Raw genomic sequence first — 98,771 nt, 5'->3', positions numbered from 1 at the left:
GACAACTCGCGAGTTTGGGTGGCCCCGCCGCAACGGATTTGTTCAGCCGCTGGTGGATAGGGTGCTGCTTGACGGGCTCAAGCGTTTTCCGAACACAGCGGTGCGGTTCAGTACCGAGGTCGTCGATTTGCTCGACGATGGCGAGGGTGTGGTGGCCACAACTGAGCGTGGCGAGAAGCTGCGCGCACGCTACGTAGTCGCAGCAGAAGGCGGTGCCTCGCGCACTCGCAAGCAACTGGGTATTTCGTTCGACGGCGAAACTCGACCCTCCGATGGCATCGTCATTGACGTTGCCAACGACCCCATTGGAACGCCGCACGCCGTGTTCGGCGGCGACCCGAAACGCAGCTATGCCAGCATCGCACTGCCGCATGGGATCCGTCGTTGGGAATTCACGCTGTTCGAAAGCGAAGATCCTTCGCTGGTGGAAAACGATGACTACATCCACGCGCTGCTGGCACCGCATGTGCCTGACCCAACCAAGTTGGAGATCATTCGTCGTCGCGTCTATCGGCACCACGCGCGCGTGGCCGGACAGTTCAAGGTTGGCTCCATCTTCCTCGCGGGCGATGCCGCGCACGTGATGCCGGTGGTGGGTGGACAGGGATGGAACTCCGGCATCCGCGACGCTTTCAATCTGGCCTGGAAGCTTGGTGCGGTGATCAATGGCGCATGCGGCGATGCTCTGCTCGAAACCTACGAGATGGAGCGAATGGGGCACGTCAAGCAGATGGTCGCCGTCTCACTTGGCATGGCCAAGGAAATGACGGATCACGACCCCGCGAAAGCCGCGGAACGAGACCGGATCGCTGCCAACCGCACCCCCGAGGAACGTGAAGCACAGAAGCGGCAGGCCTTCAAGCCTCAACCCAAGTTCGACAAAGGTGTGGTGGTACACACACCGCTGCCGAGCTTCAAGACGGTGCCGGCGCGCGATGTGCCCAGCATGGCTGGTGCCATCTTCCCGCAGCCACGAGTGACCAACGCTGAAGGCGTCGAAATGCTGCTCGACGACGCCACCGGTCAGGGTTGGCGCGTAGTGATGTGGAACAACAATCCGATGGCTTTTATTTCGGCCGAACGTTGCGCTGCGCTAGCGCATCTGCGCGTACGACTTGTTCAGGTGGTGCCTAAAACACAACTGCCGTGGGCGCGTCGCCACGCCCCTGCGGGAGTTACGGTGATCGGTGACTTGGGTGGAGAGCCCAGCTTGCAAGCCTGGTTTGACGCTAGGCCGGTCGGTGCGGTTGTTGTTCGTCCTGACCACGTGGTTGCCGCCGAATGCTTGGCACAGGTGCTGGACGATGTGCTGGCACGTGTATTGGATGCTGCGCATTTCTGTATGCCGCATGAATAACTAAATCAGCCAGAGCGACAAGAAGCTCATCTTCGAGGAAAACGCACGAAGAGTATTCGGGCTCACGTGCTGATGATCCAGTGAAGTCCGGGCGCCCGAAAAAAGCGGCGCCCACCACAAAACCCGTTCAGTCATCCGGCTCCATCCGGATGAGCGGGACGCGCTGTTCGTCTAAAAAGTAACAGCCTGATGCAGCACTTTCCGGAACGGGCCGTTTAAATCAGGCACGTAGCGCGACTGCTTTCGGGCAATCCGCTTTTCGTATTGCAGTCCACTCTTATAACTACGCATTGGAGACGCATATGAATTCGAAGTCACCCAACGCCGTGCTGCGCCGGAGCGCAGCTATGGCGTCCCTCGCCACCTTGCTCTTTGGCGCCCAGGCTGCGCACGCACAGAGTTCGGTCACGCTGTACGGCATTATCTCCACGGGCGTGGGATGGGTCAGCAACGTGGGCGGAAGCTCGTCCGTCCAGATGATTGCAGGCACGATGCAGAATAACCGCTGGGGCCTGCGCGGCGTCGAAGATCTGGGCGGCGGTCTCAACGCGATCTTCACGCTCGAAAACGGCTTCGACATCACCAACGGCCAATTCCAGCAAGGTGGACGCATGTTCGGACGCCAGGCCTACGTCGGCCTGAGCGATAAGTCGTGGGGTACGGTGACGCTCGGTCGCCAGTACGACATCCCGTTCGACTATCTCGACCGTTTCGAAGCGCCGGTTGCCGCGCTGGGCCTCGCCACCCATATCGGCGACAACGACAATCTGTTCGGATCGTATCGCTACAACAACGCGATCAAGTACCAGTCGCCGACGGTAAACGGCTTGCGTGGGTCGGTCATGTACGCGATGAGCAACGCGCCCGGCCAGTGGTCCGTGAATCGCTCGGTGAGCGCGGGCGTGGCCTACGACAACGGGCCGCTCAAGCTGGCGCTGGTCGGCCTGAATACGAATTACCCGGGCGCGACGCTTAATCCGAACGGCGCGGTTACCGACGATTACGTCGGGCCGCCGTTCCTGCTGTTCCATACCAGCCCGATCAACAGGAACGCGGGCGTGAGCCGTCAGCGCGTATTCGGCGGCGGCGCGCAATACACGTTCGGCAAGCTGCGCCTGGGCGGCGTCGTCACGGACGTGCGGTACGACTATCGCGACCACACGTCGCTGCATCTCGACAACTTTGACATCAACGTCACCTACGACATCACGCCGTTCCTCGTGCTCGGCGCGGGCTATGTTTACACGAAGGGGCAATACGGCGGCGGTATCGACGCGGCTCCGCACTGGAACATGGGGCAGATCAGCATCAACTATCTGTTGTCGAAGCGTACCAACGTCTACGTCTTTACCACCTATCAGCGTGCGACCGACGCGAAAGCCGTTACGTACCTGCTGGCGCCGTCGAGCAACGGAAACCAGACGGTGGTCGTGACTGGCATTCGTCACGTGTTCTAAAGCGCGCCCTCAGTCGCATCGCGCCTGACTTCACCCGCTTGAAAAACGACGCCTCCGCAACGTGCCGGAACCGGCGAAACGGAGGCGTCGAAGCGGTGAAATTCGCACAACGCGAATACAGTCGAAATCTAGTCGGGATAGTCATGAGCAGCGTGCGCGTGCTCGATCTGACCAACGTGCTGCCCGGCCCGTTCGCGGGCTATCAGCTCGCGTTGCTCGACGCCGACACCGCGCTGAACCGGCGCGGCATGGGCACCTCCTTTCTCTCGCAGAACGCTGGCAAGCGCTCGCTGAACCAAAAGCGATGACGGCAAGGCGATTTTCCGGCGCCTCGTGCGAGCGCGGACGTCGTGCTTGAAAATTTCCGGTCCGGCGTGATGAGCGTGACCGGCGACGCGTATGCCGGCAAGGATGATGCACTGCCCGCGCCTGGCATCCGCCCTACCCGTTTCGGCGCGCTGGCGCGCGCTGACCGCTTTCGAAACGTCTGCTCTCGGAAATCATGAAATTGTTGATATCGTTTATTGATCGCCTGCCTATCGCCCGAAAGCTTCTCCTGTTGGGAATCCTGATTCTGCCCACCATAGGCGTCCCAACGTACCTCCAGGTCAAGTCATCGTTGAACGCCGTGAGCGCTGACAGCATCGAACAGGCCGGCCTCGAGTCCGCACGCGCGCTCCTGTCATTGATTCAGCTGACGCTGCAGCACCGGGCGCAAGCCGCCACGCTGCTGGGCGGCAACAACGCCGTCGCCGCGAGTCGCGAAGCGACGCGGGCAGCGATGGACCAGGCCATCGCCCGCATCGACCAGGATCTGAAGGCACGAACGCGCCGTCCCGACATGATGCGTGCCTGGGAAAGTGCGGTCGCGAACTGGCGTGAGATTGCAGCGGCAGTCGACGCGCGCAAGCTCAGCGACAAGGAATCCACTATGCGCCACACGGAGATCATTGAACAATACCTCTCCCTTCTTGATCTCCTGCTCGACGACAGCGGCCTCGCGCTCGATCCCGAGGTGGGGACGCACTATCTCGTGCGGGCGGCACTCGTGAGCTTGCCGAAGGCCACCGCAACGCTGAGCCTCACGCGGTCCCGGGGCGCCGGAATACTGGCCAGAGGAGACGCGAGCCCGACGGAACGGGCCATGCTCGCCTCGCTGGCCAACGCTGCATCGGATCAGGCCGACGATCTGAGAAAGGCCTTTGACAAGGCCTTTCACGCGGAGCCCGGACTCAGTGCCGCGCTCGCGGACGAGCTCGATCGCGCCAATACGTCGATTCGCGCGGCCCTTGATCTGGCGACCCGAGAGATCGTCAGTGCCGACGCGATCCACTACGCGGCAATCGACTACATCAAAACCTTCACGGGCGCGTTGGACCCGCTCTTTGCGCTCGAAGCCCGCGCGCTCGACAGCCTTAAGGCACAACTCGACCTGCGCTCGAACCGCGTGCATCGCGCGATGCTGGTCCAGGTCGGACTGCTTGGCATGATGCTGCTCATCGCGATCGTTTTGTCCAGTATTGTGGTACGCCGCATCACGGGGCCGCTCCGTAATGCGCTGGCCTTGGCGAATCGTGTGGCCGACGGGGATCTCACGAGTCATATCGAAGTGGCCACCACGGACGAAACCGGCCAGCTAATGCAGGCGCTGAAAGCGATGAACAGCAGCCTGGCCAGCATGGTTGCCCGGATTCGCACGGGAGCGGAAACCATTTCCACGGGGTCGGCGCAGATCGCTGCCGGCAACGCGGATCTTAGTTCGCGAACGGAAGAACAAGCCGCGTCACTTGAAGAAAGCGCGGCGAACATGATACAGCTGACGTCGACGGTTCGTCACAACACCGAAAGCGCGAGACAGGGCAACACGCTCGCGGCCCACGCATCCGAAATCGCTGCGCGCGGCGGCGAGGTAGTGGGGCGCGTGGTTCACACGATGCGCGATATTTCGAACAGCTCGACGAAAGTCGCCAACATTACCGCCACGATCGAATCCATCGCATTTCAGACCAATATTCTCGCACTCAACGCGGCCGTGGAGGCCGCCCGGGCCGGCGAACAGGGGCGCGGCTTCGCGGTGGTCGCGAACGAAGTGCGCAACCTGGCGCAGCGCGCGGCCACGGCCGCGAAGGAGATCAAGGACCTCATCAACGAGTCGGTGGATCACGTGAGCGCCGGCGCCGAACACGTGGACGAAGCCGGCCGGACGATCAACGAAGTGGTGTCCGCCGTGCGCCGCGTGGCGGATCTGATGGGCGAGATCGCAGCCGCCTCGGACGAACAGCACAAGGGCATCGAGCAGGTAAATTCGGCGGTGGTCCAGATGGACCAGGTCACGCAGCAAAACGCGGCGCTCGTCGAGCAGGCGACGGCGGCCACCCAGTCGATGAGCGAACAGGCCGCGCTGCTCAAGCGCGCGGTGGATGTGTTCAAGGTGTCGGACGGAAGGATGCCTGCGTACCTGTCCTCGCCCTCACACCACCTGGCAAACGCCTCGAGCATGCGGAAGGCGTAGGCGGCGCTGGTGAGACCAACCGGCACCTCGGATTCCAGCCACGAGCTAACCGGTTGTGCCGCAAGGTGGGAAAGCTTGATGGGCATGAGCGAGTCAAGCGGTCCTCGTTCCGTTCTGCTTTTTCCGCGCTTGGTCAATTCGCCCCCGGGTGCGGGGCGCCGCAGGGACGCCCGACGACGCCCAGTCGCGAGGATCAGCCCGGCGGAACACATAACGCCACGCCAAAACAACCGCCGCACCCAATCCAGCGGATCAGCGCGACTGCCGCTTGTATCCTTCGCCGCCGATGCGTGCTCGGTCTACCGCCGCAATTCGGTTGCGTCCCTGGTCTTTTGCCTGATAGAGCTGCGCATCAGCCAGATTGATAAACGCGGTGATATCGATGTCTCCGGTCGGCACGACGGTGGCTACCCCGAAGCTTGCCGTCACTCGCTGACCGTGCGGGGAGCGCAGGTGAGCGATGGCTTCCTCCGCGATCAGCGCGCGGCAACGCTCCGCGACACGCACGGCGTCATCGGCATTCGTGTCGGCGAGCACGAGTATGAATTCTTCCCCGCCAAACCTGCCCAGAAACGCATTCGGCCCAACTGCCTCTTCGAGCACGCGCGCGAGGCGTTTCAGACACTCGTCGCCTTGTAGATGACCGTAATAATCGTTGTACGATTTGAAGAAATCGATGTCGACCATCACGAGCGAAAGCGGGTTGCCCGATGCCGCCGCGCTCGCCCATTCGCGGGCAATGATCGTGTCGAACATGCGACGGTTGCCGACCCCGGTCAAACTGTCTGACAACGAGAGCCGCTCCAATTCGCGCTGGAGTTCCGCGAGCCGGGCCTCGGTGCGCTTACGTTCACTGATGTCGAACATGAAGCCGATTAGCGCGTCAACGTCACCGTTCGCTTTGCGCACGACGTGGACAACGTCGCGAATCCACACATACCCGCCGTCCGCAGTCAGCGCGCGATAGTCCGCCTCATGATCGGCGCCCGCTTGCGACTGTGCGACGCAAAATTCAACAACCGCTTCACGGTCCTCCGGATGCATCCGAGAGGCCCAGTCCTCGACCGTTCTCCACGTCGACGGCGCGTAGCCAAGCAGTTTCTCAATCTGCGGGCCGATATAGGTGAACTGCATTGTCGCCCAGTCGATCTTCCAGGGGATCGCTCGGGTTGACTCGAGCAACGTGCGATAAACCGCGGGGTTGTCCTCGCCGGGCTGCTGTCCGGACGATACCAGGCTGTCCTCGTGGCGCAGGAATGCGGCTTGAAGCGAGCTCGGAGCTAAATCCTTTTCTTCGTGACTCATCGTGGTCTTCCAATACCCTGTAAATCCATTATCGGCAGGTGCGGCAGGGTCCTGAGCACAGCGCGAAGATTGATCGCTTGCAGACCCGCAAGTCATCGGTTGCCAACAACCGCACGTTTCCAATTGTCGCCGAGGTTGAGGCAAACTGGGCTGCTGCCGATTCGGTGCGACGTCGCCCCGAATTTGAGTTGCGCGCGGATATGGCGCCCATCATGTAGTCGGGAAATTGGACATGAAGAAGCGAGACCCGCCGCCGCAGACGGGCCTCCGCTACAGCTACCCCCTCACTTTCGGCGGCAGTCCTTTGCCCGGCGAGTAGAGGATAAGACTCGGGCTAATCAATTTGTCCGACGCGACCACGGCATGTGCCAAGGTGTCGAAATAGATGGCGTGCTCCGGATCGGCAACCGGGGACTTTTTGATTTCCCTTGCCAGCTCGTCCCACTCGAAGCCGAGGTATTTCCTGTGTTCGTAGAACCAGACGACGTGTCCTTCACGTGCCAGCGACTTCGGGATGTCGCGTCCGTCATCTCCTGCATCTGCACAGCCCTTTCCGTTGTCATTCTCTGAAGTACTCATCAAGGCCTCCTGTGATGTGCGCGGGTTCAGCCGAGCTATCGGCCAAGCTCATCATCGCAGCAGTATCGAGCCTTGAGTTTCAGTAACTTCCGAATAACTTCGCCGATGTGTCGACACTCGAAACGTATCGGCTACCGACAAAAACGCTCGCGACGTACGACGGGTTGAAAACACGAGTGCGTCACTCCCTAGCCGCTTCCCGCTTCCCGCTCCCGCCGCCGGTTTCCCGCTTCTCCGCGAAGCCGGACGTCGCGTTCGATTCGAACCCGCGCGGCGTAACCGGCGGGCAATGCCGGTGTCACGCCAATCCTTCGGCTTTCAGGCGCCGATACAGGGTGCGCTCGCTCAACCCCAGACGGGCCGCCAACGCCTTGCGTGTGCCCTGAAAATCGCGAACCACCGTGGCGAGATCGACCTCGCCGCCAGTCGTGCGCATCTCCGTCTGGCGGGTTGTTGCCACGTCAAGTGCGAGGTGCTCGGGCCTGATCACGCCGTCGTCGGCAAACAGACGCGCGCGCTCAAGCACGTTTCGCAATTCCCGGATGTTGCCTGGCCAGTCGTATCGAACGAGTTGCGCCATGGCCTCCGGCGAAGTATGCAGTCGTTGATCCGGCGCGTTGCTGCCTCGCTGCAGCAGCGACTCCACGAGCAGGGGAATATCGTCTCGCCGCTCCCGTAACGCGGGCAGGTGAATGGGGAAAGCGCTGATCCGGTAATAGAGATCCTGTCGAAACGCGCCTTCGGCCACCATCGTTTGCAGCGGCTTGTGGGTGGCGGCGACCAAACGGAAATCCGCCTGTTGCGTGTCGACGGAACCGACCCGGCGGTAGGTGCCCGACTCGATCAGCCGCAACAGCTTGACCTGCATCCCCAGCGGCACGTCGCCGATCTCGTCGAGGAAAATCGTGCCGCCTTTTGCCGTCTCGACGAGTCCAGCCTTGCGAGTATGCGCGCCGGTGAATGCCCCCTTCTCGTAGCCGAACAGTTCGCTCTCGAATAGGGTTTCGGTCAGCCCCGAGCAGTCGACCACCACAAACGGGCCACGCGAGCGCTGGCTCGCCTCGTGCAACGCGCGCGCGAACAACTCCTTGCCACTGCCAGACTCCCCCAGCAGCAACACCGGCAGTTCGGCAGTAGCCACCCGCTGCAGTTCGCCAAGGGCGCGATTGAACGCGGGCGACTTGCCGACCAGCCCCTGACGACTGGCTTGCACCGACGCGTGTCTTACGGTCTGCAACCGTTCGACGAATCCCACGACTTGATGATGGCTGTCCACGATCGGCCGGAGTTCAACGTCGACATGCTCCGGACCCCGCGGCGTGTGGTGGATGTGGAGAACGCGATCCGGCCCCTTGCTGATCAGCGCGCTTTGCATAGGGCAATGCTCGCCGGCCTGATCGCAGGGCACCGCGTAATGGTGCGACATCGCATAGCACTTGTGGCCGACGTAAGGCTTTCCTGCCGTCGCGAACTGGCGCTTGTAGGCCGTATTGGCCGCCAGGATCTCGTAATCGGTGTTCATCACGATCATGGGCGCGGATTCGTGATCGAGATAGGAAATCAGGGCCTGGACCTGAAAGGCCTGAAGAACTTCGGGAACGGGGTGCATGGCGGATGCTCGCGATAGTCGACCGGCAACGACTGCCAGTACTGCCATTTGGCAGTATGCCACTGCCAAATGGCACTGTCACGAGCGACAGAAATCGCTCGGTCTCATCCGAGAACTAAATTTTTATTATTTAAATCATTGGGTTAATGGAATTTCGTGAGTTGGCACGAATTTTGATAGTTATCAGACATTCGATTGATTCATGAGGCGGAGATCATGGAGAACTTGTATATCGAGGGTCACTTCGACCCGGCGACCAGCACCATCAGCTATATCGTGCTGGATCGCGCCACAAACCAATGCGCATTGCTCGACACTGTGCTTGATTACGACCCGAAGTCCGGCCGGACCTCGACACACAGCGCCGACCACCTTATCGAGCGGGTTCAGGCGCTGGGCGCGACGGTGCAGTGGATTCTGGAGACCCACGCTCACGCCGACCATTTGTCGGCTGCGCCCTATCTCAAGCAGAAGCTGGGCGGTCGTATCGGCATTGGCGAGCATATCCGCCAGGTGCAGGATGTGTTCGGCAAACTGTTCAATGCGGGCAGCGAATTCGCGCACGACGGAAGTCAGTTCGATCACCTGTTCGCGCACGGCGAGCACTTCCAGATCGGCGATCTGAAAGCCCGCGTCATGCATACGCCGGGGCATACCCCCGCGTGCATCACATACGTGGTCGAGGAAGGCGACCAGATCGCCGCCTTCGTGGGCGACACGCTCTTCATGCCCGACTACGGCACGGCGCGTTGCGATTTTCCCGGCGGCAATGCACGCACGCTGTTCCACTCCATCAACGAGGTCCTCAGCCTGCCGGCACATACGCGGCTCTACCTCTGCCACGACTATCAACCCAACGCCCGCAAGCTGGAATTCGTCACCACTGTCGCCGACGAACGCAAGCACAACGTTCACGTGCGTGACGGAATCAGCGAGGAAGAGTTCGTGGCCATGCGCACGACACGCGACGCGACGCTGGACATGCCGACGCTGCTGCTTCCGTCAGTCCAGGTCAACATGCGCGCGGGGCAGTTGCCGCCTGCGGAAGGCAATGGCGTGCGCTACCTGAAGATTCCCCTTAACGCTGTCTGAAAACGCGAGGCGCCATCATGAATATCAATGTGGGCGGTGTGGACCGTGGCCTGCGAATCGTCGCCGGCGCGGTGCTGATGATGCTCGCGGCCACCGGGACCATCGGCTGGTGGGGGTGGCTGGGGCTGATTGCCGCGATCACCGGGCTGGTCCGGTTCTGTCCGCTCTACTCGCTGTTCGGCATCAGCAGTTGCAAGACACGGGGTCGCTGACCCCATCGCTCGGACGGCACCGGCGCGGCTTTGCCCCCGAAATGCCGACGCCGAAGCACCTATAGTCACCGAGGAGACACGCCATGAATACCAAGCAACTGACGGCGCAATTGTCCGTCTGCGCGCAGGTCTCGCCTGCCGACGTTCCGGACATTGCTGCCGCCGGCTTCAAGTCCATCATCTGCAACCGGCCGGACGGCGAAGCCGCCGACCAACCCAGCTTTCGCGAAGTGGAGCAGCAGGCTCAGGCGGCAGGGCTGGAAATCCGCTACTTGCCGGTGACACCCGGCAGGGTTTCCGACGAACAGGCCGCGCAGTTCGATCAACTGCTCGACGTGTTGCCCAAGCCGATCCTTGCGTATTGCCGCAGTGGCATGCGAAGCACGACGCTGTGGGGACTCTCGCGCGCCGATCGCCTGTCCACCGGCGAAATCCTCAAGCGCGCCGAAGCGTGCGGCTACGACCTGAGCGCGGTGGTGCGCCGGATCTCACAGACCGCTGCCACGCCGTTCACTGTCGCTGATTCGACCCACCGGGTCGTCATCGTGGGCGGCGGTGCGGCCGGCATATCCGTGGCGTCGAGTCTGCTGGCCCGCCAGCCGGGCCTCGACATCGCCATCATCGATCCCGCCGACGTGCATTACTACCAGCCTGGATGGACGCTGGTGGGCCGCGGGGTATTCAAGCCCGCACAAACCGCCAGGGTCATGGGCTCGCTGATTCCGCGCGGCGTGCGCTGGATCAAGTCGGCTGTCGCAGGCTTCGAACCGGAGCGCAACGCGGTCTTGCTCGACGGCTGCCGGGTCGTGAAGTACGAGCAGTTGATTGTGTGCCCGGGGTTGAAACTGAACTGGGAGGGTATCGAAGGGCTCACGGATACGCTGGGGCGCAACGGCGTGACGTCGAATTACCGCTACGATCTCGCGCCCTACACGTGGGAGTTGGTCGAGCGCTTCAAAGGCGGCAATGCGCTGTTCACCCAACCGCCGATGCCGATCAAATGCGCCGGCGCGCCTCAGAAAGCGATGTACCTCTCGTGCGACGCGTGGCGACGCGCCGGTGTGCTCGACCAGTCTCACGTGAAGTTCTTCTCGGCCGGTAATGCGCTGTTCGGCGTGCCGGAATACGTACCGGCCCTCATGGAGTATGTGAAGTCCTATGCCATCGATCTCAATTTCGGCCACAACCTGACGGCCGTCGACGGCGTACGCAAGATTGCGACCTTCAGCGTGGCATCCGCCCAGGGCGACGCCGGAAAAATCGAAGTTCCGTTCGACATGATCCACGTGGTGCCGCCACAAACGGCGCCCGACTTCGTCAGCCGCAGTCCGCTGGCCGATCCCGCCGGGTGGATCGACGTCGATCAGGAGACGCTGCAGCACAAGCACTTCAGCAATATCTTCGGACTGGGAGACGCCAGTAATTCGCCCAACGCGAAAACTGCTGCGGCCGCGCGAAAACAGGCGCCGGTGGTGGCGCACAACGTGCTCTTCAACCTTGGCCTCAAACGCGGGCAGGCACGCTACGACGGTTACGGATCGTGCCCGCTGACGGTGGAGCGCGGCAAGATCGTGCTGGCCGAGTTCAAGTACGGTGGAAAGCTCGCGCCCAGCTTTCCTTCCTGGCTGATCGACGGCACGCGCCCCTCGCGTCTGGCGTGGCTGCTCAAGGAGCGCATTCTGCCGCCGCTCTATTGGGAAGGCATGCTCAAAGGCCATGAGTGGATGGCACAGCCGGAAATGGTCGGCTGATGCGCGCTCGTTCCATGACAACCCATCGAGATCCTTTGCCATGACTGTCAGTCTGTTGCTGGGCGCCATCGTCGGCTGCATCATGGGCCTGACCGGCGCCGGCGGCGGTATCCTCGCGATTCCGCTGCTGGTGTTCGGCCGGCATCTGAGCGTGCCGGAGGCCGGTCCGATCGGCCTGCTGGCCGTGGGCATCGCGTCTGCCATGGGCGCATGGATGGGCGTGCGCGCCGGTATCGTCCGTTATCGCGCGGCAATGCTCATCGCCACCATTGGCATTGTGCTCACGCCGTTGGGTTCATGGTTGGCGCATCACATGAATACCCGCTATCTGACGCTATTGTTCGCGGCAATCATGATTTGGGTGGCGCTCAAGGGGTTATGGGAAGCCCGCCGCGGCAAGTCGCTGGCGCCGGTGCAGCCCGATTGCCCTTGTTTGCGCGACAAAAGCGGCCGCTTCGTCTGGACGCCGCGCTGCGCCAGCCGGCTCGCGGTGATGGGCGGCGTGGCGGGGGTGCTCTCCGGTCTGCTCGGTGTGGGCGGCGGATTCGTCATGGTGCCGGCGTTACAACGCTTTACCGATCTGGCGATGCACTCGGTCATCGCGACCTCGCTGGCTGTGATCGCGCTGATCTCGCTGGTGAGTGTCGGAACCAGCATCTACGGCGGCCATTTCGATCTCACGATCGGATTGCCGTTCTCGGCAGGTGCGGTGGCCGGCATGCTGGTCGGCGGCAGACTGCTGACTCGATGGCATCCCTCCCATCTCAAGCAGGCGTTTTCCGTGGTGTGCATGATTGTCTCGATCGGTCTGATCGCCAAGTCGATCTGAGCGTTGCCCCGGTGTTCCGCGAAGATCCGTCGGAGCGCCTCTTTCGGAATCCGGAAAACAGTGGTGCGTTCTGCACTGGCGGCCTCAGCGCGACGTGGCGAAGCCGATACGTTGAACGTGGCGGTTATCGGGAGCGTAGCGAGCCAGTCAACTGAACGTCGGGCATCGGGTACCGCTGTATCGCCTCATCGCACTCAGGCCGCCTGCTCCGGCGTCTCACGCCGGTGCCAGTGCGGCGGCGCGTCCAGCGGCTCCAGGGCGCTTGTCTCGTCCAGATGAAACACTGCATCGAACTGGTGGGCGAGTGATGTCCAGAAATAGTGACTTTCACGTTCGCTCTGAGGCAGATAGATCACGCCGATCGCCCGTTCAAGCATGGCTTCGCAAAGCGGCTCCGCCGCAACCTCGTTGAGTGGCAGGAAAAACCGGTCTAGCCCGGTGCTGTGAAACAGGTATTCATAGCTGTCGTGCAATGCCGGACGCACCCACTTGTGCTCGACGTCGCCGTCCCATTGAGACGCGGCCGACACGTGTCCCGTGTAGGTGCTGAAGCCGACCAGCAGCGCTTTCGCACCGGCCGCTTCACGCACCAGTTGACCAAGATTCCACTCGCCGCGCCAATGGGAGTCCGTCGCGCGTGCATCGCCCAGGTGCGAATTGTGTGCCCAGACGACAATTCGCCCCCGTCCACCACGCTGTAGACGATAGCGGGCGAGGGCGGATAGCGTGCGGTACATGTGCGCATCACGCAGATTCCAGGTGTTCAGGCGCCGCCCGAACATCGACCGATAGTAATTCTCCGCGTCGACGACAACTTCAGCATTCTGTTGCGCAAAGAACTGCGCATCGAGCGCTGCGAGGCCGTCCTGCAAGAGATGGAGGCGCGCGTCGGCCCGCAGTTGCAGTAACTGGGCGACCACGCCTTCGCGGGCATCCGGCCGGGCGCCGACCGCAGTGGCGTACCCATACGCCTGAGGCTCGCGCACGTGATCGAGCGCCGCGTACCGATCGCGCGCCATGGCAGCCTGCTCGGGATCGACCCGCTCAAGATAGCGGATCACCGCATCCGCCGACTGGTACATGCTGTAGAGGTCGAGTCCATAAACGCCGACCCGTGCTTCGGGCGACAGCGAGGCGTTGTGCTCACGTAGCCACAGGATGAAGTCGCGCATCTCACGATTGCGCCACATCCAGGTAGGGAAGCGCTTGAAATCCGCAAGTGCGGCCTCCGCATCGGCATCGCCTTCGCCTTGCACGAAACAGTTCACGCGCCAGGTATCCGGCCAATCGCCTTCGATGGCGACAGCGTCGAATCCCCCCTCCACGATCAAGCGGCGGGTGATCTGTGCTCGCATCCGGTAGAAGTCTTGCGTGCCGTGCGTGGCTTCGCCAAGCAGCACGAATTCGCGATCGTGCGCCATCTCCAGCAACGCATCGTAATCGCCATCGTTGTCATTGAGCCGTTGCGCGAGCTCGCGCACGGCGAGAAAGGGTGTTGTGGCGGGATGCATCATTGAACATCCTGATGTGCGCGGGCGAGGAGCGCGCGTACTTCGGCGTCGCTCGTCTGCCCAAAGTCCCGATAGAACCGGCCAACGCCACCGAACTCGCGCTCGCTGTGCGGGCAAACGAATTCATCGGCGAGCCCATCCAGTCGTTCCGCTGTGCCCTCCGGTGCGACCGGCACGGCAACAACGATCCGCGCCGGCTTGCCAGTACGCAACGCCTCGATGGCGACGCGCATCGAGGCGCCGGTGGCGATGCCATCGTCGACAACGATGACGGTGCGCCCCTCTATTTTCAATGGTGGTCGATGCCCGCGGTATAACGCTTCCCGTCGCGCCAGTTCGCGGCGCTCATCGCTCAGTACGGCGACGATCTCCGGCTGGGTGATGCCGGCGGTCCGGATCGTTCGTTCGTCGAGGTAAAGTACTCCGCCAGACGCGATCGCGCCCATTGCCAACTCGGGATAGTGCGGCACGCCCAGCTTGCGCACGACCAGCACGTCGAGTTCGACCCCCAGCGCGTGCGCGACCTCATAGCCAACCGGCACGCCACCGCGCGGCAGTGCCAGTACGATCACGTCGCTGCGTCCCGCATATGGGGCCAGTTGTCGTGCAAGCACGCTTCCGGCCTCGGCGCGATCGCTAAATCGCGGCGCGTTACCCACCCGGTACGAATTCATGAGATCACCGCTTCGGCTGTGGACCTTGCTCCGAGGGGAGCGTTCGCCACGTTGGCGCTCCCTTTGAGGTACGCGGTTCGGCACGAAGCTCGATGCGATCGCCGAGAGCGCGATTCCCCATAGGCGAATTGTGGGCGTCCGGTCGAGGCAATCGTTGAGGTTGATCAACAAAGTGGTACAACGAGGCGCCCCTGCCGACGCTGAATGCAACCTGGGGCAATCTCGACCCCCGTCGACGATCGTGTGAAACTGGATCGCTAGCGTGCCGCCCAGCAAGCCGTGACACCGGCGACCCGTGGGGCATCGGGAATGGAAGCGGCCCACCGCATCGGATGGGCCTCGACCTGAGCTATCTCACCAATCGGGGTTTCTCGCCCCGTTTTGCCGAGTGAAGAATGACGCAGGGGCGCATTACGCTATTCGCCGCGACCATCGCCTCCGCGAATCCATCAAAGTACATCGCGTGCTCGGGGTCGGGCACGTGGGCCCGCTGCGCCCGTCGATCCGACCATGAAGCGATCCGCTTCGGGAGATCGGTAGATCGACGTCGTGTGCGTTCTAGGGACCGAGGTGAACTCCAGTGCAGGAACGACGCGGATGGTTTCGGTCAACGTCTCTGTTGTATCCATGCACGCCGCCGACCTTCGATAGGGTTTTCGGGTAAACGCGTATGCAAGATCTTGCATCCCGGCCGTAAACAGCAAGTGCAAGGGGCAATGCCTTGATCGCGTTTCGAAATATCAGGCCTGTATGGACTGATCTGAAGGCCGAACCCCCTGCATTCCGGTAAAACAAGCGCGCGCGACATCACGTCGAAAAGCATCAGCCTGTGCCGTACGGCCTCCCTTGGCGGTACGTTTCATGGCGCTGCCGCGTCGCCACTCACGAAGGAAGAGAAGTGCAGCGATTTGTCTTCACGATCCGATTCAAGTTGATGCTTGCCTTCGGCGCCTGGGCAACCCTGATGTTGGTCGTCGGACTGGTGGCGCTCACCTCGCTCTGGGGCCTCGACGCGAACGCGGCGTCGTCATACCGCCTGTCGCTGACCAGCCTGATCGCCGTGGCGTCGATGGGCGGTGCCGTCGCGATCTATTGCGGTGTGCATCTGAACCGCGTGGTATGCGGTGGGTTGAACCGCATGGGCAAAAAATTCGAGGACATCGCGGTCTCCCTTGACCTGTCAAAGCGCTCATCCAGCCCGCGCATGGACGAGTTCGGCCGCGCCGCCGTGGCGTTCGACAAGTTGATGCGTCGTGTCGAAGCGACTGTGTCCGCCGTGAATGTATCGACCGAATCGGTCGCCACCGCGACGCGCGAAATCGCGGCCGGAAATCTCGACCTTTCCGCGCGCACGGAAGAGCAGGCCGCGTCGTTGGAGCAGACCGCCGCCAGCATGACGCAACTGACCGAGACGGTGAAGCAGAACGCCGACAATGCACGCCAGGCGAACGTACTGGCTACGAACGCCACGGACATCGCCGGTACCGGCAGCAACGCGGTGCAAACCATGGTGGCCACCATCGAGCGAATCAACGGCAGCTCGAACAAGATTTCCGAAATCACGAGCGTGATCGAGGGGATTGCGTTCCAAACGAATATCCTCGCGCTGAATGCCGCCGTGGAAGCGGCGCGGGCCGGCGAGCAGGGACGTGGCTTCGCGGTGGTGGCCAGTGAGGTGCGTAGCCTGGCCCAGCGATCGGCGTCGGCGGCAAAGGAAATCAAGGACTTGATTTCCTCGTCGGTCGCCACGATTCAGGATGGCTCGCAACAGGCCGTCGAAGTCAGCGCCGCGATGGACGAGATCAAGAGCGCAATCAAGCGGGTGACGGAAATCGTCGGCGAAATCGCCGGGGCGTCGGAAGAGCAAAGCCGTGGCATCGAACAGGTCAGCCAGGCCGTCACGCAGATGGACCAGGTGACGCAGCAGAACGCCGCGCTGGTCGAGCAGGCGGCCGCGGCGACCCACTCGCTCGAAGACCAGGCGGCCAAGCTCAAAACCGCGGTCTCGTCATTCAGGATTACCGAGTCAGCGCACCTCGCGGTTGCCATCGCCGCATAGCCGCGTGTAGCCGCGTCGTCGCGAACGTCACCATTTCGCCGGTGCGGGCACGGCGCACGGCCCCTCGACGCCCACGCTGGTGAATTCCGCAGGGCCCACCACTTCCAGGTATTCCATATCCGGCGAATAGTCGAAAAGGAAGTGGCGGATGCCGGGTCGTTGATGCACGCAATCGCCCGCTTCCACGAGCGTTTCCTTGTCTTCATACATGAACTTGGCCCAGCCTTTGAGCATGTAGACGATATGGAAATCGGCACCGTGGATATGCCACCCCGTACCCGCCTCGGGTGCCTGATTGGCGCGAACCAGATGCGCGATGACTTTGCCGCCGGTGGCGTCGGCAATGCCAAGGTCGCGATACATGAAGAAGTCGCGCAGACCGCCGCTCACAAATGCGGTGTCGCCCGGCTTGACGTGGGAAAAATGGCTTTCGTTGCTGTTCATGATGTCGATGACAAATCAATGAAAACTGCGGGTTAGGAATACGAAGTCGCCGTGCCTTGTACTCACGTCACAGCACGTGGGCCCATCGCGCCTCTCGGTCTGCGAGGGCCCGTACCACCGGCCAAGCCTATTGCGCGGTCCAGCCACCATCCGCGGCCCATGTGGCGCCGCGCACCTCAGACGCCAGAGGCGAACAAAGCATCAAGGCAAGGTTGCCAAGCGCCTCGGGCGACACGAATTGGCCGGACGGCTGCTTTTCCCCCAGCAGGCGAGCTCGCGCGTCGTCGGGAGAAAGGCCGTCGCGCAGCGCCAGGTCGTCGATCTGTTTCTGCACCAGCGGCGTCAACACGAATCCCGGGCATATGGCGTTGCATGTCACGCCGGTCCTCGCGGTTTCCAGCGCCGTGACTTTCGTCAGCCCCACCAATCCGTGCTTTGCGGCCACATAGGCCGACTTGCCCGCGGAGCCAACGAGGCCATGCACCGACGCAATGTTGATGATGCGCCCCCAGTTGCGAGCGCGCATGCCAGGTAACGCGTGGCGGGTCGTGTGGAACGCCGAACTCAGGTTGATGGCGATGATGTCGTCCCATTTGTCGAGGTCGAACGTCTCGATGGGGGCCACGTGCTGAATGCCGGCATTGTTGACGAGAATGTCCACGGTACCGAAGCGATCCCGCGCCGCAGCGAACATGGCGTCGATGGCTTCGGCGCTACGCATGTCGGCCGGATGGTGCATGACCTCGGCACCCTCCGATGCGATCGTCGAGACGGCGGCATCCACGTCGCCGAAGCCGTTGAGAATGAGGTTGGCACCGGCGTGTGCCAGTGCCCGTGCGATACCCAGGCCAATGCCGCTGGTCGAGCCAGTGACAAGCGCGGTTTTTCCGTTCAGCGTCGTCATGGAATCCATCGTTCACACCAATCCAGTCGTGTAATAGAGCGCGATCACGAAGAACACCGCCATCGTCTTGATACACGTCACCGCGAAGATGTCGCGGTACGATTCGCGGTGCGTCAGTCCGGTGACGGCGAGCAGGGTGATGACGGCGCCGTTGTGCGGCAGCGTGTCCATGCCGCCGCTGGCCATCGCCACCACGCGATGCAGCACTTCGAGCGGGATGTGCATCGTTTGCGCCGCCTTGATGAACGTGTCGGACATGGCCGCGAGCGCAATGCTCATGCCACCGGAGGCCGAGCCCGTAATCCCCGCGAGCGTCGAGACGGACACCGCTGCGTTCACGAGCGGGTTGGGGATTCCCTTGAGCGCATTGGCGACCACGAGGAAGCCGGGCAGGGCGGCAATGACGCCCCCGAATCCATACTCGGAAGCCGTATTGAGCGTGGCGAGCAAGGCGCCGGACACGGCGGCTTTGGTGCCGTTCGCGAAGCGGTGGCGCACCTTGCCGAAGGCCGTCAGCAGCACGAGCAGAATGCCGGTGAGCAGCGCGCCTTCGACAGCCCAGATCGCCACCACGCCATTGATCGATATCGTCAGCGGGGCATGAATGCCGGGAAGAATGTCCGGGGTCACGTCAAAGCGATCGCCATACCAATGCGGAATCGCCTTCGTGAGCGCGTAATTGACCACGCCCACCAGGACCAGCGGCGTAATGGCCAGAATGGGATTGGGCAGGTTCTCGGTGTTCACGCGCTCGGGCTCGTTGTGCAGCGAATCGCCGTAGCCTTCGCCGTTGGCCGCGGCAATGCGGCGACGCCACTCGAGGTAGCTCAGGCCAACCACAACGATGAAGACCGCCCCGGCAACCCCCAGCACAGGCGCTGCCCAGGCCGTGGTCTTGAAGAACGTGGTCGGGATGATGTTCTGGATCTGGGGCGTACCCGGCAGCGAATCCATCGTGAAGCTGAATGCCCCCAGCGCAATGGCACCGGGCATCAGGCGCTTGGGGATATTGCTCTGTCGGTAGAGTTCCGCTGCAAACGGATAGACGGCAAATACCACCACGAACAAGGAGACGCCGCCATAGGTGAGCAGCGCACACACCGCGACGATCACGGCGTTTGCCCGTGTGCGGCCAATGTACTTGATCGCAGCGGCAACAATGGACTCGGAGAAGCCGGACAGTTCGATGACCTTGCCGAATACGGCCCCGAGCAGGAATACCGGCAGGTAGAGCTTGACGAAACCGACCAGCTTTTCCATGAAGATGCCGGAAAAGACGGGTGCAACGGCGTCGGGCTGGATCAGCAGCACAGCACCCAGCGCCGCGATCGGGGCAAAAAGAATCACGCTATAGCCGCGATACGCAACAAACATCAGAAACGCCAATGCGGCGAGCACGATGAGAAACGACATTTTGTCTCCAGTATGTTTGCCTGCACGTTGTTGTGCAGGCTGAAGTTCTTACGACCGGCAGCCGCTTACGCAATAACCGTGCCTTCGTTGCTTAAGTCCTTGATCGGGAAGGACTCCGGCATGTCGTGGCCTGCGTTGCACAAGGCATCGACCGACGAAGCGCGATGTATTGGCGTTGGGTTGTCTCGATTTGGAGACGGATGGCGAGCGTCGTTTGCCCAATGACGGCTGAAAATTGCCTGGCGTGATTGCCGGGAAGGCGTTTTCACGGATGGAGTTGGTGTCTCTGTTCGTGGAATAATCGTCTCGAAATATGGACAAATGACGATTTCGAGATGACTGATACCAACAATCCGGACGCCATCGCGGTCGGTAAGGCGCGTGGCTTGCTTTCCGATTACGGGTTCGTTCGCAAGCAAGCCATGCAGTCGCTGTTCGAGACGCTGGACAATTCCAGCGAAGGCACTGTCGTCGTCGACAGCGACGCACGGATTGTCTGGATCAATCGAAGTTACGCGGCCCGCTTCGGGTTCACCAATCCAGACGAGGTGATCGGCCTGGATTGCGAAACCGTGATTCCCAATAGCCTGATGCGCGAAGTCGTGGCGACGGGCCGGCCAATCTTGCTCGATATTCTCGAAACCGGGCAGGAGCCGCTGGTGGTCACGCGCCTTCCAATCCGTGACTCGCAAGGGGGAACGATTGGCGCGGTGGGGTTCGCGCTATTTGACGAACTGAAGGCGCTGACGCCGATGTTCAGCAAATACTCGCGACTGCAGTCGGAACTCGTTGCGACTCGTCAATCGCTGGCGCAGGCGCGGCGGGCGAAATACAGCTTTTCGAGTTTTGTTGGCACCAGCGCTGCGAGCCTGGAGACCAAGCGCCTCGGGCGTCGCGCCGCGCAGCTCGATTCGCCGGTGTTGCTGTTGGGGGAGACGGGTACCGGCAAGGAGTTGCTGGCCCATGCGATTCATGGCGCATCCGCGCGCGCGGACAAGCCGCTGGTCACAGTGAATGTCGCCGCGATTCCCGATGCGCTGCTCGAAGTGGAGTTCTTCGGCGCAGCGGCCGGTGCCTATACCGGAGCGGACCGTAAAGGCCGAACGGGCAAGTTTGAACTGGCACACGGCGGAACACTCTTCCTTGACGAAATTGGCGACATGCCGCTATCCCTGCAAGGCAAACTGTTGCGGGTCTTGCAAGAGCGCGAATTCGAGCCGATAGGGTCGAACCGTGTCGTCCAGACGGACGTGCGCATCATCGCCGCCACGTCGGCGGATTTGCCGAACCTGGTCGCGCAAGGGAAGTTCCGGGCCGACCTGTACTATCGCCTCAACGTGTTGATGATTCGGGTTCCGCCGCTGCGCGAGCGTCCGTCGGACATCGAGGCCATGTCATATGCGATTCTGGACAAATTGAGTTCGCGCCGCGATGCGGGTCATCTGGAATTGAACGAAGACGCCATCGGGCGACTCAGGGCCTATCGCTGGCCGGGGAATGTGCGTGAATTGCACAACACGCTCGAGCGCGTGGCATTGCTCTCGGAGAGCGGGCGCATCGACGCGCGTTCATTGGTTCGCTTCATTGGCGACGGCGTCGGCGCGCAAAGCGAACCCGATGGGGCAGCGGATGCGGAGACGGCCGTCGGTCAGGCGAACGGCGATCTGGGCGCGGCTGACGTGCCGCGATACGACGAGGCGATGAAGGCGTTCGAGCGTCAGCTGTTGATCGACGCGTTGCGTGCCGCAGGCGGGCGGGTCGCGGAGGCTGCCGCGCGATTGGGTATCGGGCGCGCCACACTGTACAAAAAGATGGCACTCCTGGAGATCGGCGCGTAGCCGCGCCAGCCGAACGACGATCGTTCAATGTCGGAACGTGTGAAAGCCCCGCCGGCAGTGACGCCGGCGGGGCTGTTTCCAACGTATCGCAGGGGACGTTGCAATACGATCAGAAAATGACGGCCATGCCCAGCATGCCGACGAACTGGCCGGACGTGCTCGACCCGGTCAGGTTCTGCGAGTCGCCGACGGCCGGCGAGGCGGCGATGATGTTCCCCGCCCCGTTCTTGCCCAGCGTCTGCCCGCTCGCGTGCTGATAGGCCTGAAGCGCATACAGCACCGTGCGCTTCGACAACCGGTAGTACTCACGCAGCGAAAACTGATGATAACGCGCGCTGTCGGTCACGCCGTTCGCACTCGTCGCGGCGGTGTACGAATAGCCCGCGCCGACGTCGAAGGCCGGCGTGAGCTTGTACACGCCCAGCACGCCCACCGTATTGAAGATCGCCGAGTCGGTGAAGATCGAACGGCTGCCCGGCAGATATGTGACGTGCGAGATGTTCGCGCCGAGAACGAAGTTGCCGAACGAATAGTTGCCCGCCGCCGCCCACTGCTCCAATGCCCGCGCACTGACATATCCCTGGTTCAACACGGACGTGCCGAAAGAGCCCGTCGACGCACTGTCGAACCCGGTCGTCGTGGCCGCATTGTTCAGGCGCAAATAGCCCGCACCGACGGACACCGGCCCATTGTCGTAACGCAAGGCCGCACTGATCGTGCTGCCCTTGCCCGTGCTGCCCGCCTGGCCGCCGAACGCATACATCACGCTGGCTTGCAGGCCCGCATACGTTGGCGTCGTGTAGACAATCGAGTTGTTGATGCGGATCGTCGTGTCGAGGCCGTCGATATCGCCCGGATGCGCGCCGGTGGCGCCCGTCAGCAGGTTGCTGCCCGTGAGCGGGCCGACGAACTGGTAATACGGCGTGTACTGACGACCGATCGTCGCCGTGCCGAACTTGTTGTCCTGCAGGCCGACGAATGCCTGACGATTGAACAACTGACCGGCGCTCGCGGCTGCGCCCGTGTTCAGGTCGAAGCCGGCCTGCACGTCGAAGATTGCCGCGGTGCCGCCGCCCAGATCCTCGCGTCCGCGCAGGCCCCACTTCGATGCGTAAAGATTGCCCTGCCGCAGATAGACGTTCGACGCGCCGTTTTGGTTGTTTACGTAGGTGACCGCGCTGTCGACCATCCCGTAAAGCGTGACGTTCGATTGCGCGGCGGCCGCGCCGGCAATCGTCATCCCGGCCGCAAGTGCGACCGCGCGCCTGCACTGACGTGCATTCCTCATGTGTGTCTCCTTCTTGGTGATTGACGTGGGTGGTGCTTGTTTTTCTGGAACCCAGTGATAGCGCGACGCCGCACTCAGCTACGCAGTGCCGACTGCGCGGCCAACCGCACGGACGCATTGGGGGCGCCGTAGCCGTCATAGCCGCCGCGCCGCTCGACCAGTTCGAAGAAGAAGCGGTGATCGACTTGCGCCGTATAGGCGTGCAGGAACTCGCCGCCGCTCGCATCACGGTCGAACAGAATGTTGTGCTTGCGCAGGGTGTCGACGAACGCCTCGTTCAGGCCGAAGCGCGCGGCAATGTCGTTGTAATAGCTTTGCGGAATTCGCAGGATCGGCACGCCGTCGCCTTCCAATCGACGAACCGCCAGGGCGATATCGTCGGTGCGGAACGCCACGTGGTTCAGCCCGGAGCCCTTGTAAGCGGAAATCGTCTCCGAGTGGATCGTGCGCGGATCGACCGACGCGTTGAGCACAATGCGCACCGATCCGTCATGGCTGCGGATCGCCTGGCTCTGGATCTGCCCGTAAGGATCGTGCAACACGACGCTATGCTCCGCCTGGAATCCGAACACCGACCGGAAGAACAGCGCCCAACGTTCGAGCGAGCCGCCCGGCACCGACAGCGCAACGTGATCGACCGCCGTGATCGGGCCGGTCTGGGTCGGCCCGTCGATGTCTGTGAGATGGAAGTCGGACTCGAACAGTGTCGGCGCATCGGGCAACTCGTCGACGAGATAGAAGAGGCTCTGGTCAGGGGCGAGCACGGCGGGCACATTGCGCTCGTTCGGTCCCACGCGTCCTTCGAAGCGCGCGTAGCCGACTTGCGTCGCACGCGTCACGGTGTCGTGCGCCGACGGCACGCGAAAGGCCGATGCGCACAGCGATACGCCGTGGTGCATAAAGAACGCACTGGCGAACGAATCGGACTCGGCGTTGAGGATGATGGACGCGCGGCCGTGCTGAAACAGCGTGACATCCTTGGAGCGATGGCGGCCCATGCGCAGGAAGCCGAGCTTTTCGAGCCACGTCGTGAGCGTGGCGCGCGCGTTCGCATCCACCGCAAATTCCAGGAACTGAAGGTCGATGGCCGCCGGGGCCGGGGGCAGGCTCGTCAGCGTGTCGAGTCCGCGCGTCGCCTTGTCGTCGACCAGCACATCGCGCACCTGGGATTCGAGATAGCGCAGCGAGCGAATGCCATCCTTGGCGGTCGACTCGGCCGGGGCAGCCCGGAATCCGTCGTTGAAAATCTCCAGCGACAGCGGACCCCGATAGCCTGCCGCCAGCGCGGTGGCAACGAAGCGCGTCACATCGAGGTCGCCCTGGCCGGGGAAGCAGCGGTAATGGCGGCTCCATTCGAGCACGTCCATCTTGCGCAGCGGCGCGTCGGCGACCTGCAGGAAGGCCAGCTTCTCGCCGGGGATCGATGCCAGGTCGGCGAGGTCGTCACTGATGGACAAGGTGTGGAAGCTGTCGAGCCCGAGCCCGAGGTGCGGGCTGTTCACCGCCTTCACGTACTGCCAGGCGTGGCGATACGAGTTGACATGGGCGCCCCAGGCAAGCGCCTCGTAGGCGATGACGATGCCGGCCTGACGGGCGAGTTCCGCAAGCGCGCCAAGCTGATCGATCGCCAGGCGATCGTCCCGAATCACGTTCGGCGACACATTGCTGCACACCAGCATCGTGTCGACCCCGAGCGCGTGCATCACGTCGAACTTGCGCCGCGCCCGCTCGAGGTTCTGATCCAACTGGGTCGGCGACACGCCTTCGAAGTCGCGAAACGGCTGATACAGAAAAATCGCAAGCCCGAGATCGCTGGCCATCGAGCGCACCGTCCTGGGTGCGCCGTCGAAGTACAGCAGGTCGTTCTCGAACAGTTCGAAGCCGTCGAAGCCGGCGGCGGCAATGGCCGTCAGCTTGCTCGGAAGCATGCCCGACAGCGATACGGTGGCAATGGATGTCTTCATGCGCGGTGCGATCCGATCGCCCCATGGCGGGGCTGAAAGCTACGTGATTCGATGATCGATGACTGGTTATACCCACCAGTTAGATCATGCATAACTAAAGGTAATTCAATTGATGTAACGGTTGTGAGGCAAATTATAGTAACTAACTAGATGGTTAAAATTATAGTTAACCCCAGATGACGCCCGACGTTTTTGTTCTCAGAATCGGTGGCCTGATGAGCGTGAATCGGTGCTGTGCCGCCGAATGGCGACCCGCCTCGACCCTCCCCTCTGAGTGCCGGAGGGTGTCGCGCCAGCAGGTAACGTGAAGAGGAGTGAAGGGATGTCGAATGGAATGAGGCCGTCGGTATGGGTGCTGAACGGGCCAAATCTGAACATGTTGGGAACGCGTGAGCCGACCATCTACGGCTCGGAGACGCTTGCCGATATCGAGGCGAAATGCCGTCGCGTCGGCGACGCACTGGGCGTGGACATTCGTTTCCATCAATCCAACGCCGAGCACCAGATCATCGACTGGATTCATCAGGCCCGTGTCGAAGCGCACGGTATCGTGATCAACCCCGCCGCCTACACGCATACGTCGGTCGCCATTGGCGACGCGTTGCGCGCATCCGATCTGCCTGTCGTGGAGGTGCATCTCTCGAACGTGCACCAGCGCGAGGCGTTTCGCCATCGTTCCTATGTGTCCGCGGTGGCGCGCTGCGTGATTTGCGGCGCGGGCTCCGACGGTTACGAGTATGGCTTGCGCTACCTGGCCAAGCTGCTGGGCGACGCGACGGAGTGAGTATGAAGAACGATCTGCGAGTCGAGCCGAAGTCGTGGCTCATCGGCCTCATCGGCGACGGCATCGGTGCCTCGATGTCCCCGGCCATGCACGAGGAGGAGGCGCGCCGCATGGGCGTGTCGTATGTCTATCGCCGTATCGATATGGCGGAACTCGGGCGCGGCGCCGCGGACCTGCCGGCCACGGTGAAGGCGCTGGAGGCGGCGGGCTACGATGGCTTCAACGTCACGTATCCGTACAAGCAGGCCATCATCGCGCAGCTCGACGAGTTGTCCGAAGACGCGAAAGCGCTCGGTGCCGTGAACACGGTGGTGTTGCGAGGCGGGCGCCGGATCGGCCACAACACCGACTGGTCGGGCTTCTACCGTGCATTCCGCGAAGGCATGCCGGGCGACGTGGCGATGGCGCGCGTGGCGCTGATCGGCGCCGGTGGCGCGGGTTGCGCCGTCGGTCATGCCGCCATGAAGCTTGGCGCGCAGGAGCTGCGAGTGTTCGATGTCGACGCCGCGAAGGCCAACCACCTTGCGCAGGATCTCGCGGGGCGCTTCCCGAAGGCGCGCGTGCTGGCCGTCACCAGCATTGCACAGGCGCTGGACGCGGCCGACGGCGTGATCCACGCGACCCCCACCGGCATGACCAAGCTACCGGGCATGCCGATTCCGGCGACGTTGCTGCGCGCCGCGATGTGGGTGGCCGACATTGTGTATTTCCCGCTGGAAACCGAACTGATCCGTACCGCCCGGTCGGTGGGCTGCCGCACGCTCAACGGCGGCGGCATGGCCGTCTTCCAGGCGGTGGATGCCTACGAGATCTTTACGCGGATGGCGCCGGATCCCGATCGAATGCTCAATCACTTCCGAAGTCTGCTGTCGAGCTGATACCCTTTCCCTAGGAGGAGACATGTCTTACCCATCACAAAGCGCCGGATCTCAAGGCGTAGAAGCACGAGCGAAGGGCGGCCCGAACGTGGCGGCCGGTACGAAACGAACCAACGCGCGCTACAAGATTCTCGCGCTGCTGGCGATCGGCACCATGATCAATTACCTCGATCGCACGGTGCTGGGCGTTGCCGCACCGCAGCTGACCAAGGAGTTGGGGCTGTCGGCCGCCGTCATGGGCATCGTGTTCTCGATGTTCTCGTGGAGTTATGTGCTCGCGCAGGTACCGGGCGGCATGTTCCTCGACCGCTTCGGCAGCAAGATTACGTACTACCTGGCGATGACGCTCTGGTCGATCTGCACGCTCGCGCATGGCCTCGTCACCGGACTGTCGGGGCTGATCGCCTGCCGGCTCGGACTGGGGCTGGTCGAAGCGCCTTGCTTCCCGGTCAACAGCCGCGTCGTTGCCACATGGTTCCCGCAGACCGAGCGCGCGATGGCGACCGGCACCTATACCGTTGGCGAATACATCGGCCTGGCGTTCTTCTCGCCGGTGCTCTTCGCCATCACGGGCGCCTTCGGCTGGCGCGTGTTGTTCATCACCGTGGGTGTAGCGGGGGTGTTGTTCGGGCTGGTGTGGTGGCGTTTCTACCGTGACCCGCAGGATCACCCGGGGGCCAACGCCGCCGAGCTGGCCTACATTCGCGGCGATGAAGCGGCCACGCCGGCGGTTGCCGTCGAACGGCAGCCGTTCAGTTGGAATACGGTCGGTCAGCTGATTCGTCGCCGCCAGTTGCTCGGCATCTGTATCGGCCAGTTCGCGGGCAACTCGACGCTCGTGTTCTTCCTCACCTGGTTCCCGACGTACCTGGCGACCGAGCGTCACATGGGCTGGCTCAAGATCGGCTTCTTCGCCATCCTGCCGTTCATCGCGGCATCGGTGGGGGTGATGTTCGGCGGCTCGCTGTCCGACTGGTTGCTGCGTCGTGGCCTCTCGGCCAACGTGGCCCGCAAGCTGCCGATCATCGCAGGGTTGCTGGGCGCATCGAGCATCGTGGCGGCGAACTATGTCGACAACAATGCCGTCGTCATCGCGATTCTGTCGGTAGCGTTCTTCGCGCAAGGCATGGCGGCGCTGGGCTGGACGCTGGTCTCGGACATCGCGCCGAAGCACCTGTTGGGCCTGACGGGCGGTATCTTCAACTTCGCGGCGAACCTCGCCGGTATCGTGACGCCGCTCGTGATCGGCTTCATCGTCGCCGCAACCGGATCGTTCGTCTGGGCGCTCACGCTCATCGGCGCCATCGCGATCATCGGCGCGCTGTCCTATATCTTCGTGGTGGGGGACATCAAGCGGATCGATCTGGCAAGCTGATCGACGTGGCACGCCAATGAAACGCCCCGGCACGCCGTCAAGGCGTCCGGGGCGTTTCGCATGTCTTCGACCACGGATCGAATCGAGCGAGTGCGCAATTGGCGTCGTGTGATTCGCGCGATGGCCGGGCGATTAACTGTACGCGCGATGCTACCGCTCAGGCGGCGACGTAACGCTGCACGACGTCGACGAGCGTGTCGCGATGCTGCGTGCGCAAGCGCGCGTGAGACGGGTCTCGCCCGAAGGCCGCCGCCCATGTGTAGCGGTTCGAAATGCGATGGAAGCAGAACGAGCTGATGATGAGGTGCAGGTCGACCGCGTCGATGCCCGCGCGGAACTCGCCGGACGCGGTGCCGCGCGCGAGCAACGATTCCAGCGTGTTGATGATGGTGGCGTTGCGGTTCTTGAACGTCTTGAGTTGCTCGACGTACTTCGCCTGATGAATGTTTTCGATGGCCACGAGGCGCACGAAGTCGCGATGCTTATCGTGGTAATCAAACGCGAACTCGACCAGTGTGCGCATGCCCTCGGCGGGATCCATGGCATCGACGTTCAGTGCCTGCTCGAGTACGCGGATGTCGCTGTACACCTTCTCGAGCACGGCTTCATACAGCTTCTCCTTGCTCTCGAAGTAGTAATAGATCATGCGCTTGGTCGTGTGCGTGCGCTCAGCGATCGCATCGACGCGCGCGCCCGACAGACCCATCGTGGAAAACTCGTGCGTCGCGATATCCAGAATGTTCTGCTTGGTCTGTTCGGCATCGTACTTGCGCCGGCCGTCGGCGGCGGGCGCCGCCGCGACAGACCCCGGACTCTCAGATTTCACCGCGCGCTTCATAGCTATTGGCTGGCAACGAAAATGAGAATGTTAGCACGCAACAATCTCGGCCAACGCCCCGTGTCGCCAGCGTCGTCGATGCCTGCAATCCCTTGAGCGTCCGGCACAGCGGCGCCTCGATCGCTGCCTGTTCTGCCGGCTCATCGCATGGCGCGCGGGTCAGCGCGCCATGCGTCGCACATCGCCCGATGACTCAGAAGAAGCCGAGCGGATTGACGTCGTAGCTCACCAGCAGATTCTTCGTTTGCTGATAGTGATCGAGCATCATCTTGTGCGTCTCGCGGCCGATACCGGACTTCTTGTACCCGCCGAACGCGGCGTGCGCCGGATAGAGGTGGTAGCAGTTGGTCCACACGCGTCCGGCCTGAATGCCGCGGCCCATGCGATACGCGCGATTGATGTCGCGTGTCCAGACCCCGGCGCCCAAGCCGAACTCGGTGTCGTTCGCGATCGCCAACGCTTCCGCTTCGTCCCGGAACGTGGTCACCCCAACGACCGGGCCGAAGATCTCTTCCTGGAATACGCGCATGCGGTTATCGCCCTTGAGCAACGTCGGCTGAATGTAAAAGCCCGACGCCAGCGGTCCGCCCAGCGCTTCGATGCCCCCGCCCGTCAACACCTGTGCGCCTTCCTTGCGGGCGAGATCGAGATACGTGAGGATCTTGTCGTACTGCTGCTGCGACGCCTGCGCGCCGACGGCCGTGTCGGTATCGAGCGGATCGCCGCGCTTGATGCGCGCCACCCGCGCCATCACCACTTCCATGAAGGGCTCGTAGATCGATTCCTGCACGAGTGCCCGCGACGGACACGTGCACACCTCGCCCTGATTCAGGAAGCCCAGCACGAGACCTTCGGCCGCCTTCTCGATGAACGCCGGCTCGCCGTGCATGATGTCGTCGAAGAAGATATTCGGCGACTTGCCGCCCAGCTCGACCGTGCTCGGAATCAGGTTGGCCGCCGCCATCGACAGAATGTGGCCACCGACCGGCGTCGACCCGGTGAACGCGATTTTCGCGATGCGACGGCTCGTCGCCAGCGCTTCCCCGGCTTCCTTGCCGAAGCCCTGCACGACGTTGAGCACGCCGGGCGGCAGCAGATCGCCGACCAGCTCGGCGAACAGCGTGATCGAGAGCGGCGTCTGCTCGGCAGGCTTGAGCACCACGCAGTTTCCGGCCGCGAGCGCCGGCGCGAGCTTCCACGCGGCCATCAACAGTGGGAAATTCCAGGGAATGATCTGGCCGACGACACCCAATGGCTCATGAAAGTGATACGCGGCCGTGTGCTCGTCGATCTCGGCGGCGGTGCCCTCCTGCGCGCGAATGCAACCGGCGAAGTAGCGGAAGTGATCGATCGCCAGCGGCAGATCCGCCGCGAGCGTCTCGCGCACCGGCTTGCCGTTGTCCCACGTCTCCGCCACGGCGAACCGTTCGAGGTGCGCTTCGAGCCGGTCGGCAATCTGCAACAGAATGCGCGAGCGCGCCTGCACCGACGTCTTCCCCCATTTGGGCGCCGCCGCGTGTGCCGCATCGAGCGCCAGCTCGATATCCGCCCCGTTGGAGCGTGGGAACTCTCCGATAACACCGCCGGTGACGGGCGATGTGTTGGTGAAATAACGGCCTTCCACGGGCGGAACGAACTTGCCGCCGATGTAGTTCTCGTAGCGCGTCTGCAAAGTCAGCAGGGCACCGGGGGTGCCGGGCGGGGCGTATCGCATGGTGTGTCTCCGGATAATTGTCGTGTCGGTGGCGCGGCGGCCACACAGGGCAATAAGCAAGTCGCGGGCCACCCGGGGCCGGTCGCCGATTCACGGGCCAGACGCCGGTTCGACAACGGGCGATGTGTGCCGAATCCGAGACAGGGTTGTCTCGTGCCATGACACGGTTGTCTCATCCTCATGACAGGCAATCGCCCAATGGCCATCGATTGACATACCGCATTGCAATCGCCTCCGGCATGGGACATGCTTCGGGAACGACTACGAGATCATCCGGCACGGGGGAGACGACCAATGCCAGCCAAGACAGAATCCGCGCACGCGCGTCGTGTGCAGGATGTCGTACAAGGTCACCTGTCGTCCGTCGCGACGGCGACGGACCCGAACATCGCGAGTTCATGGCGCCGATGTCTCGACACCTATGCGCTCGATCCGGGGGCGCGCATGACGCCGCGGGTGTTGGCGTCGTCGCAACTGCGTGAGCGGCGCAGCGCGATGGAGCGGCTGTGTCATGTCTCCATGCCGGTGCTCGAGCGTTTGCAGCGTCAGTTGATGAATCCGCGCCAGGCCGTGCTGCTCACGGCCCCTGACGGCGTGATCCTCGACTCCCGGCTGCACGACGACACGCGCGACGACTTCCACCGCGCAGGCTTGTGGCCGGGCGCCGACTGGAGCGAGTCGTGCGAAGGGACCAACGGCATCGGCACCTGCGTGGTCGAGCGTGCGCCCGTCATCATCTGCCAGCAAGATCACTTCCGCGCGCTGCACACGCCGCTCACCTGTACGGCAAGTCCTGTCTTCGCGCCGCAAGGGGACTTGCTTGCCGTGATCGATGTCTCGTCGACGAGCGCCGATGAGACCCGGCAAAGCCAGTTTCATACGCTGGCGCTCGTGAACCTGTCGGCCAAAGTCGTGGAGCGCGACTATTTTTTCCAGCACTATCGCGACGAGTGGCTGCTGCAGTTGCAGGAACCTGGCGACCATTTGGGTGACTTCGCGCAAGCATTGCTTGCGTTCGACGACGCCGGCCATATTCTCGCTGCCAATCAGAGCGCACTGAATCGCCTCGGCGCGACGCGCGACGCGCTGGTGGGCACGCGCGTGGATCGATGGTTCGCGCAAGCGCTCGACACCCTGCTCGCGCAAGCGCATCCGGCGCCGAGTGCGTGCTGGCCGATTCGGACGCATACGGGCGAGGCGCTGGTGGCGATGGTGCGTTCGCCGTTGCGTGCGGCGCGCCGGGCAACGCGTGCGGTGAGCGTGCCGCATGAGGTGGCGGTCGAGCCGTTTTCCGATCCGGTGCTGGCGCGTGAATTTTCGCGTGCGTGCCGCGTTTTCGCGCATGACGTGCCGGTGCTGATTCGCGGTGAGACCGGCAGCGGCAAGGAAGTCTTCGCGCGCGCCGTGCATGCGGCAAGCGCACGGGCCAGCGGCCCGTTCGTGGCGTTGAATTGCGCGGCGATTCCGGAGTCGCTGATCGAGAGCGAACTGTTCGGCTACGTGGGCGGCAGCTTTACCGGGGCGCGCAAGGAAGGGATGGCCGGAAAGCTATGGCAAGCCAACGGCGGCACGCTGTTTCTCGACGAAATCGGCGATATGCCGTTCGCCATGCAAACCCGTTTGCTGCGCGTGCTCGAAGACCGCAGGGTGTCGCCGCTCGGCGGTGGCGAACCGGTGCCGCTCGATATTCGCGTGCTCAGTGCAACGCACCGAGATCTGTCCGAACGGATTGCCGAGCGGCAGTTCCGCGAAGATCTTTTCTATCGGTTGAGTGGCCTCGAGGTTCGCGTGCCGTCGCTGCGCGAGCGCGACGACAAAGTCGACGTGATGCACACGCTGCTGGCGCAGGCCTGCCCTCAAGGTCCCATCGGCCTGACGGACGCCGCGCGGGATCGGCTGTGCGCGTATCCGTGGCCCGGCAATGTGCGTCAGATGCGCAGCGTGATTCGAACGCTGGTCGCGCTGAGCGAGCGCGGCGTCATCACGCTGGACGACCTGCCGGACGCATTGCGCGACGCATCGGGGCTTCCCCCGGTCGACCCGCCGGCGGAGGCGCCCCTGGAAGCGGCGGAACGCCAGGCGTTGCGCACAACACTTGATGCCTGTCAGGGGCAGGTCAGTGCCGCAGCGCGCAAGCTCGGCGTGAGTCGGAATACGCTTTATCGAAAGTTGAAGCGATTCGGCCTGCTGCGCGGATAACACCGGTCGCGCAGCCGCCGAGCGGGGCATTCACTTCATCGGGATCGGCGTTGCGCGATCCACGGGAACGGCGGTCACGCTGTTCTGCGGGGAGCCGTCGATGAGCTTGTCGGAGTAGGTGAGATAGACGAGTGTGTTGCGCGCCTTGTCGACCATGCGCACGATGCGCAGCTTCTTGAAGAGCGGAGACAGGCCTTCCGAGAAGACTTCTTCCTTCTTGGGCAGTGTCCCTTCGAACGACACCGGCCCGACCGAACGACAGGCAATCGAGGCTTCCGCCTTGTCTTCCGCAAGCCCGACCAGGCCTTTGAGTCCACCGGTTTTTGCGCGCGACACGTAACAGGTCACGCCATGTACCTTCGGATCGTCGTAGGCATCGACGACAATCTTGTGATCCGGCCCCACGAGCTTGAACGCGGTATCGACGTCGCCGATCTTCTCGGCATGCGCCCAACTCGTGGCGACCATTAGTGCCAGGGCGGCGGCTTTCTTCATGAGAATGTCTTCCGTCAGGAGTCTACGGCGGCTGCGACCGCATCCGCCACGCGTCGCCCGAGTCGGGCGCCGTGCGGCCGATTCTACCCGCGTCGCGCGATCTTCAACATCCTGCCAGGGCGCCTGCCGTGCTGGGGTCGAGCAGTTGCCGGTCGCGATCAAATGCGCTATAGTCACGCCTCTTCGCGCGGGGGGTATAGCTCAGCTGGGAGAGCGCTTGCATGGCATGCAAGAGGTCAGCGGTTCGATCCCGCTTACCTCCACCAAACGAATGACGGTTTACGTCCCCTTCGTCTAGAGGCCTAGGACATCACCCTTTCACGGTGAGTACAGGGGTTCGAATCCCCTAGGGGACGCCATCTCACGGCAGCGGTGTGACATCGACACATCGACGCCCGCCGGCGTCAGATTCGGCAAATCGCATCATGAAGCCGGCTGTCTTTCACGACATCCGGCTTCTTGCGTTTACGGACGGTCTTTCGCGAAGGGCGGCAAGATGGCGACGTGCGCCGCCGTGTGCGGCAGGCCGCGGCCGTTGCCCGGTGTCAGGGGATCAGCGGGCGTTGCCGGTACAATACCGGCTTTGCGCACGCCATGTCGACGCGCGCCGTGGTGAATTCCTCATGAGCAAACCTGCCCTCACTCTCAAGTTCAAGTGCACCCAGTGCGCCAAGCCGGTCACGTTGTATCTGCAGAAGACGACCGCGTGTTCGCACATCACGCCGTATCAGGGCTGGTGCAAGTGCGGTCAGTTGATGCGTCATGCCACGGGCGACAAGAGCGCAGTGGCGTCGTTCGTCGACTCGATGGACCCGCTATGGTCGCATCACCATCACCATTGAGCGCTGCGCCCCGCATTGTGCGTGCCGCCAGTGCGGCCCGAGCCGGCGGGGTGTGCCACCCATGACATCCGTGCTCACGCCGTGGCGTCCCGCGCCGAAGGACCCCATGCGCTTCATTGCGGCCTATCCGGCGGGCGTGCTGGCACAAGTGCGCGAACTGATCGACGCGGGCCAGCTGGCCGCGCATCTTGACCGGCGCTATCCCGAGCGCCACACCGTGCAGACGGACCGCGCGCTGTACGACTTCACGGCGCAAATCAAACAGGACTACTTGCGCAGCGCACCGCCCATCCACAAAGTCGCTTACGACGCCAGGATCGACGTCGTGCATCATGCGCTGGGGCTGCACACGGCGATTTCGCGGGTGCAGGGTGGAAAGCTCAAGGCCAAGAAGGAGATTCGGGTCGCCTCATTGTTCCGCGAAGCCCCGCCCGAGTTTCTGCGCATGATCGTCGTGCACGAACTCGCGCACCTCAAGGAAAGCGACCACAACAAGGCCTTCTATCGCCTGTGCGAGTTTATGGAGCCTCGGTACCGTCAACTCGAGTTCGATACACGGCTGTTTCTCGTTCGGCGCGAGATCGAGGCGGCCTCACCCGCTGACGATTGAGCATTGCGCGCGGGTCAAACGACAACGCCCGCCGGCATGACACCGGCGGGCGTTGTTTTTGGCGATTGCCGTTGCTATAACGCGCGAGCGATCAGTACGGATACACCATATCGTTCGCGACGGCGGCCCGCTGGCCCTGCTGAACGCGCAGCGGCGGCGCTTGCGTGACCGTCGCGACGCGACCGTCGTCCAGGCGCACGGTAATGCGGTACAGCACGTTCGGCTGACCCATGCCGTTCTCGATGCGATTCCCGGCGATGGCGCCGATCACGGCACCCCCGATGGTGGTCGCAGTGCGCCCACGCCCGCCGCCCATCGTATTGCCGAGCAGGCCGCCCGCCGCGCCGCCGAGCACCGTCCCGAGGATGTTCGGGCTGTTATTGGCGCCGTTCACTTGCTCGATCGATTCGACGCGGCCATACAGTGCTCCCGGAATCTGCTGCTGTTGCGGCTGCTGATACCCCTGTTGGTAGCCCGGCTGCTGCTGATAGCCCTGTTGATACCCCGGTTGCTGATAGCCCTGCTGGTATCCCTGTTGCTGATACCCATACTGCGGGCCCGGTGCAACGCAACCGGCCAGCATGAGGGCGGCCAGTGCCGCGCTGATTCCCGTAAGTGTCTTGATGTTCATTTTGGTTCGTCCTCGTGAGCGTGAGGTAAATGCGCCATCACCGACGTTCGCGGTGACACTGCGCACCCTGTGGTGAGTCTATTGCGACCACGACGCGGAATGTAGGGTTCCGCAGACCTTTGTGCTGTAAGAAAAGGTAAGCGTTTGTAATGGCGTGGCGCGTACCGCGACGACGGTTTCAGGCGCATTGTCGCCCTTTCGGGGCGCCCATCGATTATCGTCTCGCCAGACGAGGCATGCGGGCATGTTCTGCACATGCGTCACGAAAAGTGGGAACTTACTAACGATTTACGATTTGAGCGCTGTTTGAGGTCGTTATCCAACAGGGGGGGCGGCCGCTCCTGACCGCCGAGGCGACGATGCCACGGGCCTGCCCGTGAGCGGGCGGGGGCGTCAGGCGGGCGGGTGCCGACATTTTGAGGCGCGACCCGAAAAAAGCGCCTCGAATGAGGCGCTGTATCCCTGATTGCGCTGCCGTGATCGTCAGGTCAGCTCGGCCGCGACGGTGTGCGGCCCGCCAGCGCGGCGCCACCTCCCATGATGTAATTCTCCAACTGGTCGATGGTGAACTGCTGTTCAGTGATGATCGCCTTGACCAGGTCGCCGATGGAAAGCAGGCCCATCAGTTCGCCGTCTTTCATGACAGGCAGGTGACGAATGCGATGTTCTGTCATCAGCGACATGCATTCGTCGTTGGTCTGCTCGGGGCCGACGTAACGCACGGCTGAGGTCATGACGTCGCGCACCGGGGTATTGACTGAGGTGCGCCCCATGAGGGCGACTTTTCGCGCGTAATCGCGCTCGGTGAAGATGCCGACGATCGTGTGATCGTCTTCGCTGACCAGCACCGCCCCGATGCGTGCTTCGGCCATCAGGGTCAAGGCATCGAGTACCGAATCGGACGGGCGCACCTTGTACACCGTGTCGACCGATTTGGACTTCAGGATCTGAGCGACTGTTTTCATGGTCATCCTCCTGCGGGCTGCGGGTACTTACAGCATAGTTGAGGGCGGACCGCGCGTCATGTTCGCGTTGTCCCCGAGTGAATCCGCGCGCGGCAGACCCGCGCGGGCGCCACGACCGGCCACTTTTTGTGCATTGCGGAACTCAGCGGTGGCCGGGGCCCTCCAGATTGTTGCCCGAATGCCATTTTTTTCCCACGAGCAACGTAGAAAGGCGTATCCTAGCGGGATCGGCGAAAATTCGTCGATCATCGCCTGACGATCGCGAAAAGCTTTATCGGCGTCGCTGACAACCATGTCTTGCGAGCCGGATCACTCGCTGTGCCGATGGCGCAGACCCCACGGTCTTCGCCCTCCCGACACACACTGCTCGTCATTGTGGCACTGCCGCAATGTGCCTTGCTCCTTCGAACCATCGCCGCGTTTCGGTGCACCGCCATGCTGTCATGGCCAGTCCACCGGGTAGGCTCCTTTTGGCGTTCGATGTGCACCCGGTCACCGCCAGGGTGCGGCGACGGTATTGGCGAACGAACCTTCAGTAACATCGGTGCTGCGCTCTCGCGAGCGGTACCCTCAAGAGGACACGATATTGGCCAAGGAAGAACTGATCGAATTCAGCGGACACGTTTCGGATGTATTGCCGGACAATCGCTTTCGCGTCACGCTCGAAAACGGCGTGGTAGTGATGGCATATGCGAGCGGCCGTATGCAGAAGAACCGCATCCGCATTCTCGCGGGTGACCGCGTGACGCTGGAAATGTCGCCCTATGACCTGAGCAAGGGCCGCATCAACTATCGTCACAAGAATTAAGTCAGCGAAAACGTCTGGCTTTTGCGCGTCGCAAGGCATCGCCTCGACGCGCACGGAAGCGATGCGCGGCGACCCGACGGTCGGTCGCTGCCCATCACTTCGCATTTTCTGCCGAATTTCCCCTCGCGTTTCCCTTCACATTCCCCCTCGGATTTCCCCTCCCGAGTTGTTGCCCGGATAGTCCCCGTATTGCTCGCAGAACGTGCTGCCTGAGCGGCCGCCCGAGCGTCTGCCATTCGCACCCGCCCGACGTCAGCGAGGCATAGGCGAGGCATAGGCGAGGCCGGCGGTGCGCGGGTGTCGTGCTGTCAGAGTTGCTCGAAGCGGTCGAATCGGCGGCCCGTGTATTCCACTTCGCTTTCGAAAGCCGTCACGCGCGCGCCAGGCGGGCCGTGCCGCATCCATTCGAGCATTTTGTCGACTTGATCGGGCGTGCCTTGCACCAGCGCGAGAATGTCGCCCTCGGGCAGTGCCTGCACCCAACCGCGCACGCCAATCAGGTGCCCTTCGCGCACGGCCGCCTGCCGGTACCCCACGCCTTGAATCTTGCCGCGCAAACGCACGGCAACGGTTTCTAGCGTGGAACTGGGTGAGAGTGACTTCATGGCGGCGAGCAGCGGAAAAAGCAACGACAAGGATTCGAAAGACGAGCCTTCAGGGAAGCGGCGATTGTAGCGCCATCGTTTGACGCTTGCCCGCCCGGTTGTCCGTGCGCGCGCTCAGTCCTTGCCCGTGACCAGCCGCAGACGCGTGATCTCCGACGGGGCGCCGAAGCGCTTGGGTGGCCCCCAGTAGCCCGTCCCCCGACTGACGTAGATGGCCAGCCGGCCGAGCCGGTGCAGGCCATGCACGTAAGGCTGTTGCAGCGGCACGAAGTACATCCACGGCCAGAACTGCCCGCCGTGCGTGTGTCCCGAGAGTTGCAGGTCGAAGCCGGCTTCCTGCGCCGCCGGCGCGCTGCGTGGCTGATGCGCGAGCAACACACGCGGCACGCCTTCGGGGGCTCCGGCCACGGCCGCGAGCGGGTCGCTCGACTTTTCCGGGTCGAAATGGTGCGCGGTGAAGTCGGTCACGCCCGCCACAGTCAGCGACGCGCCTTCGTGAGCGAGCACCACGTGTTCGTTTTCGAGCACCGTCAGGCCGATGCGCCGCAATTCTTCGACCCAGGCCGGCGCACCCGAGTAGTACTCGTGGTTGCCGGTACACACGTAGGTGCCGTGGCGCGAGGCAAGCTGCGCGAGCGGTGCGATATGCTCGCGCAAGGCGGGCACCCCACCGTCGACCAGGTCGCCGGTAATGGCGATGAGATCGGGCGAGAGGTCGTTGGCCGCCTCGACGATGGCCTCGATATAGCTGCGGCGAATCGTGGAACTCACATGAATGTCGCTCAACTGCACGATCGTGAATCCGTGGAGTTCGGGCGGCAGGTTGGCGATGGGTACGTCCACGTCGACCACGCGCGCGAGGCGTCGTGCATTGTAGAAGCCCAGCAACGTGGCGATGGCGGTGAGCATCAGCACGATCACCGCCGAGCGGACGACGAGTTGCGCGTCGAGTGCCGAGATGAGCATCGCCACGCCGAGCACGACGTCGCGCAGCACCGTGAGCACGAACAGTGTCGAGAAGATGCCGATGGCCGTCATGCCGGTCCAGGTCAGCAGCGTCGCGAGCGGCTCCCGTTGGATCGCGCGGCTCATCAGACCGAGCGGAATGAGCGCGACCGAGGCGGCGAGCCACAGTCCGCCCACCACCTTCCAGCCGACGGCGACCGGTAACGGCGTAAGCAAACGCCAGCCAATGTAAGCATGCAACAGCGCGATGAGCGCGAGCATCAACCAGCGCGGACGCGCGGGCAGGGTGCGCCGTGGCGATTTACCGTGCGCGTGGGCGGCGTCTGGCGAGGGGCGGGATGCGGTTGAAGCGTGTGGGGTTTGCGACATGGCGTTGACTGTTCGAAATTCGGGGGCGGACGAGCTCACTATCGGGGCGCGCGTCGCAATCGCAAGGGCGGCAGACGAATTACGCAGGCGGTGCCGGGTATTTCTGCGCGTTCATGACGAGCTTGTCTGCCACGGCGCGGTTCAGGTCGACACCAAGGACCGATGACAATCGCACGAGATACATGGCGATATCGGCCAGTTCCTGCTCGACGTGTCGGGCTTCGGTCGTCTGCATGACGGTCTGGGCTTCGGCGTCGGTCTGCCACTGGAAGATTTCGACCAGTTCCGCCACTTCGACGGACAACGCCATCGCGAGGTTCTTGGGCGTGTGGTACTGCTGCCAGTGTCGCGCATCGGCGAACGCCTGCAGAGCCGTTTCCAGTCCGGCCGTCTCGATGAGACGCGCGTGGGGGGCGTCGACGTTACCTTGTGCAGAAGCTTCGTTCAGAGCAGCGGTCATGGGGTGCGAAGTTCGGAGAAGGTCCAGAGGCGACCCACTGGCAGCCGGCGGGCCGACGGCGGACTGGGCAAACGCGACAAAAAGCTGTGCGAACGGAGTATGGTAGCGCGTTGGCGCTGGATGCGCCGTGCACCATCCTCGTTCCTGTCCCTCCCGAGCTCGTCACCCTTGGACCGTTTCACGCCCGACCCCGCGCCATCCGACGCAAAGCCCGAGCCGGTCTCCTGCCGCGTCACGCTCGTGCCGTCGGGCTGGCACTTCGACGCCCCGGCCGATACGCCGATTCTGCTCGCGGCGCAATCCGCCGGCATCAAGCTGCCGAGCCTGTGCCGCAACGGCACCTGCCGCGCCTGTCTCTGCCGGGCCCAGACCGGCGGCGAGCCCGCCCCGGTGGCTTACCGCATCGCGTGGCCCGGGCTGTCGCGCGAGGAGAAAACCGACGGATGGCTGCTGCCGTGCTGCGCCTATGCCCGTGCTGACCTCGTCATCGACGCGCCCGACGCCACGCTTTGTTAAACTTGGCGCTATCTGACGCTCGCCCCCGAGCCGACATAACCGATTCAGGATCAGGAAAGCCGAATGGCACAGTACGTATTCAGCATGAACCGCGTGGGCAAGATCGTGCCGCCCAAGCGTCACATTCTCAAGGACATCTCCCTGTCGTTCTTCCCGGGCGCCAAGATCGGCGTGCTGGGCCTGAACGGTTCGGGCAAATCGACCCTGCTCAGGATCATGGCCGGCGTCGACAAGGAGATCGAGGGCGAAGCGGTCCCGATGCCGAACCTGAACATCGGTTATCTGCCGCAGGAGCCGCAACTCGATCCGGAGCAGACCGTGCGTGAAGCCGTTGAAGGCGGCATGGGCGAAGTCTTCGAGGCCCGCACGAAGCTCGACGAAATCTACGCCGCCTACGCCGAACCGGACGCCGACTTCGACGCGCTCGCCGCCGAGCAGGCCAAGTACGAAGCGATTCTCGCCGCGAGCGACGGCAACAACATCGAACAAACGCTGGAAGTGGCCGCCGACGCGCTGCGTCTGCCGCCGTGGGACGCCAGGATCGGCGTGCTCTCCGGCGGCGAGAAGCGCCGCGTGGCATTGGCACGTCTGCTGCTCTCGAAGCCCGACATGCTGCTGCTCGACGAACCGACCAACCACCTGGACGCCGAATCGGTCGATTGGCTCGAACAATTCCTCACGCGCTTCCCGGGCACTGTGGTGGCCGTCACCCACGATCGCTACTTCCTCGACAATGCCGCCGAGTGGATTCTCGAACTCGACCGCGGGCAAGGCATTCCCTGGAAGGGCAACTACAGCTCCTGGCTCGACCAGAAGGAGCAGCGCCTGAAGCAGGAAGAGGCAACCGAGTCGGCGCGTCAGAAGGCGCTGCACAAGGAACTGGAGTGGGTACGTCAAAACCCGAAGGGCCGTCAGGCGAAGTCGAAGGCGCGTCTCGCCCGGTTCGACGAACTGAATAGCCAGGAATACCAGAAGCGCAACGAAACCCAGGAAATCTTCATCCCGGTGGGTGAGCGTCTGGGCAACGAAGTCGTCGAGTTCAAGCACGTGTCGAAGGCGTTCGGCGACCGTCTGCTGATCGACGACCTGAGCTTTAACGTGCCGCCGGGCGCTATCGTCGGCATCATCGGCCCGAACGGCGCCGGTAAATCGACCTTCTTCAAGATGCTGACGGGCCGCGAGCAGCCGGACAGCGGCGAGATCAAGATCGGGCCGACGGTCAAGATGGCCTATGTCGACCAGAGCCGCGACGCGCTCGATGGCAGCAAGACCGTGTTCGAAGAGATCGCGGGCGGTGCCGACATGCTGACGGTGGGCAAGTATCAAACGCCGTCGCGCGCCTACATCGGGCGCTTCAACTTCAAGGGCTCTGACCAGCAGAAGCAGGTCGGGTCGCTCTCGGGCGGTGAGCGCGGGCGCCTGCACATGGCCAAGACGCTGATTTCCGGCGGCAACGTATTGCTGCTCGATGAACCGTCGAACGATCTGGACGTCGAAACCCTGCGCGCACTCGAGGACGCCCTGCTCGAGTTCGCCGGGTGCGTGATGGTCATCTCGCACGACCGCTGGTTCCTCGATCGTATCGCCACGCATATTTTGGCCTTCGAAGGCGACTCGCACGTCGAGTTCTTCCCGGGCAACTATCAGGAATACGAGGCGGACAAGAAGAAGCGCCTTGGCGAGGAGGGCGCAAAACCGACGCGAATCCGCTACAAGCCGATCGCGCGGTAAGGCACGAGAGGGCGCCGCAAGGCGCCTTTTCTGTTTGAACGACGGTTCGGCCGAGCGCATGACAAGTGCGTGGCAGTAGGCCGGCTGTCATTACCCGTGTTCGACGTGCCATGCCGGCGCCCGGTGCGCCGCATGACCCGCCATTTTGACGAATCAGGAGTGTGCAAATGAGCCAGTCAGTGAATCAGTTGAATGGGAAAGTCGCCGTGGTGACCGGTGCCGCCAGCGGCATCGGCCGCGAAATTGCGCTCACGCTCGCGCGTGCCGGTGCGGCCGTGGCCATTGCCGATCTGAACCAGCAGGGCGCGGACGCCGTGGCGCAAGAAATCGAGGCCGCCGGTGGCCGCGCCATTGGCGTGGCGATGGACGTGACCAGCGAAGAGGCGGTGAACAGCGGCATCGACAAGGTGGCGGCGACCTTCGGGTCGGTCGACATCCTGATCTCGAACGCGGGCATTCAGATCGTCAATCCCATCGAGAACTATTCGTTCGCCGATTGGAAGAAGATGCAGGCGATTCACGTGGACGGTGCCTTTCTCACGACCAAGGCGGCGCTCAAGCATATGTACAAGGACGACCGCGGCGGCATCGTCATTTACATGGGCTCGGTGCATTCGCACGAGGCGTCGCCGCTGAAGTCGGCCTACGTGGCGGCCAAGCACGCGTTGTTGGGGCTCGCGCGCGTGCTCGCGAAGGAAGGCGCGAAGCACAACGTGCGCTCGCACGTCATCTGCCCTGGCTTCGTGCGCACGCCGCTCGTCGACAAGCAGATTCCGGAGCAGGCCAAGGAATTGGGGATTTCGGAAGACGAGGTCATCAAGAAGGTCATGCTCGGCGGTACGGTCGATGGCGTATTCACCACGGTCGACGACGTTGCGCAAACCGCGCTCTTCCTCGCCACATTCCCGACGGCCGCATTCACCGGCCAGTCGTTCGTGGTGAGCCACGGCTGGTTCATGCAGTAACGCGCGGACGGTGCGGGGGGCGCCGGCCGCGTCACGCGCCGGCGCCGTCCCGTTCGGTCGCGCCTCGATTCAGCCTCAGAAAGCTTCAGGAGAACGGTCATGACGGCCAACCCGCCGAAAGTCCCCAAACGTGCCATCGACCTCCCGCCTTACGAGACGGTCGCGCTCGTCTTGCAGGGCGGTGGTGCGCTCGGGGCCTATCAGGCAGGCGTATACGCCGGTCTGTTCGAGGCCGGCATCGCGCCGAACTGGATTGCCGGCATTTCCATCGGGGCGCTCAATACCGCGATCATCGCGGGCAATCCCCCCGAGCGTCGTGTGGCACAGCTCGAAGCGTTCTGGCGCACGATCTGCGAGCCCGCTGTTTTCCCGCCGTTGCCGGCACCGCTGGAGGCGGCCATCCTCAATGGCCCCGAGACGGGACGCATCGCCTACAGCGCATGGCAGGCATGGCGCGCCGTCGCCGAAGGCCAGAAGGGCTTCTTCACGCCACGCTGGCCGCAGCCGTTGCCCGCGGCGATGGGCGACCCGGCGCACGCAAGCTACTACGACACCTCGGCGCTGCGCGGCACGCTGGAGCGTTTCGTCGACTTCGACCGAATCAATGCATGCGAGACGCGCGTGTCCGTGGGCGCCGTCAATGTGCAAACGGGCAATTTCGTCTACTTCGACAACACGCGTGAAAAGCTGCGCGCGGAGCATTTCATGGCATCGGGGGCCTTGCCGCCGGGGTTTCCCGCCGTGGAGATCGACGGACAGTATTTCTGGGACGGCGGCCTTGTGTCGAATACGCCGCTCTCGGAAGTGCTCGGCACGTCGCCGCGCCGCGACACGCTCGCGTTCCAGGTGGATCTGTGGAGTGCGCGCGGGCCACTGCCTGACAATCTGAACGATGTCGCGGGCCGCCAGAAGGACATCCAGTTTTCGAGCCGTACGCGCTTGGTGACCGACAACCTGCAGCGCGCCCAGCACTATCGTCGCGTGTTGCGCGAAGTGCTCGAGCGTGTGCCGGCCGACGTTCGCGCGCACGACCCGTGGTGCCACGCGGCGCAGGAGATCGCTTGCAGCAAGCGCTATAACGTCATCCAGCTCATCTATCGCAACAAGGAAAACGAGGGGCACTACAAGGACTATCAGTTCGGGCTCGCGACCATGCTCGATCACTGGGCAAGCGGACTCGACGACGTGCGCCGCACGCTCACGCATGCCGACTGGCTGTCCATGCCCGACGACACCTCGGGCTTCGTCACGCACGACATCCATCGTCACGAAGTCGTCTGACCCGTCGTTAACGGGCCTCATCCCGTTCGAACTACCCCTGTGGCGTGCCCCCCGACACGCCACAGGGCCCCGCGACCGGCTCGTGCGAATCGCCGGCACTTCGTTGAACCGATCCGCTCACACCGCCGACTGCGCAAGCGCCGTCGCCATCCGCTGCTTGAGCGGTTGCAGATCGAGCAGCATGGCCGTGCGCGCGGTGCCGTCTGCGGCGGGCAGCTCGACGGCTTCGCGCATGTCGTTGCGCATTTCGTGCGTGGCGCGTCCGAGCAGCATGGCGGGCACCGGCAGCTTGTCCGCCTCGTCGAGCGTGACGATGTTCTCGATGGCGTCGACGAGCAGCCCGAGCTTGTCCTTTCCATGTTCGATGACGAGAATCTTGCGCGCCTGCGCATCGTCCGGGGGCGGCATGCCATACAGCGTGCGCAGATCGACGATGGCGACCAGTTCGCGTCGCAAATTGAGCATGCCGCGTACAAAGGGCGGTGCGCCCGGCGCGGGCATGATGTCCGCCGAGTCGTGAATGATCTCGCGCAACTGATCGAGACGCACGGCCAGCATGTGTTGCAGACGGAACGACACATACGCGTGGCGTGTGCCGCGTGACGACCTGGCCCCGGTGCCGCGCCATGCCGAATCGCCTGGCGTCGCGCGCTGTGCGCTGTCCGTCTCCCGGTATAGCTCGCGATGGCCGCGCGTGAGCTCGAGCACCTGCGAATGCGTGAAGAGTTCGTCGGCGTTGAGCAGCACGATGTCGTCGGCTTGCTCGCGCGCGATGCAGCCCGAGAAGAGCTGCGCGTGCGAGGCGCTGAAGGACGGCATGGCGAGCAACTCGTCGGCGAAGTACGTCACGATGCTGTCAACGGCGTCCACCAGCAGACCGAAATGCACGTCTTCCTGCTTGACGATCAGAATCCGTCGCGGGTCCGACGCCGTGCCCGCGATTTCGGGCTCGGGGCGGCAAGGGTGCAGGCCGAGGAAGTGAGCGAAGTCGATGACCGGCACGACAGTGCCGCGCAGATTGAGCATGCCGACGCAAAACACGCTGGCGAGCGCCGAATTCTGCAAGTCGGGAATACGGATGATTTCGCGAATCGCACTCATCGGCAGCGCCAGACGCGATTGCTCGACCGTGAACGACACGCATTGCAGGCGCTGACGCTGCTGGCGGCGCTGTGGCGCGCTCAGCGCCTGACGCGCGAGCAATTGCGGCATGTTCTCTATGCGCACGAGGGCACGCGGCGCGAGAATCTGCAGGATGCGGTCGCCGTCGTCGAGCTTGATGGCGCCGCAGACGACCTGCGGCGCCGTGTGCGACGGGGCGTATTCGAACCCGGTGCGCTGCGATGCGCGCACGCGCAGAATCTCGCTCGTGGTGTCGAACAGCAATCCCACCCGTACGCCCTCGACGTCGACAATCGCGATCTTCTCGCTCGCGGGTGCTGGCCTGTCCGGCGCGTCGGCGACCATTGCCAGCAGCGGCTTGAGATCGACGATGGGAATGAGCGTGCCGCGCAGGTTGAACAGGCCAAGCAGAAAGGGCGGCGAAAGCGGCACGGGCGTGACGCGCGCCGGGTAGTTCACCACCTCTTGCAATGCCGCGATGGGCAGCGCGAATTCCACGTCGCCCAGATGAAACGAGCCGAAGACTTCGACGTCGTCCGGCGTTGAAGCGCGCGGCAGCACCGTGGTGTCGGCGACGGCGTCGCGCTGCGGGAGCGGAAATTCTGGTGTCGGTGCATTCATGATGGGGGTCCCGGGCGTCAGAGAGCGGGCGAGGTCGGTGCCGCCGCCGCCCCATGGGTACCGATCGTGCGCACATGAAAAGTGTGGTGCGCGCAGTGGATCGTCAGTTGCCGACCGATTTCGCCGCCGACCTCGACGTGCACGATCGGAATGCCGGTCTCGGCCATCAGGGACTGTGCCATCGCGGCGTTCGCCACGCCGATCAGCCCGTGCCGGGCGGGCGGCTGGTGCGGCATCATGTTGCCGCCGCCCGCGATCACCGCCTCGATTTCGCTGCGGCGTGCGCGGTCCGCCCGCATCAGCGCGAGGAGCGACGGCACGGCTTGCGTGACGTACTTCGCCCCGATAGCGAAGGTAGGGTTCGGCGCCTCGGGCAACAGGCAGTGCGCGAGGCCGTAGAGTCCGCGCGCGCGCCACATCAGACCGATACCCACGCACGAGCCGAGGGTAGCGCGCAGCACGTCTTCGCCGCGCCCGATGCGCACCTCGCCCATCAACACCTGGATGTCATGCGACGGCCCCATTCGATGCCCCCTGGTTCCGGTAAATGAGCGGTTGCTCAAACTGGTAGCCGGTCGAGAGCCGCGTCAGCGACTCCGATTCCCCGACAATCAACACGCCATCGGGGGTCAGCGTGTGGCGTACGTTCTCGAGAACGCGTTCCTGATCGGCGGATTCGAAATAGATCAGTACATTGCGCAGCATGACGAGATCGAACGCGTCGCGACGTGGCATGCGCTGGTACAGGTTGTGCTCGGCGAACGTGATGTGCGCTCGCAGTTCGGGGGCGACGGTGAAGCCGCCGGCGCCCGGGCGGAAGTACTTTGCGAGCATGGCCGGACGCTGCTGCTTGAGCCCGTCGATGCTGCGCCCGCTGAAGTTGCCGGCCATGGCCACCGCCAGCACCTGGCTCGAAATATCGGTGGCGTGAATCTGGTACTGAAAGCCGCTGTGCCGCGCGCGGAATTCCTCGCAGAGCATCGCGGCAGAGTAGGACTCCTCGCCGGAAGACGCAGCTGCGGACCACATCCGGAACATCCGGCCGGGATTCGCGGCATGCCAGCGCGGCAGGTAGTGTTGCGCGAAATAATCCCAGACGCGCGGCGTGCGAAAAAACGTGGTCTCGTTCGTCGTGACCAGGTTCACGAAGTTGCGCACTTCGTCGGGCGTGTTCTCGAGCAGCGCCAGATAGTCGCGGTAGCTGCACAGCGAGAGCGTGCGCAGACGCGGGCGAAGGCGGCCCTGCAACATCGTCCACTTCTTCTCGTTCATCGAGATGCCGGTGTGCCGGTGGACAGCGCGCAGAAGCGCCTGCTGGGTACCGGGATCGGCGTCGGCTTCGATTTCCATATCGGCCCCTCGTGGCGGACGTGTGATCCGGCGCGGTACGAACGACCGCAACCGGGAGATCCCGGCGAACCGCCCGGGCCGATGCCCGTGGTGTTCGCCGGATGGGGCTTACACCTTGAATCGCGACACGGTCTGGTCGAGGTCTTGCGCACCGTGGTTGAGTCCGGTGGTCGCCTGCGCGATGGTCTCGCAGGCGCCCGCGGATTTTTCCGTCTCTTCCGCCACGTGCTGAATGGCAAGGCTCACTTCGCGAGCGGCAACGAGTTGCTCTTCCGCCGCGCAAGAGATTTCGGAGATCGCCTGCGTGGTACGCGATACGCCGCCGACGATCTTCTCGAACGCCTCACCTGCCTGTCGCGACACGTCGCTACCCTGCGCCACGCGCTTGGTCGACTCGTTGATCAGCTTGGAGATTTCCTTGGTCGCCTGCGACGAGCGCTCGGCGAGCTTGCGCACTTCGTCGGCCACGACCGAGAAGCCGAGGCCGTGTTCGCCGGCGCGAGCCGCCTCGATGGCCGCATTGAACGCGAGCAGATTGGTTTGCCCGGCGATCTCGCCGATCACTTTCACGATCTCGCTGATGTCTTCCGACGACTTGTTGATCAGCTCCATGGCTTCGACCGACCGCGCGATCGCACGGGCGCCGGTTTCGGCTTCCTGTTGCGTTGCCTTGGCGAGCTGGTCGGCACCCTTGGTGTTGTCCGCAATCGAGTTGATCGATGCCGTCAGCTCCTCGATCGACGCGTTCATTTCCTCTACCGTAGCACCGAGCGCTTGTGCGCCGGTGGCGACGGTATTGGCACGGTCGGCGATATCGCGCGAGGCGCCCGAGAACTCGCCCGCCGATTTGACCACCTTGCCGATCACCCCGCGCAAGTCGTCCATCATGTGGCGAATGCCGTCGGCCAACTGGTCGATGGGGTCGTTGCCCGCCACGGCGATCTCGCCCGTGAGGTCGCCCGCCGCCGCGCGATTGACCGTGTCGAGCAGCAGCGCCACCTTGCGCTGGTCGTCTTCGGCGCGGCGCTTCACGCTCGCTTCCAGTTCGACCTGCTGGGTGATATCGGTGGCGAACTTCACAACCTTGTAGGGGCGGCCGCTCGCGTCGAGGATCGGGTTGTAAGTCGCCTGGATCCAGACTTCCCGCCCGCCGCGCCCGATGCGCTTGTAGCGGCCCGCGTCGAACTCGCCACGATTGAGCTTCCCCCAGAAATCGCGATAGGTCGGCGACGCGGCGTAGTCCGCCTCGCAGAACATGCGATGGTGTTTGCCGCGAATCTCGTCGAGCGAGTAGCCGAGCGTGTTCAGAAAGTTGTCGTTGGCGGCGATGACCGTGCCGTCGAGGTTGAATTCGATGACGGCCTGGGCGAGGTCCATGGCGCGCACCTTACCTTCGAATTCGGCCTGGCGTGCGCGATCCGCCGTGATGTCCGTGGCGAACTTGATGACCTTGTACGCGGTGCCATGGGCGTCGAACACCGGGTTGTACGACGCGCGGATCCACACCTCGCGGCCGCCTTTGCCGATGCGCTTGTATTCGCCGGCGTCGAGCTCGCCGCGGCCCAGCTTGGCCCAGAAGTCGCGGTACGCACCGGACGCCACGTAGTCGGACTCGCAGAAGATGCGGTGATGCTGCCCCCGTATTTCGTCGAGTTGGTATCCGACGGTCTGCAGGAAATTCTCGTTGGCGTGCAGGATCTGACCCTGCAAATCGAACTCAATGACGGCCTGCACGCGATTGAGCGCCGCGCTGACGGCCTGTAGTTCCTGTTGTTCCATCTGTAAATCAGGCGTGGCGATTTCCATGACGTTCTCCCTTGATACGCTTGCCCCGGCGCGTGTCGTGCGGCCGTCACGAAAGGGATGCTGCGCTAACGCTGCGTTGGCGTGCAGTCCTCTATAGACGCGATTACGACAGGGAAGGCGGCAACTTGAGATCGGGCCTACCCGCATGGCGTTTGTTGCCGCGAACGGTGAATTCCGTCGAAAGCCGCGCCAAATAAGACGCTCACGATAAAGCAACCGTGTGAGAAGTCGACGCGCTTATGTCGTCGATACATTTCAAACGCTCAAATGAAGTGGAATTCGGAGGAGGCTTGCACAGTGGGCGATGCAGGCAAGGCGCGCGACCCGGTGTTGGGCTTCCGGAGGCATGCAGGGCGGAGGATCGGGAAAAAGCCCTCCTCCCGCGTCTGAAACGGGAGGAGGGGTAGACGCAAAGTCGCTCTCTTCGGGGCATTTGAAAGAGCGACCTTCAATCTTCAAGCAAGCCTCGTGCCAGATGCGCCGACACTGGAAACCCGCGTCGCTATTGATGCGTGGGGGGACGCAGTGGGGCGATGTTACGGTGTCCGGTCTGATCTGTTACGTAACAAAGTGCGACGCGTTCGCCGTTTTGGCAACCTTCGCTTACACGGCTTACAGACGTGTGATGGGATTCCTGCCAGCGCGGCGATATAAAGAAGGCGAGCAGAGTCACGTTTCCCCTTCCAGGAGTCAGATCATGAAGTTAGTCGTTGCTGCGCTACTCGCCGTCACGCTTGCCGGGTGCGTTGTCGTGCCGGCCCAACCGTATTACGGCGGGGGCTACGGCCATCGGTGCTGTTATCGCTATTGATCGATGACGCGATTCACGAATGACAAAAATGAAGCCCCGCCGGTTCGACCTTGCGGGGCTTTTTCTATCGTCGCTCGTGATCACGCGGGGCGAGGAAGCTCGCGGGGCGGCGTGGGCGGCGCGACGATGCTGCGAAGTACGAAGGGCGCCGCAAGTCCTGCGTGTCGTTCGGTGAGCGCCAGTAGGGCGTGCGCGGTGTGCCGAGCAGGTCGCCTGGACGATGGGGCGACAGCGGGGGCACCGACGCGGGCCAGACCATCTGACGCCAACGGGCACCGGCAGGCACTACGAGAATCAGCAGGACGAAAACGAGCGTCACGACGGCATAGACGACAACAGGCGAGAGGTGGGTCTCCATCACAAACTCCAGTCGCAAAGATGTCACGCCACGGGAATGCGATTCGGCAGGCAGCGCGTGGCGCTTTCACTATAGGCCATGGCGGCGCTCACCGATCCTGAGCGTCGGTCTCCCTGCCCAGGCCGCTCCAGCTCGTGGCGACGGGGGGCGCGATCCCGAACAGATCGATCACGCGTGCAACCGTGTCGTCGACCATCGCGTCGAGCGATGCGGGGTGGTTGTAGAACGCGGGAAGGGGCGGGTAGACGATGCCCCCCATTTCCGTGACCGCCGTCATATTGCGCAGATGCGCGAGGTTGAAGGGCGTTTCGCGCACCATCAGCACGAGGCGGCGCCGCTCCTTGAGCGTGACGTCGGCGGCGCGTGCGATCAGGTTGTCCGACAGCCCGTGGGCAACGCTCGCGAGCGTTTTCATCGAGCAGGGGGCCACGACCATGCCCGCCGTGGCGAACGAGCCGCTGGCGAGGTTGGCGCCGACTTCGCGCACGCTGTGATACGCATCGGCCAGTGCCTGCACGTCGGCGCGTTCCAGGCCCAGTTCGTGGCGCAATGTCAGCCAGCCCGCACTCGACACCATCAGGTGGGTTTCGACGCCACCCATCGCGCGCAGTCGCTTCAGCAGGCGCACGCCATAGACGGCACCGGTCGCGCCGGTGATGGCAACGACCAGACGCGTGGGCTGCGAGGCTCCCGTCGACACCATCGTCAATCAGTGGCGTATTACGCCAGGTCGGCGAGGACCTGCTTGAGTTCGCCGCTCTGGTACATCTCCATCATGATGTCCGAGCCGCCGACGAATTCGCCGTTGATGTAGAGCTGCGGGATGGTCGGCCAGTTGGCGAATTCCTTCACGCCTTGACGGATCTCCTCGTCTTGCAGCACGTCCACGGTGAACAGGTTGTCGACGCCGCATGCCTTCAGGATCTGCACGGCACGGCCCGAGAAGCCGCACATCGGGAATTGCGCGTTGCCCTTCATGAAGAGCACGACAGGATGTTCGGTGACGATTTGCTGGATACGTTGCTGGGTGGTCATGGTGGAAAGCCCGTGGAGATACCGGAAAGTCGGCGTATCCGGCATTTTAGCGGTTTTCCGCCGCGTCCGTCGGTGCGCGCTCAGACGCGCCACCCCCCCGTGGTGCGCTCGATACCCGCGAGATCGCGTTCGGAGGTGACGTCGGCCAAGCCTGCTGCTCGACAAAGCGCGCGTACGTCGGCGGCCTGATGGTAGCCGTGCTCGCAGAGCAGCCAGCTGTTCGGCAGCAGGCGCGACGGCGCACCGGCCACGATCGTGCGCAGGGCGGCGAGACCGTCCGCGTGATCGGTCAGCGCATCGACCGGTTCGAAGCGCAGATCGCCTTGCGAGAGATGCGCGTCGTCCGACACGATATACGGCGGATTCGAGACGATGATGTCGAATGGCGCGGCATTGCCCGGCAATGCGGCATACCAATCGCTGGCGAGGAAGGTGACGGAGGCCGCTAGCCCAAGCTGCCGGGCGTTTTCGCGGGCGACGTCGAGCGCGTCGGCCGAGCGGTCGAGCGCCGTGACGTGGGCGTCGGGGCGGCAATGCGCAATGGCCAGCGCAATTGCGCCGCTGCCGGTGCCCAGATCGAGCACGCGCGGCTCCGGCCGGCCTTCCAGACGCGCCAGCGCCAGTTCGACGAGCAGTTCGGTTTCGGGGCGGGGAATCAGCACGGACGCGCTGACCGTCAGCGTCAGGCCGAAGAATTCGCGTGTGCCGGTCAGGTACGCGATGGGTTCGCCCGCCACGCGACGCGCATGCAGCGCACGGTAGACAGCGAGCGTTTCGGGCGCCAGCGGCTCGCGGTCGCGGGTGATCAGCTGCGTGCGGGACCAGCCCAGCACGTGCGAGAGCAGGATGCGCGACTCCATCGGCGGCAATCCCGGCTCGCGCAGCAGCGAGGCCACCGTGGCGACGTCGTGCCCGGCGTCGGGCGCACCCAGCGACATCAGGCGGCCTCGCCCAGCGACGCCAACTGCTCGGCCTGATGCTCGGTGACGAGCGCGTTGATCATGTCGTCGAGATCGCCGTCCATGATGTATTCGAGCTTGTAGAGCGTGAGATTGATGCGGTGATCCGTCATCCGCCCCTGCGGGAAGTTGTACGTTCGAATGCGTTCCGAGCGGTCGCCCGAACCGATCAGGCTCTTGCGCGTGGCGGCTTCCTTGGCTTGCTGGGCGCGCAGTTGGGCGTCCTTGATGCGCGCCGCGAGTACCTTGAGCGCCTTGTCCTTGTTGCGGTGCTGCGAGCGATCGTCCTGGCATTCGACGACGATGCCCGTGGGCAAGTGCGTGATGCGCACCGCCGAGTCCGTCTTGTTGACGTGCTGGCCGCCGGCACCCGACGCGCGGAACGTGTCGATACGGATGTCGGCCGGGTTGATGTCGACGTCGGCGACGTCATCGGCTTCCGGCATCACGGCCACCGTGCAGGCGGACGTGTGAATGCGGCCCTGCGTTTCGGTGGCCGGTACCCGCTGCACGCGATGGCCGCCCGACTCGAACTTGAGGCGGGAATAGGCCCCCTGACCGATCAGCCGAACGATGACTTCCTTGTAGCCGCCCAGATCGGATTCGCTGGCCGACATGATCTCGACCTGCCAGCGGTGGCGCTCCGCATAGCGCGTGTACATGCGCAGCAGATCGCCGGCGAACAGCGCCGATTCGTCGCCGCCGGTGCCCGCGCGGATTTCGAGGAAGATGTTGCGTTCGTCGTTGGGGTCGCGCGGCAGCAGCATGCGCTGCAGCGAGGCTTCCATGTCGTCCATGCGTGCCCGGGCGCTGGCGGCTTCGTCGTCCGCAAAGTCGCGCATCTCGGGGTCGAGCGCCATCTCCTGGGCCGCGGCGACATCGCTCTGGGCCTGGCGGTAGTGACGATACTGCTCGACGACGGGCGCCAACTCGGCATGTTCGCGCGTGAGCTTGCGATAGTTGTCCAGATCGCGCGTGACGTCGCCCTGGCTCAATAGGCCGTCAAGCTCGACCAGACGTTGCGTCAACTGGTCGAGCTTGGCTTGCATGCTCGCTTTCATCTATTTGTCGGCGTTTCCCGAGGTGCGGAACAGTTCGGGAATGAGGTGAAGGATTTGCTCGCGCGAATCGCCGCGCGCCGTGTTCAGCGCGTGCGTCGGGCCGTGCAGGAATTTCTTGGTGAGGGACTGGGACAGCGCTTCGAGCACGGCGGCGGGGTCGTCGCCGCGCGCGAGCATGCGCTGGGCACGCTCGAGTTCGGCGAGGCGCATGGCCTCGGCCGTGCCGTGGATGTCGCGGATGACCGGCACGACGCTGCGGGCGTCGAGCCATTGCATGAAATGCTGAACGCGCGTCTCGATGATGGCCTCGGCCTGCGCGACCGCTGCCTGACGCAGCGCATTGCCTTCGCGCACGACCGCGCCGAGATCGTCGACGGTGTATAGGAAGATATCGGTCAGACGGCCGACTTCCGGCTCGATGTCGCGCGGCACCGCCAGATCGACCATGAACATCGGCTTGTGCTTGCGGGCCTTGATGGCGCGCTCGACAGCGCCCAGACCGATCAGCGGCAACGTGCTCGCCGTGCACGACACCACGATGTCGAATTCATGCAGGCGCTGAGGCAGCTCGGACAGGCGGATGGCCGAGCCGCCCAGCCGCTCGGCGAGCTTCTCGCCGCGCTCGGCGGTCCGGTTGGCGATGTACAGGGCTTTCGGGTTCTGCGCGGCGAAGTGCGTGGCGCACAGGTCGATCATCTCGCCCGCGCCAATGAACAGCACCTTCTGCGTGCTGATGCTTTCGAAAATGCGCTGGGCGAGTCGCACCGCGGCGGCCGCCATCGAGACCGAATGCGCGCCGATCTCGGTCTGACCACGCACTTCCTTCGCCACCGCGAACGTGCGCTGGAAAAGCTGGTTGAGATAGGTGCCCAGTGCGCCCGCCTCGGCGGCGGTGCGCACGGCGTCCTTCAACTGGCCGAGGATCTGCGTCTCGCCCAGCACCATCGAGTCCAGCCCGCTCGCCACGCGAAACGCGTGACGCACGGCGTCGGATTGCGGCAGGGCGTACAGATGCGGCGCCAGATCGCTGGCCGGAATGTTGTGAAATTCGGACAGCCAGTGCACCGCGCGCTCGCGGGCCGCGGCGTCATCGGTGACGCAGTAGATTTCCGTGCGGTTGCACGTCGACAGGATGGCGGCCTCGGGGGCGCTCGACCTGCCCGTCCACAGCCCCTTGAGCCCCGCCAGTGCCGGCTCGATCCGCTCGAACGGAAACGCCACCCGTTCGCGCAGCGAGACGGGCGCCGTGTGGTGGTTCAGGCCGAGAGCGAGCAGTTGCATGATATGGGGGATCTAATAACCGCTGATTATAGCGCGTCGACGTGATGCCCGTTTCGGAGGCGCCACGCGCCCCGCGCGCTGGGACAGCGATGTGCCATGATCGCGCAGCCGCCCGATTTTGACAAATACGTGTCGCTTATACCCGGCATATCGTTGGTTTTCGGTCCCGGGCCCCCCGGGAGGCCTATTGCCGGCGTGCCTTGCCTCCGCGTGCGACCGGCGGTGGCGGGCGGATGTCGCGACACGCTTGCCGAATCGTCCGATTTCGGGGCTATACTGCGTTCGGGTTCCCATCCTTGGAGAGACGTCATGGGCATCATCGGCACTATCGTTGTCGGTCTGGTCGTCGGTCTCATTGCACGCGCCCTGCATCCCGGAAGGGACAGCATGGGCATCATCGTCACCATCATCCTCGGCATCGGCGGCGCGCTGCTCGCCAAATATGTCGGACAGTTCCTCCATCTCTACACCGAAGGCCAGTCGGCCGGTTGGATCGCATCGGTCATCGGGGCCATCGTGCTGCTGGTGATTTACGGCGCCATCAAGCGCAGCCGCGCCGCCTGACATGGCACCCCGGAGCCGCTCATGAACATTCTCGTGCTCTTGCTTGTGGGGTTGGTGGCCGGTTGGCTCGCCGGCCTCGTCGTGGGCGGCGGCTACGGCATTATTGGCGACATGGTCGTCGGCGTGATCGGCGCGTTCGTCGGCGGCTGGCTGCTGCGACACTTGGGCATTGCCGTCGGATATGGCACGCTCGGGCGCATCATCACGGCGACTATCGGCGCCATCGTGCTGCTTGCTCTGCTGCGTCTGGTGCGACGATAGGCCGCACTTGGCGGGTGTCGTACGCATTTTCCCGTGTTCAGCTATCCTTGACGCCATCGCCTGGCCCAAGTCGTCTTGACGACGCGTGCGGCATTGCCGCCACGTTTGATCCCGCCTTCCGCCATCCGGCGTGACCGCCGCGCCCGACAGGGGGGCGGCGGTCACGCCTCGCAAGTCGCTTCGCCCGATCCCCCACATCAAAAGAACACATGTCTGCGACACGCCCTTCCATGCGGCCATTCATCGTGGCATCCGTCATGGCGGCGACCTCCATGGTTGCCATCGAGGCCACGATTATTTCGACGGCCATGCCGCAAATCGTCGCCCAGCTTGGGGGGCTGTCCCTATATAGCTGGGTTTTCTCCGCCTTTTTGCTGGCGCAGACGGCCATGACCGTGGTGTTCGGCAAACTGGCCGATCTCTACGGCCGCAAGCCGGTCATGCTCGTGGGTATCGCCGTGTTTCTGGTGGCCTCGCTTGGCGGCGGACTCGCCTGGTCGATGCCGGCGATGATCGTCTTCCGCCTGTTGCAGGGCGTGGGGGCGGCGTGCATCCAGCCGGTCAGCCTGACCATCATCGCCGACTACTACCCGACCAGCGAGCGCGGCAAGGTGCAGGGTTACCTGGCGAGCGTGTGGGCCATCTCGGCCGTGCTCGGTCCGATGCTTGGCGGCATCATCATTCGTGACCTGTCGTGGTCGTGGATTTTCTGGATCAACATCCCTATCGGCCTGTTGGCCGCGGCGGGCTTCGTCGCTTATCTGCACGAGGCTGCGCCGCGCCAGCGGCCGAGCATCGACGCGCTGGGGGCCGTGTTCTTTGCGATTGCCGTGGCGGCACTGATGATCGCGCTCACCGATGCGAACGCCTTCTCCGACACGCACGTCTGGGGTGGGGGGCTGGTGTGCGCCGTCGCGGCGCTGCTGTTCGTCTGGCAGGAGCGGCGTGCTCCGGACCCGATGATTTCGTTCGCGCTGTGGAAGCGCCGGCCGATTGCGGCGGCGAATGCGGCGACGCTGCTCTCGGGCATGGTGCTTATGGGGTTGACGACCTTCCTGCCGATGTACGCGCAGGGGGTATTGCGTCAGACGCCGGTCGTGGCGGGCATGGCGCTCACGATGATCATGGTCGGCTGGCCGATCGGTTCGACGTTCGCCGCGAAAACCTTCACGCGCTACGGCTTGCGCCGCATTCTCGTGGGCGGCAGCCTGCTGATGCCGGTGGGCGGGATTGTCTTTGCGCTGCTCGGGCCGAACAGTTCGCCGCTGCTTGCCGGGTTCGGTTCGTTCCTGATGGGATTTTCGATGGGCACGGGCAGCGTAAGCGCGCTCGTGCTGATTCAGGAGCTAGTCGATCCGTCGCAGCGCGGCAGCGCCACGGCGTCGAACATCTTCTCGCGGAATCTGGGCAGCACGCTCGGCGCGACGCTTTTCGGCGCCGTGCTCAACTTCGGGTTGACGCAATCGAGCGGGCTGGCGCCCGTCACCTCCGATCAGTTGCGGCACGTGCTGGAAGACCGGGGCGTGTCGACGCTGGCGGACCAGGCGATTCGCGCGGTGCTGCAACATTCGCTGCACCTCACGTTCCTGTCGATCCTGGTGATCTCGATCGGTGTCGTGGTGTTGCTGCTGTTGGTGCCGACCAACGCCGTCGACCGTTCGCGCGATACGCCGCGGGACAAGCCAGAGTTCGTGCCTGGCAGTCATTGATCGACGTGGCGGTGCCGCCTCAACGCGCGACAACACGTCGTGCACGCGAGGCAGACGACTGGCCGGCCTTGAGTCGTGCGCCGAACGGCTTGCGCGCCGTCGGCATGCGGGGGCTCGATGGGTGCAACGGCGCGCGTGACGGCAGTTGGCTCACCTTCGCGCTCGACGGGTAGCGGCGTCGCACCAGATACAGCGGCCGTCCTTTCGCTTCGTAGTAAATCCGGCCAACGTACTCTCCGATCACCCCGATACCGACAAGCTGAATGCCGCCGAGGAACAGCGTGCCGACGAGCAGCGAGGCGTAGCCGGGCACGTCGATGCCATGAATGAGCGTGCGCAGCACGATAAAGCCGCCGTAAGCGAGCGAGACGAGCGCGAGCGAGACGCCGAGATACGTCCAGCAGCGCAGCGGCACGGTGCTGAAGCTGGTAATGCCTTCAAGCGCGAAATTCCACAGGCGCCAGCCAGAGAACTTCGACTCGCCCGCGCGGCGCGGCGCGCGCACGTACTCCACGATTTCCGTCTGAAAGCCGACCCAGGCGAACAGCCCCTTCATGAACCGGCGGCGTTCGGGCAACTGCTTGAGCGCGGACACGACGCGTCGATCGATCAGGCGGAAATCGCCAACGTTCTCGGGCAGCTTCACTTCCGAGAGGCGATTGTGAATGCGATAGTAGAGTCCCGCCGCAACTCGTTTGGTGACGCGGTCGCTCGCGCGATTCGTGCGCTTGGCGAGCACGACTTCCGCGCCATTGCGCCAGCGCTCGATCATTACGGGAATGAGTGCCGGCGGATCCTGAAGGTCGGCGTCGATGGGGATGACGCCATCGCCACGCGCTTCCTCGATGCCCGCGCTCAGCGCCGCTTCCTTGCCGAAGTTGCGCGTGAAGTCGATCACGCGGATGCGCGCGTCGGCGCGGCGAAGGGCGAGCAGGGTGCCAAGCGTGTCGTCGGTGCTGCCGTCGTTCACGCAGACGATTTCGAAACGCACGTCCGCGACGGCATCGAGCACCGGGGCCAAGGCGCGGTAGAACGTGTCGAGCACCGGGGCTTCGTTGTGACAGGGCACGACGAGCGACACAAGCGGCGTTCGCTGCGCGACGGACGACTGACGACTCTCGGTGGCGCGGGGCATGGCGATTACCTCGTGGGTGCGGGCGCGGTGGCCGACGCGCGGCGATCGGCGAAGGCAGGGTCGACGGCGTGCGGGGGGACAGCGACATGGGACACGGCGGGTACGTCGGACATTTCCGGCACGTGAGCGAGTCGGCGACGGCGGCGCCACAGCATGGCGAGCGTGGCGAGCGTGATGAGCGGCATGAACTGAAACCCGAGGGGCGGCACGCCGATCAGACCGAACGCGGGGGTGAGCCACAGCACGACGAGCCATTCGCGCTCCCCGCGCAGCCAGCCGCGCGCGATGCCGTCGCGCACATACCAGGCGATGACGAGCGAGAGCATCGCGAGATCGTAGTCGTAGAGATAGGGGCTGACCAGCGTGGTGGCGCACACGAGCGTGGCGGCGCGCAGTGCGAAGGCCGCCGGACGCCGCCAGACGTCGATCATTGCCGCCACGGCGCCAAGCGCCACGCCAGCATGGACGATGGCGGCCAGCGTGACGGGTGCGCCCAGCATGCGTGCCATCACGAAAAACGTCGGCATGCGGGCAAGTCGCGCCTCGCCGTCGACGAGGCTTTGGCGTGCCAACGCCGTCGCGTGCAGGAACGTCGGATAGACGTCGAGACCGAAGACCACGCCGGCGAGCAGGGTGCTTCCGATGCCCACAGCGATGCATGCGGCCAGCGCGCGCCACTCGCGAGCACAGAGAAACGCGAGCGGAAAGAGCAGGGCGACGTGCGGCTTGACGAAGAGCAATCCGGCGAGCGCGCCCGCCCATGCGGGACGCTTGCGCAGCAAGAGCAGTGAGAAGCCTGCGAGGGCGGTGGTGTAGAGCGCGATCTGTCCGGCGGCGATCACGAGCAGCACGCCGGGAAAGCTCATGGTGGGCAGACGGGCGTCGCGCCAGGGGGCCGTGCGTCGCAGTGCGGCGTAGTACAGGCCGAAGCCGATGCAGGCATACGCGGCGTACGCGTAAGAGAAGGGCAGCAGCGCGACCGGCGCGAGCAGAATCATCATCACGGGCGGGTAAAGCCAGGGCATGATGCCGCCCAGCTTTGCCGTCCATGGCTGGGCGGCCATCTGTGCACTCGTCATCAGATCGACGTTGTAGGCGTCGAGCGGATGCCCGTGGAGCACGAAGTAGGACGCTCCCCAGAATGGCAGGAAGTCGAGGCCGATGGGGCCGAGCTTCGGGGGCACGACGAAAAAATGCTGATAGGACCAGATGGCGAACACAGCGAGGGTGACGAACAGGCCTGCACCGCTATAGAGGCGGATGCGGGCGCGGTCGTCGGACCAATGCCGGCGCTCGGACGACGCCACTTCATCGACGGCCGACGGCTTCGATGCCATGCATGAACCTCCCGGTGGGCGCATGAAAACGGCGATGCTCGATTACGGAGACTGCTTTGTCGGGCGTGCGGTGCGGCCGCCTGCGCCAAGCAGGCGATGTGCCTGATTGCGACTATCGACGCATTGCACGCGACGGAAAACACGACGCCATATTAGACGAGACGGTCTCCGAACGGATCAAAATTCCAGCGTGTCGCGACGACGGCGCTACAGCACGTCGTCCGATGCTGGATTCTCACGGGGGCGACGTCGGGGCAAGCGGTTTGCCAAGCGGTGTCGGGCGGGGGAGGTGGCTCGGTGAATCCTCCGCATTTCATCCCTCAGAAACAAAACACCCCGGCGCGATGGCCGGGGTGCTCGTTGTCTTGGTCGACGATCGCGTCAGACGTTGAACAAGAAGTTCATGACATCGCCGTCGTGAACAACGTACTCCTTGCCTTCGGCGCGCATCTTGCCGGCTTCCTTCGCGCCTTGCTCGCCCTTGTACTGGATGAAATCGTCGAAGGCGATGGTTTGCGCGCGGATGAAGCCGCGTTCGAAGTCGGTGTGGATCACGCCAGCGGCCTGCGGGGCCGTATCGCCCACATGGATCGTCCAGGCGCGCACTTCCTTCACCCCTGCGGTGAAGTATGTCTGCAGACCCAGGAGCTTGAAGCCCGCGCGGATCACGCGATCCAGGCCCGGCTCGTCCATGCCCATGTCGGCCAGGAATTCCGCCTTGTCGGCGTCTTCCATATCCCCAATCTCTGCCTCGATGGCCGCACACACCGCCACCACCGGCGCATTCTCGCTTTCCGCGTACTTGCGCACCGCTTCCAGATGCGGATTGTTCTCGAAGCCGTCGTCCTTCACGTTGGCGACATACATCGTCGGCTTGGCCGTAATCAGGCAGAACGGCTTGATCAGCGCCAGCTCGTCATCCGACAGCTTGATCGAGCGCACGGGACGCGCTTCGTTGAGCACCGGCACCACCTTTTCCAGTACCGCCACGAGCTTGGCGGCTTCCTTGTCGTTGCCCGACTTGGCCGCCTTCGAGTAGCGTTGCAGCGCCTTTTCCGTCGTGGCCAGATCCGCCAGCGCCAGTTCCGTGTTGATGACTTCGATGTCCGAAATCGGATTCACCTTGCCGGCCACGTGGATGACGTTTTCGTCCTCGAAGCAGCGCACAACGTGCGTGATGGCGTCCGTCTCACGGATGTTGGCCAAGAACTGGTTGCCCAGCCCTTCACCCTTGGACGCGCCCGCCACCAAGCCGGCAATGTCAACGAACTCGACCGTCGCCGGCATGATCCGCTCGGGCTTGACGATCTCGGCCAGCTTGCCCAGACGCGGGTCGGGCACCTCCACCACGCCGACGTTCGGCTCGATGGTGCAAAACGGATAGTTCTCGGCAGCGATGCCCGCTTTGGTCAGCGCGTTGAAAAGGGTCGACTTGCCGACGTTGGGCAAGCCGACGATGCCGCATTTGAGGCTCATGCTAAATCCTGTCTAATCCGATAAATGCGCCGACAAATGCCCCGGGGGTGCGCCGGGTGGCGCCGTGGAATGCGCCGGTGATTGCGTCGCGGAAAGTCCGCTATTGTACCCGTTCTGCCGCTAACGGCGCCTCGGGTGCCTAGGGTAATGAGGGTGCCGGCGTCGCGACGACCCCCGCCCATGCCGTACTCAACTCAGCGACTTCGCCGAGAACGTATCGCACTTGCGCATGTCGCCGTACTGCAACCCCTGGCGCAGCCAATACACGCGTTGCGCGCTCGTCCCGTGCGTGAACGACTCCGGCACCACGCGGCCTTGCGCCTGCTGCTGCAGCCGGTCGTCGCCGATCGCCGACGCGGTCTTCAACCCCTGCTCGACGTCGCCCGGCTCCAGCAACTGCTGATTCGCCTTCTCGGCATTGTTCGCCCAGACGCCGGCAAAGCAGTCGGCCTGCAGCTCCAGGCGCACCGACAACGCATTGGCCTGCGCTTCGCTCATGCGGCGCCGCGCCTCGTCGAACTTCTCGGAAATGCCCAGCAGATTCTGGATGTGATGGCCCACTTCGTGCGCGATCACATACGCCTGCGCGAAATCGCCTCCCGCGCCGAAGCGCTGACGCAATTCGTCATAGAAGGCGAGATCGATGTAGACCTTGCTGTCGCCCGGGCAGTAAAACGGCCCCATCGCTGTTTGACCGGTGCCGCATGCCGTGGGCGTTGCGCCAGAGAACAACACCAGTTTCGGTGGCACGTATTGACGGTTCACTTGCTGCGGGAACACCGTTCCCCAGGTGCGCTCGATGTTACCGAGCACCTTGCGGGTGAAGACGGTCTTCGGATCGTGAGCCGGCGTGGTGTTCGGCGCGGACTGGGGCTGTGACGATGTCTGCCCCTGAAGCATCTGCGAGCCCTGGATGATGACGCGCGGGTCGATGCCGAAGAAATACGAGGCGGCCAGCGCCACCACGATCGTGCCGATGCCGAGCGTGGTGCGTCCCCCGAAACCGCCGCCCCGTCGATCTTCGACGTTGTCGCTTTCGGATTCGTTGTCGAGGCGCATTGGAGGACTCCCTGTCTGATAATCGGTATGCGCGCAAGTATAGCGCCGGGCTGTGGCACGCGACGCTGTGCCACAGCCGCCCCCGGGGCGACCGGGCGTCGCTTGCGCGGCAGGCGTGCGACAATACGCCATCTCGTTTTCTGAACCAGCCGGCTCGCGCGATTCAGGCGCTGGCGCTGCATTCGCCGCATGTCTCTAACGCAAACCTCCAGCCAAACGCACGATGTCGTCGTCGTCGGTGGCGGTCTGGTCGGCAAGGCCGCCGCCCTGCTGCTCTCGCAGGCGCGCCTGTCCGTCGCACTGCTCGCCCAGCCGGCCGTAGCCGCCCCCGCCCCGGGCGACCTGTGGGACGCCCGCATCTATTCGCTCTCGTCCAGCTCGCAAGCCCTCTTCGAGCGCATGCGCGTATGGCAGGCCGTCGATCCCGCGCGCATCAATCCGGTCTACGACATGGAAGTCTTTGGCGACGAGCGCGGCAGCCTGCATTTCTCGGCGTACCAGGCCGCCGTGCCGCAACTCGCCTGGATCGCCGAATCGTCGAATCTCGAGCGCGCGCTCGACGCCGCCCTGCGCTTCTCCCCGCAAGTGCATTGGCTCGACGCCCGGGCCGAGGCGCTCGAAGTCGACGCCGCCGCGGCCTCGGTGCGTCTGTCGGACGGCAAGGCCCTGCGCGCGTCGCTCGTGGTGGGGGCCGACGGCGCCCACTCGTGGGTGCGCAGTACCGCCGGGCTGGACGGTTCGGTGCGTCCCTACGAACAACTCGGCGTGGTGTGTAATTTCCGCGCGGAGCGCGCGCACCGCGACACCGCATTTCAATGGTTCCACGACGGAGAGATCATCGCGCTGCTGCCGCTGCCCGACCAGCACGTCTCGCTGGTCTGGTCCGCCGCTCATGATCATGCCCAGGCGTTGCTCGCGCTTGATCCCAAAGCGCTGGCCGAACGCGTCGGCACCTTCTCGAACGTTGAACTCGGCCACCTCACGCCGGTCTCATCGCGCGCCCAGGGTTTCCCGCTCGTGCTGGCGCAGGCCAAACGCCTGATCGCGCCGCGCGTGGCGCTGGTGGGCGACGCGGCGCACGTCGTGCACCCGCTCGCGGGCCAGGGCATGAACCTCGGTTTGCGCGACGTGGCGGCGCTCGGCGACGCGCTCGCCGAGCGCGAATCGTTCCGCGATTGCGGCGATGCGGCGGTATTGCGTCGCTACGAGCGCGCTCGCAAGGAAGACATCGGCAGCATGGCGCTCACCACGGACGGCCTGCACAAGCTGTTCGCCACGCACAGCCCGCTGGTCAGGTTTGTGCGCAACGCCGGGCTCGACTGCGTGAACGTGCTGCCTTTCGTCAAGAAATTCCTGATCGGCCGCGCGCTGGGCTGACCCCTCGGGGCGCCTATGCCGGGCCATGTCACCTAATTCCGGTCGATACCGGGCGTGTCCGGACGCGCCTCTCGCTCGACACACTTCTGGAGATACTCGATGTTGAAACGTTATCGCGCTGCGGCGCTCGCAGCGCTCGGTCTGGCGACAATTTGCGCCGCGACTGTCACGACGTTCGCCGTCGCGCAGAGCAAGTCCGACGCGGCCCTCGACCGCGTGAAGGCTGCCGTGCAAAAGACGCTCGGTGCCGAGGCCCCCGTCAAGTCGGTGGCACGTACGCCCATCCCCGGACTCTTTGAGGTGGCCGTTGGCGGCGACATCCTCTATGCCGACGAGAAGGCGAAATACGTGATTGTCGGCGGTAACCTCGTCGATACGAAAACGCGTCAGAACCTGACGGAAGCGCGTCAGTCGGAACTGAACAAGATCGACTTCGCCAAGCTGCCGCTCGATCGCGCCATCAAGTACGTGAAGGGCAACGGCAGCCGCAAGGTCGCCGTGTTCTCGGATCCGAACTGCCCGTACTGCAAGCGCTTCGAGGAAACGCTCAAGACGTCGAAGCTCGACAACATCACCGTCTACACCTTCCTGTACCCGGTGCTCGGCCCCGACTCGGACGCCAAGTCGAAGGCGATCTGGTGCGCCCCCAATCCACTCACCGCGTGGCATGACTGGATGCTCGACAAGAAGGCGCCGCCGACCCCCTCGGCCAAGTGCGACGACACCGCGGTGGTGCAGAACGTGGCGCTGGGGCATCAGTTCAACGTGACCGGAACGCCGACGATCATACTGTCCGACGGCCGCCGTCTGCCGGGCGCCGTGCCCGCGGAAGCCCTGGAAAAGGCGCTCGCCACGGTCAAGTAACCGTCCATTCGCCAGTCTGGCCAACGCCCGACCGTTCCGACAACAAGAAGCCGCCACCTCATGAAAGCCACGTCTGCCCAGCCTGCCATCCGGTATGCGATCGTTCCGAAGTCGCCTGCCGCGCATCTGTTCGAAGTGACCGTCACGGTCTCGAATCCCGCCCCCGAAGGGCAGCGTTTCTCGCTGCCCGCGTGGATTCCGGGCAGCTATATGGTGCGCGAGTTTGCCCGCAATATCGTGACGATCGGGGCGACGTGCCGCGGCCGCAAGGTGGCGCTCGACAAGCTGGACAAGCACACGTGGCAAGCGGCGCCGTGCAAGGGCACGCTGATCGTGACCTACGAGGTTTACGCATGGGATCTGTCGGTGCGCGCCGCGCATCTCGACGACACGCATGGCTTCTTCAACGGCACCAGCGTGTTCCTGCGCGTCGAAGGCCAGGAACAGGCGCCGTGCGAAGTCGACGTGCTGCGCGCGCGTGGCGCGGCGTTCAAGGCGTGGCGCGTCGCGACCGCACTCGCGCCGGCCGAAGGCACGGCGGCGCTCGACTTCGGGCGCTATCTGGCCGCCGACTACGACGAGTTGATCGACTCGCCGGTCGAAATGGGGACCTTCGTGCATGGCACGTTCAAGGCTTGCGGCGTGACGCACGAAGTCGCCATTACCGGACCGGTGCCGAACCTCGATCTCGATCGGTTGCTGCGCGACATGAAGAGGATCTGCGAAGCGCAGATCCGTTTGTTCGAGCCGGGCGCGAGTTCGCGCTCGCGCGTGCCGATGTCCCGCTACGTCTTCCTGCTCATGACGGTCGGCGAGGGGTACGGCGGTCTGGAGCACCGTGCATCCACGGCGCTGCTCGCGAGTCGCAACGATCTGCCGGTGCAGGGACAGGCGCGCATGAGCGAAGCCTATCGGGGCTTTCTCGGCCTGGTGAGCCACGAATACTTCCACACGTGGAACGTCAAGCGCATCAAACCGGCCGTGTTCGCCCCGTACGTGCTCGATCGGGAAGTCTATACGCGGCTGCTTTGGCTGTTCGAAGGCTTTACGTCCTATTACGACGATCTGATGCTCGTGCGCAGCGGCGTGATTCCGCCTGCCGATTACTACGAACTCGTCGCCAAGGCGGTGGCGGGTGTGCTGCGTGGCAGCGGCCGTCTCAAGCAGACCGTGGCCGAGAGTTCGTTCGATGCCTGGACGAAGTACTACCGCCAGGACGAGAACGCACCGAACGCCATCGTCAGCTATTACACGAAGGGGTCGCTGGTCGCGCTCGCGCTCGATCTGACGATTCGTTCGAAGACGCGCGGACAGAAGTCGCTCGACGACATCATGCGTGCGCTGTGGCAACGCTTTGGCCGCGACTTCTATCGCGGCGCGCCCGTGGGTATCGACGAAGACGCCGTGCAGCCGTTCTTCGAGGACGTCTCGGGACTCGACCTGTCGGAATTCTTCGCCACCGCCATTCACGGCACGCGCGATCTGCCAATCAAGACGCTGCTCGAACGCGTCGGACTCACGCTGGAACCGGTCAAGGCCGAGGACGGCCGTCCTGCATTGGGGGTGAAGACGGCAAAGCGCGGCGACGACCTTACGCTTTCGCAGGTGCTCGACGGGGGCGCGGCGCAAGCGGCCGGATTGTCGGCGGGCGATGTGCTGGTCGCCATCGACGGTCTGCGCGTCACGCAGGCCAATCTCGACAAGCTGCTCGACCGATATCGCCCGGGCGACCGGGTGACGGTCCACGCGTTCCGCCGCGACGCCCTGCGCGAGACCGCGCTCACGCTCGACGCGCCGGAGATTTCGAAATACCGCATCGCCGAGACGCGCGATCGCGCCGCGGCACAGCGTCGTGACAAGTGGCTGTCGGCCTGAGCGGCCGAGCGCTTTATCCTAGCGCCGGGCCCGGCACGCGCGGGTCCCGGTTTTCCTCCGGGCACGACTTGGCAACCGCGAGCATGTGCTCGATGAAGACCTGTGTCTTGCGCGGGAGGAAGCGTCGCGACGGCGTGACCAGATGCACCGGACTGGACGGTAACGACCACTCGGGCAGCACCTTGATGAGACGGCCGGTGCGCAACGCATCCTCGGCCAGGATATCCGTCAGGGCGGCGATGCCGCTGCCCGCCACCGTCATTTCCTTGACCATCCCCATGCTGTTGACCTGAATCGCCCCGTGCATGGTGATGTCGGCGCGCTGACGTCCCTTGTGCAGCGTGTCCGAGTTGAACAGACGCCGCGCGCCTTGCAGGATCACGAAGCGATGGCCCGCCAGCTCGTCGGGCGTGGCGGGCAACCCCGTCGCACTCAGATACAGCGGGCTGGCATACAGACTGCGTGTGAGCGCGAGGAGGGGGCGCGCCACCAGGGTGGAGTCGGAGAGTTGTCCGGCGCGGATGGCGACGTCGATGCGCTCGGCGATCAGATCGACCTGTCGCGAACTCAGATCCACATCGACCGTAATCTCGGGATAGGCCGCGCAGAACGTGGCAAGCGGCACCGCCAGCCACTGCGCCGCAAAGTCGCCGGGCGCCGTGATGCGAAGCCGTCCGCGCGGCTTGCTCGAGAGCTGCGAGGCGAAATCTCGCGTCTCTTCCACTTCCTCGAGAATCGGCAGGCAACGCTCGTAATAGGCCTCGCCGACTTCGGTCAGCTCCAGCCGCCGTGTGGTCTTGTGCAGCAACTTCGTGCCAAGGCGCATCTCCAGTCGCGACAGACGCCGACTCACCGTTGCCTTGGGCAGATCGAGCCGCTCGCCGGCCCGGGTGATGCTGCCCGAACGCACGACCTCGGCGAAGATCAGCATGTCATTCAGATCGTCAATCATCGCGCGCTCCTCGGTGATGCGGCCATCCAGCAAGGGGAAAGGGATGGCGCGCATTGTTCCAAAATAGGAACAAACAATTCGATTTTACCGGCTTGTTTCATTTTTGTGGGTAACTAGAATTCATACCAAGCCGACGCGCCATTCACGGCCATCCCGAGACGGGGCCCAGCGCGAACGGATTTTCGAACCCCCAGGCTCAGGAGCCAGAGACATGACCACGATTCTCCAAATCAATTCCGCCGCCCGCTCGCAAGGTGCCAACTCGACCACGCTCGCCAACGAATCTGTGGCGCAACTGGTTGCGAAGCACGCGGGTGCCAAGGTTGTCGTGCGCGACCTGCTGGCCGATGGCGTACCGCATCTGGACGAAGCCGTCATCGGCGCGTTTTTCACGCCGGAAGACCAACGCTCGGCCGAACAAAACGCCATCATCGCCCGCAGCGACGAACTGATTGCCGAGATTCAGGCGGCCGACTACGTGGTGTTCGGCGTGCCGCTGTACAACTTCCAAGTGCCGTCGCAACTGAAGGCGTACTTCGACTGGATCGCCCGTGCCCGCGTGACTTTCCGCTATCGTGAAGACGGCACCGTGGAAGGGCTCATCCAGGGCAAGAAGGTGATCGTGGCATTCGCCCGCGGCGGCAACTACAAGGACACGCCGGCCGACAGCCAGACGCCGTACCTCAAGACGATTCTCGGCTTCCTCGGCATGACGGACGTAACGTTCATCTTCGCGGAAGGTCTGGCTCGCGGTCCGGAATCGGCCGCTGCCGGGTTCGCGAATGCTCGCGAAGCCATCGCCGCGCTCTAAGCCCCCGGGGCGACGCTGCTGATTGCGTTGCCACGGCTGTTCTCCCGCACGCGCAGGTACCTCCATGGCCCATCCGACGCCTTTGCATCCGCGTCAGACGAAGCGACCGGCGGCTCATGCCGACGCGAGCGCCATCCCGCGCGTGCTTCCCGTCACCCGACCCGCCCGTTGTGCCGCGGCGGCGGGGGCGGGTGTTTTCGATCAGGTCGCCGAGACGGATCCGTTTTTGTCGATCGATCTCTTCCGCCGTCATGGCGCGTGCATACCGCCACATCCGCATGCCGGATGCGCGGTGGCGACCTACCTGTTCCCCGAGTCGACGACATCGCTGCGCTGCCGCCACGCCCATCAGGGCGACGACAGGCTGCGTGCCGGCGACCTGCTATGGCTCGAAGCCAACTGCGGCACCGTGCATGAGGACGCTCCCGAGAACGCCCATGGCACGGCGCGCGGCCTGCGGATGATCGTGAGCCGTGCCGGCCGCCATGCGCACGGCGCACCCGTGCAGACCGTAGTCCGCGCCGATGCCATGTCGCATTGGCGTGAAGGCGCCGTCGATCTGAGTTTGATCTGCGGGCAGTGGGGCGAGCGTCATGTCGCCCATGCCGCCGGTATGGAAGGTGAGCGCACGACGCTGCTACAGCTCGACTGGCGCGAAGACGAATTGCGCACCTTGACGATCCCTTGCGACGGCCGTCGGTGGGTCGCCTTGATTGCGCAGGGCGAGGTGGCGCTGGCCCATCACACGTTACGGGCGGAAGGCGGCGGCGCGCAGGCGGTGTTGCTGCCACCCGGTGCGTGGCAACTGGCCGGGCGCACCGGGGCGCGGCTCATGCTCGCCGGTGGCGACCCGCTCGCTGAACCCGTCGTCTATCGCGGCAACTTCGCAGCGCGCGACGAGAGCGATCTCGTCGCGCTCACGCGACGCTATCAACAAGGCGCGATGGGCACACTAACGCCCATCACCGAATCATCGCGCGACTGAGTCTCCCCGCATGGCCCTTACGCCGGCAGGCGCCAGTCGATGGGCGTTTTGCCGTGCTGTTCGAGGAAGGTATTGGCGGCGCTGAAGTGGCCGCAGCCCAGGAAGCCGCGATGCGCCGAGAGCGGCGAGGGGTGGGGGGCTTCAAGCAGTAGATGATCGTGGCCGGCAAGCAGCGGCGCCTTGGCCTGTGCATGGCTGCCCCACAGCAGGAACACCAGCGGCCCTTGCCGGGCGGCCAGCCCCTTGAGCAACGTGTCGGTGCAGGCTTGCCATCCCCCCTTCTTGAACGGCTTCGCGTGACTCGCCGCGTTGCCCGCTTCCACGGTCAGCGTCGTGTTGAGCAACAGCACACCCTGCTTCGCCCAGGCATCGAGATTGCCGTGCGGCGGCGCAACGATCCCCAGATCGCGCTCGATTTCCTTGTAGATGTTTCTCAGCGACGGCGGCACGCGCACACCGCGCTGCACGGAAAACGCCAGACCGTGCGCCTGCGCGATGCCTTGATCGTCACCGTGATAGGGGTCCTGCCCGAGGATCACGACCTTCACGTCCGAGGGCGAGGTCATGCGCAGCGCGTGAAAGATGTCCGCTGGGTAGACCGTCTTGCCGGCGGCGACTTCGGCGTCGACGTAACGGCACAGTGGCGCGTACGCCTCGCTTTCGACGAACGGCGCGACCAGTGTCTGCCAGTCGTGGGGCAACGCGGCGAACTGATCCTCGATGCGCCCCTTGAGCGGGCCGGCGGCGTCAGCGCTCGCGGCAACCGACTGGGCGATTGCTGTGACCGGCGTCGATGCAGACCTCACCGGCGCGCCCGCTTTCGGCGGACGACCGCGTCGACGCGGTGACGGCGCGGCGGAAACGGTGGGAGCAGCGACACCAGCGACATCGGCGGGTGGCTGCGGCGAAGCCGCCGTGTCGTTCGTTCGTGCCACTGGCGCCGGGTCGTCGAACAGCGAGCGTTGCCGTTCATCGGCAGGCGATGGGGATGCCGCGCGTGAGCGTGAGGTCATGCGATGAGTCGGTTGAGTGGACTTGGGAGAGTGACGCGTGCATCGTGCGCGTGTCCGCGCGCGACGCTCAGCGACTGAGCACCTTTTGCCGCAGACGATACCCGCGCTGCGCCTTGCTCACATTGTCGCTCTGCAATTCGGGCAGTACGTCGCGCAATTCCTGCGCGAGCGCGTGCAGAATGCGTTCGCCTTGACCCTCGCGGTCGTCTTCCGGAGCGTCGAGCAATTCCAGTTCGACTTCCACGAGCGGCTCAGTGTGGCGTTTGCCGCCGGCCTCAACCGCGACTTCGCCCCGGTCAAAGGCGATCTCGACCGCCGTGCCGTCCCCTGCGATATAGCGCCACAGGCGTCGCACGAAATTCGTTTCGAACTGGGCGACGACATTCGCCCCCTCGGCGCGCAGCAAATCCGCCGTGCCGGGCACGTCGCAAGCGGCGATCAGCGGCGCGAGTTCGAGCGCTTCGCCCCGCACCGCCTGCTCCCACTCGTGACGCACATGCAGTCCATCGCGGGCCTCACCCACCGACTTGAGCGTTTGCAGCCATTGTCCGGGGTGGCCGTCGCGCGCTACGAAACGCAACCGCAGCGCGGCCTTCGCTTGCGCGAGCGCCAGCGCGGGCGTATCGAAATAGCGATTGACGAGATGCCGCTCCCCGCGGGCTTCTGCCCCGGGCAAACGGTCGAGATGGGAAATCAGCGCGTCGGCGCGCTCGGCTGACAGGTCGCCCGGGAGGGCCAGTTTGAGTTCGCGTTCGATGGCCATCGGGGCCGCTCCTGTGAGGGGGGGGACGCCGCGCCACCGATCGCTCGCGTGGCGCGTGGCAGGGGATCAGCGGGGCATGTCGAACAGCGTGGCGAGGGCTTCACCCGGGTCGGGCGCGCGCATGAAGGCTTCGCCGACGAGGAAGGCATTGACGCCCGCTGCACGCATGCGCGTCACGTCGTCGCGCGACAGGATACCCGACTCCGTTACGACCACGCGATCGTCCGGAATGTGTTTCAACAGTCCGAGCGTGGTATCGAGCGACACTTCGAAGGTGTGGAGGTTGCGATTGTTGATGCCCAGCAACGGCGTGCTCAGTTCGAGCCCGGCGTCCAGTTCATGGCCGTTGTGCACTTCGACGAGCACCGCCATGCCCAGCGCGTGGGCTTGCGCTTCCAGATCGCGCATATGGGCGAGCTCCAGCGCCGCGGCGATGAGCAGAATGCAGTCGGCGCCCATCTCGCGCGCTTCATACACCTGGTAGGCGTCGATCATGAAGTCCTTGCGCAGCACCGGCAGATCGCACGCGGCGCGCGCGGCCTTCAGATACTCGGGCGAGCCCTGGAAGAACTGCACATCGGTGAGCACCGACAGGCAGGCCGCACCGCCTTTCTGATACGACTCGGCAATCTCCGGCGGGACGAAATGCTCGCGAATCACGCCCTTCGACGGGCTGGCTTTCTTGATCTCGGCGATTACGCCGGGCAGTCCGCCGTCGAGCTTGGTGCGCACCGCCCCCACGAAATCGCGCGTGCGCAGCGCGCTGTCGGCGACGGTGGCTTCGGCGTCGCGGCGCAGGCTCGCGAGGTCACGCACGCGCTTCGCAGCGGCGACTTCTTCAGCCTTGACGGCCAGGATCTTGTCGAGAACGGTAGACATATCGATGGATGACTCGGGGGCTACTGAATGTGACGGGCGTCATCGAAAAAGATGCCCGTCGTAATCGAAATCGGGAGGGGCCGACGGGGTACCGTTGGCGGTACCGGCGTCACGCCTTATCCCTTGAATCGCTGCGTGAAGGCGACGAACTCGTCGAGCTTCGCACGCGCCGCGCCGCTGGCGATGGATTCGCGCGCCAGTTGGATACCTTCGCCAATCGACGCCGCACGGTTGGCGGCATACAGCGCGGTACCGGCATTGAGCGCGACAATCTCGCGCGCGGTGCCCGGCTTGTTGTCGAGTGCTTCGATCAACATCGTCTTTGATTCGTCGGCGCTGCCGACCTTCAGGCCGCGATTGCTCACCATTTGCAGGCCGAAGTCCTCGGGATGAATCTCGTACTCGGTGACCTTGCCGTCCTTCAACTCGCCCACCAGCGTGGCGGCGCCCAGCGACACTTCGTCCATGCCGTCCTTGCCGTAGACCACGAGCACGTGTTCGGCGCCCAGACGCTGCATCACGCGTACCTGGATACCGACCAGATCGGGGTGGAATACGCCCATCAACTGGTTCGGCGCACCGGCCGGATTGGTGAGCGGCCCGAGAATATTGAAGATCGTGCGTACGCCCATTTCCTTGCGCACGGCCGCCACGTTCTTCATCGCCGGATGATGGTTCGGCGCGAACATGAAGCCGATGCCGACTTCGCGCAGACACTCGGCGACCTGCTCGGGCGAGAGCATGATGTTCACGCCCAGGGCCTCGAGCACGTCGGCGCTGCCCGACTTGGAACTCACGCCGCGGTTGCCGTGCTTGGCGACCTTGGCGCCCGCGCCTGCTGCCACGAACATCGACGCGGTGGAGATATTGAACGTATGCGACACATCGCCGCCGGTGCCCACGATATCGACGAAATGCTCGCCGGGGGGGGCGTCGACATGGTTGGCGAACTCGCGCATCACTTGCGCGGCTGCGGCGATCTCACCGATGGTTTCCTTCTTCACGCGCAGGCCGGTGATGATGGCCGCGCACATGACCGGGGAAATCTCGCCCTTCATGATGAGACGCATCAGGTGCAGCATCTCGTCGTGGAAAATTTCACGGTGCTCGATGGTGCGCTGCAGGGCTTCTTGCGGGGTAATCATGGCTTGCTCTCTCGTCGGTCGGATCGGCTCGGGTGGCTCGGGTGGCACGCTCGGGGCGGCGCTCATGCAGCCTGCGCCGCGCGCGGTGCGGCTTGCAGGAAATTGCGCAGCACGTCGTGGCCGTGCTCCGACAGAATCGATTCGGGGTGGAACTGCACGCCTTCGACATCGAGCGTCTTGTGACGCACGCCCATGATCTCGCCGTCGTCCGTCCAGGCGGTGACTTCGAGGCAGTCGGGCAGCGATGCGCGCTCGATGGCCAGCGAGTGATAACGCGTGACGGTAAAGCGCTTGGGCAAATTCGCGAACACGCCTTGTTGCGTGGTCTCGATCTCGCTCACCTTGCCGTGCATGATCTGCTTGGCGCGTACGACCTTGCCGCCGAACGCTTCGCCAATCGCCTGATGACCGAGGCAGACGCCGAGAATCGGAATCTCGCCGGCGAAGCGCTTGAGCACGTCGAGCGTGATGCCCGCGTTGGCCGGACAGCTCGGACCCGGCGAGAGGCAGATGCGCTCGGGGGCGAGTTCGGCGATGGCGTCGAGCGTGATTTCGTCGTTGCGAAAGACCCGCACGTCTTCGCCCAATTCACCGAAGTATTGGACGATGTTGTAAGTAAACGAGTCGTAGTTGTCGATCATCAGCAGCATGATGGTCCCTGTTCGTCGGGTGACAAAGGATTGTCGAACGCATGAGATTTGCGAATTCCCCCTGAGCGTGCCCCCACGTTGAGTTCGCGATCCGCGGGGGAGGGCGCTATGGGGATGAGATAGACGTGGCGGGTTACCGCCACCAGCGCAGGGCGGCGGTCAGAGGCGACCAGAGGAGGGGGGAAGACTGATACGACATCATAGTGACGAGGATTGTAGCAGTATCTGCGGGGTGTCGTGGGCGGGGCGTCGCAAAAAGCAGTCGATCGACGGGTTTCTCGCGAGATCGAGCCATTTTTCGCAAGAATGTACGTGCCGCAGCGGCGGTCGTTCGACGATTCTGCGACGCCCGGGCCAGGGTTGTTCGCCTAGGGGGCCGGCGGCGCCGGAGCTCGATGAAGGCGGCGTTGCAGCGTGTCGCGCAGACGCGCCGCCGTCAGTTCGCCCAAATGCGCTTCGACCAGACGGCCCTGCGTATCGTAGAACAGCGTGGTGGGCAGTGCGCGCGCGCTCGCTGCCTGCATGGCTTGCGATGCGGGATCAAGCAGCAGGTGGTTGAATTCCAGCCCTTGCGATTGCACGAATGCTTCGACCGTATGCGCGGCTTCGCCCTGATTGATCATCAGGAACGTCACGTCGGGATAGTCCGCTTGGGCCTTCTCCAGTACGGGCATTTCGCGACGGCACGGTGGGCACCAACTTGCCCACAGATTGATCACGACGGGGCGGCCACGATAGGCGTCGAGCGCCACGGGCCGGCCGTCGATTGTCGCGAGCGTCAGCGGCGGCAGCGGCGGTGCGGTGCGCTGCAGGGCGCCCAGCCCAACCTGTGCGGCGCCCCAGAGTGCCACGCCCGCGACGAAGCCGCATAGCATCGGGCGACGCGCTGACGCATCACGGCGCACACGCCACAGCGCCCAGCCCAGTGCGACGGGCAGTCCGACCCAAACCGTGAACCCGCCGTCGCCAATCGCGACAATGGACAGCGGGGCGGCGGCGTAGTCGGGCCACCAGCGCAGCACATAGGCGGCGCGCGCGGCGAGTAGGCCGATGAAGAGCGCGTCGAGCAGCAGGCTCGCCGCCGTGCGGCGTGCCGTGGCATCTGTGCCGCGCAGGAGGTAGCGCGCGACGAGCCAGGCCAGCAACGCCGCTGCGGCCACGGCGACCGTCGGTATGGAGAACGGGCCAAGGCTGCTGGTCATGCGTTCCCCGCTGCGTCGAGATGGCGCAGGAAGCTGCGCGCATCCAGCTCGCCGACCATGCGTTGCGCGCGCACCTCCTGACCGTTCGCATCGATGAGAATGAGCGTGGGCGGACCGAGCACCCCCCACCGTTTCATCAGAGCCCGATCGATCGCGTCGTTCTTCGTCACGTCCGGGCGTAGCACTTGCATCGTCGCCAGGCGAGCCGCGACCTCCGGATCGCCGAACACATTGCGCTCGATGACATGGCAGCTCACGCACCAGTCGGCGTAGAAGTCGATCAACGTCCATTGCCCCTTCGCGACCGCCTGAGCAATGCGCGCATCGACATCCTCGGCAGACTTGACGCCGATGTAGTTCAATCGCGTGCCACTCTGCGCAGCCGCGCCATGCGTGACTGACGCGTTCGCCCGTGCGAGAGGACTGAGTACCGCGTCGCTGCCAGACGCGGCGCCCACGAGCATGAGTACGGACCAGATGCCGGCCAACGACGACGCGAACAACAGCGTCCATCCTGCCGACTGGCCGCGTAGCGTCCATGCCCACGCGCCGAGCCCGACAGCGAGACCGAGGCCGAGCGCGCCCCACAGCATCAGGCTGACGCTGCCGGGAAGGAAGCGGCTCAGCATCAGAATGGCCATGCCCGTCATGACATAGGCGAACGCGATTCGCACGCGGACCATCCACGCTCCCGGACGCGGCAGAATCCGCGAGCCGAACAGCGCGATGGCCAGCAACGGCAGTCCCATGCCGACACCCAGTGCAAACAGCGCGAAGCCGCCCATCCACGCGTTGCCCGTCTGACCGATATAGAGCAAGGCGCCGGCCAGCGGGGCCGTCATGCAGGGGCCGACGAGCAGCGCCGAGAGCAGGCCGAGTGCGGCCGCACCGACGAGGCTGCCGCCGGGGCGCGGCTGCCCGGGGGCGTTGAGTCGATTCGTCACGAACGCCGGCAGACGCAGCTCGAACAGACCGAACAACGACGCAGCCAGTACCAGGAAGAGCCCCGCGAAGGCGCCGAGCAGCCAGGGTGATTGCAACGTCGCCTGCAAGTTCGCGCCGGCCAAGCCCGCCGCGACGCCCACCGACGCATACGTCAGCGCCATCGCCAACACGTACGACAGCGAGAGTGCGAGCGCGCGCAACGGCGCCGGACGATTGCCCACGATCATCGTCGAGACGATGGGGATCATCGGCAGCGTGCACGGCGTGAAGGCCAGCAGCAAGCCGAAGCCGAAGAACAGCAGCGTGCCGGTGATGGGGCCCAGCGAGGCGAGTCGTTGCGCTGCAGCCTGGTCCTGTGCGAGAGGCGCAGCGTTATCGGCGGCGCGCGTCGCTGGGATATCAGGGGGAGTCGGCATCCGGGAGGTGCCGAAGGCAACCGGACTGGCCGAGGTGGGCGGGTTCGCCGGGATGGCTGCGCCTGAGGCCATCCCGGCGGGCAAGGCGATCGTCATCGTTTGCGGGGGATAGCAGATGCCGGCGTCGGCGCAGCCCTGCCAGTGCAGCGTTACCGGACCGGGTGTCGTTGCGGGCAGATGCATGCGCAACGCATCGCCGGTATAGATCTCCGTCTCGCCGAAGAACTCATCGGTGTGTGTCGACCCTGCCGAGAGCGTCAGCGCCACGGGGCTGCCCGACGCATCCTCAGCACGCAGCGAATGACGGTAAACGTAGTAATCCTTGGCAATCTGGCCGACGACTTCGAACCGGCCGTCAACGTGGCTGACCGGGGCAAGCGTCAGCACCTGAGACGCTTCCAGGAATTTCGGCGTGATCTGCCAGGGCAAGGCATCGGCGGTGCGCGTCCAGCCGATCGCACCGAGAAAAATCACAAACATGAAAAAAGCGCGACGTAGCAAATCTGTTCTCCCGCGGAAATCCCTAAGCAGGCAAGAGTGTGGCCTACGCCGATTAACCGAGAGTTAACGAGCGCTAACGCTTGGGCCGGGTGTGGTGGATAAGCCGACACCCGCGGGATCGCCGTCCAATTCATTACGCAAAGTACGTAACATGGCGCGATATTCACAAGAGGTGCGGAATCGTGCGAGTGCTGTTGGTGGAAGACGACGACTTGATTGCGAGCGGCATTGTCGCGGGGCTGAACGCGCTGGGAATCGCGGTCGAGCATGCGGCGTGTGGTGCGGCGGCGGTGGCGGCACATGCGGAGAACACGTTCGATGCGCTGGTGCTCGATCTGGGATTGCCCGATGGCGATGGCCTCGGCGTTCTGTCGGAGATTCGCGCGATGGAGCGCGACGTGCCCGTCCTGATCCTGACGGCGCGCGACGGCATCGAGCACCGCATTGCCGGCTTGAATCGCGGGGGTGACGACTACATGGTCAAGCCGTTCGACCTGCGTGAGTTGGCGGCGCGACTGCATGCGTTGATTCGCCGGGTGCAGGGGCGTGCGGCCCCGATCATCGAGGCCGGGCCGCTGCGGCTGGAGCCGGCGAGCGGACTGGCGTGGCTTGATGGCGAGCCGGTCGAACTCTCGCGCAAGGAAGTCGACTTGCTGGCGCATCTGGCGAGCTGTCGAGGCCGGTGGCTCACGCCCGACATGTTGAACGAGCGGCTGTATGGGTTGACCGACCGACTGGGCAGCAATGCGTTGAACGTACACATTCACAACGTGCGTCGAAAATTGGGGGGCGGGGTCATTCAGACGGCGCGGGGCCTGGGCTACCGATTGGGATGGGCGTTGTCATGAGTCTTCGTTTGCGTGCGGTGTTGATCGCCGGCGTGGCGCTTGTCGTGCTCTGGGCTGCGGTGGCGGGGTGGATGATGCGAGGGGTGCAAGCCAATCTTGACCGGACACTCGACGAGCGCCTTGCGATGTCGGCCCGGATGGTGTCGGGACTGTTGGCGCGGGCTGCGCTGTCGCCGCTTGCCCCGGGCGTTGGCAACGCCGACTGGGGCGACGTCATTCGTGTGGGCAGCGACGATGGGATTGCATGCGAGATCCGGTCGGTGCATGGTGCGGTGCTGGCGCGCACCGAGGGCGGGCCACAGTCGGCCGAGCGGTCATTGCCGCTGGGTTTGAGCACCATGGTGTTCGAAGGCAAGCGTTGGCGCATCTACGTGTTGCAGGACGAACGCGGGTATCAGGTGATGACGGCCGACGGGCTCGACAAGCGGGCCGCGCTCACGGGTGCGTTGCTGCGAGCCGTGGGAGTGCCGTTCATGATTGCGGTGGTGGGTGGTTTGATGGCGTTGTGGGTCGGCATTGGACGCGGGTTGTTGCCGTTGGATGCGTTGCGATTGGCGTTGCGTCGCAAGCACGTCGACGACACGGCGCCCATCGACCTGGGGCGTGCGCCGACCGAGCTGCGCCCGGTCGTCTCGGCACTTAACGGGTGGCTGGACCGGCTGACCCAGGCGATGGCGTATCAGCGGGCGTTCACCGATGCGGCGGCACACGAATTGCGCACGCCTTTGACGGCGGTGGACACGCACTTGCAGGTGGCGGAGCTCACGCAGGGCGAGCCGGCCAGGCGGGCGTTGCATCAGGCGGGGGTGGGCGTGCGTCGCTTGCGGCATACGCTGGATCAGATGATGACGCTTGCGCGTGCGGAGGCGCCTGAGCATTCGCCGCAGGCGTGCAAGTCGGTGCGCGAGGTTTTGGAGGGCGTTCTTGCCGCGGGGGAGGAGACGGATCGGGGCCCCGTTCCGCTGCGAGTTGGGTCACTGTCTGAGTGGCGGAATGGGGCCCCGGTCCGTCGTGACGTACCTCGGATCGCATTCAGCATGTCGTGCGAAGACGGGGGCACACCGATCCCTCGTTCGATGCTTGGCACGGCGGTGCGCAATCTCGTGGATAACGCGTTGCGGTATTCCCCGGCGGAGTGTCCGATCGAAGTGACGGTAGGGATGGACGACCATCGTCGGCAGTACTGCATCGTGGTAGGAGACCGGGGTCCGGGCCTGGCGCCGGAGCAGGCGATGCGATTGGGCCAGCGTTTCTGGCGCGGCGATCAGGGTCGGCAGCAGGGTGAGGGGTCGGGTTTGGGGATTTCCATCGTGCAGGCCATCGCCTCGCGCTTTGGCGCCACGCTCGAGTTTGCGTCGCGCGATGGCGGGGGGTTGCTGGCGCGGCTGTACGTGCCCGTTGGCTGATGAGCGACCCATCGCACCTATCCCACCCATCGTACGCGTTAAGCCATCGAACTGAGCGTGCGACGAAACCGTCGCAGTGAGACGGCGAAGAGCACGGCGCCGATGAGCGCGAGCGCCATGAACTGCACCCACACCACGCCGATCCCGGCCCCTCGGAACAGGATCGCCTGACTCAGCTCGACGAAATGCGTGGTGGGCGCGGCCAGCATGATGTCCTTCACCAGCGGCGGCATGCTCTCGCGCGGCGTGTTCGCGCCCGAGAGCATTTCCAGTGGCAGCAGCACCAGAATCAGCAGCATGCCGAACTGCGGCATCGACCGCGCGAGCGTCGCAAGAAAAATCCCCATCGACGTGGTGGCGAACAGGTGCAGCGTTGCTCCCAGCAGGAACAGCGCCACCGACCCGCCGATCGGCACATGCAGCGCACCGCTCACGATCAGCCAAAGCGACATCGCGGCGGCGATCAGCACCACCAATCCCATCGACCAGATCTTCGCCGCCATGATTTCGGTCGGTGTCACCGGCATGACGAGCAAATGCTCGATCGTGCCGTGCTCGCGCTCGCGAATGAGGGCGGCGCCCGTGAGGATGATCGAGAGCATCGTGATGTTGTTGACGATCTCCATGAGCGCGCCGAACCACGCGCGCTCCAGCGTCGGGTTGAAGCGCACGCGCAACGCCAGATCGATCGGCAATGCGAGGTTCGATCGGTATCGCTGGAGGAACTCGCGCACCTCTGCCGAAACGATCTGCTGCACATAGCCGCTGCCGGTGAACGCCTGACTCATGCGCGTGGCGTCGACATTGAGCTGGACTTCGGCCGCACGTCCCGCCAGCACGTCGCGCTGAAAATTCGGCGGAATGTTCAACGCGAACGTGAACGCGCCTTCGTCCATGCCGCGATCGACGGCGTCCGCCGTAATCATGCGCGGCGGGGTGAACTGCGGCGGATAGAACGCCGAGACGATGCGCTGCGAGAGCGGTGAAGCGTCTTCGTCCACAATCGCGATCGGCGCAAGATGCAATGTGTCGGGCAGTGCTGTCGCTGCGGAATAGACCGATGCCGTGAACGTATAGACGATGAGCACCAGCATCGTCACATCGCGCGCCAGACTCCATAGCTCCTTGATGCCGAGCCGATAGATGTTCGCCAGATGCCGCGGCCACGGATGCGGGTTCTGCGGCGGTGCCTCGCGACGCGAGGCCGGCGGGAGCGTCGGGCCTGCCATCACCTCTCCTGTTTGTTGAGCAGCAGGATCGTGGAGCCGAGTACCACGGGCACGGCGATCAATAACGGCCAGAACGCGTTGCCGAGGTCGGCAAATCCGAGCGCCTTGTTGAACACGCCGCGGCTGATGATCAGCATGTAGGTCGACGGATAGATCTCGCCGATGATCCGGCCCGAGCCCTCCATCGAGGGCACCGGCGTGAGCATCCCGGAAAACTGGATCGCCGGAATCATGGTGCCGATCATCGTGAAGAACAGCGCCGCGATCTGGCTGCGGGTGAAAGTGGATGCCAGCAGGCCAATGCCCGTGGCGACGACATTGAAAATGAAGACGGCGCTCACGAGCGTCAGAAAGCTTCCCTTGATCGGCACGCCGAACAGCGTCACGGCGATGAGCGCCATGAGCAGGAAGTTCAGCATGGCAAGCGCGACGTACGGAATCTGCTTGCCGATCAGGAATTCCGTGCGGGTGACCGGTGTCACGTACAGGTTCAGGATCGAGCCGAGCTCCTTCTCCCGCACCACGGACAGGGCGGTAAGCATGGCAGGCAGCATCAGCAAGAGCAGCGGAATCACCGCCGGTACCATCGCGGGAAGGCTCTTCACGTCGGGGTTGTAGCGATATCGGATCTCGATGTCGAGCGACGACGTCGGACGCGCGCCGAGGCGGTGCAATGACTGATCCGCCAGCCAGGTCTGGTGCATCCCCTGCACGTAGCCCTGCACCGTCTCGGCGCGCATCGGCATCGCCCCGTCTATCCATGCGCCGATCTCGACCGCCTTGCCGCGTAACACGTCGCGAGCGAAGCCCGGCGGAATCTCGATGGCCAGCGCCAGGTCGCCTTCGCGCAGTCGCCGGTCCATATCGGCGTCGTCCTTGATGGGCGGTTGTTCGATGAAGTAGCGCGACCCCGCGATGTTGAGCGCGTAGTTCTGGCTCAACGTGGTCTGGTCGCGGTCGAGCACGGCGTAGCGCAAATCTTCCACGTCCATGCTGATACCGTAGCCCATCACCAGCATCAACACGAGCGAGCCCACCAGCGCAAGCGTGGCGCGCACCGGGTCGCGCTGCAGCTCCAGCGTCTCGCGCCAGAGATAGCTGAGCAGGCGGCCGAGCGAGAATGCCTTGTGCCGAGGGGGCGCCGTTTCGACGATGACAGATGATTCAGGCGGGGTGGACGTGTCAGGCGACGCTGGCGCCAGCGATGCGCCGCCACCTGCTTCCACGAGATACTCGATAAAGGCCTGCTCGAGCGTGGCCGCGCCCTTGTCGTGCGTGATCTTCGCGGGCGGATCGGACACGAGCACCTTGCCCGCGTGCATCAACGAGATGCGGTCGCAGCGCTCCGCCTCGTTCATGAAGTGCGTGGAGATGAAGATCGTCACGCGATCCCGGCGCGACAGTGCCACCAGCAGACGCCAGAAGTTGTCGCGCGCGATGGGATCGACGCCCGACGTCGGCTCATCGAGAATCAACAGTTCGGGCTTGTGCACCATCGCCACGGCGAGCGACAGGCGCTGACGCATGCCGAGCGCAAGGGTGTCGGGCAGTGCGCCCAGCACGTCTGCCAGACCGAAGCGACGTGCCATCTCGGCCACGCGTGCGCCGACCTCGGCCTCGGGCACATGGAACAGCCTGGCGTGCAGCACGAGGTTCTGATGCACCGTCAGCTCGGTATAGAGCGAGAACGCCTGCGACATGTAGCCCACGCGGCGGCGTGTGCCGATGTCCTTCGGATCGACTTCGTGACCGAAGAGCCAGGCCCGGCCGTCGCTCGCTTGCAGCAGGCCGGTGAGCAACTTCATCGTGGTGGTCTTGCCGCAACCGTTCGAGCCGAGGAAGCCGAAGATCTCGCCGCGACGAATGCGGAAGTCCACGTGATCGACCGCAACGAAATCGCCGAAGCGCATCGTGAGATCCTTGGCTTCGATGGCGATCTCCGTGTGTTCGTCGATCGGCAGCGGCGGAATCGCGACGGGCTCGTAGCCGCGCGTTTTCTCCGCAGGCAGCAGGTCGATGAACGCCGCTTCCAGGGTGTCTCGCCGCGTGTGCGCAAGCAACTCGGCGGGCGTGCCGGTCGCGAGCACCCTGCCCGCGTCCATGGCGACGAGCCAGTCGAAGCGCTGTGCCTCATCCATATACGCGGTGGCGACGATCACGCTCATCGTCGGTCGCGCGCGACGAATGCGCGCGATCAATTCCCAGAACTGAGCGCGCGCGAGCGGATCCACGCCGGTCGTGGGCTCGTCGAGCACCAGCAGATCGGGATCGTGAATCAGCGCGCAACACAGCCCCAGCTTCTGCTTCATGCCCCCCGAGAGCTTGCCCGCCGGCCGGTCGAGAAACGCATGCAGGCCGGTGCTGTGCGTGAGGTCATCGATGCGGCGGCGCCGCTCCGGGGCATCGTGACCGAAGAGCCGCGCGAAGAATTGCAGGTTCTCCTCGACGGAGAGCGTCGGATAAAGATTCTTGCCGAGTCCCTGCGGCATATAGGCGATGCGCGGACACACGCGGTCGCGATGCGCCTTGCTCGCCATGTCGCCGCCGAGCGCTTCGACGGTGCCCGCTTGCACCACCCGCGCACCCGCGATGAGCGACAGCAGGGTGGACTTGCCGACGCCGTCCGGACCGATCAGACCGACTATGCCATGGGCGGGGAGGTCCAGGCTGACGTTGTCCAACGCGACCGTCTTGCGGCCGTAACGCAGTGTCACGTCGGCGACGCGCACCACCGGCGGCAAGCGGCTGCCGGGCGGGGGCGATATCGAAGGCGAAGGTGGGGGCGGCACCGTCATGATGCGCGGCTCACTGCGGCAGCTTCGTTTGCAATTGGGGCGGCCACGGCACCTGACGGTCGGTCTTCACCCAAGCGACGCCGGGCAGGCCCGTCTTCACGAGCGTCAGATGCTGTTGCAGCAATTCGGGCGCAATCTGCGCGCGCACGCGGAACATCAGCTTCTGGCGCTCGCTCTCGGTCTCGACGGTCTTCGGCGTGAACTGCGCCGTGCTCGAGACGAAGGAGAGGGTCGCGGGAATGACGTACTGGGGCGCTGCGTCGAGCACGATGCGAACGTCGGCGCCCATGGCGAGACGGCCAGCCACCGTTTCCGGCAGGAAGAACGTCATGTATACATCCGACAGGTCGACGAGGTTGAGCACCTTGCCGCCCGCCGCCAGCACTTCGCCGGGTTGCGCTACGCGAAATTGCACGCGGCCGTCGCGCGGCGCCTTGAGTTCGCTGTCGGCAATGTCGGCTTCGATACGGTGGATGGTGGCCTGCGCGGCTTCGACTGTCGATCTCGCGCCAGTCACCTGGGCGTTGGCCGCCTCCACCGCCGATTGCGCGGCGGCGACCTGCGCGCGCGCCGCGGTGACGGCGGCGCGCGTGCTGCGAACGCGCGCACGATCGTCGTCCAACTCCTGCACCGACGACGCCCCTTCTTTCGACAGGGTCTCCGAGCGCGACAGACGCCGCGCGGCGGCGTCGAGTTCGGCCTCGCGTGCCGCCACGTTCGCCTCGGCCGTCGCCTTGTCCGACACGCGCGCGGCGGCCTGTGCCTGAATCGCCGCCACGTTGGTCACAGCCTGTCGATACTGGGCACTGGCCTCGTCGCGCTGCGCGTTGAGCGTGTCGATCTGCATCTTGGCAAGCACCTGACCCGCTTTCACGAAATCGCCTTCCCGAACGTAGATGGCTTCGACGCGCCCGCCGAGTTTGGTGGCGATGTCGACTTCGGTGGCTTCGATACGGCCGTTGCCGCTGGCAAACCCTTCTCCCGGCCCGGCATTTCGGAAGGTCGTCCATCCGTACCAACCCAGACCGATCATGGCGAGCACGATCAGGGCGGGAACCAGTGTCTTGGCGTTGGGGAGCGTCATTGGGGGCTGACCTCGGGCATTGAGTGAGCGGCCGGCGCGGTGTACGCCGGACTCGCTGGGCCGGCTGGGCCGGCAGGCGGCGGCACGGCGAGCCGCGGCGTGCGAGCGAACGGTCCGCCCGGCGCATCCGCAGCGGGCATGCGCCGGCTGCCGCCCCCGAGCGCCGTATAGAGCGACACCCGTGCGGAGAGCAGCGCGCGGCGTGTCTGCACGGTCTGTTGCTCGATGGCGAGGAGGTCGCGTTGGGCGTCGAGCACTTCGAGAAACGCGGCCGCACCGTGGTCGTAGCGCAGCTTGGCGAGCCGTGCGCGCTCGGCCTGGGCGTCCTGCGTGGCTTGCAGGATCGTGACCTGATCGGCCAACCAGCGGCGCGCACTCAGGGCGTCGGCGACATCGCGAAATGCGCCCTGGATCGTCTTCTCGTAATTCGCGACCGACTCCACGCGCCGCGCTTCGGCGAGATCGAGATTGTTGACGAGGCGTCCGCCCTGGAAGATCGGCAGACTGAGGCTGGGCGTGAACGTCCATGCGGCGCTGCCGGCCTTGAACAGGCCATCGAGCGCGCTGCTCGCCGTGCCCACCGAGCCGGTGAGCGTGATCTGCGGGAAGAAGGCCGCGCGCGCCGCGCCGATGTTGGCGTGTGCCGCGCGCAACTGATATTCGGCCGCGATGATGTCGGGCCGGTCCTCCAACAACGATGACGGCAGGCCGGGGTCGAGTTCGCGCATCAGACGGGCATCGTCGAGCGTGGTGTCGATGGCCGGCGCTGACGTGTCGATCGGCACGCCCACGAGCACCTGCAGCGCGTGCGCCTGTGCGGCCCGCTGCAGCTGAAGTTGGGCGACGAGCGCGCGGGCCTGCTGCCAGAGGGTCGTGACTTCGGTGAGATCGAGCTTCGAGGTCGCACCGACCTGTTCGCGGCGCGTGAAGATGCGCAGCGACTCGGCACGGCTGTCGACCGTCTGCTGCGCCAAGGCGATGCGCTCGTCGAATTCGCGCAGGCTCAGCCACGTTTGCGCGACCTGCGAGATCAGGCTGAGCGCCAGCGCGCGTCGAGCCGCGTCGGACGCCAGGTAGTCGTCGAGCGCGGCATCCTTCAGATTGCGGATCCGCCCCCAGAAGTCCAGCTCCCACGTCGACAGGCCGAGGCCGACCTGATATTGGCTGCTGATATAGGGGTTGCCGGTGAGACTGAGATCGCCGGGCAGACGTTGACGTGTCTGGTTGCCGCCCACGCCGAGCGACGGCAGTTGATCGGCGCGTTGAATCCCGTACACCGCTCGCGCTTGTTCGACCCGGGCGAGCGCGACGCGCAGATCGCGATTGTTGGCCAGGGCGGTTTCGATGAGCACGCGCAGCCGGGGATCGGCGAAATACTCGCGCCAGTCGAGCCCGGACGCCGGCCGCGCGGCCGCCGTGGCCGGCGACGTGGTGGCATCTTGGGGCCACACGTCGGCGACCGGCGGTGCCGGGCGTTCGTAGCGGGGCGCTAGCGAAAGACAGCCGCCAAGCAGGGTCGTGACGAGCGCGGCAATCACGGGCGTCGCGGCGGTGTTCGCGACGCCCGGACGCCTGGGTGAATTGCAGGGTTTCGCCATAGAAGTCCCAACCTCCCGACGGACACTCCACTATAGCGCGGCGACGCCGCAGGGCGTATGCGGGAGGGGGTGAAAATGGCGAACGCTTGTGCTAAATCAACAAGGGCTCCGAGTCGAGGTTCGATTCGGAGCCCTGCTTATTCCGCTATTGCACCCGGCCGATATTACCGAGGCCGCTGCGTCTCGAACGGGCACAGGCGTGACATCGGTGCGGCGGCGCGGCGCCTGGAAGGCTGCGCCGCACGGATCAGTATTCGGCGTCGAGGCCGTCCTGCACCTGCTCGGCCGCCCGCAGCACGGCGCGCGCCTTGTTTTCCGTCTCTTGCCATTCGGATTCGGGCACCGAATCGGCCACGATGCCGGCCGCGGCCTGCACATAGAGATTGCCGTCCTTGACGACACCGGTGCGGATTGCGATGGCGACATCCATTTCGCCGCCGAACGAGAGGTATCCCACGGCGCCGCCGTAAAGGCCGCGCTTGACGGGCTCGAGTTCGTCGATCAGTTCCATCGCGCGAACCTTCGGCGCGCCGGTGAGCGTGCCGGCCGGGAACGTCGCGCGCAGTACGTCGATATTCGACAGCCCCGGTTGCAGCCGGCCTTCCACCGAACTCACGATGTGCTGCACGTGCGAGTATTTCTCGATCACCATCTTGTCGGTGACTTCGACGGTGCCGGTTTGGGCGATGCGGCCGACATCATTGCGCGCCAGATCGATGAGCATGACGTGCTCGGCGATTTCCTTCGGATCTCCAAGCAATTCGGTGGCCAGTTCGGCGTCGCGCTCGGGCGTGGCGCCGCGCGGACGCGTGCCGGCAAGCGGGCGAATCGTCACGATTTCCTGCTCGCCGTCGGGCGTTTGCCGACGCTCCTGTCGCACGAGGATCTCGGGCGATGCGCCGACCACCTGGAAGTCGCCGAAGTTATAGAAGTACATGTACGGCGACGGATTGAGCGAGCGCAGGGCACGGTAAAGCGAGAGCGGGGCATCGCGATACGGCTTGATGAGACGTTGGCCCACTTGCACCTGCATCAGCTCGCCGGCGGCGATGGCGTCCTTGGCCTTGGCCACGGCTGCGAGGTAGTCCGGCTTGGCGAATTCGCGGAAAGTTTCGGTGCGCACGCTGCCGGACGTGACCGGCGCGTCGACCGGCGCCTTCAAACGAGTGCGCAGCTCGCGCAGACGCAGGCGAGCCTTCGAAAACGCTTCGGGCTGGGTCGGGTCCGCATAGATGATGAGGTAGAGCTTGCCGGTCAGATTGTCGATCACGGCGAGTTCTTCGGTGAGCAACAACTGGATGTCGGGCAGGTTCAGGTCGTCGTGCGGGGTGGTGTGCGCCAGTTTCTTCTCGATGTAGCGCACGGCGTCGTAGCCGAAGTAGCCCGCGAGACCGCCGCAAAAGCGCGGCATGCCCGGGCGCAGGGCCACCTTGAAGCGTGCCTGGAACTCGGTGATGAACGCCAGCGGGTCGCCGTCGTGCGTCTCGACGACGACGCCGTCGCGCACGACTTCGGTCTTCGGGCCGAAGCTGCGCAGCAGCGTGTGGGCCGACAGGCCGATGAACGAGTAGCGGCCGAAGCGCTCGCCGCCGACCACCGATTCGAGCAGGAAGGTGTTCGCGCCGCGCCGGTCGCCCAGCGCGAGCTTCAAATACAGCGAGAGCGGCGTGTCGAGATCGGCCAGCGCCTCGGCGATCAGCGGAATGCGGTTAAAGCCTTGGTTGGCCAGCGATTTGAATTCGAGTTCGGTCATTTTGCACTCTGCCTGCAAGTTTGCCGGCGGGCGTTCCCGCAAATTCGGCGTGGATTGGCGTTGAGAATACCTGAGTCGTGTCGGGGTGGGGGTGCTGACCCACGTCGAGCTTCGTGAACGCGCGCGCACCGGCAATGCGATGGCGCTTGCCGCGGCTCGGCGAACCCGCGCACTGTGCGAGACAGCGCGCCGAGGTATGACGTCTTGGGAACAACAACGATGCAAGAAACGGGTTGCCGAAGACGAACTTCAGCGGTCCCGGCCACCCCTTGGAAGGGTTCAGCAGGACCAGCGTCGCCAGGGCCAGGCCCCCCGGTCGATCACGCTCAGACTCCGTTTCTTGTTCAGGAACATGCGCTTGAATGCAGTGTGGAAGATGGCGAACTCAGCTCGCCAGTGCGGGCGCAGCCTTGGGCAAAATCGCCCGGGCGGCGCCCAGAATGGAGCCGACTATACCATCCGTGTCGATCGTTTGTACAGATTCGCCATGGTTGTAGCCATATGGCACGGTCAACGACCGGCAGCCGGCCGCGCGGGCCGCCTGGGCGTCGTTGCCCGAGTCCCCGACCAGCACGGCTTGCGCCGGCGACACGCCGAAGACTTCGCACGCCTTGACGAGCGGCATCGGGTCCGGCTTGCGCCTGGGCCACGAGTCGCCGCCATACACCAGGTCGAACTGATCGGTCAGGTCGTAATGCGCGAGCAACGCGACCGCGAAGCGATGCTGCTTGTTGGTGATGCAGGCCACGGGCAGACCGGCGGCGCGCAAGGCGGCCAGTCCTTCGCGCACTTCGGGATAAAGCGTCGTGTGCGCGCCGTTGATCGACGTGTAGACGGCTTCGTACTTGTCCTGTGCCCGTTCGAACAGGCCGTCGATCTCCGCGTCGGCGAAACGCTCGGCGAGGGTCTTGCGGATGAGATTGGCGGTGCCCTTGCCGACAAACGTCATCAGGCGCTCGGTCGGCACCGGTGCTACGCCCAGATCGGCCAGCATGGCGTTCAGCGCCATGCCGAAGTCGCCCGCCGTGTCGACGAGCGTGCCGTCGAGGTCGATCAGCACCGCGCGAATGCCGTCCAGCTGGAGGTCTTGGGTATCGGTCATGCCACGCTCGCCAGTTGGGCGCGCATCTGGTCGATGACCGCCTTGTAGTCGGGTTTGCCGAAGATGGCGGAGCCGGCGACGAACGTGTCCGCCCCGGCGGCCGCGATCTCGGCGATGTTCTCGACCTTCACGCCGCCGTCGATTTCCAGACGAATCTCGTGACCGGTCTCGGCCGTGTAGGCGTCGATGCGGGCACGCACGGCGCGCAGTTTGTTGAGCGCTTCGGGAATGAACGATTGGCCGCCGAAGCCGGGGTTCACCGACATGATGAGCACCATATCGAGACGATCCATCACGTGGTCGAGGTAATGCAGCGGCGTACCCGGGTTGAACACGAGACCCGCTTTGCAACCGTGGTCGCGAATCAGGGAGAGCGTGCGGTCGACATGTTCCGACGCTTCCGGGTGGAACGTGATCAGGTTCGCGCCGGCCTTGGCGAAATCGGGCACGATGCGATCGACTGGGCGTACCATCAGATGCACGTCGATCGGCACGTCCACGTGCGGGCGGATCGCCTCGCAAACCATCGGGCCGATGGTCAGGTTGGGAACGTAATGGTTGTCCATCACGTCGAAGTGAATCCAGTCGGCGCCTGCCGCCACGACGTTGCGGACTTCTTCGCCCAGCCGGGCAAAGTCGGCGGACAGGATGCTGGGGGCGATACAGAATTGCGTCATGGCGGGCGGGGGAAGGGCGTCAAAAGCGACATTTTAAAGCTTTCGCATGATGCCTGCCGGCCGTGGGCCGAACCGGCGGGCGCCGATACCCTTCGAATCGGTCGCCGACTGGCGTGTTTGCCGGTTGCGACCCGCGACGACTTGCCGCAGAATGCGTTGCAAAACGCCACCAGAGAGCCCGCATGCGCTACAGGAACACCCGATGAGCCAGTATGAATTTACCGTCACAGTGCGCCCGCAATACCTCCCGGAGCAATCGGAACCGGATCGCCGGCAATTCGCCTTTGCCTACACGATCACGATTCGCAACAGTGGGGAAGTGCCGGCACAACTGATCTCGCGCCATTGGGTGATTACCGACGGCGATAACCATGTGCAGGAAGTCAACGGCCTGGGCGTGATCGGGCATCAACCGTTCCTGCAGCCCGGTGAGCAGTTCGAATATACGAGCTGGGCGATGGTCGCCACGCCGATCGGCACCATGCGCGGCGAGTACTTTTGCGTGGCCGAGGATGGCACGCGTTTCGACGTTCCCATCGCCGAATTCGCGCTGACCATGCCGCGCACGTTGCACTGAGCCGGGCATGCGCGCATCGTTCGGACGTCAGCGGCGGTCGTCGGACCAGTCTTCGCGTTTGAGCGGATCGTCGGCCGCGCCGGCGGCCGCGTCCCGATCGCGCGAATCCACCGGGTCGACGGTATCGCTCGGCATCGGCCGGATCGCCCGCATCGGGCGAACCCTGCGTTGGGGCGACGGCTTGCGACGCATCACCACAATCGCGGCGACGATCGCGATCGCCAGCAACACCTCCGGCAAGACCAGCAAGGCCGGATATTCATCGAACAGATTACCCATGACGCTCTTCCTGACGAAGTTCGGGCGGTGGCGCGCCGGCCGGGGCCTGGCGTTCGCCGCGTTTGCCGCATTGCTCTACGGTTGTTCGAGTGTGCCTCCGACGAGCACGTCTCGTCCAGGTACGCCACCGTCGACCGTGGCCACGCCGCCCTCGGGCGCGGGCCGCATGCAGCCCGTGTCGTGGTCGCAGGTCGACGGGTGGCAGGACGACTCGCTCATCGGCGCGCGCCTCGCGCTCGCCCAGAGCTGCGTGAAGCTCGGCCGTCAAACCAACTGGCAACCTGCGTGCCGCGCGTCCGAGCGTATCGACGATCTGGATCCGGCTGCGGTTCGGCAGTTCTTCGAACAATACTTTACGCCGTTTCGCATCGCGAACGCCGACGGCACGCAGACGGGCCTGATCACGGGCTACTACGAGCCGTTGCTGCACGGCTCGCGCGTGCGTGGCGGCGTGTATCAGACACCGCTTTACAAATGGCCCACCGGGCGTCGCGCCGGATCGCTGCCCGCGCGCGCCGAACTCATGCGCAGCGGCATTCTGCGCGGCCACGAGCTGGTGTACGTGGACGATCCGGTCGAGGCCTTCTTCCTGCAGGTGCAGGGCTCGGGGCAGGTATTGCTCGACGATGGCACGATCATGCGCGTGGGCTACGCGGGCAACAACGACCAACCATACAAGTCGATCGGACGCTGGCTGATCGATCATGGCGAGATCACGCCCGCGCAGGCGACGATGCAGGGGATTCGCGCGTGGGCGCGTGCCAATCCGTCGCGCGTCGATGCCTTGCTCGATGTGAACCCGCGTTTCGTCTTTTTCCGCGAGATGCCGAATCACGGCGTGGGCGGTATCGAGGGGCCGGTGGGCGCCTTGGGCGTGCCGCTCACGGCGGAGCGATCGATCGCCGTGGATCCGGCCTCGATCCCACTTGGCAGCCCGGTGTTCCTCGCGACCACGCGCCCGCCGTTCGGTGCCCAGGCGAATACCCCGATCAACCGGTTGATGTTCGCGCAGGACACCGGCAGCGCCATCAAGGGCGGCGTGCGCGCCGATTTCTTCTGGGGGCTGGGCGACGACGCCGGCGATCTGGCCGGGCGGATGCGCCAGAGCGGCCGTATGTGGGTGTTCCTGCCCAATCAGTGAGCGTCGAGCGTCAACGAAAAAGCCCGCGAATCGATCACGGGCTTTTTTTCATCGTGACGGACCACGGCCGGCGCTTATCGCACCCGCTTATCCAAAACGCGGCGTGCCTTGCCCACCGAGCGCTCGATGCCGCCGACCGGCTTCACGCGCACCGCGCACGACACGCCGATGAGCGTCTTGATGTCGCGCTTGAGTTCGCCGCCCGCCGATTGCAGCGCCGTGTCGTCGTGGCAGCCGACGGCTGCCTCGACTTCAACGGCCATCGTGTCCATCGGGCCTTCCTTGTCCAGGATGATCTGATAGTGCGGTGAGAGCAACGGCTGGCGCAGCAGCAGTTCCTCGATCTGCGACGGGAAGACGTTCACGCCGCGAATGATCATCATGTCGTCGGAGCGGCCGGTGATCTTCTCCATGCGGCGCATCGTGCGCGCCGTGCCCGGCAGCAGGCGCGTGAGATCGCGCGTGCGGTAGCGGATGATCGGCAGCGCTTCCTTCGTGAGCGAGGTGAACACCAGTTCGCCGAACTCGCCGTCGGGCAGCACTTCTCCGGTCACCGGATCGATGATCTCGGGGTAGAAGTGATCTTCCCAGATCGTCGGGCCGTCCTTGGTCTCGGCACATTCGCTGGCGACTCCGGGGCCCATCACTTCCGACAGACCGTAGATGTCGACCGCGTCGATGCCCATGCGCTTCTCGATGGCCGAGCGCATGTCGTTCGTCCACGGCTCGGCGCCGAAGATGCCGATGCGCAGCGACGATTCCGCCGCCACCAAGCCTTGACGCTCGAGTTCGTCGGCGATCGCGAGCATGTAGCTCGGCGTGACCATGATGATGTCGGGCTTGAAATCCTGAATCAGTTGCACCTGCTTCTCGGTCTGGCCGCCGCCGAACGGGATCACGGTCAACCCGGCACGCTCGGCGCCGTAGTGCGCGCCGAGACCGCCCGTGAACAGGCCGTAGCCGTAGCTGACGTGCACCTTGTCACCGCGACGCGCGCCGGCGGCACGGATCGAGCGCGCCACCAGATCGGCCCACGTGCTGATGTCGTTGGCCGTGTAGCCCACGACCGTCGGCTTGCCGGTGGTGCCCGACGACGCATGCACGCGCGAGACCTGCTCCATCGGTACGGCGAACATGCCGAACGGATAGCTGTCGCGCAGATCCTGCTTCGTCGTGAACGGGAACTTGGCCAGATCGGCCAGCGAGGTCAGATCGTCCGGGTGGACGCCGGCCTCATCGAACTTGCGGCGATACACCGGCGAATTCTCATAGGCATGCCGCAACGTCGTCTTCAGACGGTCGAGCTGAAGGGCGCGCAGTTCGTCGAGGCTCGCTTTCTCGATCGGCTCGAGCGGCAAGGCGGTGGTCATGACTGTCTCCTTGGGACTGGCTACTTACTAATACTCACTGATACGTGTGTGACTCGCGAACCCGTGCCTGGATGCGCGTGCTGCGGGGCCGTGTCAGACGACGCTGCCCTTGATCTGCGCGGACTTGCCGCGGAACATCGCGACGGCTTCGCCGGCCGAGTTCGTCAAGCGAATGTCGTAGATCCCGTGACGCCCCGAGAGCACCTGCTCCTGTGCCTCGGCCGTGAGCGTGTCGCCCCCCGAGACCGGCTTCAGGAACTCGATGCTGCACCCGGCGGCGACCGTGTTGATGTTGTAGCTGTTGCACGCGAAGGCAAAGGTCGAGTCGGCCAGCGTGAACATCAAGCCGCCGTGGCAGATGGCGTGGCCGTTGAGAAATTCGTCGCGAATACGCATCGTCATGCGCGCATAGCCCGGGCGAACTTCCTGCAACTCCATGCCGAGCCACTGGCTCGCGCGGTCGCTGCGGTACATCGATTCGCCCGTGGCGCGGGCGAGTTCTTCCGGTGTCATCTCACTGGTTGCCTTGGGGGCGGGGGAGGTCAGGCTCATCGTGTCTCTCGTGTTGTTATGGTGTCGGTCGATCAGCGGCCTTCGAACTTCGGCGCGCGCTTCTCCAGAAACGCGTTCACGCCTTCGGCATAGTCGTACGAGGCGCCGAGTGCGCGCTGTCCGTCGCGTTCGAGATCGAGTTGCTGGTCGAGCGTGTTGGTGGCCGAGGCATACAACGCTTCCTTGATCGTGGCGAGCGCCTTCGTGGGTTGCAACGCCAATTGCGCGGCGAGTTTCTGTGCTTCGGGCAGGAGCGCGTCATCGTCGACGCAGCGCCAGATCAGGCCCCACTGCTCGGCTTGTTCGGCCGAGAGCTTGTCGCCGAGCATCGCCAGTCCCATCGCGCGCGCCATGCCGACACGTTGCGGCAGGAACCACGTGCCGCCGGTGTCGGGCAGCAGACCGATCTTCACGAACGCCTGCAGGAAGTTGACCGACGCCCCCGCAAGCACAATGTCGCAGGCAAGCGCCAGATTCGCGCCCGCGCCCGCCGCGATGCCGTTCACTGCGGCAATCACCGGCAGCGGCATCGCGCGCAGCTTGCGCACGAGCGGGTTGAAGTTTTCGTCGATCAGCGCCCCGAGATCGGTCGAGGCCCCCGGCGTGAAGTCCAGATCCGCCAGATCCTGCCCGGCGCAGAAGCCGCGGCCGGCACCGGTCAGCACAATGGCGCGCGCGCCTTGTGCCTGGGCGGTATCGAGGGCATCGCGCAACGCCGCGTGCATCTCCCGCGTGAAGCTGTTGAGCTTCTCGGGGCGGTTGAGCGTGATCGTCGCGACGTTGGCTTGCAGCGTCAGTTGAACCGTGGCGGTCATCGGTGTCTTCCTCGGGGTGTCGTGATATCGAATGAGCGGAACAGGGCTGGCGATCAGAGGCGCTCGATGGCGATCGCGATGCCCTGGCCCACGCCGATACACATCGTGCACAGCGCGTAGCGTCCGCCGGTTCGGTGCAACTGATACATCGCCGTGGTGACCAAACGCGCACCCGAGGCACCCAGCGGGTGGCCCAGCGCAATCGCCCCGCCGTTCGGGTTCACGCGGGCGTCGTCGTCGGCAACGCCGAGCTGACGCAACACCGCCAGACCCTGGCTCGCGAAGGCTTCGTTCAGTTCGATCACATCGAACTGATCCAGCGTCATGTTCAATTGGCGCAGCAGCTTGAGCGTGGCCGGGGCCGGGCCAATGCCCATGATGCGGGGGGGCACGCCGGCGGTCGCCATGCCGAGCACGCGCGCGCGGGGCGTGAGGCCGTGCAGCTTGGCGGCGCTCTCGCTCGCGAGCAACAGCGCGCATGCGCCGTCGTTCACGCCGGAGGCATTGCCCGCGGTCACGGTGCCGTCCGCACGGACCACGCCCTTGAGCTTGGCCAGCGCTTCGAGGCTCGTGGCGCGCGGATGCTCGTCACGGTCGACGACGATCGGATCGCCCTTCTTTTGCGCGATCGAGACCGGTGTGATTTCCTGCGCGAGCGTGCCGTCGGCCTGCGCGCGCGCCGCCTTCTCCTGGCTGCGCACGGCGAAGCGGTCCTGATCTTCGCGGCCGATCTTGAAGTCGTCGGCGACGTTTTCGGCCGTCTCCGGCATCGAATCCACGCCGTACTGCGCCTTCATCAGCGGGTTGATGAAACGCCAGCCGATGGTCGTGTCGAAGATGGCGGCCTGGCGCGAAAACGCACTGTCGGCCTTGCCCATTACAAATGGCGCGCGGGTCATCGATTCGACGCCGCCGGCGATCATCAGTCCGGCTTCGCCCGCCTTGATGGCGCGTGCGGCCGTGCCGATGGCGTCCATGCCCGAGCCGCACAGGCGGTTGAGCGTGGCGCCCGGCACGTCGATCGGCAACTCGGCGAGCAGCGATGCCATGCGGGCCACGTTACGGTTGTCTTCGCCGGCCTGATTGGCGCAACCGTAGATGACATCGTCGATCAGGGTCCAGTCGACGTTCGGGTTGCGCGCCATGAGCGCCTTGAGGGGAACCGCGCCGAGGTTGTCGGCGCGTACGTCCTTCAGGGCACCGCCGTAGCGGCCGATGGGGGTGCGGATCGCGTCGCAGATGAAAGCTTCGGTCATGATCGTTCGTTCCTGTCTTGACTTGGGGCGGGGCTTGCAAGGCGTGTCCGGCGGCGCGCGCAGCGCAAGGCTTCCCGTTCCCTTCTCTATATATAGATGTATCGGAGGCTCAGGCAGCGCCGGCGTCGGACTTGGCCGGCACATGGTGGCGGCTTTGCACGACACGGAAGCGATTCGCGACGAAGGCGGCGTCGGCCAGGCTCGCGTTGGCGGCCGGGTTGCCGCCCGTGCCGTGGTAATCCGAGTAGGCTGCGGATTGGTTCACGAACACGCCGCCCGTCAGGTTGAGCGACAGGGCCACGCGCCCTTCGATGGCGGCGTCGAGCGCCTGGGCCTCGCCCTCGGCGGACGTCGTATACGCCGACAGTGTGAGTGCGCCATGGTCGGCGGCGGTGCGTCCGGCCAGGGCGAACGCCTGGGCGCTGTTGTCCACGGCGATCACAAAGGCGATCGGGCCAAACCATTCGCGCGTGTAGGTGGCGTCGTCGGCCACATCGAGCGCGACGATCAGCGGCGTGCGCACACGGGCGTCGGCGAAGGCCGGGTGCTGGAGCGTCTGGCTGTCGAGCACGACGCGGCCGACCTTGCGGGCGTCGTCGATGCGAGCCAGCACGCCTTCGTTCTGAATCGCGCCGAGCAGCTCAACGGCCTTGGCCGGGTCGCTGCACGTCTTCTGCACGCTGCCCGCGATGGCGGCGACCACTTCCTCGAACGACACCTTGCCGTCGGGCGTCTGGATGCCGTCGCGCGGAATGTAGATGTTCTGGGGCGCGGTGCACATCTGGCCCGAGTACAAGGCCAGCGAGAAGCCAATGTTGCGGGCCATGCCCTTCAGGTCGTCCGTCGAATCGATCACGATCTGGTTCACGCCGGCCTTCTCGGTGTAGACCTGCGCCTGACGCGCGTGGGTCTCCAGCCAGTCGCCGTTGGCGGTGCTGCCCGTGAAGTCGATCACGCGCACTTCACCGCGCGTGGCCAGTTGCTGGACGATGGCGCCGTCGTTCGGGTTGGTGGCTGCGAGCGTCACGACATCCGGATCGAAACCGGCGTCGCGCAGGACCTCACGCGCGATCTTCACCGTGATGGCGAGCGGCAGGATCGCGCCCGGATGCGGCTTGACGATCACGGCGTTGCCGGTGGCCAGGCTGGCGAACAGGCCCGGATAACCGTTCCACGTCGGGAACGTGCAGCAGCCGAGCACCAGCGCCACGCCGCGCGGCACGACCGTATAGCGCTTTTCCATGGCGAGCGGCGGGTTCTTGCCCTGCGGCTTTTCCCAATAGGCGCCCGCCGGGATGCGGCGCAGTTCGTCCCATGCGTAGGCCACGGCTTCGAGGCCGCGGTCTTGCGCGTGCGGGCCGCCGGCCTGGAAGGCCATCATGAACGCTTGGCCCGTCGTGTGCATCACGGCATTGGCGATTTCAAAGCTGCGCGCGTTCAGGCGGTTGAGAATTTCCAGCGATACGCCGACCCAGGCGTCCGGGGTGGCGGCGCGCCATGCCTTGTGGGCGTCGCTCACGCGGGCGAGCAGGGCGTCGATCTCGAAACCGGGATATGTCGTGCGGAGCGCGAAGCCGAACGGGGAGACCTCCTGGCCGACGCTACCCGTGCTGCCGCGCTGTTCCAACGGGAAGGCGGCATTCAGATACTGTTTGAAAGCGGCTTCGCCGTCGGCGGCGGCCGTCTCGCCATAAGCACGCGGGCTCGGCATTTCCGTAAACGGGCTCCAGTAACCACGCGTGGCGATGGCCTGAAGGGCGCGCTCGAGAGTCTCTTGGTGTTTGGCGAAGAGGGGATGAGTCATGGTTGTGGATCTGTCCGTGTCGGGATGCGGCTGGCGGATTCGCTGTCTGCCGACGGGCGGCAAGACGCAGGTGACGGCACCGGGTCGTCGTCGATCACTTTCATCGACATTAATTAACCGACCGGTTGGTTTGTTAATATAGCACCAAATCTTCCGGGCGTGGCACACGATGATGCCGGGTTTTCCCCAACGGCTTTGGTGGCGTCCCGAGAGTTGAGCTTAGGCGGTGGCGATGACGGTGATGAGGCTGTGCCCCGGCTGTCGTGGCGGTGACTCGGCGCGGAGCGCGGGTCGTCTGCTTGGCGGAACGCCAGGTGCATGGCCAGGGGATCGATGGCATCATGCCTAACCACTGCAGTCGACGCCTGGCGGGTCTTGTTACCCCTGCTCGCCGTGTGCGCCGCAGCGCTGTTGCGAACCAACGGTGTGTCCATCGCCTGATGCCTGTTTCCGGTGACTGCCAGGGTATCGATCTCCTGAGTGCGCCGGCCCCCGAAACAAAAGACGAGACTTTGACTGGAGGAAGAAGAGGATGACGTACGAGAATATTCTGGTGGAAACGCGCGGCCGCGTCGGCCTGATCACGCTGAATCGTCCGAAAGCGCTCAACGCGCTGAACGATGCGCTGATGGACGAACTGGGCACCGCGCTCACGGCGTTCGATGCCGACGAAGCCATCGGCTGCATGGTGATTACCGGTAGCGAGAAGGCGTTCGCTGCGGGCGCCGACATCGGCATGATGTCGAAATACACCTTCGCGGATGTATTCAAAGGAGACTACATCACGCGCAACTGGGAAACGGTGCGCCGCATTCGCAAGCCGGTCATCGCGGCCGTGTCGGGTTTCGCGCTCGGCGGCGGCTGTGAACTGGCGATGATGTGCGATTTCATCATCGCTGCCGAGAATGCCAAGTTCGGCCAGCCGGAAATCAAGCTTGGCGTGATCCCGGGCGCCGGCGGCACGCAGCGTCTGACGCGCGCCGTATCGAAAGCCAAGGCCATGGACATGTGCCTGACCGCGCGTTTCATGGACGCCACCGAGGCCGAGCGCGCTGGGCTGGTATCGCGCGTGGTACCGCTCGAGACGCTGCTCGACGAGGCGATCGGCGCGGCCAATACCATTTGCGAATACTCATTGCCGGTCGTGATGGCGGCGAAGGAAGCCGTCAACCGCGCATTCGAGTCAACGCTCGACGAAGGCGTGCAGTTCGAGCGCCGGATGTTCCATTCGCTGTTCGCGCTTGAGGATCAGAAGGAAGGCATGGCCGCGTTTGTCGAGAAGCGCAAACCGGTTTTCAAACATCGCTGATTCTGGCGTGCTGTACCGTGACGACCTCCTGCGGGGAGGTCGTCCTATGATAGGCTGCCGGTTTTTTCAGCAAGGGACAAAACGATGTCGATCAACCGACGCACATTTGCGCTGGCCTTAGTCGTGGCCTCGGGGCTGCTGTTGGGTGCCTGCGGGAAGAAGGAGGAATCGGCGGCGGGCCGGTCGGCGGGAGCGGACGGCGCGCAGACGGTGTACGTCGTCGGCACGGATGCCGCCTACGCGCCATTCGAATTCGAAACCGATACCCGGCAGATTGCCGGCTTCGACATCGATGTGATGAAGGCGGTCGCGGACAAGGCGGGCATCTCCGTGCGTTTCGTCAATACGCCGTTCGAGGGCATCTTCAATTCGTTGGTTCAGGGCGATAGGGACATTCTGATTTCGGCGATCACGATCACCGACGAGCGTCGTAAGCAGATGGATTTCTCGGCGCCTTACTTCGAGGCGTCGCAGTTGATTGCCGTGCCGCTGAACTCGACCGTGCAGAAATTCGACGATCTGAAGTCCCTCAAGGTGGGCGTGCAGACGGCCACCACGGGCGACGAGGTGGTGCAGAAGCTCATGGGCAAGAACAATCCGTCGGTCAAACGCTTTGAAGGCACGCCGCTCGCCATGAAGGAGCTGGAGGCCGGCGGTGTCGACGCGGTGGTGGCGGACAACGGCGTCGTGGTGAACTTTGTTGCCAACAACCCGGATGCCAAGCTGCGTACGGTCTCCGATAGCAGCTTTCCCAAGGAGTATTACGGGATCGCAGTACGCAAGGGGGATGCCGAGTTGCTGGGCAAGATCAACAAGGGGATCGAGGCGATCAAGGCGGACGGGACATATGACGCCATCTTCGCGCGCTACTTCGGCAAGAAGTCCTGAGGTCTGTCATACCAAGGCATTTGCGGGCGCCGTGATCATTTAAAGAAACCCCGTCACGTATCGTGACGGGGTTTTTTCATGGGTTTTCAAATTATTTTCACAAAGGGCTTGCCAGGGTACGGGGTTTTCACTAAT

The 98,771-nt window shown here is 64.4% G+C and carries 88 protein-coding genes, 2 tRNA genes and 3 pseudogenes; 37 read left to right on the top strand and 56 right to left on the bottom strand.

All coding sequences use genetic code 11. The features are described 5' to 3' along the window. The 4 genes and pseudogenes from BGP02_RS07530 to BGP02_RS07515 all read left to right on the top strand — a co-directional run. Positions 1–1,357, top strand: a 1,357-nt coding sequence (locus BGP02_RS07530) for an FAD-dependent monooxygenase (RefSeq protein WP_286798286.1), incomplete at its 5' end; no start/stop codon positions are given. 302 nt (positions 1,358–1,659) lie between these two features. Next, entirely contained in the window at positions 1,660–2,814 is a 1,155-nt protein-coding gene (locus BGP02_RS07525; RefSeq protein ID WP_017234606.1) for a porin, read from the top strand. Positions 2,815–2,957: 143 nt separating this feature from the next. Further along, positions 2,958–3,215, top strand: a pseudogene (locus BGP02_RS22400) (CoA transferase); the annotation flags it as partial. A 101-nt stretch (positions 3,216–3,316) separates the two neighbouring features. Further along, complete coding sequence (locus BGP02_RS07515) at positions 3,317–5,326, top strand: methyl-accepting chemotaxis protein (RefSeq protein ID WP_017234608.1); 2,010 nt, start codon at positions 3,317–3,319, stop codon at positions 5,324–5,326. On the opposite strand, the pseudogene BGP02_RS22395 reads toward BGP02_RS07515, so the two are convergent. The 5 genes and pseudogenes from BGP02_RS22395 to BGP02_RS07500 all read right to left on the bottom strand — a co-directional run. Beyond that, positions 5,284–5,538: pseudogene (locus tag BGP02_RS22395) on the bottom strand (hypothetical protein); the annotation flags it as partial. The gene BGP02_RS07515 and the pseudogene BGP02_RS22395 overlap by 43 nt on opposite strands. A gap of 40 nt (positions 5,539–5,578) precedes the next feature. Further along, positions 5,579–6,631 carry a sensor domain-containing diguanylate cyclase gene (locus tag BGP02_RS07510; protein WP_261939665.1) on the bottom strand — a complete coding sequence of 351 codons (1,053 nt, stop codon included), beginning with the start codon at positions 6,629–6,631 and terminating at the stop codon, positions 5,579–5,581. Between the two features lie 276 nt (positions 6,632–6,907). Beyond that, positions 6,908–7,210 (bottom strand): hypothetical protein, encoded by a 303-nt coding sequence (locus BGP02_RS07505; RefSeq protein WP_268566976.1) that lies wholly within the window; start codon positions 7,208–7,210, stop codon positions 6,908–6,910. A gap of 298 nt (positions 7,211–7,508) precedes the next feature. Then, the gene (locus BGP02_RS22390) at positions 7,509–7,646 is read right to left on the bottom strand and encodes a helix-turn-helix domain-containing protein (RefSeq protein ID WP_502688468.1); all 138 of its coding nucleotides are present in this window, start codon (positions 7,644–7,646) and stop codon (positions 7,509–7,511) included. Positions 7,647–7,684: 38 nt separating this feature from the next. Continuing rightward, positions 7,685–8,819 (bottom strand): annotated as a pseudogene (locus BGP02_RS07500) (sigma-54 interaction domain-containing protein); the annotation flags it as partial. Positions 8,820–9,035: 216 nt separating this feature from the next. Here BGP02_RS07500 and BGP02_RS07495 point away from each other — a divergent pair. The 4 genes from BGP02_RS07495 to BGP02_RS07480 all read left to right on the top strand — a co-directional run bounded on the left by BGP02_RS07495 (position 9,036) and on the right by BGP02_RS07480 (position 12,703). Beyond that, entirely contained in the window at positions 9,036–9,911 is an 876-nt protein-coding gene (locus BGP02_RS07495; protein WP_026132073.1) for an MBL fold metallo-hydrolase, read from the top strand. Between the two features lie 17 nt (positions 9,912–9,928). Next, positions 9,929–10,123 carry a YgaP family membrane protein gene (locus tag BGP02_RS07490; RefSeq protein ID WP_017234613.1) on the top strand — a complete coding sequence of 65 codons (195 nt, stop codon included), beginning with the start codon at positions 9,929–9,931 and terminating at the stop codon, positions 10,121–10,123. 83 nt (positions 10,124–10,206) lie between these two features. Further along, positions 10,207–11,874 (top strand): bifunctional protein tyrosine phosphatase family protein/NAD(P)/FAD-dependent oxidoreductase, encoded by a 1,668-nt coding sequence (locus BGP02_RS07485; RefSeq protein WP_017234614.1) that lies wholly within the window; start codon positions 10,207–10,209, stop codon positions 11,872–11,874. Between the two features lie 40 nt (positions 11,875–11,914). Further along, positions 11,915–12,703, top strand: coding sequence for a sulfite exporter TauE/SafE family protein (locus BGP02_RS07480; RefSeq protein ID WP_268566975.1), 789 nt, complete (start codon positions 11,915–11,917; stop codon positions 12,701–12,703). A 194-nt stretch (positions 12,704–12,897) separates the two neighbouring features. On the opposite strand, the gene BGP02_RS07475 is transcribed toward BGP02_RS07480, so the two are convergent. Together BGP02_RS07475 and BGP02_RS07470 are read right to left on the bottom strand one after the other, a co-directional pair. Beyond that, a complete protein-coding gene (locus tag BGP02_RS07475) occupies positions 12,898–14,214 on the bottom strand; it encodes an erythromycin esterase family protein (protein ID WP_268567922.1) in 1,317 nt (438 codons plus the stop codon). Then, the gene (locus tag BGP02_RS07470; protein ID WP_017234617.1) at positions 14,214–14,888 is read right to left on the bottom strand and encodes a phosphoribosyltransferase; all 675 of its coding nucleotides are present in this window, start codon (positions 14,886–14,888) and stop codon (positions 14,214–14,216) included. Before BGP02_RS07470 ends, BGP02_RS07475 begins: the two co-directional genes overlap by 1 nt. Before the next feature lie 898 nt (positions 14,889–15,786). On the opposite strand from BGP02_RS07470, the gene BGP02_RS07465 reads away from it, so the two are divergent. After that, complete coding sequence (locus BGP02_RS07465) at positions 15,787–16,947, top strand: methyl-accepting chemotaxis protein (RefSeq protein ID WP_286798284.1); 1,161 nt, start codon at positions 15,787–15,789, stop codon at positions 16,945–16,947. Between the two features lie 27 nt (positions 16,948–16,974). On the opposite strand, the gene BGP02_RS07460 is transcribed toward BGP02_RS07465, so the two are convergent. From BGP02_RS07460 to BGP02_RS07450, 3 genes are all read right to left on the bottom strand, one after another. Continuing rightward, entirely contained in the window at positions 16,975–17,391 is a 417-nt protein-coding gene (locus tag BGP02_RS07460; RefSeq protein ID WP_017234619.1) for a cupin domain-containing protein, read from the bottom strand. A 127-nt stretch (positions 17,392–17,518) separates the two neighbouring features. Then, on the bottom strand, positions 17,519–18,295 hold the full coding sequence (locus BGP02_RS07455) for a 3-hydroxybutyrate dehydrogenase (protein ID WP_150563324.1): 777 nt from the start codon (positions 18,293–18,295) through the stop codon (positions 17,519–17,521). Between the two features lie 12 nt (positions 18,296–18,307). Continuing rightward, the gene (locus tag BGP02_RS07450) at positions 18,308–19,708 is read right to left on the bottom strand and encodes a GntP family permease (RefSeq protein WP_017234621.1); all 1,401 of its coding nucleotides are present in this window, start codon (positions 19,706–19,708) and stop codon (positions 18,308–18,310) included. Positions 19,709–20,043: 335 nt separating this feature from the next. On the opposite strand from BGP02_RS07450, the gene BGP02_RS07445 reads away from it, so the two are divergent. Beyond that, positions 20,044–21,546, top strand: coding sequence for a sigma-54 interaction domain-containing protein (locus tag BGP02_RS07445; protein ID WP_286798283.1), 1,503 nt, complete (start codon positions 20,044–20,046; stop codon positions 21,544–21,546). 109 nt (positions 21,547–21,655) lie between these two features. Here the strand turns inward: BGP02_RS07445 and BGP02_RS07440 are convergent, their stop codons facing one another. Together BGP02_RS07440 and BGP02_RS07435 are read right to left on the bottom strand one after the other, a co-directional pair. After that, a complete protein-coding gene (locus tag BGP02_RS07440) occupies positions 21,656–22,834 on the bottom strand; it encodes a porin (protein WP_286798282.1) in 1,179 nt (392 codons plus the stop codon). 74 nt (positions 22,835–22,908) lie between these two features. Next, the gene (locus BGP02_RS07435) at positions 22,909–24,798 is read right to left on the bottom strand and encodes a bifunctional sugar phosphate isomerase/epimerase/4-hydroxyphenylpyruvate dioxygenase family protein (protein ID WP_261939671.1); all 1,890 of its coding nucleotides are present in this window, start codon (positions 24,796–24,798) and stop codon (positions 22,909–22,911) included. A 322-nt stretch (positions 24,799–25,120) separates the two neighbouring features. Here BGP02_RS07435 and aroQ point away from each other — a divergent pair, with 322 nt between their 5' ends. Genes aroQ through BGP02_RS07420 form a run of 3 tightly spaced genes read left to right on the top strand, consistent with a single transcriptional unit; the run spans position 25,121 to position 27,835 of the window. Continuing rightward, positions 25,121–25,582, top strand: a complete 462-nt coding sequence (gene aroQ / locus BGP02_RS07430; RefSeq protein WP_017234626.1) for a type II 3-dehydroquinate dehydratase — start codon at positions 25,121–25,123, stop codon at positions 25,580–25,582. Positions 25,583–25,584: 2 nt separating this feature from the next. Further along, entirely contained in the window at positions 25,585–26,460 is an 876-nt protein-coding gene (locus tag BGP02_RS07425) for a shikimate dehydrogenase (protein WP_017234627.1), read from the top strand. Positions 26,461–26,482: 22 nt separating this feature from the next. After that, positions 26,483–27,835: an MFS transporter gene (locus BGP02_RS07420; RefSeq protein ID WP_026132078.1), complete on the top strand. Its 1,353-nt coding sequence runs from the start codon at positions 26,483–26,485 to the stop codon at positions 27,833–27,835. Positions 27,836–27,992: 157 nt separating this feature from the next. On the opposite strand, the gene BGP02_RS07415 is transcribed toward BGP02_RS07420, so the two are convergent. Then, positions 27,993–28,673, bottom strand: a complete 681-nt coding sequence (locus tag BGP02_RS07415) for a TetR/AcrR family transcriptional regulator (protein WP_017234629.1) — start codon at positions 28,671–28,673, stop codon at positions 27,993–27,995. A gap of 193 nt (positions 28,674–28,866) precedes the next feature. Then, entirely contained in the window at positions 28,867–30,387 is a 1,521-nt protein-coding gene (exaC, locus tag BGP02_RS07410) for an acetaldehyde dehydrogenase ExaC (RefSeq protein ID WP_017234630.1), read from the bottom strand. A 294-nt stretch (positions 30,388–30,681) separates the two neighbouring features. On the opposite strand from exaC, the gene BGP02_RS07405 reads away from it, so the two are divergent. After that, entirely contained in the window at positions 30,682–32,586 is a 1,905-nt protein-coding gene (locus BGP02_RS07405) for a sigma-54-dependent Fis family transcriptional regulator (RefSeq protein ID WP_017234631.1), read from the top strand. A gap of 30 nt (positions 32,587–32,616) precedes the next feature. On the opposite strand, the gene BGP02_RS07400 is transcribed toward BGP02_RS07405, so the two are convergent. Beyond that, a complete protein-coding gene (locus BGP02_RS07400; protein WP_017234632.1) occupies positions 32,617–33,081 on the bottom strand; it encodes a CreA family protein in 465 nt (154 codons plus the stop codon). A 190-nt stretch (positions 33,082–33,271) separates the two neighbouring features. Here BGP02_RS07400 and BGP02_RS07395 point away from each other — a divergent pair. From BGP02_RS07395 to BGP02_RS07380, 4 genes are all read left to right on the top strand, one after another. After that, positions 33,272–33,347 (top strand) — tRNA-Ala (locus tag BGP02_RS07395). 17 nt (positions 33,348–33,364) lie between these two features. Further along, a tRNA-Glu gene (locus tag BGP02_RS07390) sits at positions 33,365–33,440 on the top strand. A gap of 264 nt (positions 33,441–33,704) precedes the next feature. After that, on the top strand, positions 33,705–33,923 hold the full coding sequence (locus tag BGP02_RS07385; RefSeq protein ID WP_017234634.1) for a hypothetical protein: 219 nt from the start codon (positions 33,705–33,707) through the stop codon (positions 33,921–33,923). Between the two features lie 106 nt (positions 33,924–34,029). Further along, positions 34,030–34,533, top strand: coding sequence for a M48 metallopeptidase family protein (locus BGP02_RS07380; RefSeq protein WP_026132079.1), 504 nt, complete (start codon positions 34,030–34,032; stop codon positions 34,531–34,533). 91 nt (positions 34,534–34,624) lie between these two features. Here BGP02_RS07380 and BGP02_RS07375 read toward each other — a convergent pair whose 3' ends face one another. From BGP02_RS07375 to BGP02_RS07365, 3 genes are all read right to left on the bottom strand, one after another. Next, the gene (locus BGP02_RS07375; protein ID WP_017234636.1) at positions 34,625–35,164 is read right to left on the bottom strand and encodes an outer membrane lipoprotein; all 540 of its coding nucleotides are present in this window, start codon (positions 35,162–35,164) and stop codon (positions 34,625–34,627) included. A 488-nt stretch (positions 35,165–35,652) separates the two neighbouring features. After that, positions 35,653–36,129, bottom strand: a complete 477-nt coding sequence (locus BGP02_RS07370; protein ID WP_017234637.1) for a CBS domain-containing protein — start codon at positions 36,127–36,129, stop codon at positions 35,653–35,655. A 27-nt stretch (positions 36,130–36,156) separates the two neighbouring features. Continuing rightward, the gene (locus tag BGP02_RS07365; protein ID WP_286798281.1) at positions 36,157–36,423 is read right to left on the bottom strand and encodes a hypothetical protein; all 267 of its coding nucleotides are present in this window, start codon (positions 36,421–36,423) and stop codon (positions 36,157–36,159) included. Positions 36,424–36,715: 292 nt separating this feature from the next. On the opposite strand from BGP02_RS07365, the gene infA reads away from it, so the two are divergent. Next, positions 36,716–36,937 (top strand): translation initiation factor IF-1, encoded by a 222-nt coding sequence (gene infA, locus BGP02_RS07360; RefSeq protein ID WP_017234638.1) that lies wholly within the window; start codon positions 36,716–36,718, stop codon positions 36,935–36,937. Between the two features lie 308 nt (positions 36,938–37,245). Here infA and BGP02_RS07355 read toward each other — a convergent pair whose 3' ends face one another. From BGP02_RS07355 to BGP02_RS07345, 3 genes are all read right to left on the bottom strand, one after another. Then, positions 37,246–37,542, bottom strand: coding sequence for an acylphosphatase (locus BGP02_RS07355; protein WP_026132080.1), 297 nt, complete (start codon positions 37,540–37,542; stop codon positions 37,246–37,248). Between the two features lie 114 nt (positions 37,543–37,656). Then, the gene (locus tag BGP02_RS07350; protein WP_017234640.1) at positions 37,657–38,769 is read right to left on the bottom strand and encodes a metallophosphoesterase; all 1,113 of its coding nucleotides are present in this window, start codon (positions 38,767–38,769) and stop codon (positions 37,657–37,659) included. A 187-nt stretch (positions 38,770–38,956) separates the two neighbouring features. After that, on the bottom strand, positions 38,957–39,337 hold the full coding sequence (locus BGP02_RS07345) for a nucleotide pyrophosphohydrolase (RefSeq protein ID WP_150563340.1): 381 nt from the start codon (positions 39,335–39,337) through the stop codon (positions 38,957–38,959). 168 nt (positions 39,338–39,505) lie between these two features. On the opposite strand from BGP02_RS07345, the gene BGP02_RS07340 reads away from it, so the two are divergent. From BGP02_RS07340 to BGP02_RS07325, 4 genes are all read left to right on the top strand, one after another. Further along, a complete protein-coding gene (locus BGP02_RS07340; protein ID WP_017234642.1) occupies positions 39,506–39,853 on the top strand; it encodes a 2Fe-2S iron-sulfur cluster-binding protein in 348 nt (115 codons plus the stop codon). Between the two features lie 63 nt (positions 39,854–39,916). Continuing rightward, on the top strand, positions 39,917–41,584 hold the full coding sequence (gene ettA / locus BGP02_RS07335) for an energy-dependent translational throttle protein EttA (RefSeq protein ID WP_017234643.1): 1,668 nt from the start codon (positions 39,917–39,919) through the stop codon (positions 41,582–41,584). Between the two features lie 167 nt (positions 41,585–41,751). Further along, the gene (locus tag BGP02_RS07330) at positions 41,752–42,549 is read left to right on the top strand and encodes a 3-hydroxybutyrate dehydrogenase (RefSeq protein ID WP_130027320.1); all 798 of its coding nucleotides are present in this window, start codon (positions 41,752–41,754) and stop codon (positions 42,547–42,549) included. A gap of 99 nt (positions 42,550–42,648) precedes the next feature. Continuing rightward, a complete protein-coding gene (locus BGP02_RS07325) occupies positions 42,649–43,830 on the top strand; it encodes a DUF3734 domain-containing protein (protein ID WP_017234645.1) in 1,182 nt (393 codons plus the stop codon). 117 nt (positions 43,831–43,947) lie between these two features. On the opposite strand, the gene BGP02_RS07320 is transcribed toward BGP02_RS07325, so the two are convergent. From BGP02_RS07320 to hemA, 10 genes are all read right to left on the bottom strand, one after another. Continuing rightward, positions 43,948–45,573 (bottom strand): chemotaxis protein CheW, encoded by a 1,626-nt coding sequence (locus BGP02_RS07320; RefSeq protein ID WP_017234646.1) that lies wholly within the window; start codon positions 45,571–45,573, stop codon positions 43,948–43,950. Between the two features lie 17 nt (positions 45,574–45,590). After that, on the bottom strand, positions 45,591–46,097 hold the full coding sequence (locus tag BGP02_RS07315) for a chemotaxis protein CheD (protein WP_017234647.1): 507 nt from the start codon (positions 46,095–46,097) through the stop codon (positions 45,591–45,593). Then, positions 46,081–46,923 (bottom strand): CheR family methyltransferase, encoded by an 843-nt coding sequence (locus BGP02_RS07310; protein WP_017234648.1) that lies wholly within the window; start codon positions 46,921–46,923, stop codon positions 46,081–46,083. The genes BGP02_RS07315 and BGP02_RS07310 overlap by 17 nt, the downstream gene beginning before the upstream one ends. A gap of 108 nt (positions 46,924–47,031) precedes the next feature. Further along, positions 47,032–48,729, bottom strand: coding sequence for a methyl-accepting chemotaxis protein (locus BGP02_RS07305; RefSeq protein ID WP_017234649.1), 1,698 nt, complete (start codon positions 48,727–48,729; stop codon positions 47,032–47,034). A gap of 875 nt (positions 48,730–49,604) precedes the next feature. Continuing rightward, complete coding sequence (locus BGP02_RS07300; protein ID WP_017234650.1) at positions 49,605–49,898, bottom strand: hypothetical protein; 294 nt, start codon at positions 49,896–49,898, stop codon at positions 49,605–49,607. Between the two features lie 88 nt (positions 49,899–49,986). Then, entirely contained in the window at positions 49,987–50,601 is a 615-nt protein-coding gene (locus BGP02_RS07295; protein ID WP_017234651.1) for a UbiX family flavin prenyltransferase, read from the bottom strand. A gap of 17 nt (positions 50,602–50,618) precedes the next feature. Further along, on the bottom strand, positions 50,619–50,933 hold the full coding sequence (gene grxD / locus BGP02_RS07290) for a Grx4 family monothiol glutaredoxin (RefSeq protein WP_026132086.1): 315 nt from the start codon (positions 50,931–50,933) through the stop codon (positions 50,619–50,621). A gap of 80 nt (positions 50,934–51,013) precedes the next feature. Continuing rightward, positions 51,014–51,871, bottom strand: a complete 858-nt coding sequence (prmC, locus tag BGP02_RS07285) for a peptide chain release factor N(5)-glutamine methyltransferase (protein WP_261939677.1) — start codon at positions 51,869–51,871, stop codon at positions 51,014–51,016. Then, positions 51,871–52,953: a peptide chain release factor 1 gene (gene prfA, locus BGP02_RS07280; RefSeq protein ID WP_017234654.1), complete on the bottom strand. Its 1,083-nt coding sequence runs from the start codon at positions 52,951–52,953 to the stop codon at positions 51,871–51,873. The genes prmC and prfA overlap by 1 nt, the downstream gene beginning before the upstream one ends. Further along, positions 52,954–54,234: a glutamyl-tRNA reductase gene (hemA, locus tag BGP02_RS07275; RefSeq protein WP_017234655.1), complete on the bottom strand. Its 1,281-nt coding sequence runs from the start codon at positions 54,232–54,234 to the stop codon at positions 52,954–52,956. It lies immediately after the preceding gene. Positions 54,235–54,543: 309 nt separating this feature from the next. Between hemA and BGP02_RS07270 the strand changes: the two genes are divergently transcribed. From BGP02_RS07270 to BGP02_RS07260, 3 genes are all read left to right on the top strand, one after another. Then, entirely contained in the window at positions 54,544–54,798 is a 255-nt protein-coding gene (locus BGP02_RS07270) for a GlsB/YeaQ/YmgE family stress response membrane protein (protein WP_017234656.1), read from the top strand. Between the two features lie 21 nt (positions 54,799–54,819). Beyond that, positions 54,820–55,059: a GlsB/YeaQ/YmgE family stress response membrane protein gene (locus BGP02_RS07265; RefSeq protein ID WP_017234657.1), complete on the top strand. Its 240-nt coding sequence runs from the start codon at positions 54,820–54,822 to the stop codon at positions 55,057–55,059. 209 nt (positions 55,060–55,268) lie between these two features. Further along, positions 55,269–56,768, top strand: a complete 1,500-nt coding sequence (locus BGP02_RS07260) for an MDR family MFS transporter (protein WP_261939678.1) — start codon at positions 55,269–55,271, stop codon at positions 56,766–56,768. A gap of 19 nt (positions 56,769–56,787) precedes the next feature. Here BGP02_RS07260 and BGP02_RS07255 read toward each other — a convergent pair whose 3' ends face one another. From BGP02_RS07255 to ypfJ, 4 genes are all read right to left on the bottom strand, one after another. Further along, a complete protein-coding gene (locus tag BGP02_RS07255) occupies positions 56,788–57,903 on the bottom strand; it encodes a glycosyltransferase family 2 protein (protein ID WP_286798280.1) in 1,116 nt (371 codons plus the stop codon). A gap of 5 nt (positions 57,904–57,908) precedes the next feature. Beyond that, positions 57,909–59,240: a glycosyltransferase family 87 protein gene (locus BGP02_RS07250; protein ID WP_286798279.1), complete on the bottom strand. Its 1,332-nt coding sequence runs from the start codon at positions 59,238–59,240 to the stop codon at positions 57,909–57,911. 381 nt (positions 59,241–59,621) lie between these two features. Then, the gene (ychF, locus tag BGP02_RS07245) at positions 59,622–60,716 is read right to left on the bottom strand and encodes a redox-regulated ATPase YchF (protein WP_017234661.1); all 1,095 of its coding nucleotides are present in this window, start codon (positions 60,714–60,716) and stop codon (positions 59,622–59,624) included. A 189-nt stretch (positions 60,717–60,905) separates the two neighbouring features. Then, positions 60,906–61,775 carry a KPN_02809 family neutral zinc metallopeptidase gene (gene ypfJ, locus BGP02_RS07240; protein ID WP_017234662.1) on the bottom strand — a complete coding sequence of 290 codons (870 nt, stop codon included), beginning with the start codon at positions 61,773–61,775 and terminating at the stop codon, positions 60,906–60,908. Positions 61,776–61,964: 189 nt separating this feature from the next. Between ypfJ and BGP02_RS07235 the strand changes: the two genes are divergently transcribed. From BGP02_RS07235 to BGP02_RS07225, 3 genes are all read left to right on the top strand, one after another. Continuing rightward, entirely contained in the window at positions 61,965–63,152 is a 1,188-nt protein-coding gene (locus BGP02_RS07235; RefSeq protein ID WP_261939680.1) for a UbiH/UbiF family hydroxylase, read from the top strand. A gap of 99 nt (positions 63,153–63,251) precedes the next feature. After that, positions 63,252–64,016, top strand: coding sequence for a DsbC family protein (locus BGP02_RS07230; protein ID WP_017234664.1), 765 nt, complete (start codon positions 63,252–63,254; stop codon positions 64,014–64,016). A gap of 60 nt (positions 64,017–64,076) precedes the next feature. Continuing rightward, a complete protein-coding gene (locus tag BGP02_RS07225) occupies positions 64,077–65,891 on the top strand; it encodes a M61 family metallopeptidase (protein ID WP_286798278.1) in 1,815 nt (604 codons plus the stop codon). 13 nt (positions 65,892–65,904) lie between these two features. Here BGP02_RS07225 and BGP02_RS07220 read toward each other — a convergent pair whose 3' ends face one another. After that, entirely contained in the window at positions 65,905–66,843 is a 939-nt protein-coding gene (locus BGP02_RS07220; protein WP_198288709.1) for a LysR family transcriptional regulator, read from the bottom strand. A 211-nt stretch (positions 66,844–67,054) separates the two neighbouring features. Here BGP02_RS07220 and BGP02_RS07215 point away from each other — a divergent pair, with 211 nt between their 5' ends. Next, complete coding sequence (locus BGP02_RS07215) at positions 67,055–67,654, top strand: FMN-dependent NADH-azoreductase (RefSeq protein ID WP_017234667.1); 600 nt, start codon at positions 67,055–67,057, stop codon at positions 67,652–67,654. A gap of 64 nt (positions 67,655–67,718) precedes the next feature. After that, positions 67,719–68,639 (top strand): pirin family protein, encoded by a 921-nt coding sequence (locus BGP02_RS07210; protein ID WP_286798277.1) that lies wholly within the window; start codon positions 67,719–67,721, stop codon positions 68,637–68,639. A gap of 17 nt (positions 68,640–68,656) precedes the next feature. Here the strand turns inward: BGP02_RS07210 and BGP02_RS07205 are convergent, their stop codons facing one another. From BGP02_RS07205 to dsbD, 7 genes are all read right to left on the bottom strand, one after another. Continuing rightward, positions 68,657–69,652, bottom strand: a complete 996-nt coding sequence (locus BGP02_RS07205) for a uracil-DNA glycosylase (RefSeq protein ID WP_286798276.1) — start codon at positions 69,650–69,652, stop codon at positions 68,657–68,659. Between the two features lie 67 nt (positions 69,653–69,719). Then, positions 69,720–70,415 (bottom strand): CYTH domain-containing protein, encoded by a 696-nt coding sequence (locus BGP02_RS07200; RefSeq protein WP_017234670.1) that lies wholly within the window; start codon positions 70,413–70,415, stop codon positions 69,720–69,722. A 66-nt stretch (positions 70,416–70,481) separates the two neighbouring features. After that, positions 70,482–71,294: an indole-3-glycerol phosphate synthase TrpC gene (gene trpC / locus BGP02_RS07195; protein ID WP_017234671.1), complete on the bottom strand. Its 813-nt coding sequence runs from the start codon at positions 71,292–71,294 to the stop codon at positions 70,482–70,484. Between the two features lie 116 nt (positions 71,295–71,410). Continuing rightward, the gene (gene trpD / locus BGP02_RS07190; RefSeq protein WP_017234672.1) at positions 71,411–72,439 is read right to left on the bottom strand and encodes an anthranilate phosphoribosyltransferase; all 1,029 of its coding nucleotides are present in this window, start codon (positions 72,437–72,439) and stop codon (positions 71,411–71,413) included. Positions 72,440–72,501: 62 nt separating this feature from the next. Beyond that, positions 72,502–73,089, bottom strand: a complete 588-nt coding sequence (locus BGP02_RS07185; RefSeq protein WP_286798275.1) for an anthranilate synthase component II — start codon at positions 73,087–73,089, stop codon at positions 72,502–72,504. A 368-nt stretch (positions 73,090–73,457) separates the two neighbouring features. Further along, a complete protein-coding gene (locus BGP02_RS07180) occupies positions 73,458–74,291 on the bottom strand; it encodes a TlpA disulfide reductase family protein (protein WP_286798274.1) in 834 nt (277 codons plus the stop codon). After that, positions 74,288–76,132 carry a protein-disulfide reductase DsbD gene (dsbD, locus tag BGP02_RS07175; RefSeq protein ID WP_286798273.1) on the bottom strand — a complete coding sequence of 615 codons (1,845 nt, stop codon included), beginning with the start codon at positions 76,130–76,132 and terminating at the stop codon, positions 74,288–74,290. Before dsbD ends, BGP02_RS07180 begins: the two co-directional genes overlap by 4 nt. A 203-nt stretch (positions 76,133–76,335) precedes the next feature. Between dsbD and BGP02_RS07170 the strand changes: the two genes are divergently transcribed. Then, entirely contained in the window at positions 76,336–77,001 is a 666-nt protein-coding gene (locus BGP02_RS07170) for a response regulator (RefSeq protein WP_286798272.1), read from the top strand. Next, positions 76,998–78,407 carry an ATP-binding protein gene (locus BGP02_RS07165; protein ID WP_268566958.1) on the top strand — a complete coding sequence of 470 codons (1,410 nt, stop codon included), beginning with the start codon at positions 76,998–77,000 and terminating at the stop codon, positions 78,405–78,407. Before BGP02_RS07170 ends, BGP02_RS07165 begins: the two co-directional genes overlap by 4 nt. Before the next feature lie 38 nt (positions 78,408–78,445). Here BGP02_RS07165 and BGP02_RS07160 read toward each other — a convergent pair whose 3' ends face one another. The 7 genes from BGP02_RS07160 to rpe form a co-directional block, all read right to left on the bottom strand. Beyond that, on the bottom strand, positions 78,446–79,636 hold the full coding sequence (locus BGP02_RS07160; RefSeq protein WP_286798271.1) for an ABC transporter permease: 1,191 nt from the start codon (positions 79,634–79,636) through the stop codon (positions 78,446–78,448). Next, on the bottom strand, positions 79,636–82,431 hold the full coding sequence (gene rbbA, locus BGP02_RS07155; protein ID WP_083902347.1) for a ribosome-associated ATPase/putative transporter RbbA: 2,796 nt from the start codon (positions 82,429–82,431) through the stop codon (positions 79,636–79,638). The genes BGP02_RS07160 and rbbA overlap by 1 nt, the downstream gene beginning before the upstream one ends. 10 nt (positions 82,432–82,441) lie before the next feature. Further along, on the bottom strand, positions 82,442–83,464 hold the full coding sequence (locus BGP02_RS07150) for an HlyD family secretion protein (RefSeq protein ID WP_261939830.1): 1,023 nt from the start codon (positions 83,462–83,464) through the stop codon (positions 82,442–82,444). Between the two features lie 47 nt (positions 83,465–83,511). After that, the gene (locus BGP02_RS07145; protein WP_268566956.1) at positions 83,512–85,113 is read right to left on the bottom strand and encodes an efflux transporter outer membrane subunit; all 1,602 of its coding nucleotides are present in this window, start codon (positions 85,111–85,113) and stop codon (positions 83,512–83,514) included. Positions 85,114–85,360: 247 nt separating this feature from the next. After that, the gene (trpE, locus tag BGP02_RS07140) at positions 85,361–86,866 is read right to left on the bottom strand and encodes an anthranilate synthase component I (RefSeq protein ID WP_017233182.1); all 1,506 of its coding nucleotides are present in this window, start codon (positions 86,864–86,866) and stop codon (positions 85,361–85,363) included. A 385-nt stretch (positions 86,867–87,251) separates the two neighbouring features. Next, entirely contained in the window at positions 87,252–87,968 is a 717-nt protein-coding gene (locus tag BGP02_RS07135) for a phosphoglycolate phosphatase (protein ID WP_150563384.1), read from the bottom strand. Next, positions 87,965–88,645, bottom strand: coding sequence for a ribulose-phosphate 3-epimerase (gene rpe, locus BGP02_RS07130; protein WP_017233185.1), 681 nt, complete (start codon positions 88,643–88,645; stop codon positions 87,965–87,967). The genes BGP02_RS07135 and rpe overlap by 4 nt, the downstream gene beginning before the upstream one ends. A 202-nt stretch (positions 88,646–88,847) precedes the next feature. Here rpe and apaG point away from each other — a divergent pair, with 202 nt between their 5' ends. Then, complete coding sequence (apaG, locus tag BGP02_RS07125) at positions 88,848–89,222, top strand: Co2+/Mg2+ efflux facilitator ApaG/CorD (protein WP_017233186.1); 375 nt, start codon at positions 88,848–88,850, stop codon at positions 89,220–89,222. 27 nt (positions 89,223–89,249) lie between these two features. Here apaG and BGP02_RS07120 read toward each other — a convergent pair whose 3' ends face one another. Then, positions 89,250–89,501, bottom strand: coding sequence for a hypothetical protein (locus BGP02_RS07120; RefSeq protein ID WP_017233187.1), 252 nt, complete (start codon positions 89,499–89,501; stop codon positions 89,250–89,252). Between BGP02_RS07120 and mltA the strand changes: the two genes are divergently transcribed. Then, complete coding sequence (gene mltA, locus BGP02_RS07115) at positions 89,500–90,642, top strand: murein transglycosylase A (RefSeq protein WP_017233188.1); 1,143 nt, start codon at positions 89,500–89,502, stop codon at positions 90,640–90,642. The genes BGP02_RS07120 and mltA overlap by 2 nt on opposite strands. Positions 90,643–90,716: 74 nt before the next feature. Here the strand turns inward: mltA and paaK are convergent, their stop codons facing one another. From paaK to paaN, 5 genes are all read right to left on the bottom strand, one after another. Continuing rightward, entirely contained in the window at positions 90,717–92,012 is a 1,296-nt protein-coding gene (gene paaK / locus BGP02_RS07110) for a phenylacetate--CoA ligase PaaK (protein ID WP_017233189.1), read from the bottom strand. Positions 92,013–92,105: 93 nt separating this feature from the next. Next, positions 92,106–92,564: a hydroxyphenylacetyl-CoA thioesterase PaaI gene (gene paaI, locus BGP02_RS07105; RefSeq protein ID WP_174975133.1), complete on the bottom strand. Its 459-nt coding sequence runs from the start codon at positions 92,562–92,564 to the stop codon at positions 92,106–92,108. Positions 92,565–92,596: 32 nt separating this feature from the next. Further along, positions 92,597–93,379: a 2-(1,2-epoxy-1,2-dihydrophenyl)acetyl-CoA isomerase PaaG gene (paaG, locus tag BGP02_RS07100; protein ID WP_017233191.1), complete on the bottom strand. Its 783-nt coding sequence runs from the start codon at positions 93,377–93,379 to the stop codon at positions 92,597–92,599. Positions 93,380–93,432: 53 nt separating this feature from the next. Then, the gene (pcaF, locus tag BGP02_RS07095) at positions 93,433–94,635 is read right to left on the bottom strand and encodes a 3-oxoadipyl-CoA thiolase (protein ID WP_017233192.1); all 1,203 of its coding nucleotides are present in this window, start codon (positions 94,633–94,635) and stop codon (positions 93,433–93,435) included. Between the two features lie 109 nt (positions 94,636–94,744). Then, a complete protein-coding gene (gene paaN, locus BGP02_RS07090) occupies positions 94,745–96,439 on the bottom strand; it encodes a phenylacetic acid degradation protein PaaN (protein ID WP_286798270.1) in 1,695 nt (564 codons plus the stop codon). A 532-nt stretch (positions 96,440–96,971) separates the two neighbouring features. Here paaN and BGP02_RS07085 point away from each other — a divergent pair. Both BGP02_RS07085 and BGP02_RS07080 read left to right on the top strand, forming a co-directional pair. After that, positions 96,972–97,748, top strand: a complete 777-nt coding sequence (locus BGP02_RS07085; protein ID WP_017233195.1) for an enoyl-CoA hydratase — start codon at positions 96,972–96,974, stop codon at positions 97,746–97,748. A gap of 84 nt (positions 97,749–97,832) precedes the next feature. Then, positions 97,833–98,636, top strand: a complete 804-nt coding sequence (locus tag BGP02_RS07080; protein ID WP_017233196.1) for a basic amino acid ABC transporter substrate-binding protein — start codon at positions 97,833–97,835, stop codon at positions 98,634–98,636. Positions 98,637–98,771 lie beyond the last annotated feature (135 nt).

The sequence above is a fragment of the Pandoraea sp. 64-18 genome, from assembly GCF_001899225.1.
GTDB lineage: Bacteria > Pseudomonadota > Gammaproteobacteria > Burkholderiales > Burkholderiaceae > Pandoraea > Pandoraea cepalis.
The sequence above is the reverse complement of the archived record's forward strand: the minus strand, read 5'-3'. Positions and strand labels throughout refer to the sequence as shown.

Coding starts and splice junctions, on each gene's coding strand:
- BGP02_RS07525 (WP_017234606.1), top strand. CDS start 1,660: ATGAATTCGAAGTCACCCAACGCCGTGCTGCGCCGGAGCGCAGCTATG.
- BGP02_RS07515 (WP_017234608.1), top strand. CDS start 3,317: ATGAAATTGTTGATATCGTTTATTGATCGCCTGCCTATCGCCCGAAAG.
- BGP02_RS07510 (WP_261939665.1), bottom strand. CDS start 6,631: ATGAGTCACGAAGAAAAGGATTTAGCTCCGAGCTCGCTTCAAGCCGCA.
- BGP02_RS07505 (WP_268566976.1), bottom strand. CDS start 7,210: ATGAGTACTTCAGAGAATGACAACGGAAAGGGCTGTGCAGATGCAGGA.
- BGP02_RS22390 (WP_502688468.1), bottom strand. CDS start 7,646: ATGCGCACGACTGGCGGCGAGGTCGATCTCGCCACGGTGGTTCGCGAT.
- BGP02_RS07495 (WP_026132073.1), top strand. CDS start 9,036: ATGGAGAACTTGTATATCGAGGGTCACTTCGACCCGGCGACCAGCACC.
- BGP02_RS07490 (WP_017234613.1), top strand. CDS start 9,929: ATGAATATCAATGTGGGCGGTGTGGACCGTGGCCTGCGAATCGTCGCC.
- BGP02_RS07485 (WP_017234614.1), top strand. CDS start 10,207: ATGAATACCAAGCAACTGACGGCGCAATTGTCCGTCTGCGCGCAGGTC.
- BGP02_RS07480 (WP_268566975.1), top strand. CDS start 11,915: ATGACTGTCAGTCTGTTGCTGGGCGCCATCGTCGGCTGCATCATGGGC.
- BGP02_RS07475 (WP_268567922.1), bottom strand. CDS start 14,214: ATGCATCCCGCCACAACACCCTTTCTCGCCGTGCGCGAGCTCGCGCAA.
- BGP02_RS07470 (WP_017234617.1), bottom strand. CDS start 14,888: ATGAATTCGTACCGGGTGGGTAACGCGCCGCGATTTAGCGATCGCGCC.
- BGP02_RS07460 (WP_017234619.1), bottom strand. CDS start 17,391: ATGAACAGCAACGAAAGCCATTTTTCCCACGTCAAGCCGGGCGACACC.
- BGP02_RS07455 (WP_150563324.1), bottom strand. CDS start 18,295: ATGACGACGCTGAACGGAAAAACCGCGCTTGTCACTGGCTCGACCAGC.
- BGP02_RS07450 (WP_017234621.1), bottom strand. CDS start 19,708: ATGTCGTTTCTCATCGTGCTCGCCGCATTGGCGTTTCTGATGTTTGTT.
- BGP02_RS07445 (WP_286798283.1), top strand. CDS start 20,044: ATGACTGATACCAACAATCCGGACGCCATCGCGGTCGGTAAGGCGCGT.
- BGP02_RS07440 (WP_286798282.1), bottom strand. CDS start 22,834: ATGAGGAATGCACGTCAGTGCAGGCGCGCGGTCGCACTTGCGGCCGGG.
- BGP02_RS07435 (WP_261939671.1), bottom strand. CDS start 24,798: ATGAAGACATCCATTGCCACCGTATCGCTGTCGGGCATGCTTCCGAGC.
- aroQ (WP_017234626.1), top strand. CDS start 25,121: ATGTCGAATGGAATGAGGCCGTCGGTATGGGTGCTGAACGGGCCAAAT.
- BGP02_RS07425 (WP_017234627.1), top strand. CDS start 25,585: ATGAAGAACGATCTGCGAGTCGAGCCGAAGTCGTGGCTCATCGGCCTC.
- BGP02_RS07420 (WP_026132078.1), top strand. CDS start 26,483: ATGTCTTACCCATCACAAAGCGCCGGATCTCAAGGCGTAGAAGCACGA.
- BGP02_RS07415 (WP_017234629.1), bottom strand. CDS start 28,673: ATGAAGCGCGCGGTGAAATCTGAGAGTCCGGGGTCTGTCGCGGCGGCG.
- exaC (WP_017234630.1), bottom strand. CDS start 30,387: ATGCGATACGCCCCGCCCGGCACCCCCGGTGCCCTGCTGACTTTGCAG.
- BGP02_RS07405 (WP_017234631.1), top strand. CDS start 30,682: ATGCCAGCCAAGACAGAATCCGCGCACGCGCGTCGTGTGCAGGATGTC.
- BGP02_RS07400 (WP_017234632.1), bottom strand. CDS start 33,081: ATGAAGAAAGCCGCCGCCCTGGCACTAATGGTCGCCACGAGTTGGGCG.
- BGP02_RS07385 (WP_017234634.1), top strand. CDS start 33,705: ATGAGCAAACCTGCCCTCACTCTCAAGTTCAAGTGCACCCAGTGCGCC.
- BGP02_RS07380 (WP_026132079.1), top strand. CDS start 34,030: ATGCGCTTCATTGCGGCCTATCCGGCGGGCGTGCTGGCACAAGTGCGC.
- BGP02_RS07375 (WP_017234636.1), bottom strand. CDS start 35,164: ATGAACATCAAGACACTTACGGGAATCAGCGCGGCACTGGCCGCCCTC.
- BGP02_RS07370 (WP_017234637.1), bottom strand. CDS start 36,129: ATGAAAACAGTCGCTCAGATCCTGAAGTCCAAATCGGTCGACACGGTG.
- BGP02_RS07365 (WP_286798281.1), bottom strand. CDS start 36,423: ATGGTTGTCAGCGACGCCGATAAAGCTTTTCGCGATCGTCAGGCGATG.
- BGP02_RS07355 (WP_026132080.1), bottom strand. CDS start 37,542: ATGAAGTCACTCTCACCCAGTTCCACGCTAGAAACCGTTGCCGTGCGT.
- BGP02_RS07350 (WP_017234640.1), bottom strand. CDS start 38,769: ATGCTCGCGCTCATCGCGCTGTTGCATGCTTACATTGGCTGGCGTTTG.
- BGP02_RS07345 (WP_150563340.1), bottom strand. CDS start 39,337: ATGACCGCTGCTCTGAACGAAGCTTCTGCACAAGGTAACGTCGACGCC.
- ettA (WP_017234643.1), top strand. CDS start 39,917: ATGGCACAGTACGTATTCAGCATGAACCGCGTGGGCAAGATCGTGCCG.
- BGP02_RS07330 (WP_130027320.1), top strand. CDS start 41,752: ATGAGCCAGTCAGTGAATCAGTTGAATGGGAAAGTCGCCGTGGTGACC.
- BGP02_RS07325 (WP_017234645.1), top strand. CDS start 42,649: ATGACGGCCAACCCGCCGAAAGTCCCCAAACGTGCCATCGACCTCCCG.
- BGP02_RS07320 (WP_017234646.1), bottom strand. CDS start 45,573: ATGAATGCACCGACACCAGAATTTCCGCTCCCGCAGCGCGACGCCGTC.
- BGP02_RS07315 (WP_017234647.1), bottom strand. CDS start 46,097: ATGGGGCCGTCGCATGACATCCAGGTGTTGATGGGCGAGGTGCGCATC.
- BGP02_RS07310 (WP_017234648.1), bottom strand. CDS start 46,923: ATGGAAATCGAAGCCGACGCCGATCCCGGTACCCAGCAGGCGCTTCTG.
- BGP02_RS07305 (WP_017234649.1), bottom strand. CDS start 48,729: ATGGAAATCGCCACGCCTGATTTACAGATGGAACAACAGGAACTACAG.
- BGP02_RS07300 (WP_017234650.1), bottom strand. CDS start 49,898: ATGGAGACCCACCTCTCGCCTGTTGTCGTCTATGCCGTCGTGACGCTC.
- BGP02_RS07295 (WP_017234651.1), bottom strand. CDS start 50,601: ATGGTGTCGACGGGAGCCTCGCAGCCCACGCGTCTGGTCGTTGCCATC.
- grxD (WP_026132086.1), bottom strand. CDS start 50,933: ATGACCACCCAGCAACGTATCCAGCAAATCGTCACCGAACATCCTGTC.
- prmC (WP_261939677.1), bottom strand. CDS start 51,871: ATGTCGCTGGGTGCGCCCGACGCCGGGCACGACGTCGCCACGGTGGCC.
- prfA (WP_017234654.1), bottom strand. CDS start 52,953: ATGAAAGCGAGCATGCAAGCCAAGCTCGACCAGTTGACGCAACGTCTG.
- hemA (WP_017234655.1), bottom strand. CDS start 54,234: ATGCAACTGCTCGCTCTCGGCCTGAACCACCACACGGCGCCCGTCTCG.
- BGP02_RS07270 (WP_017234656.1), top strand. CDS start 54,544: ATGGGCATCATCGGCACTATCGTTGTCGGTCTGGTCGTCGGTCTCATT.
- BGP02_RS07265 (WP_017234657.1), top strand. CDS start 54,820: ATGAACATTCTCGTGCTCTTGCTTGTGGGGTTGGTGGCCGGTTGGCTC.
- BGP02_RS07260 (WP_261939678.1), top strand. CDS start 55,269: ATGTCTGCGACACGCCCTTCCATGCGGCCATTCATCGTGGCATCCGTC.
- BGP02_RS07255 (WP_286798280.1), bottom strand. CDS start 57,903: ATGCCCCGCGCCACCGAGAGTCGTCAGTCGTCCGTCGCGCAGCGAACG.
- BGP02_RS07250 (WP_286798279.1), bottom strand. CDS start 59,240: ATGGCATCGAAGCCGTCGGCCGTCGATGAAGTGGCGTCGTCCGAGCGC.
- ychF (WP_017234661.1), bottom strand. CDS start 60,716: ATGAGCCTCAAATGCGGCATCGTCGGCTTGCCCAACGTCGGCAAGTCG.
- ypfJ (WP_017234662.1), bottom strand. CDS start 61,775: ATGCGCCTCGACAACGAATCCGAAAGCGACAACGTCGAAGATCGACGG.
- BGP02_RS07235 (WP_261939680.1), top strand. CDS start 61,965: ATGTCTCTAACGCAAACCTCCAGCCAAACGCACGATGTCGTCGTCGTC.
- BGP02_RS07230 (WP_017234664.1), top strand. CDS start 63,252: ATGTTGAAACGTTATCGCGCTGCGGCGCTCGCAGCGCTCGGTCTGGCG.
- BGP02_RS07225 (WP_286798278.1), top strand. CDS start 64,077: ATGAAAGCCACGTCTGCCCAGCCTGCCATCCGGTATGCGATCGTTCCG.
- BGP02_RS07220 (WP_198288709.1), bottom strand. CDS start 66,843: ATGATTGACGATCTGAATGACATGCTGATCTTCGCCGAGGTCGTGCGT.
- BGP02_RS07215 (WP_017234667.1), top strand. CDS start 67,055: ATGACCACGATTCTCCAAATCAATTCCGCCGCCCGCTCGCAAGGTGCC.
- BGP02_RS07210 (WP_286798277.1), top strand. CDS start 67,719: ATGGCCCATCCGACGCCTTTGCATCCGCGTCAGACGAAGCGACCGGCG.
- BGP02_RS07205 (WP_286798276.1), bottom strand. CDS start 69,652: ATGACCTCACGCTCACGCGCGGCATCCCCATCGCCTGCCGATGAACGG.
- BGP02_RS07200 (WP_017234670.1), bottom strand. CDS start 70,415: ATGGCCATCGAACGCGAACTCAAACTGGCCCTCCCGGGCGACCTGTCA.
- trpC (WP_017234671.1), bottom strand. CDS start 71,294: ATGTCTACCGTTCTCGACAAGATCCTGGCCGTCAAGGCTGAAGAAGTC.
- trpD (WP_017234672.1), bottom strand. CDS start 72,439: ATGATTACCCCGCAAGAAGCCCTGCAGCGCACCATCGAGCACCGTGAA.
- BGP02_RS07185 (WP_286798275.1), bottom strand. CDS start 73,089: ATGCTGCTGATGATCGACAACTACGACTCGTTTACTTACAACATCGTC.
- BGP02_RS07180 (WP_286798274.1), bottom strand. CDS start 74,291: ATGACCAGCAGCCTTGGCCCGTTCTCCATACCGACGGTCGCCGTGGCC.
- dsbD (WP_286798273.1), bottom strand. CDS start 76,132: ATGTTTGTGATTTTTCTCGGTGCGATCGGCTGGACGCGCACCGCCGAT.
- BGP02_RS07165 (WP_268566958.1), top strand. CDS start 76,998: ATGAGTCTTCGTTTGCGTGCGGTGTTGATCGCCGGCGTGGCGCTTGTC.
- BGP02_RS07160 (WP_286798271.1), bottom strand. CDS start 79,636: ATGGCAGGCCCGACGCTCCCGCCGGCCTCGCGTCGCGAGGCACCGCCG.
- rbbA (WP_083902347.1), bottom strand. CDS start 82,431: ATGACGGTGCCGCCCCCACCTTCGCCTTCGATATCGCCCCCGCCCGGC.
- BGP02_RS07150 (WP_261939830.1), bottom strand. CDS start 83,464: ATGATCGGTCTGGGTTGGTACGGATGGACGACCTTCCGAAATGCCGGG.
- BGP02_RS07145 (WP_268566956.1), bottom strand. CDS start 85,113: ATGGCGAAACCCTGCAATTCACCCAGGCGTCCGGGCGTCGCGAACACC.
- trpE (WP_017233182.1), bottom strand. CDS start 86,866: ATGACCGAACTCGAATTCAAATCGCTGGCCAACCAAGGCTTTAACCGC.
- BGP02_RS07135 (WP_150563384.1), bottom strand. CDS start 87,968: ATGACCGATACCCAAGACCTCCAGCTGGACGGCATTCGCGCGGTGCTG.
- rpe (WP_017233185.1), bottom strand. CDS start 88,645: ATGACGCAATTCTGTATCGCCCCCAGCATCCTGTCCGCCGACTTTGCC.
- apaG (WP_017233186.1), top strand. CDS start 88,848: ATGAGCCAGTATGAATTTACCGTCACAGTGCGCCCGCAATACCTCCCG.
- mltA (WP_017233188.1), top strand. CDS start 89,500: ATGACGCTCTTCCTGACGAAGTTCGGGCGGTGGCGCGCCGGCCGGGGC.
- BGP02_RS07120 (WP_017233187.1), bottom strand. CDS start 89,501: ATGGGTAATCTGTTCGATGAATATCCGGCCTTGCTGGTCTTGCCGGAG.
- paaK (WP_017233189.1), bottom strand. CDS start 92,012: ATGACCACCGCCTTGCCGCTCGAGCCGATCGAGAAAGCGAGCCTCGAC.
- paaI (WP_174975133.1), bottom strand. CDS start 92,564: ATGAGCCTGACCTCCCCCGCCCCCAAGGCAACCAGTGAGATGACACCG.
- paaG (WP_017233191.1), bottom strand. CDS start 93,379: ATGACCGCCACGGTTCAACTGACGCTGCAAGCCAACGTCGCGACGATC.
- pcaF (WP_017233192.1), bottom strand. CDS start 94,635: ATGACCGAAGCTTTCATCTGCGACGCGATCCGCACCCCCATCGGCCGC.
- paaN (WP_286798270.1), bottom strand. CDS start 96,439: ATGACTCATCCCCTCTTCGCCAAACACCAAGAGACTCTCGAGCGCGCC.
- BGP02_RS07085 (WP_017233195.1), top strand. CDS start 96,972: ATGACGTACGAGAATATTCTGGTGGAAACGCGCGGCCGCGTCGGCCTG.
- BGP02_RS07080 (WP_017233196.1), top strand. CDS start 97,833: ATGTCGATCAACCGACGCACATTTGCGCTGGCCTTAGTCGTGGCCTCG.